This window comes from Bradyrhizobium sp. TM102, assembly GCF_009176685.1.
In the GTDB taxonomy this organism is placed as follows: Bacteria; Pseudomonadota; Alphaproteobacteria; order Rhizobiales; family Xanthobacteraceae; genus Bradyrhizobium; species Bradyrhizobium ottawaense.
The window spans coordinates 3568761-3677224 of record NZ_AP021855.1; the positions used below are offsets into that span (position 1 = coordinate 3568761).

Annotated in this window: 115 protein-coding genes, 1 tRNA gene and 2 pseudogenes (2 of these 118 cut by a window edge); 60 read left to right on the plus strand and 58 right to left on the minus strand. The window is 65.2% G+C overall.

From position 1 onward, the window contains the following. The 3 genes in view from GDN70_RS16990 to GDN70_RS17000 are tightly spaced (each overlapping or abutting the next) and all read right to left on the minus strand, a layout consistent with a single transcriptional unit that may run on beyond the window. Positions 1 to 417: the beginning of an ABC transporter permease gene (locus tag GDN70_RS16990; RefSeq protein WP_018320679.1), read on the minus strand. 807 nt of this gene lie to the left of the window's left edge; 417 of the gene's 1224 nt are visible here — the first part of the coding sequence; it begins with the start codon at positions 415 to 417; its stop codon lies beyond the left edge, outside the window. Further along, complete coding sequence (locus tag GDN70_RS16995; RefSeq protein WP_028140949.1) at positions 414 to 1139, minus strand: ABC transporter ATP-binding protein; 726 nt, start codon at positions 1137 to 1139, stop codon at positions 414 to 416. Before GDN70_RS16995 ends, GDN70_RS16990 begins: the two co-directional genes overlap by 4 nt. Then, positions 1136 to 2563: an efflux RND transporter periplasmic adaptor subunit gene (locus tag GDN70_RS17000; protein WP_152102801.1), complete on the minus strand. Its 1428-nt coding sequence runs from the start codon at positions 2561 to 2563 to the stop codon at positions 1136 to 1138. The genes GDN70_RS16995 and GDN70_RS17000 overlap by 4 nt, the downstream gene beginning before the upstream one ends. A gap of 630 nt (positions 2564 to 3193) precedes the next feature. Here GDN70_RS17000 and GDN70_RS17005 point away from each other — a divergent pair. The 6 genes from GDN70_RS17005 to GDN70_RS17030 all read left to right on the plus strand — a co-directional run bounded on the left by GDN70_RS17005 (position 3194) and on the right by GDN70_RS17030 (position 6183). Continuing rightward, positions 3194 to 3841 carry a response regulator transcription factor gene (locus GDN70_RS17005; protein ID WP_028140947.1) on the plus strand — a complete coding sequence of 216 codons (648 nt, stop codon included), beginning with the start codon at positions 3194 to 3196 and terminating at the stop codon, positions 3839 to 3841. 178 nt (positions 3842 to 4019) lie between these two features. Continuing rightward, on the plus strand, positions 4020 to 4421 hold the full coding sequence (locus tag GDN70_RS17010) for a hypothetical protein (RefSeq protein ID WP_028140946.1): 402 nt from the start codon (positions 4020 to 4022) through the stop codon (positions 4419 to 4421). 122 nt (positions 4422 to 4543) lie between these two features. Beyond that, entirely contained in the window at positions 4544 to 4936 is a 393-nt protein-coding gene (locus GDN70_RS17015) for a curlin (RefSeq protein ID WP_028140945.1), read from the plus strand. 26 nt (positions 4937 to 4962) lie between these two features. After that, positions 4963 to 5373, plus strand: coding sequence for a curlin (locus GDN70_RS17020; RefSeq protein ID WP_049801994.1), 411 nt, complete (start codon positions 4963 to 4965; stop codon positions 5371 to 5373). A gap of 72 nt (positions 5374 to 5445) precedes the next feature. After that, positions 5446 to 5877 (plus strand): curlin, encoded by a 432-nt coding sequence (locus tag GDN70_RS17025; RefSeq protein WP_305764684.1) that lies wholly within the window; start codon positions 5446 to 5448, stop codon positions 5875 to 5877. A 12-nt stretch (positions 5878 to 5889) separates the two neighbouring features. Further along, complete coding sequence (locus GDN70_RS17030) at positions 5890 to 6183, plus strand: hypothetical protein (RefSeq protein ID WP_152102803.1); 294 nt, start codon at positions 5890 to 5892, stop codon at positions 6181 to 6183. Positions 6184 to 6236: 53 nt separating this feature from the next. Here GDN70_RS17030 and GDN70_RS17035 read toward each other — a convergent pair whose 3' ends face one another. Further along, a complete protein-coding gene (locus GDN70_RS17035; protein ID WP_038950014.1) occupies positions 6237 to 6518 on the minus strand; it encodes a hypothetical protein in 282 nt (93 codons plus the stop codon). A 288-nt stretch (positions 6519 to 6806) separates the two neighbouring features. On the opposite strand from GDN70_RS17035, the gene GDN70_RS17040 reads away from it, so the two are divergent. Then, positions 6807 to 7253 carry a hypothetical protein gene (locus tag GDN70_RS17040; RefSeq protein WP_028140940.1) on the plus strand — a complete coding sequence of 149 codons (447 nt, stop codon included), beginning with the start codon at positions 6807 to 6809 and terminating at the stop codon, positions 7251 to 7253. A gap of 3 nt (positions 7254 to 7256) precedes the next feature. On the opposite strand, the gene GDN70_RS17045 is transcribed toward GDN70_RS17040, so the two are convergent. Continuing rightward, complete coding sequence (locus GDN70_RS17045; protein ID WP_152102804.1) at positions 7257 to 8099, minus strand: GNAT family N-acetyltransferase; 843 nt, start codon at positions 8097 to 8099, stop codon at positions 7257 to 7259. A 101-nt stretch (positions 8100 to 8200) separates the two neighbouring features. Here GDN70_RS17045 and GDN70_RS17050 point away from each other — a divergent pair, with 101 nt between their 5' ends. Both GDN70_RS17050 and GDN70_RS17055 read left to right on the plus strand, forming a co-directional pair. Next, complete coding sequence (locus tag GDN70_RS17050) at positions 8201 to 8905, plus strand: SDR family oxidoreductase (protein WP_018320668.1); 705 nt, start codon at positions 8201 to 8203, stop codon at positions 8903 to 8905. 273 nt (positions 8906 to 9178) lie between these two features. Further along, positions 9179 to 10003 (plus strand): outer membrane protein, encoded by an 825-nt coding sequence (locus GDN70_RS17055; protein WP_038972920.1) that lies wholly within the window; start codon positions 9179 to 9181, stop codon positions 10001 to 10003. Between the two features lie 80 nt (positions 10004 to 10083). Here GDN70_RS17055 and GDN70_RS17060 read toward each other — a convergent pair whose 3' ends face one another. After that, complete coding sequence (locus GDN70_RS17060; RefSeq protein WP_173015824.1) at positions 10084 to 11145, minus strand: serine hydrolase; 1062 nt, start codon at positions 11143 to 11145, stop codon at positions 10084 to 10086. Between the two features lie 283 nt (positions 11146 to 11428). Between GDN70_RS17060 and GDN70_RS17065 the strand changes: the two genes are divergently transcribed. From GDN70_RS17065 to GDN70_RS17080, 4 genes are all read left to right on the plus strand, one after another. Continuing rightward, positions 11429 to 11818 (plus strand): helix-turn-helix transcriptional regulator, encoded by a 390-nt coding sequence (locus GDN70_RS17065; protein ID WP_028140935.1) that lies wholly within the window; start codon positions 11429 to 11431, stop codon positions 11816 to 11818. Further along, entirely contained in the window at positions 11818 to 12309 is a 492-nt protein-coding gene (locus GDN70_RS17070; RefSeq protein WP_028140934.1) for an SRPBCC family protein, read from the plus strand. The genes GDN70_RS17065 and GDN70_RS17070 overlap by 1 nt, the downstream gene beginning before the upstream one ends. 281 nt (positions 12310 to 12590) lie before the next feature. Beyond that, positions 12591 to 12785, plus strand: coding sequence for a hypothetical protein (locus GDN70_RS34970; RefSeq protein WP_173015725.1), 195 nt, complete (start codon positions 12591 to 12593; stop codon positions 12783 to 12785). A gap of 374 nt (positions 12786 to 13159) precedes the next feature. Then, on the plus strand, positions 13160 to 13426 hold the full coding sequence (locus GDN70_RS17080) for a hypothetical protein (RefSeq protein WP_038950006.1): 267 nt from the start codon (positions 13160 to 13162) through the stop codon (positions 13424 to 13426). Between the two features lie 31 nt (positions 13427 to 13457). On the opposite strand, the gene GDN70_RS17085 is transcribed toward GDN70_RS17080, so the two are convergent. The 4 genes from GDN70_RS17085 to GDN70_RS17100 are packed head-to-tail and all read right to left on the minus strand — an operon-like array spanning position 13458 to position 17809. Next, complete coding sequence (locus GDN70_RS17085; protein WP_152102807.1) at positions 13458 to 14678, minus strand: ABC transporter substrate-binding protein; 1221 nt, start codon at positions 14676 to 14678, stop codon at positions 13458 to 13460. Positions 14679 to 14697: 19 nt separating this feature from the next. After that, positions 14698 to 15684 (minus strand): tripartite tricarboxylate transporter substrate binding protein, encoded by a 987-nt coding sequence (locus GDN70_RS17090; RefSeq protein ID WP_152102808.1) that lies wholly within the window; start codon positions 15682 to 15684, stop codon positions 14698 to 14700. Positions 15685 to 15726: 42 nt separating this feature from the next. Further along, on the minus strand, positions 15727 to 16923 hold the full coding sequence (locus tag GDN70_RS17095) for a CaiB/BaiF CoA-transferase family protein (protein ID WP_152102809.1): 1197 nt from the start codon (positions 16921 to 16923) through the stop codon (positions 15727 to 15729). Between the two features lies 1 nt (position 16924). Then, entirely contained in the window at positions 16925 to 17809 is an 885-nt protein-coding gene (locus GDN70_RS17100; RefSeq protein WP_152102810.1) for an IclR family transcriptional regulator, read from the minus strand. Between the two features lie 213 nt (positions 17810 to 18022). On the opposite strand from GDN70_RS17100, the gene GDN70_RS17105 reads away from it, so the two are divergent. Then, positions 18023 to 18865: a hypothetical protein gene (locus GDN70_RS17105; RefSeq protein WP_095426257.1), complete on the plus strand. Its 843-nt coding sequence runs from the start codon at positions 18023 to 18025 to the stop codon at positions 18863 to 18865. 38 nt (positions 18866 to 18903) lie between these two features. Here the strand turns inward: GDN70_RS17105 and GDN70_RS17110 are convergent, their stop codons facing one another. Continuing rightward, positions 18904 to 19827 carry a LysR substrate-binding domain-containing protein gene (locus tag GDN70_RS17110; RefSeq protein ID WP_028140926.1) on the minus strand — a complete coding sequence of 308 codons (924 nt, stop codon included), beginning with the start codon at positions 19825 to 19827 and terminating at the stop codon, positions 18904 to 18906. A 484-nt stretch (positions 19828 to 20311) separates the two neighbouring features. Here GDN70_RS17110 and GDN70_RS17115 point away from each other — a divergent pair, with 484 nt between their 5' ends. Continuing rightward, on the plus strand, positions 20312 to 21130 hold the full coding sequence (locus GDN70_RS17115; protein ID WP_028140925.1) for an alpha/beta fold hydrolase: 819 nt from the start codon (positions 20312 to 20314) through the stop codon (positions 21128 to 21130). Positions 21131 to 21358: 228 nt separating this feature from the next. On the opposite strand, the gene GDN70_RS17120 is transcribed toward GDN70_RS17115, so the two are convergent. From GDN70_RS17120 to GDN70_RS17135, 4 genes are all read right to left on the minus strand, one after another. Beyond that, a complete protein-coding gene (locus GDN70_RS17120) occupies positions 21359 to 22570 on the minus strand; it encodes an ABC transporter substrate-binding protein (protein WP_152102811.1) in 1212 nt (403 codons plus the stop codon). A gap of 42 nt (positions 22571 to 22612) precedes the next feature. Further along, on the minus strand, positions 22613 to 23464 hold the full coding sequence (locus tag GDN70_RS17125; protein WP_028140923.1) for a fumarylacetoacetate hydrolase family protein: 852 nt from the start codon (positions 23462 to 23464) through the stop codon (positions 22613 to 22615). A 25-nt stretch (positions 23465 to 23489) separates the two neighbouring features. Beyond that, on the minus strand, positions 23490 to 25013 hold the full coding sequence (locus GDN70_RS17130; RefSeq protein WP_152102812.1) for a bifunctional 3-(3-hydroxy-phenyl)propionate/3-hydroxycinnamic acid hydroxylase: 1524 nt from the start codon (positions 25011 to 25013) through the stop codon (positions 23490 to 23492). A gap of 77 nt (positions 25014 to 25090) precedes the next feature. After that, positions 25091 to 25882 (minus strand): DNA-binding transcriptional regulator, encoded by a 792-nt coding sequence (locus GDN70_RS17135; protein ID WP_152102813.1) that lies wholly within the window; start codon positions 25880 to 25882, stop codon positions 25091 to 25093. A gap of 144 nt (positions 25883 to 26026) precedes the next feature. Here GDN70_RS17135 and GDN70_RS17140 point away from each other — a divergent pair, with 144 nt between their 5' ends. Beyond that, positions 26027 to 27010, plus strand: coding sequence for a VOC family protein (locus tag GDN70_RS17140; protein ID WP_038972911.1), 984 nt, complete (start codon positions 26027 to 26029; stop codon positions 27008 to 27010). Positions 27011 to 27031: 21 nt separating this feature from the next. On the opposite strand, the gene GDN70_RS17145 is transcribed toward GDN70_RS17140, so the two are convergent. Further along, positions 27032 to 27694 (minus strand): response regulator transcription factor, encoded by a 663-nt coding sequence (locus tag GDN70_RS17145; RefSeq protein ID WP_038972910.1) that lies wholly within the window; start codon positions 27692 to 27694, stop codon positions 27032 to 27034. Further along, positions 27691 to 29073, minus strand: a complete 1383-nt coding sequence (locus GDN70_RS17150; protein WP_152102814.1) for a sensor histidine kinase — start codon at positions 29071 to 29073, stop codon at positions 27691 to 27693. The genes GDN70_RS17145 and GDN70_RS17150 overlap by 4 nt, the downstream gene beginning before the upstream one ends. A gap of 191 nt (positions 29074 to 29264) precedes the next feature. Here GDN70_RS17150 and GDN70_RS17155 point away from each other — a divergent pair, with 191 nt between their 5' ends. Then, positions 29265 to 30179 carry a DUF3280 domain-containing protein gene (locus GDN70_RS17155; RefSeq protein ID WP_173015825.1) on the plus strand — a complete coding sequence of 305 codons (915 nt, stop codon included), beginning with the start codon at positions 29265 to 29267 and terminating at the stop codon, positions 30177 to 30179. On the opposite strand, the gene GDN70_RS17160 is transcribed toward GDN70_RS17155, so the two are convergent. Genes GDN70_RS17160 through GDN70_RS17170 form a run of 3 tightly spaced genes read right to left on the minus strand, consistent with a single transcriptional unit; the run spans position 30169 to position 33201 of the window. Further along, a complete protein-coding gene (locus GDN70_RS17160) occupies positions 30169 to 31200 on the minus strand; it encodes an L-idonate 5-dehydrogenase (RefSeq protein ID WP_028140916.1) in 1032 nt (343 codons plus the stop codon). The two genes, GDN70_RS17155 and GDN70_RS17160, sit on opposite strands and share 11 nt — an antisense overlap. 21 nt (positions 31201 to 31221) lie before the next feature. Further along, positions 31222 to 31989 (minus strand): glucose 1-dehydrogenase, encoded by a 768-nt coding sequence (locus tag GDN70_RS17165; RefSeq protein ID WP_028140915.1) that lies wholly within the window; start codon positions 31987 to 31989, stop codon positions 31222 to 31224. 12 nt (positions 31990 to 32001) lie between these two features. Next, positions 32002 to 33201: a mandelate racemase/muconate lactonizing enzyme family protein gene (locus GDN70_RS17170; protein WP_028140914.1), complete on the minus strand. Its 1200-nt coding sequence runs from the start codon at positions 33199 to 33201 to the stop codon at positions 32002 to 32004. 183 nt (positions 33202 to 33384) lie between these two features. On the opposite strand from GDN70_RS17170, the gene GDN70_RS17175 reads away from it, so the two are divergent. Together GDN70_RS17175 and GDN70_RS17180 are read left to right on the plus strand one after the other, a co-directional pair. Next, complete coding sequence (locus GDN70_RS17175; RefSeq protein WP_152102816.1) at positions 33385 to 34152, plus strand: GntR family transcriptional regulator; 768 nt, start codon at positions 33385 to 33387, stop codon at positions 34150 to 34152. Between the two features lie 24 nt (positions 34153 to 34176). Next, positions 34177 to 35541, plus strand: a complete 1365-nt coding sequence (locus tag GDN70_RS17180; RefSeq protein ID WP_038972904.1) for an MFS transporter — start codon at positions 34177 to 34179, stop codon at positions 35539 to 35541. Positions 35542 to 35609: 68 nt separating this feature from the next. Here GDN70_RS17180 and GDN70_RS17185 read toward each other — a convergent pair whose 3' ends face one another. The 3 genes from GDN70_RS17185 to GDN70_RS17195 form a co-directional block, all read right to left on the minus strand. Further along, positions 35610 to 35846, minus strand: coding sequence for a hypothetical protein (locus GDN70_RS17185; protein ID WP_028140911.1), 237 nt, complete (start codon positions 35844 to 35846; stop codon positions 35610 to 35612). A 127-nt stretch (positions 35847 to 35973) separates the two neighbouring features. Continuing rightward, on the minus strand, positions 35974 to 37224 hold the full coding sequence (locus GDN70_RS17190) for an arsenic transporter (RefSeq protein WP_028140910.1): 1251 nt from the start codon (positions 37222 to 37224) through the stop codon (positions 35974 to 35976). Positions 37225 to 37305: 81 nt separating this feature from the next. Beyond that, positions 37306 to 39783, minus strand: coding sequence for a PAS domain-containing sensor histidine kinase (locus tag GDN70_RS17195; protein ID WP_038972903.1), 2478 nt, complete (start codon positions 39781 to 39783; stop codon positions 37306 to 37308). A gap of 213 nt (positions 39784 to 39996) precedes the next feature. Between GDN70_RS17195 and GDN70_RS17200 the strand changes: the two genes are divergently transcribed. The 4 genes from GDN70_RS17200 (at position 39997) to GDN70_RS17215 (ending at position 44579) form a co-directional block, all read left to right on the plus strand. Beyond that, positions 39997 to 41079, plus strand: coding sequence for a putative zinc-binding metallopeptidase (locus tag GDN70_RS17200; RefSeq protein ID WP_028140908.1), 1083 nt, complete (start codon positions 39997 to 39999; stop codon positions 41077 to 41079). 173 nt (positions 41080 to 41252) lie between these two features. Continuing rightward, positions 41253 to 43268 (plus strand): acetyl/propionyl/methylcrotonyl-CoA carboxylase subunit alpha, encoded by a 2016-nt coding sequence (locus tag GDN70_RS17205; RefSeq protein ID WP_038972902.1) that lies wholly within the window; start codon positions 41253 to 41255, stop codon positions 43266 to 43268. A gap of 148 nt (positions 43269 to 43416) precedes the next feature. Further along, complete coding sequence (locus tag GDN70_RS17210; RefSeq protein ID WP_028140586.1) at positions 43417 to 44283, plus strand: oxaloacetate decarboxylase; 867 nt, start codon at positions 43417 to 43419, stop codon at positions 44281 to 44283. Then, on the plus strand, positions 44280 to 44579 hold the full coding sequence (locus GDN70_RS17215; protein WP_018320639.1) for an acylphosphatase: 300 nt from the start codon (positions 44280 to 44282) through the stop codon (positions 44577 to 44579). The genes GDN70_RS17210 and GDN70_RS17215 overlap by 4 nt, the downstream gene beginning before the upstream one ends. 173 nt (positions 44580 to 44752) lie before the next feature. Here GDN70_RS17215 and GDN70_RS17220 read toward each other — a convergent pair whose 3' ends face one another. Continuing rightward, positions 44753 to 46273 carry a PAS domain-containing sensor histidine kinase gene (locus GDN70_RS17220; protein WP_028140585.1) on the minus strand — a complete coding sequence of 507 codons (1521 nt, stop codon included), beginning with the start codon at positions 46271 to 46273 and terminating at the stop codon, positions 44753 to 44755. A gap of 144 nt (positions 46274 to 46417) precedes the next feature. On the opposite strand from GDN70_RS17220, the gene GDN70_RS17225 reads away from it, so the two are divergent. Genes GDN70_RS17225 through GDN70_RS17235 form a run of 3 tightly spaced genes read left to right on the plus strand, consistent with a single transcriptional unit; the run spans position 46418 to position 49090 of the window. Beyond that, a complete protein-coding gene (locus GDN70_RS17225; protein WP_152102817.1) occupies positions 46418 to 46975 on the plus strand; it encodes a GbsR/MarR family transcriptional regulator in 558 nt (185 codons plus the stop codon). Positions 46976 to 46991: 16 nt separating this feature from the next. Beyond that, positions 46992 to 47657: a DUF4166 domain-containing protein gene (locus GDN70_RS17230; RefSeq protein ID WP_152102818.1), complete on the plus strand. Its 666-nt coding sequence runs from the start codon at positions 46992 to 46994 to the stop codon at positions 47655 to 47657. Then, the gene (locus GDN70_RS17235) at positions 47654 to 49090 is read left to right on the plus strand and encodes a TIGR01777 family oxidoreductase (RefSeq protein WP_152102819.1); all 1437 of its coding nucleotides are present in this window, start codon (positions 47654 to 47656) and stop codon (positions 49088 to 49090) included. The genes GDN70_RS17230 and GDN70_RS17235 overlap by 4 nt, the downstream gene beginning before the upstream one ends. A 4-nt stretch (positions 49091 to 49094) precedes the next feature. Here GDN70_RS17235 and GDN70_RS17240 read toward each other — a convergent pair whose 3' ends face one another. Further along, entirely contained in the window at positions 49095 to 49949 is an 855-nt protein-coding gene (locus tag GDN70_RS17240) for a LysR family transcriptional regulator (RefSeq protein WP_028140581.1), read from the minus strand. A 113-nt stretch (positions 49950 to 50062) separates the two neighbouring features. Between GDN70_RS17240 and GDN70_RS17245 the strand changes: the two genes are divergently transcribed. After that, positions 50063 to 50485 (plus strand): 4-oxalocrotonate tautomerase family protein, encoded by a 423-nt coding sequence (locus tag GDN70_RS17245; RefSeq protein ID WP_028140580.1) that lies wholly within the window; start codon positions 50063 to 50065, stop codon positions 50483 to 50485. Between the two features lie 44 nt (positions 50486 to 50529). On the opposite strand, the gene GDN70_RS17250 is transcribed toward GDN70_RS17245, so the two are convergent. Both GDN70_RS17250 and lipB read right to left on the minus strand, forming a co-directional pair. After that, entirely contained in the window at positions 50530 to 51243 is a 714-nt protein-coding gene (locus GDN70_RS17250) for a DNA helicase (RefSeq protein ID WP_173015826.1), read from the minus strand. 196 nt (positions 51244 to 51439) lie between these two features. Further along, complete coding sequence (lipB, locus tag GDN70_RS17255; RefSeq protein WP_095426271.1) at positions 51440 to 52177, minus strand: lipoyl(octanoyl) transferase LipB; 738 nt, start codon at positions 52175 to 52177, stop codon at positions 51440 to 51442. A 95-nt stretch (positions 52178 to 52272) separates the two neighbouring features. On the opposite strand from lipB, the gene GDN70_RS17260 reads away from it, so the two are divergent. Further along, complete coding sequence (locus GDN70_RS17260; protein WP_011088012.1) at positions 52273 to 52515, plus strand: FliM/FliN family flagellar motor switch protein; 243 nt, start codon at positions 52273 to 52275, stop codon at positions 52513 to 52515. A gap of 219 nt (positions 52516 to 52734) precedes the next feature. Further along, a tRNA-Leu gene (locus GDN70_RS17265) sits at positions 52735 to 52819 on the plus strand. Positions 52820 to 52829: 10 nt separating this feature from the next. Here GDN70_RS17265 and GDN70_RS17270 read toward each other — a convergent pair. From GDN70_RS17270 to GDN70_RS17345, 16 genes are all read right to left on the minus strand, one after another. Beyond that, positions 52830 to 53015, minus strand: coding sequence for a hypothetical protein (locus GDN70_RS17270; RefSeq protein WP_049806662.1), 186 nt, complete (start codon positions 53013 to 53015; stop codon positions 52830 to 52832). Beyond that, a complete protein-coding gene (gene zigA / locus GDN70_RS17275) occupies positions 53012 to 54226 on the minus strand; it encodes a zinc metallochaperone GTPase ZigA (protein WP_038949980.1) in 1215 nt (404 codons plus the stop codon). Before zigA ends, GDN70_RS17270 begins: the two co-directional genes overlap by 4 nt. 257 nt (positions 54227 to 54483) lie before the next feature. Next, a complete protein-coding gene (locus tag GDN70_RS17280) occupies positions 54484 to 55305 on the minus strand; it encodes a DUF2182 domain-containing protein (RefSeq protein ID WP_038949979.1) in 822 nt (273 codons plus the stop codon). Positions 55306 to 55355: 50 nt separating this feature from the next. Beyond that, complete coding sequence (locus GDN70_RS17285; RefSeq protein ID WP_038949978.1) at positions 55356 to 55985, minus strand: DUF1326 domain-containing protein; 630 nt, start codon at positions 55983 to 55985, stop codon at positions 55356 to 55358. A gap of 235 nt (positions 55986 to 56220) precedes the next feature. After that, positions 56221 to 57195 (minus strand): tripartite tricarboxylate transporter substrate-binding protein, encoded by a 975-nt coding sequence (locus tag GDN70_RS17290; protein WP_038949976.1) that lies wholly within the window; start codon positions 57193 to 57195, stop codon positions 56221 to 56223. 24 nt (positions 57196 to 57219) lie between these two features. Next, a complete protein-coding gene (locus GDN70_RS17295) occupies positions 57220 to 57936 on the minus strand; it encodes a GntR family transcriptional regulator (RefSeq protein WP_038949975.1) in 717 nt (238 codons plus the stop codon). Positions 57937 to 57959: 23 nt separating this feature from the next. Beyond that, positions 57960 to 58700 carry an SDR family oxidoreductase gene (locus GDN70_RS17300; RefSeq protein ID WP_038949974.1) on the minus strand — a complete coding sequence of 247 codons (741 nt, stop codon included), beginning with the start codon at positions 58698 to 58700 and terminating at the stop codon, positions 57960 to 57962. 22 nt (positions 58701 to 58722) lie between these two features. Further along, positions 58723 to 59493, minus strand: coding sequence for an SDR family oxidoreductase (locus GDN70_RS17305; RefSeq protein ID WP_038949973.1), 771 nt, complete (start codon positions 59491 to 59493; stop codon positions 58723 to 58725). A gap of 15 nt (positions 59494 to 59508) precedes the next feature. Then, a complete protein-coding gene (locus GDN70_RS17310; protein ID WP_028140570.1) occupies positions 59509 to 59889 on the minus strand; it encodes a carboxymuconolactone decarboxylase family protein in 381 nt (126 codons plus the stop codon). A 41-nt stretch (positions 59890 to 59930) separates the two neighbouring features. Further along, positions 59931 to 61166: an ABC transporter substrate-binding protein gene (locus tag GDN70_RS17315; protein ID WP_152102820.1), complete on the minus strand. Its 1236-nt coding sequence runs from the start codon at positions 61164 to 61166 to the stop codon at positions 59931 to 59933. A gap of 31 nt (positions 61167 to 61197) precedes the next feature. Continuing rightward, the gene (locus GDN70_RS17320; RefSeq protein WP_152102821.1) at positions 61198 to 62433 is read right to left on the minus strand and encodes an ABC transporter substrate-binding protein; all 1236 of its coding nucleotides are present in this window, start codon (positions 62431 to 62433) and stop codon (positions 61198 to 61200) included. Between the two features lie 34 nt (positions 62434 to 62467). Continuing rightward, a complete protein-coding gene (locus tag GDN70_RS17325; RefSeq protein ID WP_028140567.1) occupies positions 62468 to 63175 on the minus strand; it encodes an ABC transporter ATP-binding protein in 708 nt (235 codons plus the stop codon). Continuing rightward, positions 63162 to 64934, minus strand: coding sequence for an ATP-binding cassette domain-containing protein (locus GDN70_RS17330; protein WP_173015950.1), 1773 nt, complete (start codon positions 64932 to 64934; stop codon positions 63162 to 63164). The genes GDN70_RS17325 and GDN70_RS17330 overlap by 14 nt, the downstream gene beginning before the upstream one ends. A 2-nt stretch (positions 64935 to 64936) precedes the next feature. Continuing rightward, the gene (locus GDN70_RS17335; RefSeq protein WP_028140565.1) at positions 64937 to 65872 is read right to left on the minus strand and encodes a branched-chain amino acid ABC transporter permease; all 936 of its coding nucleotides are present in this window, start codon (positions 65870 to 65872) and stop codon (positions 64937 to 64939) included. A 103-nt stretch (positions 65873 to 65975) separates the two neighbouring features. After that, positions 65976 to 67370 (minus strand): MmgE/PrpD family protein, encoded by a 1395-nt coding sequence (locus tag GDN70_RS17340; RefSeq protein ID WP_152102823.1) that lies wholly within the window; start codon positions 67368 to 67370, stop codon positions 65976 to 65978. A gap of 28 nt (positions 67371 to 67398) precedes the next feature. Then, on the minus strand, positions 67399 to 68292 hold the full coding sequence (locus tag GDN70_RS17345; RefSeq protein WP_038972892.1) for an NAD(P)-dependent oxidoreductase: 894 nt from the start codon (positions 68290 to 68292) through the stop codon (positions 67399 to 67401). Between the two features lie 252 nt (positions 68293 to 68544). Here GDN70_RS17345 and GDN70_RS17350 point away from each other — a divergent pair, with 252 nt between their 5' ends. The 4 genes from GDN70_RS17350 (at position 68545) to GDN70_RS17365 (ending at position 71843) form a co-directional block, all read left to right on the plus strand. Beyond that, a complete protein-coding gene (locus tag GDN70_RS17350; RefSeq protein WP_244625893.1) occupies positions 68545 to 69876 on the plus strand; it encodes an MmgE/PrpD family protein in 1332 nt (443 codons plus the stop codon). 43 nt (positions 69877 to 69919) lie between these two features. Then, positions 69920 to 70309 carry a carboxymuconolactone decarboxylase family protein gene (locus GDN70_RS17355; RefSeq protein WP_008557256.1) on the plus strand — a complete coding sequence of 130 codons (390 nt, stop codon included), beginning with the start codon at positions 69920 to 69922 and terminating at the stop codon, positions 70307 to 70309. Between the two features lie 9 nt (positions 70310 to 70318). Continuing rightward, complete coding sequence (locus tag GDN70_RS17360; RefSeq protein ID WP_152102824.1) at positions 70319 to 71125, plus strand: N-acyl homoserine lactonase family protein; 807 nt, start codon at positions 70319 to 70321, stop codon at positions 71123 to 71125. Between the two features lie 109 nt (positions 71126 to 71234). Then, on the plus strand, positions 71235 to 71843 hold the full coding sequence (locus GDN70_RS17365) for a cysteine hydrolase family protein (protein WP_152102825.1): 609 nt from the start codon (positions 71235 to 71237) through the stop codon (positions 71841 to 71843). 12 nt (positions 71844 to 71855) lie between these two features. On the opposite strand, the gene GDN70_RS17370 is transcribed toward GDN70_RS17365, so the two are convergent. The 4 genes from GDN70_RS17370 to GDN70_RS17385 all read right to left on the minus strand — a co-directional run bounded on the left by GDN70_RS17370 (position 71856) and on the right by GDN70_RS17385 (position 75127). Then, a complete protein-coding gene (locus tag GDN70_RS17370) occupies positions 71856 to 72995 on the minus strand; it encodes a DUF305 domain-containing protein (protein ID WP_152102826.1) in 1140 nt (379 codons plus the stop codon). Then, entirely contained in the window at positions 72911 to 73159 is a 249-nt protein-coding gene (locus GDN70_RS35520) for a hypothetical protein (protein WP_244625894.1), read from the minus strand. Before GDN70_RS35520 ends, GDN70_RS17370 begins: the two co-directional genes overlap by 85 nt. A 247-nt stretch (positions 73160 to 73406) precedes the next feature. Beyond that, positions 73407 to 73940, minus strand: coding sequence for a hypothetical protein (locus GDN70_RS17380; RefSeq protein WP_152102827.1), 534 nt, complete (start codon positions 73938 to 73940; stop codon positions 73407 to 73409). Between the two features lie 11 nt (positions 73941 to 73951). Further along, the gene (locus GDN70_RS17385; protein ID WP_152102828.1) at positions 73952 to 75127 is read right to left on the minus strand and encodes a zinc-dependent alcohol dehydrogenase; all 1176 of its coding nucleotides are present in this window, start codon (positions 75125 to 75127) and stop codon (positions 73952 to 73954) included. Positions 75128 to 75299: 172 nt separating this feature from the next. Between GDN70_RS17385 and GDN70_RS17390 the strand changes: the two genes are divergently transcribed. After that, on the plus strand, positions 75300 to 76082 hold the full coding sequence (locus GDN70_RS17390) for an SDR family oxidoreductase (protein WP_028140555.1): 783 nt from the start codon (positions 75300 to 75302) through the stop codon (positions 76080 to 76082). 417 nt (positions 76083 to 76499) lie between these two features. Here the strand turns inward: GDN70_RS17390 and GDN70_RS17395 are convergent. Beyond that, positions 76500 to 76889 (minus strand): annotated as a pseudogene (locus GDN70_RS17395) (response regulator); the annotation flags it as partial. Between the two features lie 219 nt (positions 76890 to 77108). Between GDN70_RS17395 and GDN70_RS17400 the strand changes: the two are divergent. Both GDN70_RS17400 and GDN70_RS17405 read left to right on the plus strand, forming a co-directional pair. Then, positions 77109 to 78277: pseudogene (locus tag GDN70_RS17400) on the plus strand (sensor histidine kinase); the annotation flags it as partial. Further along, positions 78277 to 79023, plus strand: coding sequence for a Crp/Fnr family transcriptional regulator (locus tag GDN70_RS17405; RefSeq protein WP_038949961.1), 747 nt, complete (start codon positions 78277 to 78279; stop codon positions 79021 to 79023). The pseudogene GDN70_RS17400 and the gene GDN70_RS17405, both read left to right, overlap by 1 nt. Here the strand turns inward: GDN70_RS17405 and GDN70_RS17410 are convergent. Continuing rightward, entirely contained in the window at positions 79016 to 79219 is a 204-nt protein-coding gene (locus GDN70_RS17410; protein ID WP_038949960.1) for a hypothetical protein, read from the minus strand. The genes GDN70_RS17405 and GDN70_RS17410 overlap by 8 nt on opposite strands. A 234-nt stretch (positions 79220 to 79453) precedes the next feature. On the opposite strand from GDN70_RS17410, the gene GDN70_RS17415 reads away from it, so the two are divergent. Further along, positions 79454 to 79654: a hypothetical protein gene (locus tag GDN70_RS17415; RefSeq protein ID WP_038949958.1), complete on the plus strand. Its 201-nt coding sequence runs from the start codon at positions 79454 to 79456 to the stop codon at positions 79652 to 79654. Positions 79655 to 79833: 179 nt separating this feature from the next. Here GDN70_RS17415 and GDN70_RS17420 read toward each other — a convergent pair whose 3' ends face one another. Beyond that, positions 79834 to 80118 (minus strand): hypothetical protein, encoded by a 285-nt coding sequence (locus tag GDN70_RS17420; protein WP_028140551.1) that lies wholly within the window; start codon positions 80116 to 80118, stop codon positions 79834 to 79836. A 302-nt stretch (positions 80119 to 80420) separates the two neighbouring features. Between GDN70_RS17420 and GDN70_RS17425 the strand changes: the two genes are divergently transcribed. From GDN70_RS17425 to GDN70_RS17445, 5 genes are all read left to right on the plus strand, one after another. Beyond that, positions 80421 to 80627 carry a hypothetical protein gene (locus tag GDN70_RS17425; RefSeq protein WP_028140550.1) on the plus strand — a complete coding sequence of 69 codons (207 nt, stop codon included), beginning with the start codon at positions 80421 to 80423 and terminating at the stop codon, positions 80625 to 80627. Between the two features lie 2 nt (positions 80628 to 80629). Beyond that, positions 80630 to 80830: a hypothetical protein gene (locus GDN70_RS17430; RefSeq protein ID WP_038972887.1), complete on the plus strand. Its 201-nt coding sequence runs from the start codon at positions 80630 to 80632 to the stop codon at positions 80828 to 80830. A gap of 64 nt (positions 80831 to 80894) precedes the next feature. Further along, positions 80895 to 81971: a flavodoxin family protein gene (locus tag GDN70_RS17435; protein ID WP_038972886.1), complete on the plus strand. Its 1077-nt coding sequence runs from the start codon at positions 80895 to 80897 to the stop codon at positions 81969 to 81971. Next, on the plus strand, positions 81968 to 82867 hold the full coding sequence (locus tag GDN70_RS17440; RefSeq protein ID WP_028140547.1) for an NAD(P)/FAD-dependent oxidoreductase: 900 nt from the start codon (positions 81968 to 81970) through the stop codon (positions 82865 to 82867). Before GDN70_RS17435 ends, GDN70_RS17440 begins: the two co-directional genes overlap by 4 nt. 82 nt (positions 82868 to 82949) lie before the next feature. Continuing rightward, positions 82950 to 83138, plus strand: coding sequence for a hypothetical protein (locus GDN70_RS17445; RefSeq protein ID WP_038972885.1), 189 nt, complete (start codon positions 82950 to 82952; stop codon positions 83136 to 83138). A 13-nt stretch (positions 83139 to 83151) separates the two neighbouring features. On the opposite strand, the gene GDN70_RS17450 is transcribed toward GDN70_RS17445, so the two are convergent. Then, a complete protein-coding gene (locus GDN70_RS17450; RefSeq protein WP_028140546.1) occupies positions 83152 to 84090 on the minus strand; it encodes a GlxA family transcriptional regulator in 939 nt (312 codons plus the stop codon). A 91-nt stretch (positions 84091 to 84181) separates the two neighbouring features. On the opposite strand from GDN70_RS17450, the gene GDN70_RS17455 reads away from it, so the two are divergent. Together GDN70_RS17455 and GDN70_RS17460 are read left to right on the plus strand one after the other, a co-directional pair. Next, on the plus strand, positions 84182 to 84868 hold the full coding sequence (locus GDN70_RS17455; RefSeq protein ID WP_028140545.1) for a DJ-1/PfpI family protein: 687 nt from the start codon (positions 84182 to 84184) through the stop codon (positions 84866 to 84868). Positions 84869 to 85035: 167 nt separating this feature from the next. Beyond that, entirely contained in the window at positions 85036 to 86250 is a 1215-nt protein-coding gene (locus GDN70_RS17460; RefSeq protein ID WP_028140544.1) for an ABC transporter substrate-binding protein, read from the plus strand. Between the two features lie 33 nt (positions 86251 to 86283). Here GDN70_RS17460 and GDN70_RS34975 read toward each other — a convergent pair whose 3' ends face one another. After that, a complete protein-coding gene (locus GDN70_RS34975) occupies positions 86284 to 86541 on the minus strand; it encodes a hypothetical protein (RefSeq protein ID WP_028140543.1) in 258 nt (85 codons plus the stop codon). A 273-nt stretch (positions 86542 to 86814) separates the two neighbouring features. Between GDN70_RS34975 and GDN70_RS17470 the strand changes: the two genes are divergently transcribed. Further along, positions 86815 to 87189, plus strand: coding sequence for a hypothetical protein (locus GDN70_RS17470; protein WP_018320591.1), 375 nt, complete (start codon positions 86815 to 86817; stop codon positions 87187 to 87189). A 7-nt stretch (positions 87190 to 87196) separates the two neighbouring features. Here the strand turns inward: GDN70_RS17470 and GDN70_RS17475 are convergent, their stop codons facing one another. Together GDN70_RS17475 and GDN70_RS17480 are read right to left on the minus strand one after the other, a co-directional pair. Beyond that, on the minus strand, positions 87197 to 88474 hold the full coding sequence (locus GDN70_RS17475) for a polysaccharide deacetylase family protein (RefSeq protein WP_038949952.1): 1278 nt from the start codon (positions 88472 to 88474) through the stop codon (positions 87197 to 87199). Between the two features lie 178 nt (positions 88475 to 88652). Continuing rightward, positions 88653 to 89423, minus strand: a complete 771-nt coding sequence (locus GDN70_RS17480; RefSeq protein ID WP_173015827.1) for a polysaccharide deacetylase family protein — start codon at positions 89421 to 89423, stop codon at positions 88653 to 88655. Positions 89424 to 89538: 115 nt separating this feature from the next. Between GDN70_RS17480 and mgtE the strand changes: the two genes are divergently transcribed. The 4 genes from mgtE (at position 89539) to GDN70_RS17500 (ending at position 93462) form a co-directional block, all read left to right on the plus strand. After that, complete coding sequence (mgtE, locus tag GDN70_RS17485; RefSeq protein WP_028140540.1) at positions 89539 to 90960, plus strand: magnesium transporter; 1422 nt, start codon at positions 89539 to 89541, stop codon at positions 90958 to 90960. Positions 90961 to 91133: 173 nt separating this feature from the next. Beyond that, positions 91134 to 91451, plus strand: coding sequence for a DNA-binding transcriptional regulator (locus GDN70_RS17490; protein WP_028140539.1), 318 nt, complete (start codon positions 91134 to 91136; stop codon positions 91449 to 91451). A 168-nt stretch (positions 91452 to 91619) separates the two neighbouring features. After that, the gene (locus GDN70_RS17495) at positions 91620 to 92438 is read left to right on the plus strand and encodes an aldo/keto reductase (RefSeq protein ID WP_152102830.1); all 819 of its coding nucleotides are present in this window, start codon (positions 91620 to 91622) and stop codon (positions 92436 to 92438) included. A gap of 49 nt (positions 92439 to 92487) precedes the next feature. Next, positions 92488 to 93462, plus strand: a complete 975-nt coding sequence (locus GDN70_RS17500) for a hypothetical protein (protein WP_152102831.1) — start codon at positions 92488 to 92490, stop codon at positions 93460 to 93462. A gap of 1020 nt (positions 93463 to 94482) precedes the next feature. On the opposite strand, the gene GDN70_RS17510 is transcribed toward GDN70_RS17500, so the two are convergent. Continuing rightward, entirely contained in the window at positions 94483 to 95199 is a 717-nt protein-coding gene (locus tag GDN70_RS17510; protein ID WP_152102832.1) for a DUF599 domain-containing protein, read from the minus strand. A 146-nt stretch (positions 95200 to 95345) separates the two neighbouring features. On the opposite strand from GDN70_RS17510, the gene GDN70_RS17515 reads away from it, so the two are divergent. The 4 genes from GDN70_RS17515 (at position 95346) to GDN70_RS17530 (ending at position 98144) form a co-directional block, all read left to right on the plus strand. Further along, positions 95346 to 96008: a glutathione S-transferase family protein gene (locus tag GDN70_RS17515; protein WP_028143984.1), complete on the plus strand. Its 663-nt coding sequence runs from the start codon at positions 95346 to 95348 to the stop codon at positions 96006 to 96008. A 305-nt stretch (positions 96009 to 96313) separates the two neighbouring features. After that, entirely contained in the window at positions 96314 to 96517 is a 204-nt protein-coding gene (locus GDN70_RS17520; protein WP_018321158.1) for a hypothetical protein, read from the plus strand. Positions 96518 to 96674: 157 nt separating this feature from the next. Next, on the plus strand, positions 96675 to 97661 hold the full coding sequence (locus GDN70_RS17525) for a hypothetical protein (RefSeq protein WP_152102833.1): 987 nt from the start codon (positions 96675 to 96677) through the stop codon (positions 97659 to 97661). 42 nt (positions 97662 to 97703) lie between these two features. Next, positions 97704 to 98144 (plus strand): DUF1489 family protein, encoded by a 441-nt coding sequence (locus tag GDN70_RS17530; protein ID WP_028143982.1) that lies wholly within the window; start codon positions 97704 to 97706, stop codon positions 98142 to 98144. Here the strand turns inward: GDN70_RS17530 and panC are convergent. Further along, the gene (panC, locus tag GDN70_RS17535; protein WP_038950344.1) at positions 98141 to 98992 is read right to left on the minus strand and encodes a pantoate--beta-alanine ligase; all 852 of its coding nucleotides are present in this window, start codon (positions 98990 to 98992) and stop codon (positions 98141 to 98143) included. The two genes, GDN70_RS17530 and panC, sit on opposite strands and share 4 nt — an antisense overlap. A gap of 284 nt (positions 98993 to 99276) precedes the next feature. Here panC and GDN70_RS17540 point away from each other — a divergent pair, with 284 nt between their 5' ends. From GDN70_RS17540 to GDN70_RS17555, 4 genes are all read left to right on the plus strand, one after another. After that, positions 99277 to 100200, plus strand: coding sequence for a division plane positioning ATPase MipZ (locus GDN70_RS17540; protein WP_028143980.1), 924 nt, complete (start codon positions 99277 to 99279; stop codon positions 100198 to 100200). Positions 100201 to 100543: 343 nt separating this feature from the next. Further along, a complete protein-coding gene (locus GDN70_RS17545; protein WP_028143979.1) occupies positions 100544 to 101404 on the plus strand; it encodes an alpha/beta fold hydrolase in 861 nt (286 codons plus the stop codon). A 134-nt stretch (positions 101405 to 101538) separates the two neighbouring features. Then, positions 101539 to 102288, plus strand: a complete 750-nt coding sequence (locus GDN70_RS17550; RefSeq protein ID WP_038950342.1) for a hypothetical protein — start codon at positions 101539 to 101541, stop codon at positions 102286 to 102288. 64 nt (positions 102289 to 102352) lie between these two features. Then, complete coding sequence (locus GDN70_RS17555) at positions 102353 to 103081, plus strand: DnaJ domain-containing protein (protein WP_152102834.1); 729 nt, start codon at positions 102353 to 102355, stop codon at positions 103079 to 103081. Between the two features lie 218 nt (positions 103082 to 103299). Here GDN70_RS17555 and GDN70_RS17560 read toward each other — a convergent pair whose 3' ends face one another. After that, positions 103300 to 105138: a D-alanyl-D-alanine carboxypeptidase gene (locus GDN70_RS17560; protein WP_152102835.1), complete on the minus strand. Its 1839-nt coding sequence runs from the start codon at positions 105136 to 105138 to the stop codon at positions 103300 to 103302. 388 nt (positions 105139 to 105526) lie between these two features. Between GDN70_RS17560 and GDN70_RS17565 the strand changes: the two genes are divergently transcribed. Next, positions 105527 to 105865 (plus strand): phasin family protein, encoded by a 339-nt coding sequence (locus GDN70_RS17565; protein ID WP_028143975.1) that lies wholly within the window; start codon positions 105527 to 105529, stop codon positions 105863 to 105865. Between the two features lie 74 nt (positions 105866 to 105939). Here the strand turns inward: GDN70_RS17565 and GDN70_RS17570 are convergent, their stop codons facing one another. Further along, positions 105940 to 107301: a TadE/TadG family type IV pilus assembly protein gene (locus GDN70_RS17570; RefSeq protein WP_028143974.1), complete on the minus strand. Its 1362-nt coding sequence runs from the start codon at positions 107299 to 107301 to the stop codon at positions 105940 to 105942. A 482-nt stretch (positions 107302 to 107783) separates the two neighbouring features. On the opposite strand from GDN70_RS17570, the gene clpS reads away from it, so the two are divergent. Both clpS and clpA read left to right on the plus strand, forming a co-directional pair. Continuing rightward, positions 107784 to 108116, plus strand: coding sequence for an ATP-dependent Clp protease adapter ClpS (gene clpS / locus GDN70_RS17575; protein WP_026202494.1), 333 nt, complete (start codon positions 107784 to 107786; stop codon positions 108114 to 108116). Positions 108117 to 108398: 282 nt separating this feature from the next. Beyond that, positions 108399 to 108464 carry the beginning of an ATP-dependent Clp protease ATP-binding subunit ClpA gene (gene clpA / locus GDN70_RS17580; RefSeq protein WP_028143973.1) on the plus strand. 2343 nt of this gene lie beyond the right edge of the window, so 66 of the gene's 2409 nt are visible here — the first part of the coding sequence; its start codon is at positions 108399 to 108401; the stop codon falls past the right edge of the window.

The window sequence follows — 108464 nt, forward strand, 5'->3', positions numbered from 1 at the left end:
GGTCGCGAGCTGCCAGTCGCGTACCATGAAGTGCCCCGTCGTCGTGCCGTTGATCGTCGTATTCCAGTTCTTGCCCTCGTGGATGACCTGCGCCGTTCCGGCGATCGAGCCGGCCGCGGCCTGGACTTCCGGAATCTGCTCGAGGATGGCCTGCACGTCACTCTCCGTCATCGTCAGCTTGCTGCCGTCCTTGAGACGCACGCCGCCCTGGTAGACCGCGCCGGGGGTGATCATCAGCACGTTGGCGCCGATCGAGCGGATCTGTTCCTGCAGGCGCAGCTGCGCGCCGGAACCGATCGCAAACACCGTCACGATGGAGGCGACCCCGATCACGATGCCGAGCATGGTGAGGAAGCTGCGCAGCGGATTGAGCCTGAGGGCGTGCAGGGCGATCTGGAATCCCTGGAGCATCGTCATGGCGCCGCGCTCCGTTTCGGCAGGGCCGGAGCCGGCGTCTCGTCAGCGACGAGTTCGCCGTCATGCAGGTGGATCGTGCGGCGGCACTGCGCCGCGATGCCGGGATCGTGCGTGATCATCACGATGGTCTGGCCGGTCCGGTTGAGCGCGGCGAACAGCGCCAGTATCTCGGCGCCGGTACGGCTGTCGAGCGCGCCGGTCGGCTCGTCGGCGAGCACGATCAGCGGGGAGGCGATCAGGGCGCGTGCAATCGCGACGCGCTGCTGCTCGCCGCCGGAGAGCTGCCGCGGAAAATGATGGGCGCGGTGCAGCATGCCGACGGCCTGAAGGCTCGCTTCCGCGCGCGCCAAACGTTCCCTGCGGCCGACACCGCAATAGACTAGCGGCAGCGCGACGTTCTCGATCGCATCGTGGCGCGCGAGCAGATTGTAGGACTGGAACACGAAGCCGATGCTACGGGCGCGCAAGGACGACCGGCGATCTTCCGAGAGATCGGCGACATCGGCCCCTTCGAGATAGACCGCGCCCTCGCTCGGCAGGTCGAGCAGCCCGATCATGTTCATCAGCGTCGACTTGCCGGAGCCGGACGGACCCATCACGGCGACGATCTCGCCTTGCGCGATGTCGAAGCTGACATTGCGGACGGCGGTGACCGCGACTCCGTCGGTGCGATAGGTCCTGCCGACCGACTGGAGGCTGATGAGCGGCGGGGAGGCGGTCATGATCCGAACCTGATTCCGAGAAATTCCATGCCCGCTGGACGGATGGCCTGGCCGACGGCAACCTGGCTGCCCTCGTCGAGATCTCCGCTCTTGAGGGCGACCTGTTCGGTGCCGGCCGCGCCCACTGTTACGGCGATGCGCTGGAGCGAGCCGCTTGCGGTGCGTACCCACACCCCGCTGCGGGCGGCAGGATCCTGCCGCGTGCCGGACGGCTGGAAGCGCAACGCGGCGAGCGGCACCTTCAGAACGTCGTCCTGCCGCTCGATCACGATCTTCACCAGGGCGGTCATTCCAGGGAGCAGCGCGCCGTCGAGATTGGAGGTCGCAAGGACCACGGTGTAGGTGACGACGTGCTGCTGGGTCTGCGGCGCCTTGCGCACCTGCCGCACCACCGCCTCGAAGCGGCGGTCGGGGTAGGCATCCACCGTGAAATGGGCGCGCTGGCCGGGGGCGATGCGGCCGATATCGGCTTCGTCGACCTGCGCGTGAATCTCCATGTCCTCCAGGCGGTGGGCGACCACGAAGGTGGTGCGCGATTCCAGTCCGACCGCGAGCGTCTGGCCCTCGTTGACGAACCTGCCGACGACGACGCCGTCGATCGGCGAGCGGATCACGGTGCGGTCGAGATCGGCCTGGGCTGCGGCGAGAACGGCTGCCTTCTCCGGCACCGCCATGCGTGCCTGTTGCAGCTCCGCCTCGATGCGGCGGACGTCGGCCTGTGCCCCCTCCACCGAATAGGAGTTGAGGGACATCAGGATCTCGGCCTCGCGCTCCTGGGCGAGGCGTGCGGTGAACTCGGTCTGTGCGTCGTCGACTGTCGTCGTCGCCACCACGTTCTGCGATTGCAGCGCCAGCTTCCGTTGCAAGGTCTTCTGCGCCGAGGTCTTGACCGCCTGAGCGCTTTCGAGCTTGGCGGCGAGCACGTCGCGGCTGCCTCTGGCGTTTTGCAGGTCGATCCGGGCGCGATCCAGCTTGGCCCTGGCGATGTCGACGAGCGAATTGGAGACGGCAAGCGCAGCTTTGGCTTCGTCGACCTTGGCCGCGAAGCTGCGCGGATCGATCAAGGCGAGCGGTTGATCCTTGGTGACGGTGTCGTTGAAATCGACATAGACCCGGGCGAGCTGCCCGGACAGCTGGGAACCGACCTCGATCGTCTTGACCGGCTGCAGGGCACCGGTGACCGTGACGGTCTGCTCGATGCTGCCGCGCTGGATCGAGGCGTAGCGGAACACGGGCGAATCGGACCCGAATGTCGGAGCTTCGCGTCCGACGGGGACGAGCAGGCGCCTGGTCGATTCCAAGGCGTGCGCCGCCTTGTCCGTAGCCCTCCCGGCCGCGCCGGTGATGACGGCCGGCCCCAGGGTGGTGACCGCGGCGAGGCTGCATGCAGTTCCAAGCAAGGCAATAATTGGCACAAATCGCATATCAAAACCCGCCTGGTTGAAATGGCTTCGTTGCGGCAGGAAAAAATGGCAAGCTCGCTATGGTTGTAAATCATCTAAGGTAGTATCGATCGTCAGTATGTCGTTCTCGTCGGGGCGACGGTCGGGTGCGCCAGATGATCCAGTAGTAAAGGCGCGGGGTGCGACTTTTCGTGATTTGCTGGAGATGCATACGAAGCGTATCGATATGACGCGCGCGGTATCGAACTCGATTAGCTGACTGAACGTCCCGTCTGCTCCGGCCGAAAGCGGCCGGCGCCCGGCGTTCGACTCGGCACATGAGTGGCGATGCCATGATGCAGTTGGCAATACCGCGATCACGCGACCGGACTCCACGCTACCGGACTCCACGGCACCGGCTTGCCGCATTCTCGATATCGCACTCCGCCGCGATGCCGACGGAGCCGCGCTCAATTCCCTCCGATCACGAAGCCCGATATGTGAACGCCTTCACTCGCCACGAGCGGGTGTTGGCTCTAAGACGTCGAACCGGTGGACCGATGCGCTTCGCCCGGACCCCGCGAATTCACCCAAGCACCTTGTCTGCGCTTGCAAGAAGAATGGATGGCTCGATGCCTGCTCATCGAGCCCCAAGCCGGGGAGTCCGTTGCAATGGTTTCAGGTCAAGCCATAGTTTATGTCGTTGACGACGAGATTCAGATTCGAACTGCGATCGGAAATCTTTGCGAGGAGACCGGACACCGGGTGAAGTTGTTCGCCTCGACGGAAGAGTTCCTCACCGAGAATCTTTCCAGCAGTCCGTCGTGCCTCGTGCTCGACGTCCGCTTTCCCGGGACGTCGCCGACCGGCCTCGAGCTTCAGCGCCGGCTCGCCGAGACGGGCGTGCCGATCCCGATCGTCTTCATCAGCGGCCATTCCGACGTCCGCGTCTCGGTCGAGGCCATGAAGCGCGGCGCGGTCGAGTTTCTGCCAAAACCGTTTCGCGAGCAGGAGATCCTCGATGCGATCAGGCACGGCATCGAGCGCGACCGCAGGCGGCTGGAACGCGAGGATATCGTGCGTGAAGCCCGCCAGCGCGTCGAGACGCTGACGGCGAGAGAGCGCGAGATCATGCTGCTGATGGCCGAAGGGCTGGTGGCCAAGCAGATCGCGGCGAGGCTCGGCGTGAGCGAAGTGACGGCGAAGGTCCATCGCGCCAGGATGATGCGAAAGCTGGAGCTGCGTACGCCGATCGAAGTGGTGCGGCTGATCGACAGCATGGGGCGCGAAGCCGAGACGATTCGCGCCGGCGCGGGATAGCAGCTGTTTCTGCGCTTCGATGTGCCGACATCTCGCGCAACGTCTAGTCCGTACCGATTAGCATGAACTGCAGTCTGTCGCGCAGACCACGATCGGTTCACAGTATCCCTACGATGTCGGCCTCTTCCAAGACGGCATCCAAATTCAGTCAGACAACTTGGCCAGAAAGGGATACTCCATGCGTAAATTGTTTTTTGCTTCCGTTGCATTGTTCGCCCTGTCCTCCGCGGCGCAGGCCGCCAACACCTCGACCACGGTGCAAGTCGGCGTCGTGAACGGCTCGTCCGTCACGCAGAACGGCCTCACCAATGACAGCTCGTCGACCAGCCAGCTCGGCATCGTGAACACTGCGTCCACGATGCAGGGGACCGGCGCTGCCTCGCTCAACAACGGCAGCACGGTGAACCAGGTCGGCGTGCAGAACTCGGCGACCACCGGCCAGGTGGCGTTCGGCAACAACACCAGCGCGATCACCCAGAACTCGTTCGGTCCTCCCGCGCTGCAGAACAACGCCGCCGCCGTCGGCCAGCTCAGCGTGTTCGGCGTCAACGGCAGCACCGTCTCGCAGACGGCGCACTGACACACAGCCCCGTTTGGCCGGACGCATCCAGTTGCGGTTGCGTCCGCGCCATTCTCGAATGCACCGCAATCCGGCCGGCCGATCAATTGCGATGGCCCGCCCATTGTCGCGGAGGAAATGACATGCGGATCACCTATTTCATTGCAACTTTCGTGGCGCTCGGTGCGCTGACGGCCGCCGACGCAAACGCCGGCAACACCGCCAGCGTGCTGCAATTCGGCACGACCAACACTTCGTTCATTTCGCAGAGCGGCGGCACCAGCAACAACGCGACCACGATGCAGTTCGGCGCCACCAATACGGCGACCACCTTGCAGATGGGCTCGCTCCTGACCGTCAACAATTCGGTGATCGGGCAGGGCGGCACGACCGCGACGGCGTCGAACACCGCGCTGGCCGGCCAGGTCGGCGGCTCCAATTCGAGCCTGATCGGCCAGATCGGAGCGAACAATGCCGCCGGAGTTGGTCAGCTCGGAATCCTGAACGGCTCGACGATCATCCAGCAGGCTCCGTGAGCCGACCCGAACTGACGAGGCATGTCATGAAACATCATTTGGGACGCGCGGGCGCCGTCTTGCTCGCTCTGTGCTCGGCGGGCACCGGATCAGCCGGTGCCCAGACCGCCGACATCAAGACCATTGTCTCTGTCGGCGGGCCGCCCGTGGTGCTGAACCAGAACAGTCAGCTCAACATGGCGGGCGTGTTCATGATCGGCGGCAGCACCAGCGCGACAGTGACGCAGAACGGCACCAACAACGCCACGGGCGTCCTGCAATTCGGCGGAACGAATTCCGCATCGATCGGGCAGGCCGGAACGAACAATCTCGCCTTCGTCGGTCAGACCGGCCAGTCGGCGACGAGCCTGATATCGCAGCTCGGCACGATGAATGCGGGCACGGTGGCGCAATTCGGCACGATCAACGCCTCGACGATCGTGCAGACCGGCCCGTAAGGCGCGAGCCAATGCGCCGGTGCCAGGAACGAACGGGGAAGCGCGATGCGATGCGGACAGATCTTGAGGCACGTGTTGGCCGTGGCGGCGATGCTCGCCGCCATCGGCACGGCAACCCAGGCGAGCGCCGGGTCGATCCAGCGCAGCGTGACCAACCGGAACGTGAGCATCGAAACGGTCGTGCAGTTCGGCGACAACGTTCAGCCCGTGACGATCGAAGAGAACAGCCGCATCAATATCGCGCGGGTGATCCAGATCGGCGGCACCGGGACGGTGGACGCGACCATCATCCAGAACGGCACGCGCAATTATGCCAATGTGATCCAGGTGGGCGGCACCACCAATGCGATCATCGGTCAATCCGGTGCGAGCAACACCGCCGAGATCACCCAGATCGGCAATTCCACCAACGCGCTCCTGCTCCAGATCGGAGACATGAATACGGGAGCGGTAAGGCAGTTCGGGCGTTTCAACTGGCTGGCGATCTTTCAGTTCAGCCGATGATGGAGGTGTGACATGAGATTGCTCCTGCTCGCATCCGGAATAGGACTCATGAGCGTGGTCGCGACGGCGCCGGCCGGCGCTGCCGACGGTCACACCACTGTGGTCCAGGACGAGAACGGCACGTCTGTCATCACGCAGAGCGGCGATCCCGCGCAGGCCGAGGTCAAAATCGAGAAGGAGCCTGGACGCACGACGGTGTACCGGCGCAGCGGCGGCAACACCGCGATCGTGACGCAGGGCATCGGCAACGCGCAGGAAAACATACAGGACATGCTGGATTGGCTGCGCAAGCAGCAGGGCCGTTGACGCACGAAGGCCCACCGTTCGCGAAGGACGGTGGGCCTCGCCGCGAGCGGGCCTTACCAGCGATATCCGCCGGTCAGCGTGCCGTTGTTGTTGCCGTCAGGGCCGACGTCACCCTGTGTCGAACTCGGGGTCGGATGGTTGGTGCCGTTGAGCGCGCCATAGGGCCCCCCGACATCAGGATAGTACGCGCGCGGCTGGACCGGCTCGTAGGCGGGCGCGGTGCGGTCCCAGCCCACGCGCGGTCCGTTCCAATCATAGCCCTGCGCCGAGGCAGCCGCAGTGCCGGCGACGAGTGATGCCGTGATCAGGCACAGGAGTTTTGACTTGTTCTGCATTGGAGATGCTCCTTGCTGGTGTCGGGGGCCAACGGTTGCACTGCGGGAGCGTTCCGGGATTGCGTCTAGCGGGAGCGATCAACTCCGATCAACTGGTTATGAAGCGCGGGCCGCGGAACGAAGTGCTTGAAATGAGCCGGGGATCCCGGGCGTCTTGCCGCACCTGTTCCCAGGTTACGCCGGTGTCTTAACCAATAATTAATTATACGTTTGCGGGTGGGCGACGGCCCGGCCTAGCGTAGCGGCGGGGAGCCGCTATCGCTTAAGCCAAACGAGTTGGTGCGTATCATGATGTCCAGATCCCATGCGGCGCTATTCGCCTCGCTCAGCGCAGCCGCGCTGCTCCTTAGCCCCATTGACAGTTTTGCCAGACCCGGCGGCGCCGCGCCGCATGGGGTGACCGCGGCGCCTTCCGGCGCGATGGCGCGTGCGCCGATGGGGCCGGGAGCTCGGTTCCACCGGCGGAATAACCCCTTCGTGTACTGGCCGGGCGGCGGCGGGTTCTTCTACGACGGCGCCGGCTACAGCCAGCCCTTCGTGGATGCCGGGCAACCGGTCTCCACCGACGTGCGCTACACCTACACCTATGATGTTCCGTGGGACTGGTCGCATCGCTTCCCGCCGAACGTGGTGCCGTCCGACCGGCCTTATGTGCCGAGCTGCCCGACGGAGCAGGTGACGGTGCCCGGCCGCGGCGGCAGCGAGCATACCGTCAACATCACGCGCTGCTACTGAGTTTTAGCCTAGCTCGAAGCTGGTCACGCCGAAGACGCGGTCGACGCGCAGCGGCGGGATCGCTCCCGTGTACATCCGCGCCGTCTCGAACACCGGCTCGAGGCCAAGCGCTTCCGCGAGCGCGATCGCCTCGCGATTGACGGCGGGGACGTCGAGGAAGATCTCGCCGACATCGACGCTCGCAAGCAAAGCCTGCACGATCGCTTCCGCCGCCGCGCGGTCGTCGGCGACGAGCGGGCCGATCTTGCAGCCGGTCCGGCAGGGACGGATCACGCCCCATGCTTTGAGCTTGCCGTCGCGCAGGAGGGCGCGGCCGACATGGCCTGATGTATCGATCCAGGTGCGCAGGAAGGCGCTGCGCCGGGCGGGGAAGACGGTGGCGTCGTCGGCTTCCACGAGCGCAAACGGAATCGTGTCGAGCGCCACGACGTCAGTGGGCGGCCTCGAGCGCGCGGCGACGACGCCGCCATAACGGATGTTGGCATAGGCCAGCTGGAAGCCGGATTTCCTGTAATTGTCCTGTTGCGCCACGACGCCGTCGAGCCCGATGACGCGTGCGCCCGCATGGGCGATCGCCGCGTTCCAGATGCGCAGGCCATGGCCCGCGCCGCGAAAACTATCGCGCACGATGTAGAAGCCGAGGAAGGCGAAGCGATCATCGTAATTGACGCAGGAGACGGTCGCGACCGGCTCGCCGTCGATCTCGCCGACGAAGAAACCTTGCGCGTCGGGAACCGCGAAGCAGGCGGCATCGCCGTGGCCCGGATTCCAGCCCTCGGCCGCGGCCCAGTCGATGGCCAAGGAGATCTCCTCGGGGCGCAAATTGCGGATCAGCATATCGCTCATGACGGATGCCTTCGACCATGGACCTGCCGACAGGTCTGGCTGTAGAAGGCCTCATGATAGGCCGAGCCTGCGGCTCGCCTCAACTGAAGGGATGATCGGTCATGGCAGCAGAGAAGGTTGCGCTCGTTACCGCCGGCGGCAGCGGCATGGGGGCAGGGGCTGCGCGGCGGCTGGCGGCCGACGGGTTTCGCGTCGCAATCCTGTCGTCCTCCGGCAAGGGCGAGGCGCTGGCGGCCGAGCTCGGCGGGCTCGGCGTCACCGGCTCCAACAAGGAGAACGACGATTTGAAGCGCCTCGTCGACGGCGCCATGGCGAAGTGGGGACGCATCGACGTGCTCGTCAACAGCGCCGGCCACGGGCCGCGTGCGCCGATCACCGAGATTACCGACGAGCAGTGGCACACCGGCCTCGACACCTATCTGCTCAACGTGATCCGTCCGACGCGGCTGGTGACGCCGATCATGCAGGCGCAAAAGGGTGGCGCCATCATCAACATCTCGACCGCCTGGGCGTTCGAGCCCAGTGCGATGTTCCCGACCTCGGCGGTGTTCCGCGCCGGCCTTGCCGCCTTCACCAAGATCTTCACCGACACCCATGCCGCCGACAACATCCGCATGAACAACGTCCTGCCCGGCTGGATCGACAGCCTGCCGCAGCTGGACGCGCGCCGCGACAGCGTGCCGATGAAGCGCTACGGCAAGGTCGAGGAGATCGCCGCGACGGTCTCGTTCCTGGCCTCGGACGGCGCTGCCTACATCACCGGCCAGAACATCCGCGTCGACGGCGGGCTGACGCGCTCGGTCTGAAGCGCGCGGTCTCGAATCGCGGTCTGGCGAGCTTGTCGTGGTGCGACACGGGGGTGTGCTGCGCGCCGCCGGTCGTGGTTGATGCGTGGCTCCTCGGCCACACCCGTCATCCGTTCGCACGATCCGAGGCGCACACTACGTCACAGTCCTTGCGAACTTCGCCGCAGCCCAAGACGAGCAGTGGCGCACGCCCTATGCCCTAACTGCGCCGGTTGCCTCTTACCCGCGCGCATTCGAAGCGCGAGGTCAATCGCGTGGGGCAAGGAGACTGGAATGAACAAGTTTTTGCTGGCGGCCGCCTCGGTTGTCCTGGGTACCGCATCCGTTCAGGCGGCCGACCTCGCGGCGCATTACACCAAGGCGCCGGTGATGGCGCCAGTCTATAACTGGACCGGCTTCTACGTCGGCGGCAATGTCGGCGGGCAGTGGGGCAGCGCGAACCCCGCCACCACCACGCTGTTTCCGGTGGCCGCCTATTTCGCCGATTCGAGCGTGACCGCCATCGGGACGGTCGGCGCCCAACACATCAACAGCTCCGGTGTGACCGGCGGCTTCACCGCCGGCTACAACTGGCAGGTCAACAACGCCGTGCTCGGCCTCGAGGGTGACATCAACTATTTCGGCTTCAAGGGCAGCGCGAGCAGCACGGCCGTGTATCCCTGCTGCGCGCCGACCACCTTCACGGTCAATTCGTCGGTCTCGGCCGATTGGCTCGCCACCATTCGCGGCCGCATCGGCTTCCTCGCGACGCCGAGCTGGCTGATCTACGCCACCGGCGGCGCCGCCATCGCCGAGGTGAGGGGCAACTTCAGCTTCACCGACACCTTTGCTGGCGCGACCGAGTCCGGAGCGATCCGCGACACCCGCGTCGGCTGGACAGCAGGCGTCGGCGGTGAGTACGCCGTGGGCAACGGCTGGTCGCTGAAGGCCGAATATCTTTACGTCGATCTTGGCCGCAGCAGCATGACCAGCAACAATTTCAACGTCGGTGTGGCGTTGCCGGCCCAGACCTTCTCCCATTCGGTCGATCTCAAGTCCAACATCGTGCGCGTCGGCGTGAACTACAAGTTCGGCGGACCGGTCGTCGCCAGATACTGAGCATCCCGTTCCGATCCTCACGTGGAAAGCCCCGGCCTGGCCGGGGTTTTCTGTTGTGAAAAGGCTTTCTGTTGTGAAGCTCAGCCTGCGTGCGATGCCAGCAGATGCGCCAGCGCGGGCAGGATCTTGTAGCGCGCGATCTCGTGCGGATATTCGCCGCGGTTGGCGAGCAGGACGATGGCGATCCGCCGCGCCGGCACGAGGCCGATATAGCCGGACGCATTGTTGAGGCCGCCGGGCTTGTCGATGACGGTGACGCCCGGCAGACGCACGGTCTCCCAGGCCATGCCCTGTCCGAACTTGTCGTCGACGCGGAAGACCTCACGCTGCGTCATCCGCAGCGCCTCGCGCAGATTCGGATCGATCGCCCGGCCGTCAACGCAGGCCGCCGCGAAGGTGGCAAGATCCCGGGCGGAGGAGAACATCTGGCCGGTGCCGGGAAAGTCAAAATAGCTCTGCTGGTCGCCGATTGGGCCGACCGCCGTGCCCTGGTCGGAATAGCCCTGGACCACGCGCCGCATCCAGGCCCCGTCCATGACGGCGCGATTGTCCGCGCCGCGCTCGGGGATGAAGCTGGCGTCCATGGCGAGGGGGCGGAGAATGCGGTGCTGGATCAACGCGCCGATCGGCATGCCGTAGCAGCGCTCGAGCACGAGCTGAAGCAGCACGTAGCCGGCATGGGTGTAGATGCGCTGCCGGCCGGGTGCGACGCCGGGCGCCGGCGCGAAGGCGTTCAGCATGGCGATGAACTGCTCGCGCGTGAACTGATCGTTTGGCCAGGGCGGATGGTCGGTCGGCAGCAACAGCCCCGAGGTGTGCGTGACCAACTCGCCGACGCTGACGCGGCGGATGTAATCGCCGTCGAGCTCGGGAAGATATTTAGGGAGGCGGTCGTCGAGCCGCAGCTCGCCGCGGAGCGTGCCGAGTGCGACCAGCGTCGCTTCGAACGGTTTTCTTAGAGACGCGAGGTTGAACAGCGTGTCCGGCGTCACCTTCCGTTTGGCGGCGTCATCGGCAAGACCGTAGTTGAAGAATTCGACATGGCGCCCGGCATAGAGGGCGGCGGCGAGGCCGCCCGCACGGCCCGGCGTCACGGTCGGCGCCAGCTCGCTCGCGACGATGTCGCGCATCTGCGCGATCATGTCGGAATCCGCGGAGGCGCGGCGTGGGCGAAACGCGATCGCGAGGGGAACAAGCGCGGCCCGGGCGAGCGCCCGCCGGGTGAACGATGATGATGTGACAACAGACGGCACGTGCCCTGACGAACGATGCAATGGTGCCCCCGGTCTCATTTAGCGGGAAGCGCCCGGCGGCCCAATTCACAATTGCGCGTTTCAGGTTCCGCTTCGCGGCCAGCGATCAAATTACTTAGCCTATGAGCTAACAATTATTGACATCCGACCCGGCGGTTCTATAGTTAGCTTCATGGCTAACCAATCGCCCCGCCTCGATCAGGTCTTCGCAGCGCTCGCCGATCCCACCAGACGGGCGATCGTGATGCGGCTGTGTGCCGGCGAGGCCTCCGTCGGCGAGCTCGCCGATCCCTTCGCCATGGCGCTGCCGAGCTTCATGAAACACATCCATGTGCTGGAGACGAGCGGGCTCGTGCTGTCGGAGAAATCCGGCCGCGTGCGCACCTGCCGCCTCAGCCCGGATGCGCTGCTCGGTGCGGAGGACTGGTTCCAGCAACAGCGCGCGATCTGGGAGGCGCGGCTCGACCGGTTCGAAGCCTACGTGATGAAGCTCAAGAAAGAGAAGGAGAGGGCGGCCGCCAGGCGGCCGTCCCGAACAACCAAACGGAAAGGTTCCGAGTGATGACGAATTCTGCCAATCCCGCTCTATCGCAATGGTCGCTCGACCGTGAGATCGTGATGTCACGCGTGATCGACGCGCCGCGCGATCTGGTGTTCGAGGCGTGGTCCGACCCGAAGCATCTGCCGCAATGGTTCGGGCCGAAGGGATTCAAGATCGAGACCTTCGAGATCGACGTACGCGTCGGCGGCGTCTGGCGCTTCAACATGATCGGCCCCGACGGCACGGTCTATCCGAACCGCATGCGTTTCCGCCGCATCGAGCGGCCGCAGCTGATGGAGATGGATCACGGCGTCGACCAGGACGAGGATCCCGGCATGTTCCGCTTCACAGTCACCTTTGCCGAGCAGAGCAATGGCAAGACCGTGCTGATGATGCGCCAGCTGGCCTCGAGCACCGCGCAGCGCGATGGCATGATCGGCTTCGGCGCCGTCGAATATGGCTATCAGACGCTGGACAAGCTCGCGGCCTATGTGGCGGGCATGAAGCGGTGAAGACAGAAGCGCTCCCGGCGAAGGATTCGCCGGGAGCGCTTTCGTACATCTCGAAGGATCGGTTTCCCAGGAGCGCGATCGACGAGGCAACTAAAGCGCGATGAGAGCAGGATGAATCCTCATCGCGCTTTAGCTTATCGTTTGAGCATGATCCTTCCGGAAAACCGCCGCATACTTTTCCGGATCATGCTCTAGCGGCGCGGTGTGGTGCCGCTCGACGGCGGAGTGGTCTCGTTGCGCATGCCTGGAGCGCTGGAGGCGCCTTGCCCGCCGCGTTGCGTATGAGTGCTTCCGCCACTGCCGCCGCCGGAGCCATCGCCAGCGCTTCCGCTTCCTCCGGCAGCGCCGCTGCCGCCAGCACCTGCTCCCGCTCCGGCACCCGCGCCACCGGCGCCTGCACCTCCCGCACCACCGGCACCACCTGCACCACCACCTGCACCACCGCCGGCACCTTGTGCGACCGCTGCGCCGACTGAAGCACCAGCCAGCACGGCTGCTGTGAAGATCGTCAGAATTGTCTTACGCATGTTGCTTCTCCCTGAGGTTACGGCGGACCAATCACGCGCGCGGCCAACCGTTCCTACGCGCGTCGATGTGGAGGAGCTGCGTCGGCGAAGGTGTTGGCGGTGCTATCGCAGGTTAACTTCGGTGCATGGCCGCCTGGATCGACTCCAATGTCGATAAGGTGACCATGGAGTTCCTGTCGCATCAGCGCCAGGCGGCGTAGCCCCACGCAATCCCTGCCGATATGGACCACCGGCACGCCAGAGCGGCCGGTGGCTTTTCTATGGCCTCAACTCGGCAGTGCGCTCGCCACAGGAACGATCGCGCGCCTGCGGCTTTGCCGGTGATGGCGCACATTATCTTCAGCGACTACCGCAACCCCGCCGCCGAGCAGGCCTATGAGATCGCCTGGAACTTTCTCACGCGGACGGGCGCCATCGGCGACGAGTTCGAGGCCTGCGTGTTTCTGGCACAGCGCATCACCATGATGGTCGAGGAGGGGCAGACGAACCGGATCCGGATGGCCAACCGCGCGATCTCCGAATATCAGCGTCATGTCGGCCAACGCGACGATGTCATCCGCAGCGGCAGCCGCCTCGCTGGAGGGCAATGAGCGCCGCAACGGAATTGCGCCTGTCGCCGCCTCACTCTTTCGCTTCGTCTGTCACGATGTCGCCGAGCTTCTGCCAGCGCTGGCCGTCGAACTGCACCATCTGGAACTGCTTGTTGATGCGATAGTCGGTCGGTGTGGTCGTGACCGAGATCCCCGGCAGCGTCAGGTCGAGCTCGACGTTCTTGAGACTGGCGGCCTGCCGCATCACGTTGTCGCGAGTGAGGTCGTCGCCGCATTGTTTCAGCACCTGAACCAGCAGCTGGGCGGTGATGTACCCATAGACGTTCAGGTTCGAATCCTTGTCGCCGTCGGGATAGTATTTCGCCATGAAGGCGAGGTAGCGCTTCATGCCGGGATCGTCGTTCCATTCGGGGTCGGCGGCATCCTTGACGTAACCGACGCTGACGACACCCTTGGAATTGTCCAGACCTGCCGGCTTCAGCACGGCGCTGAGCGAGGAGGCGTTGATGTCGATGATGTGTAGCGGCTTCCAGCCGATCTCCGCGACCTTCTTGATGGCCTGCGCCGCCTGCTTCGGCGTGGTGGCGCTGAACAGCACGTCGGCGCCGGCATCCTTCAGCCGCAGGATCTGCGAGTCGATCGTCGGCTCGGTGATCTCATAGGATGTCTCGGCCACGATCATCTTCGCCTTCTCGCCGAGGCCGGCCTTGAGTCCCGCGAGATAATCCTTGCCGAGGTCGTCGTTCTGGTAGAGCACGCCGATCTTCGCGTTCGGATGGTTCTTCAGCAGATATTGCGCGTAGATGCGGCCTTCGACGAGGTAGGAGGGGTTGAATCCCATGGTCCAGGGAAAGTTCTTGGGATCGGTGAAGCGCGCCGCGCCAGTCGCGGCAAACAGCTGTGGGATCTTCTTGGCGTTGAGATATTTCTGCACGGCGACGTTCGGCGCCGTGCCGATGATCTGGAACGTCAGCAACACCTCGTCGCTTTCGACCAGCCTGCGGGTCTGCTCCACGGTCTTCGGCGGCGAATAGGCATCGTCATACTGGATCAGCTCGACCTTGCGGCCGTTCACGCCGCCCTGGTCGTTGATCATCTTCATGTAGGCGGCCTGGGTCTTGCCGATCACGGCATAGGCGGAGGCCGGGCCGCTGAGCGGCACGGTCTGACCGACCTTGATCGCCGTGTCGGACGCGCCGGAATCGTATGTCTTCTGCGCCTGCGCTGCCGCGCTCGACAGCGCGAGAAACAGTGCGGAGGCCGCGATGTGCTTGAGAAGAGTGCTCGTCATGTCCGGTCCTTCCCGATTGCTATTCGCCCTTGAGACCGGCGTCGCGGATCAGCTTGGTCCATTTCTGCGTCTCGGCGTCGATGAACTGCCCGAACTCGGCCGCGGTGCCGGCACGCACTTCGAGGCCCTGGGCGGTCAGCTTGTCCTTGATCGCCGGCTCGGCGAGCGCGCGCAGGACTTCGGCCTGAAACTTGTCGACGATCGCGCGCGGCGTCGTGGCGGGCGCCATGAAGCCGTACCAGCCGGCGGCAGCCACGTTGGGAAAACCCTGCTCGCGCAGTGTAGGCGCCTGCGGGTAGAGCGCGCTGCGCTCGGGCGAGGCGACGCCGAGCACGGTGAACTTGCCGCTCTGGATGTAGGGCAGGGCGGTCGGCAGCGCCGTCAGCGTGGCATCGACGCGGCCGGCAAGCAGCTCGGTGTAGGACGCGGCATCGCCCCGGAACGGAATGTTGAGACCCTTGACGCCGGCGTCGCGAAACAGGAGCTCTCCGGCAAGGTGCGGCTGCGAGCCGGCGCCGGGAGACGCGAAGGTCAGCCCATCCGGTTTCGACTTGCCGTAGGCGATCAGTTCGGGGAGCGTCTTGAACGGCGCGTCGGCGCTGATGATGAGGAAGAGCGGCGCGACCACGACCATCGCCACCGGCTGCAGATCCCCGCGGTCATAAGTCAGCTTGCCGAACAGCGCCTCGGCGGTTGCGTAGGGAGCCGCGACATAGAGAATGGTGTAGCCGTCGCCCGATGCATGGGCGACCATGTCGTTGGCGATGCGGGTGCCGGCACCGGGCTTGTTCTCGACGATGAACTGCTGACGGAGACTGCGGCCGAACTCTTCGGCGAGCAGTCGCAACGAGATGTCGTTGGAGCCACCGGGCCCGTAGGGCGAGATCAGCCGCACCATGCGCGAGGGCCATGCATCCTCGGCCTGGGCCGTCAGGCCCGAGCCGGCGGCGAGCCCGCCTGCGAGCGTGCCCAGCAGGGTTCGGCGGGTGACCTTGAATGATGTCACTGTTTTCTTCCTCCCCTTTTATTGTTGGTCTTCTTGTCAATTTCAGATCACCTTTCGCGCGGTGAGCCTTTCGATCTCCTGGTCCGAAAGGCCGAGCCAGTTTCGAAACACCTCGTCATTGTCCTCGCCGACGTCGCCGGCGGCGTGACGCAATCGCGCGGGATCATTGGTGAAACGCGGAACGACATTGGTCATGGCGACGGTGCCGAAATGCTTGTCGGCAACGCGGGTGATCACCTCGCGCGCCTTCACTTGCGGGTCGTCGGCGATCTGGTCGATCGAATAGATCGGGGCGAGGGTGCCTTGCGCTGCATTGAATCGCGCGAGGACCTCCTCGAGGGGATGGGCGGCGCACCAGCCGGCGAAGATGTCGTTGAGCTCGGCGGCGTGCTTGACGCGCCGGTCGTTGCTGGCGAAGCGCGGATCAGTGATCAGGTCGGGGCGCTCGATTGCCCGGCAGTTCGCGGCGAACAGCGCGTTGGTCGAACCTGCCAGCGTCACCCAGTGATCGTCGCTGGTGCGAAACACGGCGGCCGGCGCCGAATAGCCGTTGGAATTGCCGATCCGGCTGCGAACAGTGCCGAGCTGGTCGTGCTCGATGGCGAGGACGTCGAGCAGGCGGAAGGTTGCCTCAGTCAGCGAAAGATCGATCTCCTCGCCGGGCGCATCGGGATCGCGCGCCCGTTTCCACAGCGCCGCGAGCACGCCGACGGCGCCGAACAGGCCGCCGATCGAATCCCCGATCGGGTATCCCGGATGGGTCGGTTCGCCGTCGCTTTCCCCCGTGATGTAGGTAAGCCCGCCCATGGCCTCGAAGATGCGGGCAAAGCCGGGCCGCTCACGATAGGGCCCATCCTGCCCGAAGGCGGTGGCGCGCAGGATCACGAGGCGCGGCTGGATCGCCCACAGCACCTCCTTAGGCAAGCCCCAGCGATCGAGCGTTCCGGGACGGAAAATCTCGATCAGCACGTCGAAGCGCGGAAGCAGCTGCTTGAACAGCGCAAGTCCTTCCCCAGTGCGCAGATCGAGCGTGGCAAACTTCTTGTTGCGATTGGCGGCCTTCCACCACAGCGGCTTGCCGTCCTTGAACGGCGGAAACGACCTTACGCCGTCGCCGTTTCCGGGCATCTCGATCTTGAGCACCTCGGCGCCGTAGTCGGCCAGCAGCGTTGCTGCGAACGGCGCTGCAATGATCGTCGCGATGTCGAGAACTTTCAGTCCCTCGAGCGGTCCAGCCATGTCATTTTCCGGCGCTTGTGATCTTCTTGGTCTTGCGCGGCGGCGCGGACTCTGCCTGCCCGACGATGGCGCGGATGCTGTCGGCGAGCGCCGCGATGCGCGGACCGATCTCGCCCTCCAACTGGCCCGGCTGGAGCCGGAACGCGGGGATCCCGCAATTGATCGAGAACGACTGCTTCGATTCGCTCGCGTGAAATAGCGGCGCGGCGACGGCATGGATGGAGGCCATGTACTCGCCCCAGCAGGTGCAGAAGCCGCGGCTTTTGCATTGCGCGATCCCGGCCCGGTATTTGTCGCGAAAGGCCGACCACAGCTCGGGGTCTTCAGCACCGATGTTCCGCTCGAGCCGGTCTGCATCGGCTGGCGGCAAGGTCGCCGCCGCGGCGCGTCCCATGGCGGTCATCACCAAGGGAATCGGCATGCCGATGTCCGGCGCGTGCGGTCCGACATCGCCGGAGCGCGCGGTCTCGACATAGATCATCGAGGTGGCGTCGAGCAGGCCGATCGAGACCGTGCCGCGGACGCTGAGCGCCAGCTCCTGCATCATGGGCCGCGCCATCTGGCGGAATTGCATCCCGGCAAGCAGAGGATGCGCGATCCGCAGTGCCCGCGCAGCGACGCGGTACTTGGCGCGCTCGGCGTCGTAGCGGAGGTAGCCGAGCTCGGCCAGCGTGTGCGTCAGCCGCGCCACCGTCGGCCGCGGGATGCCCGTCAACGCCGACAGCTCCATGTTACCCAGCAGCGTGCTCCCGGCCTTGAACGCCTCGAGCACGACGAGTCCCTTTGCCAGTGTCGTTGCGAAGGCGGCGTCATCGACACTGTCCGCCAGCACTGCGGCGGCGGAGGAGAGCGGATGTCGCGGTTTGGATGAATCTCTCGGGGCCATCCACGAATATCAGACGGTCAAATTACTTCTGTCCAATAAATTCGACAACATCAGCGAAATTGTCCGATATGTGGACACCGATATCGCGTCGACGTTTTCGTTGAAGGACGCGCCGGACCGGGCCGCACACACAGATTTTTGTCGTGATTGCATGTCGTGTTGTGACAGGATTATTACGACGACATGTCAGATCGATAATTTGCGGAGCGGTTCATGTTGCAGTGGCAGGCGCGGTCAAATCCCCTCGCGTGGTGGTGGGGATCCCTCACGCTCGTGAGCGGCGCCAACATCCTGGTGTGGTTCATGCTGTACCGCGAATTCTACCCGACGCCTGCGGGCAGCCTCAGCGGCGGCTCGGACATCGGGCTGATGTTCCTGCTGTGCGCCGGCTACGTGTTCGGCTGCGCGTTCCGCTCGTTCCTGCCGCGCGCCGACGTGCAGCGCATCTGCCTGTTCGACACCTGGCTGTCGAGCGTCGTCGTCGGCCGCACGGTCGCGACCGTGGCCGAGCTCTGCTTCGTCGCGCAATGGGCCATCATCCTGCATCAGCTCGGCAAGATGACGGGCGCCGAGACCGCGGTGAACATCGCGCTCGTCATCGTGCCGATCATCATCATCGCGGAGTGTTTCTCCTGGTACGCGGTGGTGACGACCAACTTCCTCTACAACGCGATCGAGAACTCGCTGTGGGCGGTGACCTTCTTCCTCGCCGGCATCGCGCTGTGCCGCCTGATGCCGGAATTCCAGGGCGTGGTGCGCTGGGCGCTGATGTCAGGCATCGTCGGTATCGCCTGCTTCCTCGCCTTCCTCGTCACCGTCGACGTGCCGATGTATCTCAGCCGCTGGCGCGCAGGGCACGCCGAGGGCAACACGTTCCTGGGCTTCCTCGAAGGCCTGCATGACGTCTCGACGCGCTGGGTGGTGACCCACGACATCGCGCATTGGAAGGGCGAGCTGACCTGGATGTTCCTGTATTTCAGCGCCGCGGTGTGGTCGAGCCTCGCGCTCTGCGCGCTGTATGCGATGGAAGGCTATCTGGCGCAGTATCTGGCGTAGGGTTGCGCACTTTTCCGGATCAGGCTTCGTGCCGCCACCTATTGGGCTTCAACATAGCGAATGATGCTCTGATTTTGCACGTTTGCGACCAATTCATCCGCACGGGATAGCAGCCGACGCAGCAAGGGCGACGGATTTTCCCGATTGTATCCCAGGGCCAACTCGACTGTTGGCGTGCCGCCGTCAAGTGCTCTAGCGACGACGTTTGGTGCCAGCATGTTCTGCGCATAGAGGGGTACGAGGCTGATTCCGCCCGTGGAAGCCACGAGTGACATGGCCGATGATATGTTCTCGCCTTCGTACTTCGCGTTCAGAGTAATCCCGACCCGAGCTGCGTAGTTCTGGATGACCTCTTGCAAGACCGGAGACGTTCTTGCCGAGCTGACATAGATTTCGCGGGCGAGATCCTGGGGACGAATCTTTTTGCGCGATGCCAGGTGATGTTCGGCCGGCAGCACGGCGATCAAAGGCTCCTTCGCCAACTGCTTGAAGACGACGCCCTCATTGTCTTTCTCAGGACGGAGGAAAGCGATGTCCAACTTCCCCTGCATCAATGCGAGCGCAAGTTCCGGTGACGATTGCGTGCTGAGCGTCACCTGGAGATCGGGGGCTTCCTCGCGGAGGATACGCAGAAGCTGGGGGAGCCACATGACCTCCAACCCGACGAGAAATCCCATGGAGAGGGTGGGCTTTTGCGGTTGCGCCGTCTGCCGGGCTCCCTCCGTAGCCGCCTGAACCTGCAGCAGCGCCAGCCTCGCGTGATCAAGAAACACTCGTCCGGCTGCGGTCAGCGTTACGCCGCGCGGCTGGCGCTCCAACAACTGAACGCCGACTTCGGATTCGAGATCGCGGATCTGCCGGCTCAGCGATGGCTGCGAGGTGTTCAGCCGGCGCTGGGCGGCAGTCAGCAGGCTGCCTTCTTCAGCGACGGCAACGAAATAGCGCAGATGCCGGAGTTCCATGGTTCCTCGTATATCTCTGAGGCATAGCTCCAAGCGTACAAGGTCTTAGTCATCGGCAAAAGGGAGATTTACCGTCACGCAGTCTTCAACCAAAAAAGGACAACGAACAATGTCTTCGCCGAAGCATAGTATCGTCTTCAGCAAAGTGATCCCAGCACTCAAGGCCGACAGGAACGGCGTGATCGCAATTCAGTGCGGCCTCGACAATTCTGCAGCGCGATCGAGAGTGGCGACCCTCATTTAGCGGGAAGCGCGCGCGAATGCGCAGGAGCGACGAATAGCGCCGCGCCGGATCCGGCGATAACGCGTCGGCGATCGGGTGTTGGCACGGCAAGGGCTTGCCGGCGAGGCCGCTGAACATCGTGTCTTTCAGGAAGCCAAAGGGCGCGATCTGTGGCCTGATCAGCTTGGGCCTGCCTGCTTTTTCAGACCCCCGTCCGCAAACTTTTCAACAAAGATCTAACAGCGCAGATGGAGCGACTCGATGTCGACGATCACGACTACAGACGGCGTAAGCATCTTCTACAAGGATTGGGGATCAGGTCAGCCGATCGTGTTCAGCCACGGCTGGCCGCTGACAGCGGACGACTGGGATGCCCAGATGATGTTCTTCCTTCATCACGGGTATCGTGTGATCGCCCACGACCGGCGCGGCCACGGCCGGTCCGACCAGCCCAGCACCGGCAACGACATGGACCATTGGGTTGACGACCTCGCGGCCCTGACTGAACACCTCAACCTGCGCGACGCAATCCACATTGGGCACTCGACAGGTGGCGGTGAGGTGGCTCGCTATGTCGCTCGCCACCAGAAGCGCGTCGCGAAGGCGGTTCTGGTCGCTTCACTGACGCCGAACATGTACAGAAGCGAGAACAACGCGTCCGGCCAACTCCCGGCGTGGTTCGAAGCGATCCGGGCAGGCGTGCTGGGCAACCGGGCGGAATTTTACCGTTTCGTCCCTGAGAATCCGTTCTACGGGTACAACCTCGATGGGGCCAAGCCTTCGGAGGCAATCATTGCGAACTGGTGGCGCCAAGGCATGGCCGGCGGTGCTCTCGCTCACTACGCGACTGTCGACTCTTGGCTCGAAGATTATACCGAAGACCTCAAGAAGATCACCGTGCCGGTGCTGGTGATGCATGGCGAGGCTGATCAAGTCGTCCCGTTCGCAAGTTCCGTGCCGCGTGCGGTCGACTTGCTTAAGAACGGATCGCTGAAGACCTATCCCGGCTACCCCCATGGCATGCTAACCACGCATGCGGATGTCCTCAACCCCGACCTGCTCTCGTTCATCAAGTCTTGACGACATCTCTCATCCATTATCGCCTTCCCGCACGAAGGAGATGCCGTTTGCAAGGCGGCCTCTCCTTCCAGTTCAAGAGACGGTATGCGACAGTCGCTTTTTGGCCCATCGCAGACCTACCGCGGCGCCCGCCGAATTGTCCGCTATTGTCAGAAGCAAACGTCATACCTCTCAGCATGGCGGACATCGAATGCGTTTGATCTGGAGTCACGAGTCCACGCCTCGGCACTACTTTCCCACCAGGCTGCACTTGCTGCGGTCGAGCGGACGGAAGGCCTGGTCGGGCGGGATCGTCGCGACCAGCTTGACGAAATCCCACGGGCCTTTGGACTCTGCGGGTGTCTTGACCTGCACCAGATAGAGATCGTGCACCATGCGCTGGTCCTCGCGGATGCGGCCGTGGGGCGTATAGGCATCCGACACCGGCGTCGCTTTCATCTTCGCCATCACGGCGGCGCTGTCGTCGGTATCGGTGTCCTTGATCGCCTGCAGATAGTGACGCACGGCGGAATAGACGCCTGCCTGGATCTGCGAGGGCATGGCCTTGCGTCGCGCATAGAAGGCGTCGGAGAATTTTCGCGCGGCCGGCGAGACGTCCTCGAAGAACGAGGTGACGATGAGGTCGCCGCGGGTTGCCTTCAGCCCGACCGACTCGATGTCGACGTTCTGGAACGACATCGGCACGATCTTGATGCCCTGGTCGGCGAGGCCGAACTCCTCGGCCTGCTTGATGGCGGTGGCGTTGTCGCCGGCGACGTTGATGGCGAGGATCTTGGCGCCCGACGACTGTGCCTGCAGCAGGAATGAGCTGAAATCGGGCGTGCCGAGCTGCGCCTTGACGCTGCCGGCGACCTTGCCGCCGAGCTCCCCGATACGGGCGCGCGCGGTCGCTTCGATCGAATGCCCGAAGGCATAGTCGCCGGTGATGAAGAACCATGGCTCCTTGCTGGTCTGCATGATGCCGGAGACCACGGCGGTCGCCGTGGAATAGGCGTCCTGGGTCCACTGCACGCTGGTCGGCGCGCAGGCCTCATCGGTGAGCTGGTTGGCACCGGCGCCGGAGACGAGGAAGATCTTGCCGTTGCCGCGCACCAGCTCCTGCACGGCGAGAGCCGCGCCGGAGCTGCCGCCGTCGGCGACCGCCTGGACGCCTTCGCTGAACCATTTGCGGGCGAGCGATGCCGCCAGATCCGGCTTGTTCTGGTGATCGGCCTGCAGGATCTCGATCGGCTTGCCGTTGATCTTGCCGCCGAACTCCTCCGCGGCCATCCGTGCCGCCTCGACCGAGCCCGGGCCCATCGCGGTCGCGAACACGCCGTTCATGTCGGTGAGCACGCCGATGCGGATGGCATCGGCCTTGATCTCGGCGCGCGCAGGCGGGCCTGCGAGCGCCAGCGTGATGAGCAAGGTGGAGGCGGACGTCGTACGGAGGTTGGCCATGGCGTTTCCTGACTTGTCGTTCTTGATTGCTCGAAGGCGTGGTCAGACCGGTTCGGCGACGACCGTGTTGCGCAAGGTTCCGATGCCGGAGATCTCGACCTCGACGGTATCGCCGGGACGCATCCACAGCGGCGGCGTGCGCTTGGCGCCGACGCCGCCGGGCGTGCCGGTGACGATGACGTCGCCGGGAACGAGCGGGCAGATCGTGGAGATGTAGGCGATCAGCTCGGGAATGCCCGTGATCAGGAGGTCGGTGGTAGTGTCCTGCACGACGGCGCCGTTCAGGCGCGTCCGCAAGGTGAGCTTCGACGGATCTGGAATCTCGTCCGTCGTCACCAGCCACGGACCGAAGCTGCCGCTCTCCGCAAAGGTCTTTCCGGAAAGGAACTGGCTGGTGTGGCGCTGCCAGTCGCGGATGCTGCCTTCATTGTAGCAGGAGTAACCGGCGATGTGATCGAGCGCGTGGCCAGCCGGGATGTGCCGGCCTTGCTTGCCGATCACCAGCGCGAGCTCGCCTTCATAATCGAAATCGTCGCTCACTTTGGGCTTCACGATCGGCTGGAGATGGCCGACCTGGCTGCAGGGAAAGCGCACGAACAGCGCCGGCTTCTCGGTGACGGTGCGCCCGGTCTCGGCGACGTGGTCGCGGTAGTTCAGGCCGACGCAGATGATCTTGCCGGGATCGGGGATCACCGGTGCGAAGGTGACTTTGTCGAGCGGATGATCGGGCGCAGCGGACGCGACGATCTTTGCCGCCTCGCCAAGGCGACCGGCTTCGAGCAACTGCCGCAGCGTGGCGCAGGGCGCCATGCGCGCGCCGAGATCGACGACGCCGTTGTCCTTGACGGCACCGAAAGAGGCGCGGCCGTCGGCGATGAAAGAAAGCAGCTTCATGAGATGTCCTTGAAAGTGGGTTCGATCAGGCCGCGGACGGCGCTTGGGTTAAGGGAATCTGGGTTGCAGGAATGGCGGCGGCGACGAGTCGCTCGAGCTCGGGCTCGTCGCGGGCGGTGCCGCGGATGTAACGGTCGGGACGAACCAGTGCGGCGATGATGCCGTGCTTGCGCAGCCAGTCTCGGACGCCTTCGGCGTCGTCGCCGGCGAGGATCTCGATCCCGGCCTGCGCCAGCGCCAGGCGCGACGGCAGTGCGGCCGCGGCCTCGACGAGCAGCACATGATGATAGCCGGTCCGGTCGTCGCTGCGGCCTCCGTCGCGCAGCATGAATTGCGGTGCGAGATGGCCGGCGAGCGGCAGGTCGCCGAACGTGAGCCCGGGGCCGAGCAGGGGCTTCTTCACGTCCAGCTTGACCGGCGCGTTCTCGCGCGCTTCGCCGGCAGCAAGGCCGGCCTCGATCGCCTTGGTGTTGATCACGCCGCCGAGACGGATGGCGAGCTCGATGAACTCGCGCACATGCGGCTGGCGCTCGCTCTGGTAGGTGTCGAGCAGATCGGGTGCGGCGCCGCCCTGGATGATTGCGGCGAGCTTCCAGGCGAGGTTGGCGGCATCGCGGATGCCGGCGCACATGCCCTGGCCGAGGAAGGGCGGGGTCTGGTGCGCGGAATCGCCCGCAAGAAACAATCGGCCGCTCCGCCATTGCCGTGCGATGACCGAATGAAACGTGTAGACCGCGGCGCGTTCGAGCTCGGCATCATCAGGCGTGATCCAGCGCGACAGCAGGTCCCAGACCTTTGCCGGTTGCGCGATCTCCTGAGAATCCTCGTCCGGGAGGATCGTGATCTCCCAGCGGCGCCGCGTGCCGGTGCCGCGCACATAGGTCGCCGGCCGCCTTGGATCGCAATGCTGGAGACTGTAGTCGCCGAGATCGTCGCGCGCGCGCTTGAGCAGCACGTCGATCACCAACCAGCGCTCGTGGAAGCCGAGATCGTCCATGCTGGAGCCGATGAAGCGGCGGACCAGCGAGCGGGCGCCGTCGCAGCCGATCACATAGCCGGCGCGGACCTCGCTGAGCTTCCCGTTCGAGAGGTCCTCGTAGCGGACGCGCACGCCGTCTTCGACCTGGTCCAGCGCGAACACGTCGCAGCGGCTGCGCAAGGTGACGTGCGGCCAGCGGGCGAGGCCGCCGATCAGCACGTCCTCAAGATCAGGTTGGTGAAAGCGGTAGCTGAGATGCCAGCCCATCGGCGTCAGCGTCTGCGGGCGCGACCAATCCAGCAACATCTTGCCGTTGGCGTCGAGGAAGAGCATGCCGGGGCTCAGGATGACATGCGGCAGGATCGCGTCGGCAAGACCGACGGTCTGGAAGACGCGCATGCATTCGTCGTCGAAATGCACCGCGCGCGGCAGATGATAGGTCTGCGCCTCGCGCTCCAGCACCAGTGTCCGCACGCCGCAGAGGCCGAGCAGATTGGCGAGCGTCGCGCCAACCGGCCCGCGGCCGACGATCACGACATCAAATTCTTCGGGGGCGGATTTATCTTGCATGGGGCTATCTCTTCCCCAAGCCGCGCCGCAGCATCAACGCCGCTGCGCCAAGTGTCCGCCCAGCGGACGGACGGAGCCTAGGCCTCGACCGGGATGGCCGCGGCCGTCTCCTGAAGCTGCGCTGCAAATTGCGCAATTGCCTCCTCGATCCCCAGTGCCGAGCGAATCCAGATGATGGAGATGCAACCGAACACGACGCCGCCTCGGACGATGGGTACGGCGATCGAAGCCGTCTTGGGATTATACTCGCCCTCGCTGCGGATCGCGTAACCGCGCCCGGCAGTCTCGGCAATCATGCGGTCGAGGCGGGCTTCGTCGAGAAAGGGGCGGTCGTCGGCCTCGTCGATCCGGCGCAGATGATTGACGATGAGGTCGCGCTCGCGCGCCGGGCAGGCGGCGAGATACGCGCGCCCGGCAGAGGTTCGCAGCATCGGCAGACGCTTGCCGATCATGCCGCGGTCGATCGAGAGCGGGCTGCGCGAATGGGTGGTTTCCTGCACCACCATCGCGGCGTTCTCATAAGTCGAGAGATCGACGGGCCAGACCAGGGTCTTGCTGAGTTCGGCAAGATAAGGCGCTGCCGCCTGGCAGATCACCACGCCGGGGTCGTAGCCATCGCCGAGGCTCAGCGCGCGCCGGGTGACGCGAAAACGGTCGTCGCTGGCGCTGCGGGCGATATAGCCAAGTTCCTCCAGGGTTTCGAGCAGGCGATAGACGGTCGGGCGGGGCAGGTCGAGCGCGCGAGCAACGTCGCCGGCACGGATGCCGCCCGAGCGATTGACCTCTCGCAGCACGTCAAGTCCGCGCTTGAAGGCGCGGACGACTTCCGACTGCCGTGGTGCGCCCGTCCCCGTCCGCTCCTTGGACACTTCGCATTTCCTCCCTTGTGGCGCACGGTCCCGCGATTATCGTTGCGAACGCGAAGCGATTGCGGAACGCCACCGTAGAATCGTGCGCAGCCGGTATCAAGTTCGCCGCATTGCGGCACACGCGATGCCTTCGGGAGGAATTCGATGGAAATCACCGCGCTCGGTTATATCGGGATCAACTCATCGCAGCTCGATCAGTGGGGCCGGATGGCGACGGGGCTGCTCGGCATGCAGCAGGTCGATCGCGGCGGCAAGATGCGCGCGTTCCGCATGGACGATCGCAAGCAGCGGCTGATCGTCGACGGCAGTAGCGACGCCGGCCTTGCAGTGATGGGCTGGGAAGTTCCATCCATGGCAGAGCTGGATCAATTGGCGGGACGGCTCGAAACCCACGGCGTCAAGGTGACGCGCGGCTCGCGCGCGCTGGCCGACGAGCGGCATGTCGCCGAACTGATCGCGTTCGTCGATCCCGCCGGCAACCGGCTCGAGGCCTTCTGCAAGCCGGAGCTTGCGAGCGAGCCGTTCAAGCCGAGCCGACCGATCTCGGGCTTCCGTACCGGCGCGCTCGGCATGGGGCATGTCGTGCTCAACGTGGAGGATGTCGAGCCGCTTTTGCCGTTCTACCGCGACCTGCTCGGCTTCCACGTCTCGGATTTCGGGCTGAAGCCCTATGGGCTGTATTTCTTCCACGTCAACGGCCGCCACCACAGCTTTGCGATGGTCGGCTCGGGGCGCAAGGCGATGCATCATTTCATGGTCGAGCTCGGCAGCCTCGACGATGTCGGTCAGGGCTACGACCTCGCGCAGCTGGACGAGGGCCGTATCGCCTATACGCTGGGCCGGCACACCAACGACCACATGACCTCGTTCTACGTGAATACGCCGTCCGGGTTCTTCATCGAATATGGCTGGGGTGCGCGCGTCATCGATCCCGAGACCTGGCAACCGCACGAGACCTTCGACGGCCCGTCGCTGTGGGGCCACGAGCGGCTGCATATGCCGGAGGAGCAGCGCAAGCGCCTGCGCGACATGCGGCTCGATGCGGCAGCGCGCGGCGTTCGCGTCGCTGATCCCCGCGTGCCGCCGCTCAACTGCGCGTGGCTGGACCAGGTGGTCGCGCGCGAATAATCGACCGCTTCTCGGGGTCTATCACGCTTCGCCGAGATCCGGCTCGGTCAACAGTCCCTGGCGCAAGGCGAGGCGGACCAGCTCGATGTCGGAGCCGACGCCGAGCTTGTCCTTGATCAGGGAATGCAGGTTCGCCACCGTCTTCGGGCTGACATGCAGCGTTTCTGCAATCTCCTCCGTCGTCCGCTCCGCGAGCAGCAGCCGCATCACCTCGAACTCGCGCGCGGTGAGGACGTCGGCGGCCGAGCTTTCGCCGCCGAGCCGGCTCAGCGCCAGCTCGTGGTCGATGTCGGGGCTGATGGCGATCTTGCCGGCGAGCACGTCCATCACGGCCCGTACCAGCGTTTCCGGCGGGCTGGTCTTGGTGACGTAACCCCTGGCGCCGGCGCGGATCGCCTGCACGGCGAAGCCCGCATTCTGATGCATGGTGAAGATGAGGATCCTGGCGCCCTTGTCCCATTGCCTGATCCGCCTGACGGCCTCGATGCCGCCGATGCCGGGCATGCTCAGATCCATGATGACGAGGTCGGGCGCCTCGGATTTGTACAGCCGGTAGGCCTCCGCGCCGTCGGACGCCTCGGCGATGACGCGCAGGCCCGGCTGCTTCTGGAGCACGGAGCGATAGCCCTCGCGGACCACGGAATGGTCGTCGACCAGCAGGATGGAGGCATCGGCCGCGCTCATGCCGCATGCTCCAGCGCCTGCCGCTCGGCGGCTGTGAGCGGAATGACGACGCGCAGCGCCGAGCCGCCGTTGGCACCGACTTCGAAGCTCATCCGGCCGCGCAAGGCCGCAACGCGCTCGCGCATGCCGAGCAGGCCCATGCCGGATTTGCTGGAGGCATCGTTCGGCCGGCCATCGTCGTCGATGGCAAGCGCGATCTCGTCTGCCGCCATCGTCAGATGCAGGTCCACCTTGGTGGCGCCGGCGTGCTTGGCGGCGTTGGTCAGCGCCTCCTGCACGATGCGGTAGAGGTTGGCGCTGATCGCGGCGGGCAGGGTCTCGACCGCGCCGTCGAAATGGATCGAAAAGCGCGTCTCGCCGCGGCTGCGTCCGTTCCAGCCCGCGACGAGGCCTTCCAGGCTCGCCACCAGCCCGAGCTCCTCGACGTCGGGCGGGCGCAGCCGGAACAGCGCGCCGCGCAGCGTCTCCATCATGCTGGTCGCGGTCCGCGCGATACCGTCGCATTCGCCGAGCAAAGCGGGGCAGTCCTGCGCGGCGGTCTGGCGGGCGGAGGAGGCGAGCGCGCGGATGGCGGCCAGCGACTGGCCGAACTCGTCGTGCAGCTCACGCGCCAGATGGCGGCGCTCGTCGTCCTGGAGCGCGATCAGCTTGCGCGTCAGCTCGCTGCGCTCGGCGAGCGCATTGTCGAGGCTTTCGGCGAGATGGTTGAAGCCGTCGCGGATCGCGGAGAGTTCGGCCAGATCGAACGGCGGCAGCCGCGCCGAGAGGTCGTTGGCGGCGATCCGCTCGAGGCCGTTGCGGATCAGGCGGGTCGGGCGCAGCGCGCGCGCCAGCGCGGCGTAGACCAGCAAGCACAGCAGCGGCAGCGCGATCGCAAGCGCAATCATCAGGCGGCCGGCCTCGTGCCAGGCCTCCGCCGTCTGCACGGCCGGATCGACCGAGACCACGGTCTCGCCGAGCTTGGCGCCGCGCACGATCACGGGCCGTGCCGCTTCGCGGCCGGGGTCGAACAGGCTGCGATAGAAGGCCGCGAAGACCTGCGGCGACGGGCTCTCCGGGGCAGGCGCACCGCTGCAGAACCGCTGCAGCATCTCGCCGCTCGGTCCACGGAATGCCAGACACAGGCCGGGCGTCATCACATAGGCGGCGACGGGATCGAGGTTCGGAAAGTCGCGCGGGCCGGCCACCCACTGGATCTTGCCCTGCTGCAGCTCCAGCGACTTCGCCACGATCGCGGCGATGCCGTCGATGCGCGTGTGCACCGCGCGGTCGGCCGCGATCAGGAAATAGCCGGAGATTGCGGCGAAGCAGGCGGCCGTTATGGCGGCCACGCGCAACGTCAGACGGACCTTGAGATCGAATCTCGGGCGGTTCCACATCGGGCAGCACCTAGCGCGAACAGGTTTGTCGCCGCCGCATTAAACGGCAGAACGCCAGCCGCGCAAAGCGCTACGCGTTACCGCAGTGCAACGACGTGAAATTTTCCCGGCGCTCGCCGGGACGGGCCCCGTTGCAGGGTGTAGGGCTGCTGCCGAGATTTGCCGATCGCTCCATCTGCGAGGCTCCGCTCATGTACCTCTCCCGGTTGATCCTCCCTGCTTTTCTCCTTGCTGTCCTCGTGGGTGTCCGGCCTGCCGGCGCGGGCACCGAGGCGGCCGCCGCGGCACCGGCCGGCGTGTCGATCGAGGATTTCCAGTATCTGGATACGTCCGGCGAGCCGGTCGACCAGACCGCCGTCCACGAGAAGCGGCTGGGCGCGTTCATGGTCGCGCTGCGACGGGATGTCGGGGCGGACAAGCGCTATCAGCTCACGCCCGCCGGGCAAGCCGATGCAAAATTCAAGGTCGTCGGCGGCGTCCAGAAGACGAGCACGCTGGTGCAATGGGCGCGGGTCGCCGTGATCGATACCGCGGCCAAGAAGGTCCTGTTCGAGAAGCTCTACACGTTCCGCGGCGACAACGACGAAGCCTGGGACCGTGCCGAGGCGTTCCTCGCCCGCGAGGTCATCGCGGCGCTCGGCACGCCCGCGCCGGTCGCGCTCGCCGTGTTCGATTTCGAGCTCGAGGACATGACGGCCGCATCTGGGAGCACCTTGGCCGGTTCAGACGCATCGTACCTCGCCGAGACCACCGGCGGCGTGCGTGACGTGCTCGGCCAGTCCGGCCGCTACCGCATCGTCGAAATCGGCAGCGCGAGCGGCGAGGCGGCGAAGGCGCGCGCTTTACGCGACTGCGGCGGCTGCGAGGCCGCGATTGCGAAGGAGCTCGGCGCGGATCAATCGCTGATCGGCGTGGTGCGGCGGGTCAGCCGCACCGAATACACGCTCGGATTCCAGCTGCGTGATGCCCGCACCGGCGCGGTGCTGGCGCGCGGCGACAGCGGCCTGCGCCTCGGCGCGGACTATTCGTGGAAACGGGGCGCCGTGCGGCTGGTCAGCGACCGGCTGATCGAGAGCCAGCAGGCCGAGGGCGCAATTAGAAAGTAAGCTGCACCTTCATCGACTGTGAGCGGTCGCTGGCAAGCTCGAAGGCGGCGACCGCGTTCTCGAACGGCATGGTGGCCGTGATCAGCGGCTTCACGTCGATCAGGCCTTCGCCCATCAGCCGCACCGCCAGCTCGAACTCGGGATCGAAGCGGAAGGTGCCGCGGAGCTGCAATTCCTTGGCGACGATGGAATTGATCGGCAGCGTCATCTCGCCGCCGAGACCGAGCTGCACCAGCGTCGCACCCGGGCGGAGCACGTCGAGCGCAGTGCGCAGCGCCGCCTGATTGCCGGAGGCTTCGAACAGCGTGTCGAACACGCCCTTGCCGGCGCGCCAGGGATCGAGCGCCGTGGCATCGGCCGCGACATTGATGGCATGCGTCGCGCCGAGTTTTCTCGCGACCGCGAGCGGCGCCTCGGCCACATCAGTCACCACGATCTCGGACGCGCCGCCGAAGCGCGAGACCAAAATCATCAGCGCGCCGATCGGGCCGCAGCCCGTGATCAGCACGCGCTTGCCGAGCAGGGGGCCGGCCTGCTTGCCGGCATGCAGGCACACCGCGAGCGGTTCGGCGACCGCAGCTTCCGCCAGCGAGAGCTTGTCGGCGATCGGCACCGCTTGCGTGGCATCGACCGTGATGAACTCGCGAAAGCCGCCTTGCACGTGAGGAAAGCGCATCGCGCTGCCGAGGAAGCGCATGTCGAGGCATTGGTTGCGCATGCCTTCATGGCAATGCAGGCACTGGCCGCACGGTCTGCTCGGATTGACCGCAACGCGCGTGCCTGTTTTCACGCTGGTGACGCCGTCACCGACGGCCGCGACCACGCCGGCGATCTCGTGCCCTAGCGCCATCGGCTGCTGGATGCGGACGACGCCGAAGCCGCCGTGATGGTAATAGTGCAGGTCAGAGCCGCAGATGCCGCCATTGGCGATCTTGACGCGGACTTCGCCCGGGCCGGGCGCCGGATCGGGATAGTTGTCGATCCGCAGATCTTTCGGGGCGTGGATGACGACGGCGCGCATGGCTTGCTCCTGGTTCGCGGATCACATCGCGGCGATCATGCCGCCATCGACATAGATGATCTGGCCGTTGACGTAGGTCGAGGCGTCCGACGCCAGGAAGATCGCCGCGCCGACCAGCTCGTCCGGCTTGCCCCAGCGCTTGGAGGGGATGCGGCCCATCAGCCAGTTGTTGAAATCGGTGTTGTTGACCAGCGCCTCGTTCATGTCGGTCAGCATGTAGCCGGGGCCGATCGCATTGGCCGTGATGCCGTGCTGGGCCCACTCCACCGCCATCGAGCGGGTGAGATTCTTGATGCCGCCCTTGGCCGCGGTGTAGGGCGCGATGGTGGGGCGGGCGAGCTCGCTGCCGAGCGAGCCGATATTGATGATCTTGCCGTGCTTGCGCGGGATCATGCGCTTGGCCGCCTCGCGGCCGATCACGAAGGCGCTGGTCAGGTTGGTCTCGATCACCTTGCGCCATTCGTCGGTGGTGAACTCCACCAGCGGCTTGCGGTGCTGGATGCCGGCATTGTTGACGACGATGTCGACCGCGATGTTCTTCTTGTCGAAGTCGTTGAACGCCGCGACGATGGCGGGCTCGTCGGTGACGTTGAAGGCTGCGCCTTCGGCCTGATGCCCGGCGGCGCGAAACTCGGCGACGGCCTGCTCGACTCGCTTGGGATCGACGCCGTTGACGATGATCTTCGCGCCGGCCTTGGCCATGCCCTCGGCGATGGCGCGGCCGAGGCCGCGGGAGGAGCCGGTCACGAGCGCGGTGCGGCCGGAAAGATCGAAAAGAGAGGTGCTCATGTCAGAAAGTCCTTAGGCGTTGGAGCGACGCACGGTGAGATCGGAGCGGTCGAATACGGCGGGCAGGAGGTCGACGCCGAGACCGGGGCCTTCCATCGGATAGACAAAACCGTCCTTGATCACGGGCATCGTGGTGACGAGCTCATTGTACCAGCCTTTGTAGAAGGCGCGCACCGATTCCTGGATCAGCGTGTTGGGCTGGCTGAACGACATGTGGATGGCGGCGATGAAGCCGATCGGGCCGATGCAATCGTGCGGCGCGAAGGGCCGGTGATAGGTCTCGGCCATCGCCGCGATCTTGCGGCCCTCGGTGAGGCCACCGGTCCAGCACAGATCCGCCATCACCACATGCATGGCGTCGCGGTCGAGCATGTCCTTGTAGGGAAAGCGCGAGCCCAGCGTCTCGCTGGCGCAGACCCAGACGTCGGTCGAGCGGGCGTATTCGGCCAGCGCCTGCGGCGAGTTCATGCGGATCGGGTCTTCGTACCAGGTCGGCTTGTACGGCTCGAGCGCGCGCGCGATCTGCTTGGCGGTCGGCAGATTCCACAGCGAGTGGAGCTCGACCATGATCTCCATCTTGTCGCCGACCGCTTTGCGGATCTTCTCGAACGGCTCGATCGCCTGCTTCATCTGGGCTGCCGTGATGTAGAGGCCCTTGTTTTCCTGCGCCGCCGGATCGAACGGCCAGATCTTCATCGCGGAGATGCCGCTCTCCAGCAGGCTTTCGGCCAGCGCATCGGCGCGGTTCATGAAGCCGTCGAGATCTTCATAGGGGCCCTTGGCGGCGCCGAGATTCCAATTCGAGACCGGGCTGATGTTGGTCGAGCGGACATATTGCGTGCCGGCGCAGGTGTTGTAGATGCGCTGCTTGTCGCGGCAGAGGCCGCCGAGCATCTGGTGCACCGGCTGATTGCAGACCTTGCCGAACAGGTCCCACAGCGCGATGTCGATCGCGGAGGCCGCGCGATACTCGACGCCGGTGGAGGACTGCGCCATCGGCAGGTTCAGCATGTCGCGGTGGATCGCTTCGATGTGCAGGGGATTGCGGCCGAGCAGGCGGCCCGCAAAGGTATCGTGAATCTGCGCCTCGACCGCGCCCGCGCCGTAGAAGGTCTCGCCGAGCCCGATCACGCCGGTGTCGGTGTGGATTCGTACCCAGATGACGTTGGAGAATTCCTCGGTGCGCAGGGTCTCGATCGACGTGATCTTCACTGCAACAGTCCTCCCATGATAAGGCGCCTCGCGCCCGTCTTGTTGTTCGTGTCTATGCCGGTCAAAACCGGCGATCTCGGCGGGCAGTCATACGCCCGCTTGTAATATATCACAACATGTTTTAAGGATGTCACAAATATGCCGCCGCTCGATCGCGCGAGCAGGGTGGCAGGGGAGGACAACATGGCACGGCGCAAGCGCGCGCTCGAAGTGGTGAGAAGCGACGATGACGGCGAGAGCAGGCCCTCCCGGCGCAACCGTCTCAACTTCTTCGAGCTGGCCTATCAGAGGATCGAGGAGCTGCTCGTTCATTGCGAGCTCAAGCCCGGTCAGTTCATGACCATGCTGGAATTGCAGCAGATCACCGGCTTCGGGCGCACGCCGGTGCACCACGCCGTCAATCGTCTCTCCGCCGATACGCTCATCATCATCCGTCCGCGCCACGGACTGCACATTGCGCCGATCGATCTTGCGCGCGAACGCATGCTGCTGGCCTTGCGCCGCGACATGGAGCGTTTCGTGATCCGCCTTGCGGCCGATCGCGCCAGCCTCTCGCATCGCAATCAGGCGCTGCACATCGAACGTCTCCTGCGCGAGCGCCGCGCCAGCCTCACCCTCGACGAATTCAACCACATCGACCGCCGCATCGACGCGCTGGTGCTGGAAGCCGCCGGCGAGCCGTTCCTGGTGCACACGCTGCGGCCGCTGCACACGCTGTACCGGCGCATCGGCTACATCCACCACCGCTTCATGCCGGGGCAGGCCGATCTGTCGGGCACGATCGATCGTCATCTCGCCATTCTCGCCGCGGTGGCCAGCCGGCGCGTCGACGACGCTGTGAAGGCGAGCGATGGGCTGATCGACTACATGGGCGAGATATTCACGGGCATGGAAGCGGGGATCGACCCGCGCCTGCTCGATTGCAGCATCGAGCCGCTGCTCGGCACGTAGCGAGTTTTGAAAAGAGGACCAAGCATGACAACGATGGCGATGCCACAACCGACCGCGAACGAAGCCGCGGTCCGCTACCTCATCACGAACTACAGCCCCAAGGGCAACAAGGTCGGCTGGCTGATGATGGCCTCGATCCTGGTCGAAGCCTGGGACCTCTATTCGATCGCCTTCGTGCTGATCTTCATCAAGGAGCAGTACAATCCCACGGCGCTGATGCTGGGCCTCGCCGCGGCGGGCACGCAGGGCGGGGCCCTGATCGGCGCGCTGCTGGGCGGCTGGCTGTCCGACAAGATCGGCCGCCGCGTCATGTTCCTGGTGACGATGGTGATGTTCATCGTGCTGGCGCTGGCGCAGGCCTTCGTGCCTGACGTCACCTGGCTCATCGTGATCCGCTTCCTGCTTGGCATCCCGCTCGGCTCGGACATCTCGACCGGCTACACCTACATCATGGAATCCATGGCCAAGGGCGAGCGCGAGGTCATGGGCAACCGCTGGCAGTTCATGTTCGCCGTCGGCGAGGTCCTCACCATCGGCGTCATCGTGATCTTCCTCTTGATCGACATGCAGCACGAGATGCTGTGGCGCGTGACGCTCGGCCTCGGCGCGGTGCCGGCGCTGATCATCCTCCTGATGCGCCACGACGTGCCGGAGACGGCGGTGTGGCTGGTGCAGAAGGGGCGCTATCGCGAGGCCAAGCGGGTCGCGCGCGAGATGTTCAACGACAATCTCGACATGCTACCGGATCAGGATGTGGTTGTTCCGAAGACCAGCACGCGTGCGTTCCTCGCCGACCTCAAGAAGGATCCGATCCGCTGGCGCGCCACGGTCTACGGCTGGATCGCCTGTTTCACCCAGGCGAGCGAGTTCTCGACCTTCGCGTTCTATTTGCCGGTGCTGTTCGTGATGGTCGGCGTGTCGAGCGTGCTCGGCATCAACCTGGTGACGATGGCGCTGTTCTCCTTCGCCGCACTGTCCGGCTGGGTCGGGCCGCTGCTGACGCCGAAGATCGGCCACCGCGGCATCGCGATCGCCGGCTTCTCGATCGTGCTGGCCTCGCTGCTGGTCGCGGCCTTCGCGCTCTACACCGACAACAAGATCCTGCTGCCGTTCGCGGCCGCCGCGATGCTGTGGGGCCATTATTGGGACGCGTCGAACTGCATGACGATCCCGACCATGGTCGCCAAGCCGAAATATCGCGGCACCGCCAGCGGCTTCGCCTACATGTTCGTGAAGCTGCCGTCGTTCCTGGCGATCTTCCTGTTCCCGACGGTGTTCGCCGCAATCGGGCAGGCGAACGCCACGCTGATGGTCGCGATCTTCCCGCTGATCGGATTGCTCGCCGCGATCTTCATCCTGCCGGAAGTCTACGGCTACGAGAACGACTGACGAGGCGCCACCCGGTCGCGGCGTCGCCGCCGCGATCGGGACTGATTCCGGAACGCTTCGGCCGGCAACTACGGGCTCAAGAAGACCGGATCGATTCCCATCCCGTGGCCGAGCAGGCCGAGCGCCTGAAGCTGGGCGGAGTGGAGGTCGACCTCCACGATGATGAAGATGGTGAACAACGCCACTGCGGAGACGACCAGCAGGGGATGGGCCGTCTCGACACCGCTCTCGCTCGCTGCGGTGAGGCTCCGGATCGCGCGACGCAGAAAGGAGCTCTGCGGCAACGCTTTCGATTGGATCTGCATGATGAACCTTCCTTGCCGCGTCATATTCGTCTGATTGGCGCGACAATGGAATTCTAGCCGCAGCGTCGCCGCCGGCATTGACGCACCGCAAATGGCTTGCACTTAATTTCGAAGGCCGCGGCCTGCCTTACCTGATTGCGGCCGCCAGCGCCGCGATCAAAGCGGGGGGCGTCACCAGCAGGCCGAGCTTGAGGAAGGGCCAGGCGCCGACCTCGATCTTCTCCCGCCTGAGCGCGACCAGCCAGAGGATGGTGGCGAGCGAGCCCGTCACTGACAGATTGGGGCCGAGGTCGACGCCGATCAGGATGGCGCTGACGACAGGCGCGGGCAGATGGTCGCTGGCGGCGACCGAGCCGGCGACGAGGCCGACCGGCAGGTTGTTGGCGATATTGTCGGCTAGCGCGGTGGCAATGCCGACGCTCCAGGCCGCCTTCGGTACCGATTGCGCCACCGCCTGGTGCAACAGCGCGCTGAGCTGCGCGATCACGCCGGTCTTGATCAGCGCCTCCACCATGACGAAGAGCCCGCCCACGAGCGGCAGCACGCTCCAGGACACGCCGCGCAGCACGGGCAATGGCGATTGCCGGCTGAGCAGCAGCACGATCGCGGCCGTCACGCCGCCGCAGATGAACGTCGGCAGCCCCAGTTGCTTGTCCAGCGCAGACGCCGTGACCAACACGGCGCCGATCGCGACGATGCCGATCGCCGTCAGCTTGCCGCCGCGGCCGAGTTTTGGATGCGGCACGCGGCGCGCAATCGTCTCCTCCTTCAGGGCCCGGTGCTGGGTCAGGCGCAGCACGATGTAGGTCAGCAGGATCGACGCCGCCGAGGGCAGGGCGAACATACGCAGCCATTCGGTGAGCTCGGGCATGCGCGCGCCGAACACGACGAGATTGGCGGGATTGGAGATCGGTAGCACGAAGCTCGCGGCGTTGGCGATGAAGGCACAGACGAAGAGATAGGGCAGTGGCTTGGCGCCGGCCGCGCGCGTCGCGGCATAGACGGCGGGCGTCAGCACGATCGCGGTGGCATCGTTGGAGAGCAGCACCGTGACGAGCGTGCCGACGAGATAGATCAGCAGGAACAGCCGCTGCGGCGAGCCGGCCGCGTATTCGACCGCGAGCGCGGCGAGGTAGTCGAACAGGCCCTCGAGGCGCGCGAGCTCGGCGATCAGCATCATGCCGATCAGGAAGAGATAGACGTCGAGGCCTTTTTCGATGCCGGCAAGCGCGTCCTGCCACGGCAGCAGGCCTGATAGCACCAGGGCGCTCGCGCCGATCACCGCCCAGACCGCCTCGGGCAGGCGAAAGGGGCGGATGATGACGCCTGCTGTCGCGACGACGATGATGCTCCAGGCCCAGATGGCGTCAGACGGCACGGTCGGCAAGTTGATCTCCGGAAAACCGCTCCTGACTACCGTGCCCCGGATCGATCCGCCAGCCTCAAATCTCGGCTCGCGTCACCTTGCCACCGACAGCTTCTCCGTGATCGCCTTGCGCAGGATGCGCGACAGCGATTCCACCGAATACGGCTTCTGGATCAATTCGAAACCGCGATGGGCGTTTTCTGCGAGCACGTTGCTGTAGCCGGAGGTGAGCACCACGGGCAGGCCCGGATAGCGCTCGCGGATGATGCCGGCGAGCTCGACGCCGTTCATGCCGGGCATGATGACGTCGGAGAAGACGAGGTCGACGGCGAATTCGTTCTCGCCGAGGATCGCCAGCGCGGCGTTGGCGTTGGCGACGCGGCGAACGACGTAGCCGAGATCTTCCAGAAGCTCGGTGGAGAAGCGGCCGACTTCGTCGTCGTCCTCGACCACGAGCACGCGATAGCCGCGCCCGGTGGCCGCGGCCTCATGGGTCAGTGCCGCGGCTTCCTTGTCGGTCGCGGGGCTTTGTGCCTGCGGCAGATAGATGGTGAAGGTCGCGCCTTTGCCCTGGGTGCTCGTCACCGCGACGTCGCCCTCGGACTGCTTGGCGAAACCAAAAGCCTGGCTGAGGCCGAGGCCGGTGCCCTTGCCGACCTCCTTGGTGGTGAAGAACGGCTCGAAGATCGAGTCGAGATGTTCCGGCGCGATGCCGCTGCCGGTGTCGCTGACGGAGATGGCGACGTAGTCGCCGCCGCGCGCCGATTGTGCGCGCAGGCTGGGAATCCCGGAGACCTTGCGCACGGCGATGATCAGGCGACCTTCGCCGTTCATGGCATCTCGGGCGTTGATGGCGAGGTTGATCAGAGCGGCCTCGAACTGGGCGATGTCGGCGACGGTAAAGCAGTCGGCATCGTGAATCTCCACCGCGATGTCGATACGGCCGCCGACCAGCGGTCGGACCAGCTGCGCGACGCCCTCGACCTGGCTGCCGACGTTGAAGATCTGCGGCTTCAGCGGCTGCCGGCGCGCGAACGCCAGAAGCTGGGCGGTCAATTTGGAGGCGCGCTCGACGGTCTCGGAGATGGCATCGACATAGCGGCGGCGGCGCTCTTCCGGCAGCTCGCGGCGGCGCAGGAAGTCGGTGGCCGAGCGGATGATTGTGAGGAGATTGTTGAAGTCGTGGGCGACGCCGCCGGTGAGCTGGCCGATCGCCTCCATCTTCTGCGATTGCCGCAGGGCTTCCTCGCCGCGCCGGCGTTCGGTGATGTCGACGGCTTCAGGGACGGCGCCGGTGATGTTGCCGTGGCGGTCGAGCACGGGGCGCATGCCGAAGTCGAAATCGCGCTCGCCGATGGGAAGGCGCAGCCGCATCTCCAGCCGCACGGCTTCGCCCTTGAGCACGGTGTGGAAGGCCTCGCGCACCTGCGCGCTCATGCCCTCCGTCGCGCTGAACCAGGGCGTCTCCCACAACGGCTTTCCGATCACATCCGACGAGCTCGCCCCGATGCCATCGAGTGCGGTGTTGTTGGCGTAAAGCAGCTCGCCCCTGAGATTGACCAGGCCTTGATACTGGTTGCTGGTCTCCAGGATCGCGCGCAGCCGCGCCTCGTTGGATTCGAGCTGGGCCGTGCGCTCGGCGATGCGCTCTTCCAGCGTCTCGTTGAGCTGCCGCAGCTCGATCTCGGCCTGCTTGGCGACGGTGATGTCGTGGGCGACGCCGATGAAGCCGATGTGCTTGCCGGTCGGGTCCCAGCGCGGCTGCGATTCCGAGCGCAGCCAGCGCCATTCGCCGCTGGCGTTCTTGTAACGCGCTTCCAGCACGAAGGGCTTGAGCGACGCTTCACCCTGGACCGATTGCTGCAGCACGTGCGGCAGGTCGTCGGGGTGCAGCACCTTGCGCCAGTCGAAGTCGATGGCCTCATCGTAGGGCAGGCCGACGAAATCGACATAGGCCTGGTTGGCGAAGGAGCGCTTGCGATCGAGCTTGGTCACCCAGATCGGCACCGGCGCGCTGTCGGCGATCAGCCGGAAGCGCTCCTCGCTCTCCCGCAGGGTCTCGCGCGCGAGCATCTGGTCGGTGATGTCGATATGGGCGCCGACGAGCCGGATGGCGCGGCCGTCCTTGTCGCGCTCGATCTTGGCGACGACCCGGATCCAGCGGGTCTCACCGTCATTGGGACGGACGATGCGGTATTCGGCGGTGTAGTCTTCGCTCGTACCAGCGAGTGCATCGACGAAGTGCTTGACGGTGGCGTCGCGGTCCTCGGGATGGATGCGATTGACCCAGTCCTCGTGCGACTCCTCCGCCGCCTCCGGCGGCAGGCCGTGGATCATGAGGTATTCGGGCGAGCGGCGGTTCTTGAAGCCTTCGCGAAAATCGACCTCGACGCCGCCGACCTTGCCGATGCGCTGGATGCGCGCCAGCTCGGCCTCGCGCTCCTGGAGCGCGCGATAGGCGTTGTCGCGCTCGCGCGCGACGTCTTCGAGGTGTTGACGCAGCCTTTCGGCGGCGATGGTCTCGGGCAAGGGATCGTTCAAGGCATCGGCCGTTGTCATGCGGGAGCGCACGTGCCGGACCGATATTCACACAGACGGAGCGTGATGGCCATTGTTTAGAGGAATAAGGCTGGGAAAGGCGCCATTAAACGGATGGCGGTGCGCATGAACGAACGCCGGGTCTGGCAATTTGTTCCGGAGACTGGAACGATCGGCCGGCGGACGCGTCTTCGCGAGGCGTCGCGAATGTCTTTGATAAGGCTCCCTTTCCGAAGAGGATAAATCTTGAAGCTCTTTGTCTGCCAGGCCTGCGGCAACGTTCTCTATTTCGAGAACCGTGCCTGCGAACGCTGCGGCCATCGGGTCGCCTTCCTGCCGGAGAAGGAGACGATGTCGGCGATCGAGCCCGACGGAGAGGCCTGGCGGATCCTGGCCGACAAGGGCGAAAGCCGGATGCTGTGCCGGAATGCCGAGTACGATGCCTGCAACTGGCTGACGGATACGGGCGAGGGCAACGGCTATTGCCGTGCATGCCGCCACAACGGCATCGTGCCGGATTTGTCCGACCCCCGCCAGCTTGCCGGCTGGCGCGAGCTGGAGGTGGCGAAACACCGTCTGTTCTATTCCCTGATCCGCTGGAAGCTGCCGCTCCAGGCCCGGCAAGACGATCCCGAGCATGGTCTGATCTTCAATTTCCTCGCCGACGATCCGAACAGCGCAGAGAGGGTCATGACCGGCCACGACAACGGCCTGATCACGATCGCGCTCACCGAGACCGACGACATCGAGCGCGAGCGCCGCAGGCTCGAGATGGGAGAACCCTATCGTACGCTGCTCGGGCATTTCCGCCACGAAGTCGGGCACTATTTCTGGGACGTGCTGGTGCAGGGCGGCGGCAAGCTCGAGGAATGCCGCGCGGTATTCGGTGACGATTCCACCGATTACGGCCAGGCCCTGCGGCGTCACTATGCCGAAGGCGCGCCGCCGGACTGGCAGCAGAACTATGTCTCGGCCTATGCCACGATGCACCCCTGGGAAGATTTCGCCGAGACCTGGGCGCATTATCTTCACATCGTCGACACCCTGGAGATGGCCGCCGAGTTCGGCATGGAGGTGCGTCCCAAGGTCGACCGCGACGGGGAGTTGACGGCGCGTATCCGCTTCAACCCCTATGAGGCGAGGGACGTCGAGGCGCTGGTCAACGCATGGCTGCCCTTCACCTTCGCCATGAACAGCGTCAACCGCGCCATGGGCCTGCGTGACCTCTATCCCTTCATCCTGTCGCCCGCCGTGGTCGGCAAGCTGGGCTTTGTTCATGGCCTGCTCCGGGACGTCGCCAGGTCCGCGTCGAGGCCCGGCAAGCCGTAGGTCGTCCGACGGCTCGTCGGTCCGGTTTCGGTCTTGCGCTGGTACGCCAGATGGCCCGGATTTAGACCGTTGCCTCCGGCCGATTTTGATGTACCACGGGAGCCACACGGCCCGTCCCATAGGCCCCAACGGCCAGGGAAGGGTCCCGCCCAAGGTCGAGACTCAAGAAAAGCATGTTCAAACGCATTCTGATCGCCAATCGCGGCGAAATCGCCTGCCGGGTCATCAAGACTGCCCGCAAGATGGGAATCGAGACGGTTGCCGTCTATTCCGAGGCCGACCGCGACGCCCTCCATGTCGAGATGGCCGACGAGGCCGTGCTGATCGGCCCGCCGGCGGCAGCCGAGAGCTATCTGGTGATCGAGAAGATCGTCGAGGCCTGCCGCAAGACGGGCGCCGAGGCCGTGCATCCCGGTTACGGCTTCCTGTCCGAGCGCGAGGCGTTTCCGCGCGCGCTGGAGGCAGCAGGCATCGTCTTCATCGGCCCGAACCCGGGCGCGATCGCGGCGATGGGCGACAAGATCGAGTCGAAGAAGGCGGCCGCCAAGGCCAAGGTCTCGACCGTGCCCGGCTATCTCGGCGTCATCGAGGACGACAAGCACGCGGTCAGGATCGCCGACGAGATCGGCTATCCCGTGATGATCAAGGCGTCCGCCGGCGGCGGCGGCAAGGGCATGCGCATCGCGCATTCGACCTCCGAGGTTGCGGAAGGTTTCAACCTCGCCAAGGCCGAGGCCAAGGCCTCGTTCGGCGACGATCGCGTCTTCGTCGAAAAGTTCATCGTCGATCCCCGCCACATCGAGATCCAGGTGCTGGGCGACAAGCACGGCAATGTCGTCTATCTCGGCGAGCGCGAGTGCTCGATCCAGCGCCGCAACCAGAAGGTCATCGAGGAGGCGCCGTCGCCGCTGCTCGACGAGGCCACGCGCCGCAAGATGGGCGAGCAGGCCGTCGCGCTGGCCAAGGCCGTGAATTACGACTCCGCCGGCACCGTCGAGTTCGTCGCGGGGCAGGACAAGAGCTTCTACTTCCTGGAGATGAACACGCGCCTCCAGGTTGAGCATCCCGTCACCGAGCTCGTCACCGGCATCGACCTCGTCGAGCAGATGATCCGCGTTGCCGCCGGCGAGAAGCTCGCCATCGCGCAGAAGGACGTCACGCTGACGGGCTGGGCGGTGGAATCGCGCCTCTACGCCGAAGACCCGTTCCGCAACTTCCTGCCCTCGATCGGGCGGCTCGTGAAGTATCGTCCGCCGGCGGAAGCCAGCAAGGACGGCATCACCATCCGCAACGATACCGGCGTCCAGGAGGGCGGCGAGATCTCGATCCATTACGATCCGATGATCGCCAAGCTCGTCACCCATGCGCCCTCGCGCGCGGCCGCGATCGAGGCGCAGGCGACCGCGCTCGACTCGTTCTATGTCGACGGCATCAGGCACAACATCCCGTTCCTGTCGGCGCTGATGCATCATCCGCGCTGGCGCGAGGGGCGGCTCTCGACCGGCTTCATCGCCGAGGAATTCCCCAAAGGCTTTGCGGTGCGCGTGCCGGAAGGCGAGGTCGCCCGGCGCATCGCCGCGGTCGGCGCCGCCATCGATCACGTGTTGGGGGAGCGCAAGCGCCAGATCTCGGGGCAGATGGGCGGCCGCGTCGTGCAGCGCGAGCGGCGCCGCGCGGTCTGGCTCGACCGCCAGGAGATCCAGCTCGAGGTCGGACGCGAAGGCGAGGCGATCGCCGTGCGCTTCATCGACGCCGAGGGCAAGGCCGGCAATTCGCATCTGCTGGCCTCGCCGTGGAAGCCGGGCGATCCGGTCTGGCAGGGCAGCATCGACGGCCACTTCGTCGCGGTGCAGGCGCGGCCGATCCCGAACGGCATCCGCCTCGCGCATCAGGGCGTCGAGGTCCCCGTCTATGTCTGGACCGAGACGGAAGCGACCTCGGCGCGGCTGATGCCGGTGACGACGGCCTCCGACACCGGCAAGAAGCTGCTGTGCCCGATGCCCGGGCTCATCGTCTCGATCGCGGTGACCGAAGGGCAGGAGGTCAAGGCCGGCGAGACGCTCGCGGTGGTCGAAGCCATGAAGATGCAGAACGTGCTGCGCGCCGAGCAGGACGGCACCGTGAAGAAGGTTCACGCCAGCGCCGGTGCGACGCTGGCGGTGGACGCGCTGATCCTGGAGTTTGCGTAAGGCGCTCCGGAGTACGACAGTCGACCCTCACCCTGAGGAGCCGCGCTTGCGCGGCGTCTCGAAGGGCGAGGCCACAGCCGGGCCTGCATCCTTCGAGACGCGCGCAAGAGCGCGCTCCTCAGGATGCGGAATTGAGAGTGAGGCACCCATGGCCTTTCGTTCCCGCCGCGAGAAACTGCGCCTCATCCTGTCGGGCTCGGCCTGCATCCATCCCGGCTCGGTCTATGACGCGATCTCGATCCGCATCGCCGAGGACCTCGGCTTTCCGCTTGGCATGTTCGGCGGTTCGGTCGCCTCGCTCGCGGTGCTCGGCGATCCTGATATCACGCTGATCACGCTCACCGAGCTTGCGGAGCAGATGCGGCGGATGTCGCGCGCAGCTAGCCTGCCGGTGCTGGTCGATGCCGATCACGGCTATGGCAATGCGCTCAATGTCCGCCGCACGGTGCAGGAGCTGGAGACCGCTGGCGCCGCCGGCCTCACCATCGAGGATACGCTGCTGCCGGCCGCCTTCGGTGAGGCGAAGACGCAGCTGATCTCGCTCGAGGAAGGCGTCGGCAAGATGAAGGCGGCGCTCGATGGCCGCAGCGATGCCTCGCTGGTCATCATGGGCCGCACGGGAGCAGCCTCGATCACCTCGATCGAGGACGCGATCCGCCGTGCGCAGGCCTATGAGGCGACCGGGGTCGATGCGCTGTTCTTCACCGGCATCAAGTCGCGCGCGGAGCTCGAGGCCGTCGCAGCCGCCACGCGCCTGCCGATCGTGCTTGGCGGTGCCCCGGAGGAGCTGAGCGCGCTCGACTATCTCGCCAGTCAGCGCGTGCGTATCGCGCTTCAGGGCCACGCGCCGATCGCGGCTGCGACGCAAGCCGTGTATGAAACGCAGAAGGCACTGCGCGAAGGCACGGCGCCGAAGGCGCTGAGAGGTCTGGCATCATCGGACCTGACCACCCGCGTCATGCGCGAGGCCGACGTCAAGGCGCGCAGCGCCGACTTTCTCGGGCTGAAAAAATGAGCCGGGCGATCCTCCAGGTGATGATCCGCGGCCGCGTCCAGGGCGTCGGCTACCGGGCCTGGGTCGAGTACCAGGCAACTGCGAGCGGCCTCGAAGGCTGGGTCCGCAACCGCCGCGACGGTTGCGTCGAAGCGCTGTTCGCGGGCGCACCGAAGCATGTCGCCGACATGGTCGCGCTGTGCCGCCACGGCCCGCCATCCTCGCGCGTGGACAGCGTGACGAGCGAGACCGCGAGCGCGGATGAGCTGAACCTGCGCAGGGCAGGGGAAGCGTTCTCGGTGTTGCCGACGGTGTAGGTGCTGTCTGTGCGCCGGCCGCAGGGAAAGGTAAATGCCGAGCGGCTAAGTTGGTCTCGTAGGGTGGGCAAAGGCGCTCTTGCGCCGTGCCCACCACGACTTTCGCGATCGTAGTGAGATGGTGGGCACGCTTCGCTTTGCCCACCCTACGAAGTGTTCACCTCTCGAGAACCTCACCGCGGCAGCTTGGCGATCGCTTCGCTCAGCTCGTGGATTTCGTACGGCTTGCGCAGGATCGGGAAATCGCCGCGCACGCCGGCGGCGACGTCGCTGTAGCCGGTGGCGAGCAGGATCGGCAGGCCAGGACGGATCTGACGGAGGCGATGGGCGAGGCTGAGCCCGTCCATCTTGCCGGGCATGACAATGTCCGAGAACACGAAGTCGACGCCGCTATTCTCGATCTCGCGCAAGGCGGCTTCGGCGTCGGCGACCCGGCGGACGTGGTAGCCCAGCTGCTCCAGAAGACCGATGCTGACGAGCGCAACGTCGGGATTGTCCTCGACCAGCAGCACCGTGCCGCTGCCTTGGAAGGATGGTCCTTCAGCCGCTTCTCGCAACGGCGTGTCTTCTCCGCGCGGCAGCAGGATGGTGAACGTCGTGCCCTTGCCGAGCGCGCTTGCGACCTTGACGGTGCCGCCGGCCTGATGGGCGAAGCCGTGCACCTGGGAAAGGCCGAGGCCGGTTCCCTTTCCGATCGGCTTGGTGGTGAAGAACGGCTCGAAGATCTTGTCGAGAACGTCGGAGGGAATGCCGAGCCCGGTATCGGTGACGTCGATTGCGACGAAGTCGCCGGCAAGCGGCGCCTCGTCCAGCACGACATTGTGCGCACCGATCGTCACCGTGCCGCCGTCGGGCATCGCGTCGCGGGCATTGATGACGAGGTTGAGCAGCGCGGTCTCGAGCTCGGAGGCATCGGTCTTGACCGGCCAAACGTCGGGGCCGATGTCGAAGGCCAGGCGTACGGAACTGCCGACGCCGGCATCGAGCACCTCGCGGATCGCCGCGATGCGTTCGGCGAAATCGATCGCCTGCGGATTGACGCTCTGCCGCCGCGCGAAGGTGAGGAGCTGGTTGGTCAACGCCGCGCCGCGCTTGGTGGCGGTCTCGATCGCCGAGATCGCGCGCTGAACCTTGGCCGCGTCGTCGGGGCCTCGCTTCAGCATGTGCAGGCTGCCACTGATGATCATCAGGAGATTGTTGAAGTCGTGCGCGACCCCGCCGGTGAGCTGCCCCAGCGCATCGAACTTCTGGGACTCGGCGAGCTGCTTCTGCATCGCCTCGAGCTTGAGCTGCGTATTGCGGCGTTCTGTGATGTCGCGCGTGATCTTGGCGAAACCGACCAGCTCGCCGTCCTCGTAGATCGGGTCGATCACGACGCTTGCCCAGAAGAAGGTGCCGTCCTTGCGGACGCGCCAGCCTTCCTCCTCATAGCGGCCCTTTTCCCGCGCGATGCCGAGCGCGCGGGCCGGCCTGCCGTTGGCACGGTCAGTCTCGGTGTAGAAGCGGGAGAAATGCTGGCCGAGGATCTCCCCGGGCGAATAGCCTTTGATGCGCTCGCCGCCGATATTCCAGCTGGTGATGATCCCTCTGGGATCGAGCATGTAGAGGGCGTAGTCCGCAACTCCCTCAACCAACAGCCGGAAACTGCGCTCGCTCTCGAACAAGTCTCGCTGTTGACTGAACTTTCCGATCATTCCGGGACCCTGCCTCGACGGGAGCAAACGCCACAGGAGGCGGATGGTTCCCTGAAGTTGGGACATTTTTAGGCAGATATCCGGCACCCGTATACGGGATGAAGCCCGCTTGACAAGGGGACATTATCGTCAGATATTTCTGTCATGACAGAAATGACCGGAAAGAAGAAACTTCCCGCCGCCGTCGAGCGCTTCATCCTGCATTGGGGCGACATGGGGGACGAGTGGGGCGTCAATCGCTCGGTCAGCCAGATTCACGGGCTGCTCTATCTTGCCGAGGCGCCGATGACCGCCGAGGACATCGCCGACACGCTCGGCATGGCTCGCTCGAACGTCTCCAACTCGCTCAAGGAGCTGCTCGCCTGGAACCTGATCCGGCGGGTGCCGATCCTCGGTGACCGCCGCGACCATTACGAGGCCGAGACCGACATCTGGGAGGTCGCCGCCAGAATAGCGGCGCGGCGCAAGGAGCGGGAGCTCGATCCGGCGATCGCGGCGCTCAGGGCGTGCGTGTCCGATGCCGCCGGCGATCCGACCATCAATCCGGTCGCGAGCAAGCGGCTGAAGGAGATGCTCGCCTTCACCGAGCTCGCCGATCACTGGTTCATGCAGATGCTGAAGGTGCCGCGGCCGCGGCTGTTCGCCTTGATGCGGCTTGGCGAGAAGATCGTCAGCCTGCTGCCGCTGGGCAAGGCCAAATAGCGCTGAGGAGGGTGCGATGACGTCGGCTCGATTATCAGGCTCCAACGCATCGACCTCCGCTCACACCAAACTGCTCGACGACCGCCGCTTCCGCGCGCTGCTGTCGGACGAGGATTGGGGCCGGCTGCCGCTGGCGACGTGGCGGCGTTTCTCCAAACGCGTCGCGGACGGCGAGAGCGTCGTCTATGTCGGAGTGGTCGACGAGGTCTCCTTCAGCGACATCGGCTGGTGGTTCGCCCAGGCTGCGCGCCTGATCGGCGGGCCGCTGCCGACCGGCCGCGACACCGGTGTTCCCATGATCGTCACCGTGACCGAGGACGGCACGACCGGCGGTCAGACCTGGACCCGCATCTGCGCGCGCAAGCGCGGCTTTCCGCACGTGATCCATTCCGCCAAGCGTTTTGCCGGTCCGACGGGGCTCGAGGAATATGTCGGCTTCGGCGTCTCGATGGCGCTCCGCACCGCGGTCGAGGACCAGACGCTGACCTTCCGCAGTGCCGGTTATGGGCTCCAGCTCGGACGCCTGTGGATCCCCTTGCCGCGCTGGCTCACCCCGGGCGATCTCATGGTGACGCACCGCGACCTCGGCAACGGCGCATTCCGCTTCACCCTCGATGTCATTCATCCTCGTTACGGCGCGCTGATCCACCAGTCCGCCACCTTCAGGGAGGCCGTATCATGACGCCGCTATTGTGGACGCTCATCGCCATCCAGATCGTGATGGGAGTGTTCGACACCTTCTATCACCACGAATTCACCGAGCGCCTGGCCCGGCGGGTGTCGCAGCGTTTCGAACTCAAGCTGCATGGCATCCGCAACATGCTCTATGCCTTGCTGTTCCTCGTGCTCGGCTGGCTCGAGGTTTATGGATTGCTGGCGCTGCTGATCGTCGCGGTGCTGGTCGCCGAGATCGTCATCACGCTGATGGATTTCGTCGAGGAGGATCTGAGCCGGAAACTGCCGCCGAGCGAGCGCATCAACCACACGCTGCTCGCGATCAATTACGGCGCCATTCTCGTGCTGCTGCTGCCGGTGCTGACCGATTGGGCGATGCAGCCCTTTGGCGTGACCGTCATGAACCAGGGCCTGCTCAGCATCGCCGCGACCGCCTGCGCGGTTGGCGCCTCGCTCTGCGGCCTCAGGGATTTTGCCGCAATGCGCCGGCTCGGCCGGATGCGCAGCGTTCCCGCCGAGGGGCTTGTCGAAAAGCTCCCGGGCCGCAAGACCGTGCTGATAACGGGTGCCACCGGCTTCATCGGCAGTCGCCTCGCGGCGAGCCTCAGCGGCGCCGGGCATCAGGTCATCGCGCTGATCCGCAATCCCGCGAAGGCGGAGATGCTGCCGCCGCCGGTCACGCTGATCACCAGCCTCGATCAGCTCGCCGCGGACACGCCAATCGACGCCATCGTCAATCTCGCCGGCGAGCCGATTGGCAACGGCTTGTGGACCGAGGCGAAGCGCGCGAAGATTCTTGGCTCCCGCATCGACATGACGGGCGAAATCGTCAAACTGATCGCGCGGCTCGATCGCAAGCCCGAGGTGCTGGTCAGCGGCTCCGCGATCGGCTGGTACGGATTGTGGGCCGACCAGGTGCTGACGGAGTCGGCCAAGTCGCACGCCTGTTTCAGCCACGAGCTCTGCGCGGCCTGGGAGAAGGCGGCGCGGCCGGCGGAGGAGCTTGGCGTGCGCGTCGTCTGTTTGCGCATCGGCCTCGTGCTCGGCACCGAAGGCGGCTTCGTCACGCGCATGCTGACGCCGTTCGAGTTCGGCCTCGGTGGTCCCATCGGCACCGGGCGGCAGTGGATGTCCTGGATCGAGCGCGATGATCTCATTCGCCTGATCGCCTATGTGATGGCGACGCCGGATCTGTCGGGCCCCGTCAATGCCACCGCGCCGATCCCGGTGACCAATGCAAAATTCACCGAGGAGCTTGGCCGCCGCCTGCATCGGCCGGCGATCTTCCGCATTCCCGGCGGCTTGTTGCGCCGGATCGGCGGCGGCTTCGCCGACGAGCTGCTGCTCGGCGGTCAGCGCGTGCTGCCCAACAAGGCGCTGAGCCGCGGCTTTGTATTCAGGCACGAGACGCTGCGCAGCGCGTTCGAGGCGATTTTGTGAGACATCAGGTGGCCGCGACGCTCCGAAACGTCGCCGCCACCGCGCGTAGCGCCGCAAGCTTGGCGGGATCGCTGACCTTCGAATGTAGCATCACCTTCGAGCTGCCGAGTTTCGGCAGCCTGTGCGCGGGTCCAATATCGACCAGCCCGGGAGGCGCGATCCGCCGCGCCAGTGGCGCAATCGCAAGTCCCGCGAGCGCAGCTGCGACCACCGCCGTGACGCCGCCGCCGACAAAGCGCTCGTGCCAGGCGAGGCCGGCCTTGTCGAGCGCGCGCACGGCGATGGCGCGGACGCCGCAGGGCGGAGCGAGGGTTGCGAGCGGCAGCGCTTCGCCCTTCGGCAGGGTGAAGCGCCGTGACGCGAACCAGCCGAATTCGTCCTCGGTCAGCCTCTCGCCGCCGCGGCGGCTGCCCTCCTGGCGGACGATCACAGCGTCCAGCTCGCCGGCGTCATAGGCGTCCTGCATCTCGCGCGAGAAGCCGATGGTGACGGCGAGGGTGAGATTTGACGACATCGCGTGCAGGCGTTCCAGCAGCGGCACCAGCTCGGGGCCGGCGGCGTGATCGGAGATGCCGAGCGAGAGCGATTGCGCGGCCGGGGCCTCGCCCGACAGCGCGCGGTCATGCGCCGCCATCAGCGCGCGGGCGCGATCGAGGAAGCTGGCGCCGTCGGCAGTGAGCCGGACCGCGCGTGGCGAGCGCTCGACGAGGCGTCTTCCCAGCAACGTCTCCAGCCGCTGCAGCTTGAGACTGACAGCGGCTTGCGTCGTGCCCAGCGCCTCGGCAGCACGCGTAAAACTCTGGAGGTCGGCGACCAGCAGGAAGGCCTTGATGGTGGCGATATCGAGGGTGGCTGTCATTATAGATCGTTATCACTGGTATCAACAGAGATAAGATATCAAAATGACGAGGAGAGGTCTAGCTTCTCACCAACGCCGGGCAAATCCCGCGCTGCATCTTGAGGAGAGCCACCATGCCGCTGATCACCGTGTCCTACACCTCGTCCCGCCAGTCGCCCTCGCTGAAGGCCGAGATCGCCAACGCCGTGTCCGAGCTCACCGCAAAGATCCTGCACAAGGATCCCAAGGTGACTGCCATCATCGTGAAGTCGGTCGAGGCCGACGACTGGTTCGCCGGCGGCAAGTCGCTCGCCGAGCAGAAGCTTGCCAGCTACTGGATCGACATCCACGTCACCGAAGGCACCAATACCAAGGACGAGAAGGCCGCTTATCTTGCCGCCATGTTCAAGCGCATGGCCGAGATTCTCGGGCCGTTGCATCCCGAGACCTATCTGCATGTCGACGAGGTCAAGGGCGATGCCTACGGTTTCGGCGGCCTCACCCAGGAACGCCGCTACATCGCCGGCAAGCTCGACGTGTCGCTGCAGGCGGCGTGAGGCTGCAAGCCGCGGGTAGAGCCATCTCACCCGCGGCCTGATCGTCAGCTTGCTGCCCTGAACTGAACTTCGGAATTGTTCAGGAAGCACGTCTTGTCGAACAGCTTCAGATCCAGCGGATTTGGCAAGCGGACATCGTCGAGGTCGGGGCAGGGCTTGACTGCGGGATCGTAGGAACGATCGATCTGCGAGATGAAGGCGACGATCAGCCCCTTGTCGCGTGCGAACGATTTCAGCGCGCGAACCTGAACGGAGAGGTCGGGGTTTTCCCGCCTCTGGTCGAGCAATTGCAGATAGTCGATCACCACGAACGTGCCGCATGGTGCCGCGGCCATCTCCTTGACGATGTAATCGGCGCTGATGGCGTCGGAGCAATCGACATCGAAGAGCTCGCGGAATTGCGCGGGGTCCGCGCCGATCGCCTGGAAGCGCTCCAGAACATCCTTCTCGGTGTATTCGAGCGAGAAGAACGCAGCGCGATGGCCCGACCGCATGGCTTCCACGGCAAGTTCGAGGCTCATCAGAGTCTTGCCCTGGCCGGGGCGCGCGCCGACCAGCACCAAATCGCCGGGCCGGAATTGCGGAAGCAGCCTGCCCGCCGGCGTGATGGCCGCGGCTTTCGCTGCGAGCATGCTCCAGGCGGAAAACCCTTCCGTCGTCGCGATGCGATCAAGTGCATCGTGCAGCGGAATGCCTTCCTCGCGGGACAGGCGCTTCGCCTTGCGCTTCAGATGATAGATCGGTGCAGACAATCTCATCGTCAAAACCTCCCATTGCGAGCAGAAAGCGCAATCCCTCCTTATGCCTGGCGCTCGAACAGTCGGCCGATGATCTCATCGCCCGGCATGAAGTCTGCTTTCCCGGCGGAGGGGGGAGGCGTGGGCGACACCTGACGCGAGCATAGCCGATTCCGCGACGAGCGGGGACTGCGCGCGGTTGGGCGCCACAAAAATGCTAGGCGGCCGCTTCCGGTACCAACGCTTTGGTCGGCCCGAACAGCTCCTCAAATGCCTGCCGAAGCGCGATGTCGACGTCAGCCATGGTCACGAGCTGGCCGAGGTCGACCAGCGAGGTGACGCCGTAGCGGGCGTCAGTGACGCCGCACGGCACGATGCCGGTGAAATGCGACAGCTCCGGCTCGACATTGATGGCGATGCCGTGGAACGAGACCCAGCGTTTCAGCCGCACGCCGATCGCCGCGATCTTGTCCTCGTAACCTTCGCCCTTGTCGGGGCGCCTGACCCAGACGCCGACTCGATCCTCACGCCGCTCGCCGCGGACATTGAAGGCGGCGAGCGTGCGCAGAATCAGCTCCTCCAGGCTCGCGACATAAGCCCGGACGTCCGGCCGGCGGCGCTTGAGGTCGAGCATGACATAGGCAACCCGCTGGCCCGGCCCGTGATAGGTGAGCTGCCCGCCGCGCCCGGTGGCGAAGATCGGGAATCGGGGATCGCGCAGGTCGCTGTCCTTGCCCGAGGTGCCGGAGGTGTAGAGCGGGGGGTGTTCGAGCAGCCAGACCAGCTCCGCGGCCTCGCCCGCGGCAATGGCGGCGACCCGGGCTTCCATCTCGGCCACCGCCTCCGGATAGGGCACCGCCGCGTCCGAGATTCGCCACTCCACGGGCTGGCCGTGGGACGCCGAAAACGACGTCAAATCCAGCTCTTGGCGCGGGTTTTGGGGCAAATTAACCATTGGCTAACCATAACGTGGTGATCATTGCAGGCGCAAATGCCAAGGGCTTGTTCCAAGTCCTTGGTCCTTCGTCCCTGGTTGCGGCGGTCCTGACAGTGCCCACTCTCGATAAAGTCACCGTGGATCTCATGGTCGTCCTCGGGACGACCACGATGCCGATCCATCAAGTATTACGTCTTTCCCGCGGCGCCATCATCGAGCTGGACGCAACCGAGGCCGATGAGGTCAAGGTTTTGGCCAATAATCTGCCGGTCGCCTCCGGCGTCGTGCTGGTCGACCGCAACCGGATCGCGGTCGAGGTCAAGCAGATGCTGCCGCGCACGCCGGGCACGCGGTAGCGGCCCGGGGACCCGATAGGCCGGGAGCACGCGGTCGCGGCCCGGTACACGGTAGGGGCACTGGGCCGGCGGTAAGGGCCGATTCGGGGGGAAGGCCAGGAACTTTCCTGCAAAGCTGTGGAATTCAGGGCCTTTGCAGGCTTGTACCCCTCTGATGGATTTGTTAGATCGGCGCCGTTGATCCGGCCGGCCTTCAAGCCTCAAGCCGGCATCCCCAAAGCGCTCGTGGCGGAACTGGTAGACGCGCTGCCTTGAGGTGGCAGTGAGTAAAATCGTGGGGGTTCGAGTCCCTCCGAGCGCACCACCTTCATCCCTTATCGTTGTTTGGGCAGAATTTCGGCGGCCGCCTCGTGCGCCGCCCGTTGATCTGACGGATCATGTGCGCAGCCGCCGGCAGGGGCGTCCGGTGGGAAGATGCTGTCGTAGATCGCACGCGCCTCGCGGATGAGGCGCTGCCGCTCGAGTTCGGATTTCGAGGCGAAGCGGACGATTTTGGTCATTCGCGCTCCAAAACTTCGTTCGCGCGCCGCCAGACTGGAAACGGGTCTGCAAGCTTCGCCCATTCCGTGACGTTCATGGCCGGCTTGCCCGGGACAAGGCAGGCATCCAGGCGTGCGCGGAGCGCGCTCTCGTCCATGCCCGCGCCGATGAACACGATTTCCTGGCGGCGATCGCCATAGATGTCGTTCCAGTTCGCACGCAACCGCTTGCGCCAAAACGGGTCGTCCGGCCAGCGTTCCGCAGGCACGCTCGCCCACCAGAATCCAAGGGCCTCGGTGCGCGTGATCGCGCCGGCCTGGCTGATCTCGCCCAGCCATTGCGGCCGCGTCGCCAGCCAGAAATGTCCCTTGGCGCGAATGACACCGGGCCAGGGCTCTCGCACGAACTTGTCGAATTTTTCGGGATCGAACGGCCGGCGCGCCCGATAGACGAAGCTGCTCACGCCGTATTCCTCCGTCTCCGGCACGTGATCGGCAAAGCCGTAGAGTTCCTTGAACCAGAGTGGATGCGCCTGCGCCTTTTCGAAGTCGAACCGGCCGGTGTCGAGAATGCGATCGAAGGCGACCCGGCTGTGGTTGGCTTCGATCAACTCCGCTTCCGGATTGAGCGCGCGGATGATCTTTCGCGCTGTTTCGCGTTGTGCCGGCGAGGCGTCATCGACCTTGTTGAGCACGATCACGTCGGCAAATTCGATCTGCTCGACGAGCAGATCGACCAGCGTGCGCTTGTCGTGCGCAAGCGCTTCGCCGCGCTGCTCCAGGAAATCCGTCGATGAATAATCCCTCAGCAGATTCACCGCGTCGACCACGGTGACCATGGTGTCGAGGCGTGCCACGTCGGAGAGGCTTTCGCCGTCCTCGGAACGGAAGTCGAAGGTCGCAGCAACCGGCAGCGGCTCGGAGATGCCGGTGGATTCGATCAGCAGATAATCGAACCGGTCGTTTTCGGCGAGGGCGCGCACCTCCTTCAGCAGGTCGTCGCGCAGCGTGCAACAGATGCACCCGTTGGTCATCTCGACGAGCTTCTCGTCAGTCCTGGACAGGTTCGCACCGCCACCACGGACCAGATCCGCATCGATGTTCACCTCGCTCATGTCGTTGACGATCACCGCCACTTTCAGGCCGTGCCGGTTGTTCAGGACGTGGTTCATCAAAGTGGTCTTTCCAGCCCCGAGGAAGCCGGACAAGACGGTGACGGGGAGTTTTTGCATGGAGATCGAACAGTCTTTTCAAGGGGATAGAGTGACGCGGGGGCATTGGGACCGGATATGTAATGTTATAACATTACATTCATTGTCGGCGTCGTCGTCAAGCCGTTTTGCGGTTCAACTGAAGTTGCGAACGTTCAAGTGATTGTTCTTTGCCCCGTGGGAGCGGTCGGGGCAGGCAAAATGCCGGACAGCGGTGCGCCGGAGAACGGGCGACGCAGCCCAGCGTAGAAATCGAACTGAACGTCAAGCAGGTTGCATCACTGCGGCAAGTGCACCAGCAGCCAGGCGCCCGCGGCCACACATGCGATGCCGGCAGCGCGCGCGATCCATCGTCCGACCGGCGTAACTTTCTCCAGGAGGACAAGCAGCGCCAAAACCGCGATCCAGAGCACGTTCATCACTCCGCCTACGAACAACAGCGCCATCAAAACCCAGCAGCAACCGACACAATAGCCTCCGTGCCGAAGTCCCAGCAGCAGGCAGCCGCGCAGGTCGCCGCGAAAGCCGCCATGGCGCATCAGGAACAGAAACGGCGACTGGCATTGGGCGAGACAGACGTCCTTCAGCGGTGTCCATTGATAGACACCAGCCGCGACCAGCACGATGGCGCCGAGCAGGTTGCTTGCGAGCGCCATTCGGGAATCCAGCAAGGTGGCGCGCTCGACCGCCCATTGAAGAAGGGTGGCCGCCAGCGAAAAGCCGCACCAGGCGAGGAGATAACCGGCGGCAAACCAGCCGGTCGCGGCGAACGGCTTGCCCTGTGCTTTGCCCTGTCGGCCTACGCGGGCGTACATCAGGATCATCGGCGCGGCCGAAGGGGCCATCATTCCGATCATCATCACCGCCCACATCAGCATCACGTAGGCGAACTCGAATGTTCGCCACGGCTCGCTCGTCGGCAGCATGATTCCGATCCCGGCCGGGATCATGCGGAATCCGGCCATGTCCATGCCGCCCATGTCCATGTCGTTGGCGAGCCAGAGCACATAGCTCCATGCCAGCCCGACAATGAGGCCGATCGCGCCGCCGACGATCCAGCGATCGCGACGCAGCACGGTTTCCAGTGGGTTGTCCGTCATTGGCGATCGAAATTGCCGGGCCTGACGCCGGCCGGTATCGGAAGTTTACATCACGCCTGGTTCGACCAGCGGATCGGCGCATAGAGGCCGTTCCTGCCGGAATTATCCCAGCGCATGCCATGATCGCTGAAGGTATTGCCGGCGGCGCCGACGGCCATCACCATGGCATCGGGGCTGACCGGATGGCCGATGTTCGCCCACATCTCCCCGCTCGGATGCATGGTTGGCAGGGGATCGACGGACATGTGCAGGATGCCGGGAATTTCCGCGGACCGCGTCTTGCCGTCGATCCGGAACGTGATCGGGACCTTGCGTACCCCCAGGTTCTTGCTGATCAGCGGCGTGAACGCGGCCATCGGACCGCCGGCACCGCCGGTGAAGATCGCAGCCAGGGCCTCGGTCTGCTCATCGCTGGCGCGCTGATCGATATAGGCGGCGATCGACCAATCTCCGTCTGCCATGACCCCAGGTGCGTGGAGGACGACGAGGACATTAAGTCCATCCAGCTCGATGTCACCGTAGCGGCCGCTCTCGATGTGGAAGATCAGCGGTACGTTGCAGAAGCCCTCGGTCGGTCGTGCGGTCAACGGGGGCGCCGCCGACACCAGGCAGGGACACACGATGCTGCAACTGCAATTCTCGAAATAGTCACCGGAAAGGTGCCATGGGACATCTGCCATCGCTGTCTCCCGCTAGGCCGAACCCGATAGATGCTTTCGAATGAGCTACGCTTGGTTGAAAGTTACGCCGCGCGGCGGAGCCCCGCAATGGGGCTCGGCCGATTTACGGAAAAGTGCACCGATCAGCTGGAATTGCGCCTGAACTCCAAACGCGACCGTCCTCCGAGCGTACCGAAGCCAATTTTCCCTTTGAGATCACGAATATTTTCTGGACGTGGTCCGGAGATGGCCGAGCCTACTGCGGCTCGATTCCGGCCGCTTTGATGATCCGTCCCCATTTGCCGATCTCGGCTTTCAGAAAAGCTTCGAGGGCTTCCGGCGTCGCGCGCTCGGGCTCGACCGGCGCCATGCTGAGCTCGGCAAAGCGGCTGATCAGCGCGGGATCCTTCAGCGCCGTCTGCAGTGCGCCCACGAGATGGTCGACGACGGGCTTGGGCGTGCCGCGCGGCGCGTAGAGGCCGTACCAGGTCGTGACATTGAACTCGGGAACGCCGGCTTCAGTCGAGGTCGGCACATCAGGCAGCGTCGCGACACGCGTCTTGCTGGTGATGGCATAGCCCTTGATCGTCTTCGACTGGATGTACGGCGTCGGCCCTGTCGCGGGATCGCAATAGACGTCGATGTGGCCTGCGATGACGTCGTTCAGCGCCGGTCCGCCGCCCTTGTAGTAGATCGGGGTGAGCTTGGTATCGGTGGCGCTCATGAACATCAGGCCGCAGAGCTGCGAGGCCGAGCCGAGACCGACATTGCCGAAAGTGATCTTGTCACCGGCGTTGCGAATGTGCGCGACCAGCTCGCCGAGATCCTTGGCTGGAAAATTCGGTCGCGCCACCAGGATCATCGGGACGTCGGTGACGAGCCCGACCGGTGCGAAATCGCCGACCGGATCGAACGGCAGCTTGGCGTAGAGGGCAGGCGCGGTGGCCTGGCCGACATGCATCAGCAGCAGCGTGTAGCCATCCGCGGCCGCCTTGGCGACGCGGTTGGTGCCCAGCGTGCCGCCGGCACCGACGACATTCTCGATGACGATGGACTGTTTCAGCGTTGCGCTCATGGCGCTGCCGAGGATACGTGCGATGACGTCGCCGGGACCGCCGGCGGAGAACGGCACGATCATCGTGACCGGGCGATTGGGAAAGTCGTCAGCGAGCGCTGCGCCGCAGGGATGAAGCAGGAGGAACAGGATCAGCGATCGTACGAGAAACTTCATCGAACACTCCCTGGCGGCATTATTCTAGTCGTCGGAAGGCGCCGCCTCCTTGGCCGCCGACGATTTTTCGATCATGTCGAGCGCGGCCACCGCGGCCGCGTTGATGTGGTCGACGCAGCAACGCTCGGCGAGATCCGGATCGCCGTTCTGGATCGCACGCCAGATCGCGGTGACCTCGCGCAGACTCTTGTTGATCCGCTTCGGTTGCGACATCGAGGTGATCCGCAGCAGCTGGATGCGATCGTGCAGCGGCTTGAGCATGCGCTGGATAAACGCATTGCGGCAGCCGCCGATCAGCGCCGCGTAGAAATCGGTCTTGGCTTCGAGGCATCCGACGAGGTCTTGCTTGGCCGCGGCCGCCTTCAGCCGTGTCAGGGCGTCGCCGATCCGGCGTGCCACTTCGGGGTCGTGAAGCCTGGCGCATTCGCGGCCGGCGAATCCTTCGAGCACTGCGCGCGCCGCGTAGAGCTGCCGGGCCTCTTCGAGGCTGATCGTGGACACCACGGGGCCGCGGTGCGGAACCGTATTGACCAGCCCGTCGGCTTCGAGCGCACGCAGCGCTTCGCGGATCGAGGGGCGGCTGACGCCCATCATCTCGCAGAGCTCGCGCTCGACCAGGCGCTGGCCCGGCTTCAGCGTTCCCGACATGATCGCCTCACGCAGCTTCTGCGCCACCATCGCCCGGACGGTCGGGACGTCCTCGATGCGGAGTGTCGACTGCAATTCGTTGCGTCTTTCCATGTCCGGGTCCTGTTCGGGAAAACTCAGTACCGGTTTACAGGCAGAATCATCATTTCGGCAATTTGAACGTGGGCGGGCTGGTCGAGCGCGAAGACGATCGAGCGGGCGATATCGGCCGGATCGAGCGCCATCCTGAACTGGTCGAAATAGTCCTTTTCCTTCTGCTGATCGCCGCGGTAGCGGGTCAGGATGATGTTGGTCCGGGTCAGGCCGGGCTGCAGCTCGGTCACCCGGATCGCGGTTTCCGCCAGCTCGCCCCGGAGGGTCTCGGTGAACATGTGCACGCCCGCCTTGCTGGTGCTGTACGCCGCCATGTCGGGCACGATCCGCACCGCGTTGATGGAGCTGATGTTGACGATGTGGCCGGCGTTGCGCTGGACCATGCCGGGAAGGATCGCGCGCGTGACGCGCATCAGGCCGATCAGGTTGGTCTGGATGATGCTGGACCAGTCGTCCGCAGAACCGATGTCGAAGCGCGTCCGGCCGCCGATGTCGTGGCCGGCATTGTTGATGAGAACGTCGACCGGCTTGAAATGACCGGGAATGGCATCCGGCAGGCGATCGACGGCCGTTGCATCGCTGACGTCGAGCTGGATCGGAAACACCGCATCGCCCGCCGTCGCCGCCAGCTCTTCAAGCGCCTTGGCGTCGCGATCGACCAGCACGACGCGGCGGCCGCTATCCAGCAGTGCCTTGGTGATGGCGCGTCCCATGCCGCCGGCGGCACCCGTCAGCACCACGGTCTGGCCTGATTGTTCAGTCATCGCTGCACTCCCATTCCAGTTCTCATGCCACCGACCAGCCGCCGTCGATCGGCAGGCTGGCGCCGGTGATGTCGTTCGCGGCCGGACCGCAGAGGAAGACGACCATGGCGGCGACGGCGTCCATTTCGACGAAGCGCTGCGTCGGCTGGCGCTCGCCGAGATAGTCGCGCGTCACGTCCTCGACCGGACGATCGCTGCTCGATGCCATCGTCGCGATCTTGTTCAGGATCGCGGGCGTCGGCAGCGTGCCTGGGCAGAGCGTGTTGCAGGTGATGCCGCTGCGTGCCGTCTCGATGGCGACGGCGCGGGTCATGCCTGCAATCGCCGTCTTGGTGGTGACGTAGTCGATGCGGTCCTCGACCGCGCGGCTGGAATAGATCGAGCCCATGTTGACGATCCGGCCCCAGCCGCGATGCTTCATCGCAGGCAGCGCCAGGCGGATGAGGTGGAACGGCGCCGACAAATTGACGGCGAGGGCCTCATCCCAGCGCTCGGGCGGAAACTGTTCGATGGCAGAGAAATGCCGCACGACGGCGTTGTTGATGAGGATATCGATCGCGCCGCAGCGGTCGAGCAGGTCCGCCATCATGGCCTCGATCGCCTCGCGCCGGGACAGATCGGCGCCGGCGGCGATGACCTCGACGCCGAAGCGGGCGCGGAGGTCATCCGCGGCCTGCTTCGGCGTGTCGAGATCGTGAAGGACGATATTGGCGCCCGCGCCGGCAAGCCCTTCGGCGATGGCGAGGCCGAGGCCCGCGGTCGCGCCGGTCACGAGTGCCCATTTGCCCTTCATCGCAGTCACGCTCCGCTACGTCTTGTCGAGCTCGGCGAAGACTTCCTTCGCATTCCGGAACGCATCCACGCCGGCCGGCACGCCGCAATAGATCGCGACCTGCATGAAGACCTCGCGGATTTCCTCCTTGGTCGCGCCATTGGCGAGCGCGCCGCGGACATGGGTCTTCAGCTCATGAGGACGGTTGAGTGCGCAGAGCATCGCCAGATTGAGGAAGCTGCGCGTCTTTCGTGTGAGGCCCTCGCGGCCCCAGACGTAACCCCAGCAATATTCCGTGGTGAGGTCCTGCATCGGCCGGTTGAACTCGTCGGCGGATGCGATCGCCTTGTCGACGAATTCGTTGCCGAGCACGCTCTTGCGGATTTCGAGGCCGCGGTCGTAGGTCGCTTTGTCCATTGTGGTCTCCGTTTCTTGGTTTGGCGCCGTCAGCTCTCAGGTCAACTCTTGGGCCAGAACGGTTTTGCCAGCGCGAGTTCGGGCGGGAACACCGTCACCGGCACGCCGGCTTGCCACTGCACGATGGTCATGCCGGCGCCGACGCGGCGGCCCTTCTCGTCGAACTTGATCTCGCCCAGCGGGTAATATTTCGAGGGGCCGCCATCCATGGTGCGCAGCGCTTCGCCGATGGCGACGCGATCGGCCTTGCCGGCCTTCTCCAGCGCGTCCTTGATCACCCACATGTCGCCATAGGTGGAGATCGCGTTCTGCGTCATCCACGGCTCCTTGTAGCGCGTCTTCAACTCGGCGATCAGCGCCTCATGGCCCTTGGCGCCCCAACTGGCGACGCACGTCAACACGCCCTGGAGCAGTTCGGGGCTGACAGTCTGCAGCATGTCCGGCTCGGCGATCGCGATGCCGAACGAGATCGTCGGGATCTTGCCCTGGCCGAGGCCGAACTCGTTCATCTTCTCGAGCAGCAGTTTTGCATCCGAGATCACCGTCGGCAGGAAGAACAGCAGGTCGGGCTTGGCCGAACGGATCTTCTGCACCAGCGACGTCGCATCCGCCAGCGGCGGCGTGAACGTCTCGTCGACGATCAGCTGCAACTGGTTCTCCGCCAGCAGGCCCTCGCGCATTGCCTTGGCGGAGGCGATCGAGGCCCCCGTGTTGTCGGTGAGGATCGCGACCGTCTTCGGCCGCTTGCCGGAGGCCGTCTCCGCCAGCTTGATGAGCTGGGGCAACGCCTGCCGTGCCTGCGACCCCGCGGTGGCCGCGGTCTGGAACACGTATTTGAATCCGCGCTCGGTGATGAGATCCGAGTAGGAGAGGGTGAGCATCGGCAGGTTGGCGCGCTCGGTCACCTCGGTCACCGCGAGGGTGAACGAGGACAGATAGGCGCCGCTCGCCGCGACCAGATCGGTCTCCTGCGCCACCATGCGCTGCGCCGCGTTCTTGGCCTTCTCGGTGGTGTCGCCGGAATCGAGCACGACGAGCTTCAGCTTGGCGCCGCCGAGCGCCTTGACGCCGCCCTGCGCGTTGATGTGATCGATCGCCATCTCGGCGCCTTCGCGCATCACCGTGCCCGGACGGGCATAGAGCCCCGAGATCGGCACCAGCAGGCCGACCTTCACCTCCGACGGCTGCTGGGCCCAGGCACGGGATGCGATCAGCGTGCCGGAGGCGCCGGCCAGCAGGGTTCGCCGCGATATCGTGATCTTGCTTTTGGCAGTCATGACAGTCTCCTCCCCAGGATTTGCGCGACGCCTAGGATTTCTTCGGCCAGAACGGCTGCGCCTGCGCGAGCTCGGGCGGATAAACGGTGACAGGCACGCCCGATTGCCATTGCACGATGACGACGCCGGCGCCGACGCGGCGGCCCCTCTCGTCGAATTTGAGCTGGCCGCCCGGGTAATATTTCGACGGGCCGGCATCCATGGTGCGGAAGGCCTGCGCGACCGCGTTGCGGTCGGCCTTGCCGGCCTTCTCCAGCGCTTCCTTCATCAGCCACATGTCGCCATAGGTCGAGATGACGTTCTGGGTCATCCAGGGCTCCTTGTATTTGTCCTTGAGCTCCGCGATCAGCGCCTCGTGGCCCTTCGAGCCCCAATTGGCGACGATGGTCATGATGCCTTGCACCGTCTCCGGGCTCACGCTCTGCAGCATGTCGGGCTCGGCGATGGTGATGCTGAAGGACACGGTCGGGATCTTGCCCTGGCCGAGGCCGAACTCGCTGATCTTCTCGAGGCCGAGCTTGGCGTCCGACACTGCATTGGGCATGAACAGCAGCAGATCGGGCTTGGCCGAGCGAACTTTCTGGATCAGCGGCGTCGCATCCGATAGCGGCGGCGTCCAGACTTCCTCGACCACGAGCTGGAGGCCCTCCTGCGCGAACAGCTTTTCCTTCAGCGCCTTGGCGGTGGCCACCGACGTCGCGGTGTTGTCCATCAGCATCGCCACGGTCTTCGGCTTCTTGCCCGAGGCATTCTCGGCGAGCTTCATCAGCGTCGGCAGGCCGAGCTCTGACTGGCGGCTCGCGGTCGCGGCGGTCTGGAAGATATATTTGAAGCCGCGGTCGGTCAGCAGGTCCGAATAGGACAGCGTCAGCACCGGCAGCTCGGCGCGCTCGGTCACCTCGGTGACGGCCAACGTGAAGGAGGACAGATAGGAGCCGGTGGCCGCGACCAGATCAGGCTCCTGCGCCACCATGCGCTGCGCCGCGTTCTTGGCTTTCTCGGTGGTGTCACCGCAGTCGATCACGACCAGCTTCAGCTTGGCGCCGCCGAGCGCCTTGATGCCGCCCTGCGCGTTGATGTGTTCGATGCCCATCTCGGCGCCCATCTTCATCACCTGGCCGGGGCGGGTGTAGATGCCCGACAGTGGCACGATCAGTCCGACCTTGATCTCGCCAGGTGCCTGCGCGCGCGCAACGCCGGCGAGGCCGACGGCGGCGGCGCCGGAGAGCACGGTGCGGCGACTCAGTCCTTTTGAAGTCTTGTTCATTTTGTTTCTCCCTGATCTTTGTTTTTTGTGTTGGTCACATGCCGAGATAGGCTTTGCGCACGCGGTCGTCGGCGCGCAGCGTGGCGTTGTTGCCTTCGAGCACGACATGTCCGGCTTCGAGGACATAGCCGTGGTCGGCGGATTCCAGCGCTTCCGCGACGCGCTGCTCGACCAGCAGCATGGTCAGCCCGGACTGGCGGCGGATCTCGATCAGCCGCTCGAAGATGAAGTCCGCGGTCGAGGGCGCGAGCCCCATCGAGGGCTCGTCCAGCATCAGAAGCTTCGGGGAGGAGGCGAGGCCGCGGCCGATCGCGAGCATCTGCTGCTGGCCGCCGGACATCGTGCCCGCGAATTGATCGCGGCGCTCCTTCAGCACCGGCAGCCATTCGAAGATGCGCTCGATATTGGCTTGCCAGTCGCGGCGGCCGCTTTCGGTCATCGCGCCCATTTCCAGATTCTCCATCACGGTCAGGGACGGGAAGACCTGGCGTCCCTCCGGGACGTGGGCGATGCCGAGATGGGCGCGCTGCGGCGGCGGCACCGCGAGCAGGTCGACGCCGTCGAACGTGATCGCGCCGCCGCTGGGCTTGACGATGCCGGAGATCGTCTTGAACAGCGTGGTCTTGCCGGCGCCGTTGGGTCCGACGATCGCGACGAACTGGCCCGCGCCGACATTGATCGAGACGTCGTTCAGGACGGGCTTGGCCGAATAGCCCGCGCTCAATCCCTCAATTCGCAGCATGGCCCACCCATTTCTTGCCGAGATAGGCCTCGATCACGCGGTTGTCGCGCGTCACCACTTCCGGCAGGCCTTCGGTGATGACGGCGCCGTGGTCGAGCACGAGGAATCTGTCGACCAGCCGGACCATCGCCTGCATGGTGTGCTCGATGATGGCGATGGTGATGCCGTCGCGCGCGAGCTGCTGGATCACGGCCACGACTTCGTCCGCCTCGCCGTGGCCGAGGCCCGCGAGCGTCTCGTCGAGCAGCAGGATGCGCGGCTGGCCGGCGATCGCGCGGGCCAGCTCCATCAGCCGCAGTTCCTTGGTCGAGAGCTCGCCGGCGACACGGTCAGCCACCGCAGACAGCCCGACGCGGGCGACGGCGTCGGCGGCCATCTTGCGGGCTTCATCGTCGGTGCGGGCGCGCACATAGGCCCCGACCACGACGTTGTCGAGGATCGACATGCGCAGGAACGGCCGCATCACCTGGAAGGTGCGGCCGATGCCGGCCTCGCAGATCACGTGCGGCCGCTGGCCCGACATGTTGCGGCCGTCGATCAGCACCTCGCCTTGGCTGGGCTTGAGGAAGCCGTTGAGGAGATTGAACAGCGTGGTCTTGCCGGCGCCGTTGGGGCCGATGATGCCGAGGATCTCGTTCTTGTGCAGCTTGAAGTTGACATCTTGCACCGCCTTCAGGCCGCCAAAGGAGCGCGAGAGGTTCTTCACTTCGAGGACGACCTCGCCGGTGGCGGCACGCTGCCGGGAGGCGGGCTTCAGGGCCGTCACGTTGGCAGCTGCTGCTTCCGCGGTATCACTGACCGCCGCCTTGGATGCGGTGCGCTTGCGCAGGAGGTCGCGCAGCTTCCAGAACAGGCCTTCCGGCGCCAGCAGGATGACGCAGACGATGGCAATGCCGAAGATGACGCCCTGAATGCCGGGGATGCGCGCGCCGGCTTCGGCGTGCAGGATCTCGGCGAGCGGGATCAGGATCACCGAGCCGATCACCGGGCCCCAGACCGTGCCGACGCCGCCGAACATCGCGACCGTCAGCGCCTGCGCCGACACCAGCATGCCGAACACCGATGCCGGGGTCACGACCAGCAGCACCTGCGCGTAAAACCCGCCGATGGCGGCGGCGATCGCCCCGCTCAGCGTGATCGCGCGCAGCTTCCAGGCGAGCGTATTGATACCGGCCGCCTCGGCCGCAGCCTCGTTTTGCTTGATCGCGAGCAGCGCCATGCCGAAGCGCGATCGCTCGATCACCTGCGTCAGCACGATGGTGGCGAGCATGAGCGCCAGCCCCAGCAGCGTGTAGAGGTGCGGATCGGCGAATTGCATATAGGCGATCGGCGCCTCGCGCTTGATCGGAAGCGTCACCTCCTGGAAGCCGAGCCACTCGAACACGTAGAGAATGGCGAGCGGATAGGCGAGCATGGCCAGCGCGAAGTAGTGGCCTTGCAGCCGGAAGGTCGGAAAGCCGATCAGGAGGCCGGCGATACCGCCGAGCATGGCGGCGACCGGAATCAGCAGCCAGGGCGAGATGTCGAAATAGATCTGCCCGAGCGCGGTCGCGTAGGCGCCGATCCCGAAGAAGGCGGCGTGGCCGAACGAGATCAGGCCGGTGTAGCCGCTGAGCAGATTCCACGACAGCCCGAACACCGCCCACACCGGCACCAGCGTCAGGATCAGCTGGTAGTAGGAGTTGGTGACGCCGAGCGACACGACCGCATAGGCGAGCGTGAAGAGCAGGGGAGGCAGAAAGGAACGCATCCGGAGCATGGTCACGTCCTCTCCACCATGCGCCCGAAGAAGCCTTGCGGGCGGAAGAAGATGATGAGGAGGAAGACGGCGAAGATTGCCGCGTTCTGCAACTGCGTCGGCAGGATCAGCGTCGACATCTGCTGCACGAGGCCGATCGTCATGCCGCCCCAGAAGGCGCCGATGATGCTGCCCATGCCGCCGAGCACGACGCCGGCATACATGACGATGACGTACTCGAGACCGACGAAGGGGTGGAACGGGTAGTTGGTGGCGAGCAGGCCGCCGGCAATCGCGGTGATGCCGCAGCCGAGTGCGAAGGCGGTGCGATGCGCGCGGTCGACGTCGATGCCCATATAGGTCGCAGCCGTCGGATTGTCCGCAGCGGCGCGGAGCGACTTGCCGATCCGGGTGCGCGTGATCAGCAGCGAGAGCAGGATCATGATCGCCAGCGAGACGATCATATCGATGCTGCGGGCCTTGTTGAGGAAGATGCTCATGTCGAAGAAGGGCCCGAGCTCCCACGCCGAGCTCGACAGCGGCGTGCGGATCGAGGCCAGCACCGAGCCGAACACGATGAGGCCGCCGTTCTGCAGGATCAGCGCGATGCCGAGCGTGAGGATGAGCTGGGCGTAATGGCCTTCGCCTTCGAGCGAGGCAGTACGTGTCCCGGAAACGTGCGAAATCAAAGCCAGATGCACGAAATAGCCGAACACGGCGAGCACCGGCCCGGCCAGCAGGATGGCGACGAACGGCCCCACGGCATTGCCGAACAGCGTCTGGATGCCGGCGGCGGTGAAGAGATAGAAGGCGGTGTACATGCCGAGCATCATGAAATCGCCATGGGCGAAGTTGATGACGCGCATGACGCCGAAGATCAGGCCGAGCCCGACGCACATCAGGCCGTAGACGGCGCCGATCAAAAGCCCCGCGGCGAGCGCTTGCAGAAAGCCTTCCATCAGCCTGGCCTCCGAGTATCGGCTTGCCGGCAGCCATGCGCCGATGGCATTACTAAGCTGGTCTCGAAATCGACCATGTTTCCCCCGTACTCTCCGGCACTTCTCATGATGCCGGTCGTAAAGCCCGTTCCGTTGCATTCAGGCGGCACTGCGCGGCGATGTCGCCTGCATTGCCGAGCTGCTCGCAATCGTCGATGAGTTGCTCGAGCCGCCGCACGCGATCCTCGCCGAGGCCTCCGGCTGCCGAGCTGCGAAAGCGTGCGCGAATATCTGCAGGTGTTGCGGCGATGACGTCGGGCAGAGCGTGCCGGATGGTCCGGCCGCCGCGCAGCTGCACGGACACTTCCGCACCCTGCTTGCCGGGGAAGGCGGCGGTGAAGGCGGGATCTGTCGTGAGATCGGTGACCGAGATCAGGCGGATGATGTCGGCATCATCGAGCTCGGCGTAGTTCTCTTCCTCGATCTCGCCCCGCGCCAGCGTCGCCGCGACGCTGAAGGGAATGCTCATCTTGGCCTGGAGCGCGTTGCGGTAGGGACCCGTGGAATCGCAGCCGGGATAGCGAACCGCAGCGTCGGGCGCGCGGATGACGACGTGGTCGATCTCGTCGACGCTGGCGAGCTCGTGCGAGACGCGCAGCGCGGCCTGTGCCGCTGTCTGCGCGAAATTGCAGGCGGGAACCGGCTTGTTGTAGACGGCCATGATCTCGCACTCGCCATTGGGGAAGAGCGCGATGCTCTCCGGCGCGGGCTGGCGGCGATAGGCGGCGAACAGGCCGGCTTCACCCTCCAGTATGGTTTCCGAGCCGAAGGCGCCGGCCGCGGCAAGGCCAATTGCCCTGATCGCATTGCCGGCGGCAAAGCCGGGATGGAAATACATGTCGGAGCCGCCGGCATGCGGCCACTCGTTGAGACCGCTGGAGGTATTGGCCGCGATCGCGATGGCGCTGGTCGCCTGGGCCTCGGAGAGGCCGAGCGCGAAACTTCCCGCGAGCGCTGCGCCCAGAGGGGACACGAGGCCCGTCGGGCGATAGAGGCGTGCGAGGTCCGAGGTCAGCAGCGCGCGGCCGATCCGCGCGCCGGTCTCATAGCCGATGATGGCGGCCGCGAGCAGCCTGTCCCCGCGCAGCGGCGTCTGTTCCGACAGGGCGAGCAGGGCCGGCCAGATCACCACGCCGTGGTGCGCGATGCTGGCCGCATGCATGTCTTCCCGCACGAGGCCGTGCCCCATGACGGCATTGGCGAAGGCTGCGTCGGCCGGCGAGGAGAGCTGCGACGTCCCGATGATCGTCGCGCTGCCGCCGGCCTGCGCAATCGCAACCGCCTGGCGGCTCCAGGGATGATGGCCGGCCTCGAAGGCGCAGGACAGGAAGTCGAGCAGGCAGAGCTTTGCCTTGGCAATGACGTCCTGCCCGAAATAGCCAATATCCAGCGCAAGCACGCTCCGCGCCATCTGACGCGCGAGCGGGACCTTGCCTGATACGGTCGGACCGATCGTCATCGCGGGTCGCTCTCCCTGGCTTGCGCGATCAGCCGCGCATCTCGACCCCGGCCCATTCTTCGAGCACCTTGGCGATCGAGGTGAAGTCGGATGAGGCGCCGAATTTGGCGTTGGTGATCGCGAGCATCTGCCGCACCACCGCGCCGCAGACCATCGGCACGCCCATGGCCTCGGCCTCGTCCACGCAGAGACGAACGTCCTTGTAGGAAAGGCCGGTGGCGAAGCCGAAATCGAAGGTGCCGGGCAGCACCGCGCGGGGGAATTTGTCTTCGGAGGCGCTGTTGCGGCCGCTGCTGGCGTTGATGATGTCGATCAGCACCTTGGCGTTGACGCCGCCCTTGACGCCCATCGCGACGGCTTCCGAGGTGATCACGAGCGCTGCGGCCGCCATCAGGTTGTTGGCGAGCTTGGCCGTCTGCGCCACGCCGGGCTTGTCGCCGGTGTAGAACAGCTTGCCAAAGTTCTTCAGGATCGGCTGCACGATGTCGTAAGTCGCCTGCGGGCACGAGACCATCACCGCGAGCGTGCCGTTGACGGCGCCCTTGATGCCCCCGCTCACGGGCGCATCGACCAGGGTCATCCCCTTGGCCTTCAAGCCTTCCGCAACGAGCTTCGCAGCGCCTGGACCCGACGTCGAGAGATCGATGACGATCTTCGCACGGTTGCCGCTGCCGATGCCGTCCTGGCCGAGCGCAACGGCCTTGACGATGTCGGGCGTCGGCAGGCTGGCGAGCACGATGTCGGAGCGTGAAGCGACGTCGGCCGGCGAGCTGGCGAGGAGCGCGCCGCGCTTGACCAGCGGCTGAGTCGCCTCGGCCTGCGTGTCATAGACGACGAGCGAATAGCCCGCGTCCATCAATCGTCCCGCCATCGGACCGCCCATGCGGCCCGTGCCGATTACGCCGAGAATCTCTCCCGCCATCGTCTGCTCCCTGTCGCGCGATCCCGTGACGGGCGCGCCTTCTTGATCTCGTTGGTCGATCGTCATCGCCGGCCGGCCGTCTCGGCCGCCGTCGTCGTGGCAGCGGGGTCCCGCGCCAACGGGCCGGATTGTTATGATTGTCAGACAAGCTGTCAAGCATAACATTTGGGGTCGACAGTTTGCCGCGGATCGGCATAAGGTTCGAACAAAACGAGGAAGACGCCCCGCGTGCCGCCAGTCCCAATTCCGAGTGTGAGCAAGACGCTCGCCGATTTCGTCGCTGCCTCGTCATGGACGGACGTCGAGGCGCAGAGCCTTGAGGCGCGGCGATCGATTCTCAATTTCTTCGCGACGGCGCTCGGCTCCGCGCGCGATCCTGTCGTGATCGCGGCGATGCGCACGCTGTCGCCGTTCACCGGGGCCGCGACATCGACGGTCATCGGTCACTCGCAGCCGATGGATGCGTTGTGTGCATCATTTCTCAATGCCATCTCGGCCAATCTGCTCGACTTCGACGACACCCATCCCGAGACAATCATTCATCCGGCCGCGCCGGTTGCCGCGCCGATATTGGCGCTTTCGGAGATGCGCAAACTGTCGGGGCGGGATGTCTTGACCGCGTTTATTCTCGGCGTGGATGTGGAGTGCCGCATCGGCAATGCAGTCTCGCCGCGCCACTACGCGCGCGGCTGGCACATCACCTCGACCTGCGGGATTTTTGGCGCGGCGGCGGCGTGCGCGAAACTATTGGGCCTGCCCGCTGCGGGAATCGCAAACGCGATCGGGCTTGCGGCCAGCCAGTCGGCGGGCAATGTCGAGAACCTGCCCAGTGCCGCCAAGAATGTCAGCGTGGGCAATGCGGCTCGGAACGGATTGTTCGCGGCACTGCTGGCGCAGCAGGGCTACGAGGCATCGCCCCGCGCCATCGAGGGTCCGCTGGGCTGGGCGCGCACCATGGGTGACGAGCCCGATATTGCTCGCCTGCTCGACGGTCTCGGCAAGACCTGGGAGATTGCGAAGAACACCTACAAGCCGTATCCCGCCGGCATTGTCTTTCACGCGGTGATCGACGCCTGCCTCTCATTGCGCCAGCGCATCGGCGGGCGGGTCGACCAGATCGAGCTGGTGACGGTGCAGGGCTCGGCGCTGCTGCTGGCGCGCGGCGATCGCCCGGTCAATAACGAGCGCGATGCGCGCGTCAGCATCCATCATTGCGTGGCTTGCGGATTATTGCTCGGCACGGCCGGGGTCGCCGAATTCACGCATGAGACGGTGGTCCGGCCCGACATCGCGCAGCTGCGGCAGAAGGTGAGGGCGGTGCTCGATGGCGCGATGCCGGATGGCGCCGCACGCGTGACGTTGCGCCTGTCGTCCGGTGAGGTCCTCACCGAGACCGTGATCGCGCCGCGTGGCAGTCTCGCCGCGCCGCTCACAGATCGCGACCTCGAGGCCAAGCTGCGCGAGGCCATGCGGACAGGTCGAAGCGATTGGGATGCGGACCGCGTCATCGACGCAATCTGGCGGCTCGATTCGGTCGACGACGTCGGCAATCTCCTGCAATCGCTGCGACCGGCATCGCGCTAATCAACTTCCAACTCAACTCTCTCAAGACCTGAAAGGGACGATCATGAGCAAGACCGAACTGTTCGAAAAGGGCCTCAAAGTTCGTAAAGAGGTGCTCGGCGAGGACTACGTCAACAAGTCGATTGCCGGGGCCGACGAGTTCACGCGCACCATGGCGGAATGGTCGACCGAATTCTGCTGGGGTGCCCTGTGGACGCGGCCCGGCGTCGACCGGCGCACGCGCTCGATCGTCAATCTGGCGATGCTCGGCGCACTGAACCGGCCGCACGAGCTGAAGCTGCACGTCAAGGGCGCCCTGAAGAACGGGCTGACCAAGGAGGAGATCAAGGAGATCCTGCTCCAGGTCGCGGTCTATTGCGGCGTTCCCGCCGGCATCGACGCCTTCCGCAATGCGCGCGAGGCCTTCAACGAGGTCGACGCGGCGGGTTCCTGAGCAACTCCCATGGCAGACCCGGACTACGAGCTGTTTGCGATCCGCTACGCGACACGGGATGCGCAGCGGAGCGAGCACTTCATCGGCGGCGATCCGCATGACGGACCGATGCCGATGGACTATTTCGTGTGGCTGGCGCGGGGAGGCGGGCGCAGCTTCGTCATCGACACCGGCTTCAACGCGGAAGTGGCCAGGCAGCGCCGGCGGAATTTCCTGCGTTGCCCGGTCGAGACGCTTGCCGCGTTCGATATCGACCCTGCCGACGTCGGGGATGTGATCCTCACGCATCTGCACTACGACCATGTCGGTAATTTCGACCGGTTTCCGAACGCGCGATTTCATCTGCAGGAGCGCGAGCTCGCCTATGCCACCGGTCGCTATATGCAATATCCGAGATTGTCGCATTCGTTCGAGGTCGAGGACGTCTGCGGGATCGTGCGGCTGAATTACGCGCGCCGGGTGCTGTTCTACGACGGCGACGCCGAGATTGCGCCCGGGCTGACGGTCCATGCGGCGGGCGGCCACTCCGCAGGCCTTCAATTCGTCCGCGTCAACACACGCCGCGGCCCTGTCGTGCTCGCCTCCGACGTCAGTCATTTCTACGAGAACATGACCAGCGAGCGTCCGTTCACGACGGCGTTTCATGTCGGCGACATGCTTGTCGGCTTCGACAAGCTGCGCGCCGCGGCGCCTGACGCGGACCACATCGTCCCCGGCCATGATCCGCTCGTCATGAAGCTCTACCCGGCGCCAGGCCCGGAGCTGAATGGGATCGCGGTTCGCCTCGACGTGGCGCCGGCCGCAACGCCGGCGTAACCGCGCGTCGCGGGTTCCAAGTCTGCCTCTGCACCGCGGCGGTTCGGAACCAAAGCCTTCGCCTTCGCATTCGCAATGGATCGCCGAATGCGCTTGATGGTGGAGGACGATGAGGGACAGCACGTCGGAAGTGGCCGAGATCAGGGAGGCCGTTCACCTCTGCATCGACATGCAGAACATTTTCGCCCCCGGCGGTCTGTGGGCGACGCCGTGGATGGAGCGTGTTCTGCCGACGATCGCCTCGATCGTTGCGCGCCACCAGGCCAGAACCATCTTCACGCGCTTCATCACGCCGCAGGATCCGGAAGATCGCCCGGGCCAGTGGCGGAGCTATTTTCATCGCTGGAGCCAGGCCACGCGCAAGCATCTGCCGCCATCCGCGCTCGAGCTCGTGCCCGCGCTGAGCAAGTTCGTTCCGCCGGCTGCAATGATCGACAAGCCGGCCTATTCCGCATTCAGCAATCCCGCCCTCGCAGGCCGGCTGATCGACAAGAACGTCGGCACGGTCGTGATCTCGGGCGCCGAGACCGACGTCTGCGTGCTCTCGACGGTCCTGAGCGCTGTCGATCTCGGCTTCAGGGTCGTGATCGTCGAGGACGCCTTGTGCAGCTCGTCCGACGTCGGGCACGACGCGCTCATGACGATGTACCGCACCCGCTTTCACGGCCAGGTCGACCTGGTGACAACGGAAGAACTGGCCGAGTTCTGGCGGGAGTAGGGGGCGATCCGCTCAATTGACGTTGTCGGCGAGCATGTTGCGGACGGCCGTGGCGACGGCCGAAATGCCGCTCGCATCGTGCATCAGCGCCATCTCGCCCTGCTGGGCGTGGCGAATGGCATGCGCCATAACGCGCAGCCGTGGGTCTCCGCCACTGCGCCACATCCGGTCGGCCATCCTGGCCGCGCCCATGTGATGCTTGCTCATGCTCTCGACGAACACCGCGTCGAACCGGTCCGCCGGCGCGGCCTTGACCTGTCGCATCTCGGCCTGAGCCAGGAAGCCCGGCATGGCGGCACGCTCTTCGGTGCTGCAGTCGGGCATCTCCGTGTCGAACCAGCTCAGCCACCAGTTCTCGAAAATCCTGATCTCGCCGGCCTGGCTCGCGACCATCAGCATCGCGAGCTTGCGCAGATGCGGGCCCTGGGCGCGCTCCACGGCGATCCGGGCCAGCTCGATACCCTGGGCATGATGCGCCGTCATGTGACGGATATAGGTCTGGTCCGCATCCCTGTCGCGGCCCATCCAGGGCGGCTCGTAGCCGTGGCTGCCGAACAACGCGATCGCGCCGAGCAGCGCCACCACGACCAGCGCGCCGGTGATCCAGGCGTTGGTGAAACGGATGTCGCGCTCGGCTGCAGCGCCGCGCCTCCAGCGCAACCGGGCGAACAGAGGATACATCAGGGCCGAGGTGCCATGAACGAGCAGACCGATCCAATAGGGCTGCTGCAGCGTGAACAGCGGCTGCCAGAACGGAAACAGCGGCACCAGCACGAACCACTCCGTGGCTGACGAGAACGCGGCCCAGGGCAGCGCGAGCAGCAGGATGGTCGCCGGCCGCAAGTCGGCGGTCCAGCGTCGGAGCACACCGAAGAACACCAGCGCCCAGGAAAAATCCGCCCATTGATGAAAGGCGATTCCGGTCAGGATCGCGCTCCATGACGGCTCTGCGCTGATCGCCCAGTCGCGCGCGGGAATGGCAGCGACCGTCATCCAGTCGACCGCGGCATCGCGGCCGATCCGGGCGGCGAAGAGCTGGCTGACGATGGTCGAGAAGGTGCTGCTGATCAGGCCGAGCGCGACGGCGGCAATCCAGCGCGAACGTCGTCGTCGCCCCTTGACCCGCGACAGGCCTTCGTCGGTGCGCCGCACTGCATTGGCAGCGGGTTGAGCTTGCTCGGCCTGTCCTGTTCGTCACGGCCGCGCTCGGCCTCGGCCTTGCCGGCGTCGTGCAGATCCTGGTCGCCGATGATCTCGCCGACGGCTTGTCTGGTCTTGCCGACGATGCGTTGCTGGAGTGCCTTCGTCTTGCCCATGGCTTGTCTCCGAGGTGACATGCCTCCAGACCCACGCCGCTAACCCCGGCGCCTGAAGGGGCGGTGAGCGCCGGGGTCGCGGTTTCGTGCAGTCTGCCTCCGGCAGGGGGGACGTCGGAGGCGTTGATCAGACTCTCTGGCTCGCGGATGGTTCCTCGCGGCCCTCAGCGCGGATCGAGCACGATGATCACGCCTTCATTGCCCCGGAGCCGTGCTTCACCTCGTCAGGCCTTGGCCATGCCCTTGGTCATGCTTTGGCGGGCGCAGCAATCTGCCTGGCCGCTGTTCTGACGCTCTCGATGCCCTTGGGGAAGCCGCTGCGGTTCGGATAAAGCTTGCGCCGTGCCTCGCGCGGCGGCCGCCTCGGCTTGGTGTCCTGCGCGGCGCGGTAGTCGAGCATGGCGATGCCGCCGACCATCAGGAGCGCCAGCGCGATGTTGCCCTTCTTGGGATTGTCGATTGTCAGCCCCGACAGCAGCGCAGCGGCATCGAGACCGTCGCCGCCGACGCGGGCCCACAGGCCGGCGTTCTTGTCGACCGACAGCGACATGATCCCGGCCAGGATCTCGCGCACGCCGAAGGCGCGGACCATGGTCTCATGGCCTTCCATGCCCAGCGTTTCCGTGACGCGTCTCGGCGCGAAGAATTCGACGACGCCGAGTCCGATGCTGAACCAGCCGAGCGCGCGGGCGAGCTGGTCTTCCGGCCGCTTCAGGCTCGGTCCGCCCTCGATAATCTTCGGGTCGCCCTTGGTGCGGACGATGTTGGAGAAATGAAACATGGCTTGCTCCTTCAGGGCCTCAGCACCACCTTGACGCAGGAGTCGCGCTTGTCGCGAAACACTTGGTACATCTCCGGTCCTTGTTCGAGCGGCACGGTGTGGGTGATGACGAAGGAGGGATCGATCTCGCCCTCCTCGATGCGGCGGAGCAGATCGTCGGTCCAGCGGTTGACGTGGGTCTGGCCGGTCCGCATCGTCAGGCCCTTGTTCATGAAAGCGCCCATCGGCAGCATGTCGGACAGGCCGCTGTACACGCCCGGCACCGAGATGGTGCCGCCGGGCCGGCAGACATAGATCATCTCGCGCAGCACGTGGGGCCGGTCGCTTTCCGCCATCACCATCTGCTTGGCGCGGTCGAGCAGTGTGTCGGGCAGGGAGGCCATCACGTGCGATTCCATGCCGACGCAGTCGATGCACTTTTCCGGTCCCCTGCCGTCGGTGAGATCGTTCAGCCGCTCCACCACGCTCTCGGTTTCGAAGTTGATGGTGGTGGCGCCGCCGGCTTCCGCCATGCTGAGCCGCTCGGGCAGGCAGTCGATCGCGATCACCTGGTTGGCGCCGAGCAGGATGGCGCTGCGGATCGCCATTTGCCCCACGGGACCGCAGCCCCAGATCGCGACGGTGTCGGTGGGCTCGATGTCGCATTGCACGGCGGCCTGCCAGCCGGTCGGGAAGATGTCGCTGAGGAACAGCAGCTGCTCGTCGGGAATGCCCGGTGGCACCTTGATGTGGGTGGCATCGGCATAGGGCACGCGGAGATATTCGGCCTGGCCGCCGGGATAGCCGCCGGTCAGATGCGTGTAGCCGAACAGGCCGGCCGTCGTGTGTCCGAACACCTTGTCGGCCAGATGGCGCTTGCGGTTGGTGGTCTCGCACACGGAAAAATTGCCGCGCTTGCACTGGTCGCATTCGCCGCAGATGATCGTGAAGGGCACGACGATGCGGTCGCCCTTCTTCAGCTTGCCGTCGACGCCGGAGCCGACCTCGACCACTTCGCCCATGGTCTCGTGGCCCATGATGTCACCGGGCAGCATGCCCGGAATGAAATTGTGGAAGAGGTGCAGGTCGGAGCCGCAGATGGCGCAGCTGGTGACCTTGATGATGGCGTCGCGCGGGTCCTGGATCTCGGGATCGGTGACGGTGTCGCAGCGGATGTCCTCCTTGCCGTGCCAAACCAGCGCCTTCATCGTCCGTCCTCCCGGCTGAACCAGTTGGCATCTAAGTCGAGGGGTGAACGATGGTTGCTACGCCGCGCGCAAATTCCTCGCACTGCACCGGCTGGCGCAAATCGCGACGCGGATTGGAACGAGAGCGCAGGGCAGTGATTGGGCGTGATCAACGTCAAGCGAGGACACGCTCATGCCCGCCAATCAGCTCGCAATCGTCACCGGCGCTTCCACCGGTATCGGCCTGGAACTCGCTAGGTGCTGTGCCCAGGCGGGTTTCAACCTCGTCATCGCGGCTGACGAGCCGATGATCGAGCGGGTGGCGGTCGATCTGCGCAGGCTCGGCGTCAGCGTGGAGGCCGTTGAAGCCGATCTCGCCACCACCGATGGCGTCGACAGGCTCTGCGCCGCGGTCGGCGACCGGCCGATCGATGCGCTGCTGGCCAATGCCGGCGTCGGCCTCGGCAAGGCGTTCCTCGATCAGGACTTTGCCAGGATCAAGCATCTCGTCGACACCAACATCACCGGCACGCTCTATCTGATCCATCGCGCCGGCAACGAGATGCTGCGGCGCAAGTCGGGGCGCATCCTGATCACGGGCTCCATCGCCGGCTTCACGCCCGGAAGTTTCCAGGCGGCCTATAACGCCAGCAAGGCGTTCCTGGACTCATTCTCCTTCGCGCTGCGCGAGGAGCTGCGCGACAGCGGCGTCACCGTCACCTGCCTGATGCCGGGCGCCACCGAGACCGAGTTCTTCCGCCGCGCCGACATGATGGACACCAAGGTCGGCACCGAGAAGAAGGACGGCGCGTACGACGTCGCCAAGGCCGGCTTCGATGCGATGCTGCGCGGCGAGTCCGATGTCGTCACGGGGCTGAAGAACAAGATCCAGACCACGGTTGCCAACGTGACGCCGAACGAGATGCTGGCCAGGCAGCATCGCAAGATGGCCGAGCCGGGCACGGCGAAGTCGTAGAGCGAGGTCGTCGCAATTTCTGCGGCGCTGCGCGGCCGAACGGGCGGACCGGCAAAAGGAAGAAAGCCGATTCACATAGCCTGATTCACATAGCCTAATGCGCGGCGACCCCGAAGCGGTCACATTGTGTGGGCTGGAGAGGGGCTGCGATGGCGATGGACCGCATCGAACGGGCCTTTGTCGCGACTGCGATCACGGGGTTTCTCGTGATGACGGTGGCGGTCGCCTGGATGATGATGAGTTGACGCGGAAAGGCTTGCCGTCGTGCGCGTCGCGCTACCTTACGCCGCCGTCGTCCTGTGCCTGGCAGTGACCGTCTGGCTCGCCTTCGCTCATCTGCTCTGATCCGCGCGGGGTTGCGGGCTCGCTCAGCGCAGCCGGTACAGGCGGTGATTGCTGTGGCCATACCGGTTGACCGTCGACGAGGCTCGCCAAATTCTGCACCATGGCCACGACGTCGACCGGCTTCTCCCAGATCGGCACGTCCTGGAATTCCGGCTCGATGCTGATCCTGTCGTAGCCCGTGGTGAACACGAAGGGCACCCGGCGTGCCCTGAGCTCCCGGGCGATCGGAAAGATCGGCTTTGCACGGATGTTCACGTCGAGCACCGCGGCGTCCAGAACGCCGCCATCGTGCAGCATCTCGATTGCATCCTCGATATGGCCGACGGGACCGGCGATCTCCGCGCCGAGCGCGCGCAGCGCCTTGCCGATGTCATCGGCAAGAAAATATTCGTCCTCCACGACGAGGATGCGGCGTCCCGTCAGCGGCGCGCGTTGACGAGACGACGAGGGTAATACGGACATGATCCCTCCGGCGAGCCTGCCGACCGATGGGAAAACCAAGGGTCGGGGCCGGCGTGCTACCAACGAGGGAGGCCAAGGCGGGTTCCAAGGGCAAACGCGACTCCTTCGTCATTTGCCTTTGATCCGTTGGGAGAATATCGATTTCTGCTATTGGTAGGAGCCGGTGCACGCCGGGCATGTCGAGCGTCCCGAGCGAACTGCACGCCCCAGACGAACTTCCAGGCTACTTTCGAGGAGTTCGAGAGCAGCCCCGAGCAGCTGAAACCGTCCACGAGGAAGACCAGTCTCTCAACGAGGAGTTACATTTGGCCCACGAGGAGATCGGAACCTCGCCTGAGGAGTTGCAGTCGGTCAACGAGGAGCTGACCTCCGTCAACGGCGAGCTGACGCACCGTGTCGAGGAGTTGACGCGCGCCACCCGCGATCTCAGGAATTTCCTGGAGAGCACGCGCATCGCGACCGTCTTTCTCGACAATGATCTTCGCGTGATGAACTTCACACCGGCGATTACCCAGGTCCTGCATCTCGTCGAGACCGACACGGGCCGCCCCATCGGTCACATCAAGGCGCGCATCCCGATCGAGGATCTCTACGACGACATTCGCCGCGTGCTGCGTACGCTTGCGAGCGCCGAGCGCGAGCTGAGCGCGTCGGACAGCGGCACGCGCTACATCGTGCGCATCCTGCCTTATCGCAGCACCGACGATGTCATCGCCGGCGTCGTCATCACTTTCATCGACGTTCCGGCGATCACCCGCGCCGAGGAGCGCCAGCGCCTGCTGCTGGCCGAGCTGCAGCACCGCGTCCGTAATACGCTTGGCGTGGTGCGCTCCATCGCCCGCCGTTCGGCCGAATCCGCCACCACTGTCGAGGAATATGCTTCTCATCTCGACGGACGGCTCAACGCATTTGCCCGCACCCAGGCGCTGGTGACACGCGATCCCGAGGGCGGTGTCGACCTGGAATATCTCGTGGTCGAGGAGCTTCTCGCCTATAATGCCCGCGAGGGCGAGCAGATGCAGGTCTCAGGTCCCAAGGTGCGTTTCCAGCCCAAGGCTGCCGAAACGTTCGCGCTCGCGATCCACGAGCTAGCGACGAACGCGCTGAAATATGGCGCCTTGAGCCAGCCGAGCGGACATGTTGAAATCTCCTGGCGCCTCGATGAAGGCACCCAGCCCGCGGAGCTGGTGTTCAAATGGCGCGAGTGCGGAGGGCCACAGGTCAAGCCGCCGCTTCGAAAGGGTTTTGGCACGGAGCTTCTGGAGCGTACGCTCGCGTTCGAGTTCAAGGGGCAGACCACCCTGGCATTCGACCCCGCGGGGCTGCAATGCACGATCGCCATTCCGCCGAGCAAGCGCACGTTCCACACACCGGCGGTGGCTGATTGATGCCCTTGTCGACCTCCGATCGCAGCCTCGTGGAGCTGGTCATTCGCCGGCTGACCGTGCTGCGGCCGTTGTCGACGGAGGCCCGTGCGTCGCTCGAATATGCGTTGCTCGAAGGTCTCGAGCGCGTCGGGGCGAGTGAAGACCTGATCTCGGAGGGCGATCCCGTCGATAGCGTCCGGGTGGTGCTATCGGGCTGGCTCTGCCGCTACAAGACGCTCGAGGACGGCCGGCGCCAGATCGTCAATTTCATCTTTCCGGGCGAGAGCTGCGACGCGCACGCGTTCTTGCTCCCCGTGATGGACCATTCCATCGCGACAATGACGCCAGTGGTCTACGCCGAGATCAAGCGCGCGCGTTTCGAGAGTCTGACGATGGGCGATCGCTCGCTCGCCGAAGCGTTCTGGTGCGAGACCCTCGTCAACAACGCCATCCAGCGCGAATGGGCCATCAACCTCGGTCGCCGCACGGCCCTGGAGCGGGTGGCGCATCTGTTTTGCGAGATATTCGAGCGGCTTCGGCCCGTCGGGATGGTCGACGGCAATTCCTGCGTCATGCCGGTCACGCAGATGGACCTTGCCGACGCTACCGGGCTGTCGGTGGTGCACCTTAACCGGACCGTGCAGGAGCTGCGTGCGTCGGGCTTGATCGTGCTGCGCGATCGGACCCTGACCATCAACGATCTCGACGCGCTCAAGGCAGCGGCGTTGTTCGCGCCGAACTATCTGCAACTCTATCGACTCACTTGATCAGAGTGGGACGGCTGGTTTGGCCGAGGCTTTCGATGCGCCCGGGATTGACCGGCTCGGGCCCCTGAAACGCGTTGGATTCGGCTCGCTTGCGATACTCCTCCGCCATTTCCAGCAGCGCAGTTCGCGTTTCGGGTGAGGAGCTGAGAGCGGCCTGGCTCTCGCAGGTTTTCTGCAGTCGGCGATAGTTGTCCATCTGCGCCAATCCCAGGCGGTCCTACCACGTTCCTAAATTAGCAGATTTGGCCACCGACTAATTTAACCCATGTTACGCAAGCGAGCTTGTCTTGCAGCAGTCTCTTCCTCCTTCTGACCCCGGCAAGCAACCGTTCCGCTTCTGGAACGTTGTGGGAGCGTCGCCTATGCGCGATGACCTCAATCGGTGAGAACGCAACGGAGCGCTCCGACCCAGTGATCAGGGAGAACGCCCATGTTGACGCGGCGTCGAGTGAAGCTGACGGATCCGCTGGAGATACGTCTGGCCGTCGAAGCGGAGCGGCTGCGCGCGGAAGCCAGATCGCTTCCGCCCGGAGCGGCTCGCGACGAGATGTTGCGCAAGGCGCGCCAGGCGGAGACCGGGTCCCAGATGAGCGAGTGGCTGCGGTCGCCGGGGTTGCAGCCGCCGGATTGACGCCGGCTTGCCCTGTCCGTGTGAACGGAGCGAAGCGTGCCGCAGGTCAGGCTGCACCGCCGGGAACGGGTTAGATGTCGGCGCGTACCGATGCGCTGGTGTCGTGGGCAGAAACCGGAAAAATGAGCGCCACGTCCATCGTCCCCGTTGTGTCCGGTTGTCACCCGGCGGTGCCTTCGTCAACGCCGCTTCGCGGCTTTGGTTCGCCGGTTGTAGGGTGAGCGATTGACGGGTCGCAGCGAAATCCCCTCGCGCTGCGCCTTGCTGCGAATGGCCGCGACCGGGCGCTGAAGCTTGATGCTCATCACGCCGGTCGGCGTGTTTCCCTTCGCGAGCTGCTTCAGCTTGCTCACATCCGAGGGTGTCCAGGGCTGGCGCGCGCGGCGCTTATACGCGGGATTTGCCTTGCGCGGTCCCTTGCGGCCGATCGGTGAGCCCGGCCGCTTCCATGCTGCTTTTGCCATGACGATCCTCCTTCAAGTCCTTCTTGAACAAGCGAATCAGCAATTCGGTTCCGGCGCAGTCGATTGTCGTGACGAACGGCACGCGAGAGCGAGGGACGATGCCGTGCGGCCGTCCTCGCGCAAAATCGCGCAGCGTTAACTTTTTGAAATGCCGGAACCCGCCGTCGCGGCCGAAGCTGAAAACCATTGCCCGGCCGGGCCGCCCCCAACCGGCAAGCCACTCGAGTGACAAGAGAACCTGGGCCCCGGCGCCCGATCCCAGCCGGGGCCGATTTCCGTCCAACCGAATAGCCGTGAGTCCAATGACCGCCAAACGCAACCGCAACAAGCAGACCCGATCGCTCCAGGAGCGATTGGCCGCATTTGCCGAAAACGCCCGCGAGCGCGCGCGCAGCCTGCCGCCTGGCAGGGAGCGCGAGATGCTGCTGCGGCGCGCCAAGCAGAACGAAGTGACCTCGAACCTGACCGACTGGCTGAGCGCACCGGTCTGCACGAGACGAGGAGAATGACGATGCGCAGCTTCAAGCACTACCGCGCGTTCCAGATCGACCCGGATGGGCATGTGTTCGGATGCATCAATCTCGTCTGCGTCAATGACGAGGAGGCCAAGCGCGAGGCCGCTTCGCTCGTGCTCGGCCACCGCATCGAGCTGTGGCGGCTGGACCAGCGGATCGCGAAATTTGATGCGCCGCAGGACGTGGCGCGCCAGTAGCGGCAAGGAACCGGGTGCTGCCCCCCGGGTTGGTCGGATGATACCGACTTCGCCGGGAGCCTGCATGACGGACGCTGAAATTCGCAAAGGGATGCCGCCCGTCAAGTTGTCGCGCGAGGAGTTCGAACGGCGCTACAAGCGTCAGTTCGTCGATCCCGCCTTTGCCCCGCTGCAGCGCGAGCTCGATGCCGTCGTCGGTGCCGCCTGGGAGGCCTATAGCCATTCGCGCAAGGCGCCGTTGACGCGGAACGCGGGCGCAGGTTTCTCCGATCCCGACTACGACATTGCCGTCGATTGGCTCGATGCGCGGGCGAAAATCCTGTCCGCGCAGCGTCGGCATGACGACGCGCAGGAGACGCCGCGCATTCTCGTCATCAACGGCTCCGCCCGCAGCGAGCACACCTGTCCCGGCGAGATGTCCAAGACCTGGCGTCTGGTCAAGCTGGCTGAACCTGTCTTCGTCGAGATGGGATTTGCCGTGGACATCCTCGATCTGTCCCGTCTGGCTTCAGAATTCGGCAAGACCATTCATCCCTGCAAATCCTGCGTCTCGACCGCGATGCCGCTCTGCCACTGGCCGTGCAGCTGCTATCCGAACTATTCGCTGGGGCAGACCGGCGACTGGATGAACGAGATCTATCCGCTGTGGGTCGCGGCCCACGGCATCCTGATCGTGACCCCGGTGAATTGGTACCACGTGCCTTCCGGGCTCAAGGCGATGATGGACCGCATGGTCTGCGCCGACGGCGGCAATCCCGATCCGACCTCGACGCATGGCAAGAAGGCCGACGCGGCCAAGGCGATGGAGCTGAAGGGCTGGCCCTATCCGCGCCATCTCGCCGGCCGCCATTTCGGCGTGGTCGTTCATGGCGATGCCGTCGGTGCCGAGGGCGTGCGCCGCGCCTTGTCGGACTGGCTGACCGACATGCAGCTGATCTCGGCGGGCCGCTTCGCCGAGCTCGACGGCTATGTCGGCTACATGGAGCCATATGCCGTTTCGCATCGCGAGCTCGATGACGACGGGGAATTCCAGCAGGAGGTGCAGAACGCGGCGCGCGCGCTCGGCAACGCAGTCCGGCTGGCCAGGAGCGGGTGCCTCCAGGAGCCCGGGACCGGGTTGCAGGACCCGAATCCCAAATGACCGGCGCGCGGTTTGATTGCCTGGTCGTCGGCGGCGGCCCCGCCGGGCTGATGGCCGCGATCTATCTGGCGCGCTTCCGCCGCAGCGTCTGCGTCGTGGACACTGGCGCCAGCCGTGCCGCGCTGATCCCCCGCAGCCACAACGTTCCCGGCTTCGTCCACGGGCTATCAGGTTCTGACTTGATCGCGCGCATGTCGGCGCAGTTGGGCGAGCTCGCCGTCGAGCGCGTGGAAGCCGAGATCACCGCCTTGCAGCGGCGCGGCAACGGCTTTCAGGCGGTCTGGAACGGTGGCGCGCTTGAGGCCACCACCGTCATCCTCGCCAGCGGCATCGTCGACAGCCATCCGCCGTTCGAGCAATGGCGCGCCGCGGTCGCGGACGGGCTGCTGCGCTATTGTCCCGTCTGCGACGCCTTCGAGGTGATCGGCCGCCGCATCGGCATTGTCGGCCCGCTTGGCCGGGCCGCCGGCAAGGCGCTGTTCCTGCGCGGCTATTCGCGCGAGGTGACGCTGCTCGCAACCGGACAGGATGACGAGGAGAGCGCGATAGCGGAGCTGGAAGAGGCCGGCGTCGACATCGTGTTGGCGCCCGACCTGCGCTTGCGGCGGAGGGTGGGGGGCCTCGAGGCCGTCTTGGCCGATGGCCGGACGATGCAGTTCGATACGGTCTACCCGGCGATGGGTGCCGAGGTGCGTTCGCAGCTCGCGGTCTCGCTGGGCGCCGAGCATAATGGGGAGGGCTATCTGAAGGTCGACGACCATCAGCGCACTTCGGTCGACGGCCTTTACGGCATCGGCGACGTCGTCACCGACCTGCACCAGATCTCGGTCGCATTCGGCCACGCCGCGCTTGCCGCCTGCACGATCCACCACAGCCTGCCCCGGCGCCTGGCGTGACCGGGAACGAAGGGCGCGGCTTCGCCTTGGTTGAGCGGGACGCGCGACCTCGACGCGCAAGGACGGCCTGAAGGAAGCGATCATGCTGGAAGAGAAACTGAAGGACGCCATCGTCGGCGAGTTGCAGCGGCAGGCCGCCGACCGGCCGCAATCGCTCAAGGTCCAGGGCGCGGGAGAGATGAAAAGCTCGGAGGAGCTGATCGTCAACGGCAAGATCGACCTTGGTGCCCTCGTCATGGTGATCGCGGGATCAGTCGCCGGCGGGCCTTAGGTTCGACCGGCCGTCATGCGCTTCGCGCCGCGCGTCGCAGCGACTGCGGCGGCTGACCGAAGGCGCGGATGAAGGCTCTGCGCATCCGCTCGGGGTCGCGAAAGCCGGTGGATTGGGCGACGCGCTCGATGGCCTCTCCGGAGGACTGCACCCGCTCGCGCGCCACCTCGACCCGCAAGCGCTCGACCGCCTTGGTCGGCGTGGATCCGGTCTCGGCGGTGAAGGAGCGGACGAAATGCCGTGCGCTCAATCCGGCGCGTTCGGCGAGCGCCTCGACCGTGAGATGCGCATCCAGATTCTCGCGCACCCATGAAAGAAGGCTGCCGAAGCGGCCGTTCGGCGTCTTGAGCTCGAGCAAGCTCGAGAACTGCGATTGTCCGCCGCTGCGCCGATGATAGAGCACCAGCTGCCGCGCGGTCGCTTGCGAGACCTCCTCGCCATGGTCCTGCGCGATCATGGCGAGCGCGAGATCAATCCCGGCCGTGATGCCGGCCGACGTCCATACCCGATCGTCGCGGATGAAGATCTGGTCCGGTTCGAGCCTCACCTTCGGATAGCGTCCGATGAAATCGCGGGTGCAGGACCAGTGCGTGGTGGCGCAGCGGCCGTCCAGCAGTCCCGCCTGCGCGAGAAGATAGGCGCCGTTGCAAACGCTGGCGATGCGCACGCCGCGGCTCGCCAGTCGCTGAATGAAAGCGATCGTCGTCTTGCAGCGCGCCGCGGCTTCCACGCCCTCGCCACCGGCCACGAACAGCGTCGTGACCGAGCTTGCCGATCGCAGATTGCGCGCCAGCATCTCGATGCCCGACGAGCTGCGCACGGCGCCCGCCTTCGTTGCGACCGTGATCACGCGCGGCGCATTCGGCGTGTGCCGCCTGGCGATCTCGAACACCGAGATCGGACCGGCCGCGTCCAGCAACTGGAATTCGGGAAAGATCAGGAAGCCGATCATGGGCGTGTCCAGAATTGAGGGAATTAAGCCATTTCGACCACAAGGCCAACATGGCAGGCTGCAACCGTCAAGCGCGTTGTCGAGGTTGGACATGTCGGGCCTGTTGCAGATCGGTCTTCTGGTTTTTCCGCGCGTCACCCAGCTCGATCTCACCGGTCCCGCCCAGGTCTTCTCCAGCCTGCCTGACGTGACGGTGCATCTGATCTGGAAACGCATCGAGCCCGTGCCGAGCGATTCCGTGATCGCGCTGATGCCGACTGTCACCTTCGCCGATTGTCCGCAGCTCGACGTGATCTGCGTCCCCGGCGGCTACGGCACCGACGAGCTGATGCTGGACGAGGACGTTCTCGCCTTTCTGCGAAAGCAGGAGAAGGGGGCGACATACGTGACCTCGGTCTGCACCGGCTCGCTGGTGCTTGGCGCCGCCGGCTTGTTGAAGGGATATCGCGCGGCCACGCACTGGACCGCGAGGGATGCATTGCCGTACTTCGGAGCCGAGCTGTCGCAGGAGAGGGTCTGCATCGACCGCAATCGCATGACGGGCGGCGGCATCACCGCCGGCATCGACTTCGCGCTCACTTTGGTGTCGATGTTGCGCGGCCGCGCCGCTGCGGAGATGATCCAGCTGCGCATGGAGTACAATCCCGCGCCGCCCTTCGCGGCCGGCTCGCCGGACACGGCGCCGGCGGCGATCGTCGCTGCCATGAAGGAGCGGGTTGCGCCTGCGCAGGCGCGGCGGCTGGAGTTCGTCAGGAAGGCCGTCCAGCGGCAGGGATAGCGAGCCAGCTTCGACCGGCCGCGCGCCGCGTGGACCGGCGCATGCGCTGTGAGCGAGGGCACATCGATCGATCATCGCGACATGCCGTCGCGATGCTGAAGCGGAGGGGGGCAATGGCGCCTTGTCGTGTTGGAGAATTGCTATCGTCGCGCAGCCGGCTTTGCCGCTTGACCTTCGGCCTCATCCTGGCGCTGGGTCAGGCAGCGCTCGCCGAACGGAGCGCGGCTGCCGATTTCTCCGGTGGCGTGGTCAGGATCGGCATCATCAATGACCAGGCCGGACCGTTGTCGGACCTGGCCGGGCCCGGCTCCGTCGTCGCCGCGCGGATGGCCGTGGACGATTTTCAGCGCGCAACGCCGGGGCTGAAGGCCGAGATCGTCGTCGCCGACCATCAGAACAAGCCGGATATCGGCGCCCAGATCGTCCGCAAATGGTTCGACGTGGATGGCGTCGACATGGTCGCCGACGTCGGAAACTCCGCGGTCGCGCTCGCCATCCAGTCGATCGCACGCGACAAGAACAGGATCGTGATCTATTCGGCGGTCGGCACCACCGATATCGGCGGCAAGCAATGCTCGCGCACCGGCCTGATGTGGCTGCACGACAATTACAATCTGGTCGCCGGATCGGTCCGAAAGCTGGTGTCGCAAGGCTATGACAGCTGGTTCTTCATCGCATCCGACTACGCGTTCGGACGCAATATGGTCGAGGTGTCCCAGCGCGTGCTGGCGGCGGCAGGGGCCAAGTCGCTCGGCGCGGTCTTTCATCCGCTCGGAAATGCCGATTACGGCTCCTTCCTGCTGCAAGCCCAGGCTTCCAAAGCCAAGGTGGTTGCGTTCGCCAATGCCGGCGAGCAGCTCGTGACCTCGATGAAGCAATGGAACGAGTTCGGAATGAATGCGGGGCCGCAGAAGGCCGTCGCCGAGCTGATGTTCCTGACCGATGTGCACGCCATGGGGGCCGAAACGGCCAAGGGCCTGACGACCGTCACTGCCTGGTATTGGGCGCTCAACGAGGAAACGCGCGCGTTCGCCCAGAGGTTCTACAAGCTTCACAACGCCATGCCGACCGCGCCGCAGGCCGCCGTCTACTCCGCCGTGTCGCAATATCTGAAAGCCGCTTCTGCGGCGGGAACGGACGAGACCAACGCCGTGCTGGAGCAGATGCGCGCGATGCCGGTCGACGATTTCTATGCGCGCGGCGCGCGGCTGCGCGCCGACAACAAGCTGGTGCACGATTTTTATCTCGTCGAGGTCAAGAAGCCGTCGGACGTGAAGACGCCCTGGGACTATTACAACGTCGTCGAGAAGATACCTGCCGAGGACGCCTTTCTGCCCCTCAGCGACAGCGAATGCCCGTTGCTCAAGACGTCACGAAACTAGCATTTGCGTCAAAGAAAGCGGCGGCCGGCCGCTTCAGCCATATTCCTCGCCGATGCCGTATTCCCGGTAGATCTCCAGTGGGTCGAGGTCGGGAAACAGGCGGCATTTGGCCTGGGCGAGGTGCAGGCTCACCGCCGCCGGCTCCTTGCCGTTCGCCAATATCTTGCGGATGTCGTCCATATGCGCGTTCGGCTGGTGCTTCGGTTCGAGCTGCTCCAGCGCGACCAGGGCGGTCGCGAGGGCCTCGGTCAGAACCCAGTCGTCGTGGCCGGTGATTCCCTTCTTCGGCATCGGCAGACCTCAGATGTGGCGGCAGCGTCCAGTCTATCGCGACTTTCGCCAAATCGCCATTGAGCCATAGCGGGTGCGCTGCGTCAGGGCAGGCCCACCGCCATCGTCCGGCTTGCATTATGGCGGCGTGTGGCTAAAAGGCGGCGACTTGCAGTATCCTTGTTGAAACAAAGTTGGCGTAGACGGGCCGTCACAACCCAGCTCCCGGTCTGGGTCCCGATCCCGAATCTCGCAGCACGATCCGGCTGCGCACCCCTCAAGGCTCGAGCCAGCATGGTTTTTCTCAGCTTCGTCTACCGCTTCATCACCAACTTCGCGTTCATGGCGGTGGTCTATTTCAGCCTGAACTTCATGGAGAAATATCCGAACCGGGCGATCCTGGCGATCCTGGTGCTGATCTATGCCGCGATGCGTGCGGTCTCGACGCTGCGCGCGTTCTACTTCTTCCAGAAGATCGAGAAGCTGGAAGCCGAGACGCGGCGGCTTCAGGGCCCGATCAATGACGGCTCCGGGGGAACGAATGCGCGCAAGCAGGTGGTCGCCGACGTGGCCCGGCTGCGCCGCGACGGCGAGCTCAAGTCCTATATGGACCTGTTCTTCCTGGCGCTGATCGTGCTGCTCTGCGTCGCCGCCATCATGCGGCAATAGGTAGGGACTAAGCGCGCTTCTTCAGACTGGCGATGCGGGTCGAGCGCGGCGTGGCGCTCTTGGCCTGCGCGGCAGGCTTGGGTGCGGCCGGTGCCGCATGCGCGGTGTGCCGAACCTGGGACTTGGCCGTCTTGCCCTTTGCCGCCTTGCCCCTGGCCGCATGCGGCGTCTCGGCCGCCATTGCCAGCCGGGTCGCGGCACGCCGCGACAATGTCGTCGACAGCAGCACCTCGACCGAGCCTTCCGGGATCGCAAACAGCGCGCGGCCGGGCACGGGCAGGGCGGACGCGACGTCCATCTGACCCTTGGTCCGGCGCGGCAGCAGCGGCTGATGCTCGGTCCGCGCATTGAGGTCGGCGAGCGAGGGCGCCGGCAGCGTCCTGGTCTGCGTGAACACGAAGCTCGGAACGGAAGGCCAGCGCGCGATCGGCACGGTCTCGGTCGGCGGATGCAGCAGCCATTCCACCGGCGTGGTCGGCGTCGCTGGCCGGTCGGCGGTCGCGGGCACAACATGCACGATGCGATAGCCGCGCGCTTTGAGGTCGCGGATGATTTTTGGCAGCGCCGCCACCGTCCGCGCCTGGATGTCGTGCAGCAACAGGATGCCCTTGCCCTTGGCCTCCAGCCGCTGGATCGCGAGCTGATAGACGCGGTCGGACGACACATGGCGCCAGTCGTCGGCCGGGAAGTCAGCGCTCCACACCTGGATGCCGCGCGAGATCAGATGGTGCTCGACGCGTTCGGCGCGCATCAGGCCGGGAATGCGGAAGAACGGCGCCAGCTTGGACGGATCGGTCATCGCGGCCGAGGTCCACTCGATGCCGCCATTGATCTCGGCCTCGGCCTTCTCGATCGGCATCCGGTCGAAGGTCAGCGGATGGTTCATGCTGTGGGTGCCGACCGTGTGGCCCGCCGCCACCAGCTTGCGCACGCCTTCGGGGTTCGCCTTGGCCTGGCTGCCGATGATGAAGAAGGTCGCCTTGATGCACTCGTCGTCGAGCATCTTGAGGACCTGGTTGGAATATTTCGGCAGCGGACCGTCGTCGAAGGTCAGGACGACCTCATGATCCCTGAGCGGCAGCGTCTCGCGGTACTGCATGGTGCCGATCAGCGGATGCTCGCGCGGATCGACCACCAGGGTGCGGGACGTCCCGAGCGCGTCGGGATGGCCCGGGCAGTCGGCTGCAAGCGCCGCCGGCGATCCGATGGTCGAACATCCAAGGAATCCGCCGAGGCAAAGGACGATCCACGATCGCGTCCGCAAGACAACGCTACTTCCGATCATGAACCCCGTCTGCCCTCATGTGCGATTGCCGCCATAGTAGGTCGGAGACATCAGGAAACGGTTCAGGCCAAAGAACCTTTCCCGTCACAAAGTCCCCATCCATTTGCATGGGGTATCATGAACAGAGTGTTAATAGGGCCCAAATCACCCCATTTTGCGCCGGCGTGACATTCCGGCATCAGCGCGCATCGGCATTCTTCTGCGGGCCTGCCGGCGCGATGTGGACCACCCGATAGCCGTTCTCCCTCAGATACCGCAGGAAGGCCGGCATGATCGCCGCGGTGCGCGCCTTGGGGTCGTGGAAGAGGACGATGCCCTTGCCGCTAGCTGCGAGGCGCTCCGTGACCAGCTTCAATTCCTGCTCCGGCGTCATCTCGTTCCAGTCGCTGGCCCAGAGGTCCGCGCCGAACACGACGATGCCACGGGATTGGAGCAGGTCGAGCTGCGCTTGCGTCCCCTGGAAATAGGGAAAGCGGAAGAACGGCGTCGAAGGCATCGCCGTCGAGCTGCCGTGCAGTGCCATCTCGACGGCCGCGACGCCGCGGTCGACCTCGCTCTTGGCCTTGTCGAACGGGATCCGCGCCATGAACGGATGCGAGAAAGTGTGGTGGCCGATGGTGTGGCCCTCGCGGGCGATGCGCTTGACCATGTCGGGATGCTGGCTGGCGTGGAGGCCGATCAGGAAGAAGGTCGCGCGCACGCATTCCTGCGCCAGCGCCGCCAGCACCTTCGACGTCGTCGGCGGGTTCGGCCCGTCGTCGAAGGTCAGCACGACCTCGTGATCGGCCAGCGCAAGCGTCTGCGGAAAGCTCTTCAAGCCCACGCGCGGCGTGGTCTTGGCATCGACGCTCAGCACGCGCGAAGTGCCGAGCGCGTCCTTGCGCGGACACTCAGCGGCCACGGCCGAAGCGACGCCGATCAAGGCCGCGAGGGCCGCGCCCGATGACATCGAGGTCCACCTCAGTCGAAGCATCTTTGTCATTGCGCTCGGAGTTGCCTTGTGGGTATTGCCTGACCGTCAGCCCAGACCATTCGTTCCAACCTGTCAAACGGCGAGGCGCGCCATGGATGAACATATGGACGTTGCCCGATCCGCCGCGGACTCGGTACTCGACCACGTGCCGATGCGCAATGAAGACGGCGATATCAGGCACGAATTCGTCGAGGAGGTCGCCCATGCGATCGAGGCCGGCGACAGCGCCTCGCTGCGCGCCTGCGTCGCCGAGCTGCACGAGGCCGATCTCGGCGATCTCATCGGCGCTCTGGAGCCCGACGACCGCGTCCGCCTGGTCGAGCTGACCGGGCGCGATTTCGACTTCTCCGCGCTGAACGAGCTCGACGAGGGCGTGCGCGAGGAGATCCTCGAGGAACTGCCGCCGGAGACCGTCGCGGAAGGTGTTCGCGAACTCGAATCCGACGACGCCGTCGAGCTGCTCGAGACCCTCGACCAGGCCGAGCAGGAGGAGATCCTCGAGAAGCTGCCGCTCAAGGAGCGCGTCGCGCTCGAACGCAGCCTGCTGTATCCCGAGAATTCCGCGGGCCGCCGGATGCAGACCGAGTTCATCGCGGTGCCCCAGGATTTCACCGTCGGGCAGGCGATCGACTACATGCGCGAGACGCCGGATCTGCCCGACCGCTTCTACGAGATCTACGTCGTCGACAAGGACCAGCACTGGCAGGGCGCAGTCCCCCTCGACGTGCTGCTGCGCGCGCGCCGGCCGGTACCGCTCACCGAGCTCACCGACGAGGACCGCCGCCGCGTCTCCGTCCTGGAGGACCAGGAAGAGGTCGCGCGCATGTTCGGCAAGTATAATCTCGTCGCAGCTCCCGTGCTCGACACCCAGGACCGCCTGGTCGGCGTCATCACCGTCGACGACGTCGTCGACGTCATCGAGGAGGAGGCGGACGAGGACCTCAAGGCGCTCGGCGGCGTCACCAGCGACGAAGAGCTGTCGGATACGTTCCTGACGATTGCGCGCGCGCGGTTCAACTGGCTGCTGGTCAATCTCGCCACCGCCTTCCTGGCGTCCTCGGTGCTCGGCCTGTTCGAGGGCCAGCTGGAGAAGATGGTCGCGCTCGCCGTGCTGGCGCCGATCGTGGCGAGCCAGGGCGGGAACGCCGCGACCCAGACCATGACGGTGGCGGTGCGGGCGCTGGCGACGCGCGAGCTGGGCTCCTCCAATGCCTGGCGCGTGGTGATGCGCGAGGCGCTGGTCGGTCTCGTCAACGGGCTCGCCTTCGCCGTGATCACGGGGATTGCGGCGGTGGCCTGGTTCAAGATCCCCGGCCTCGGTATCGTCATCGGCCTGGCGATGGTGTGCAACCTCATCGCCGGTGCGCTCGGCGGCATCCTGATCCCGATGGCGCTCGAACGCGTCAGAGCCGACCCCGCGGTGGCGTCGGGCACGTTCGTCACCACGGTGACGGATGTGGTCGGGTTCTTCTCGTTCCTCGGCATCGCGACGCTCTGGTTCGGGCTGAGGTAGGTTTCACCCCAACGTCATTCCGGGGCGCGCCTCTTGGCGCGAGCCCGGAATCCATTTTTCCGCATCGCTTGCAGCCTGATGGATTCCGGGCTCGCGCTTCGCGCGCCCCGGAATGACAATCATCTTTAATCCGAACTTAAGCGACCTGCCGCATCATCGCCTGGCTTGGGAGAATGAGCATGCGGTTGCGGCTGAAGGCGGACGGACGGGTCGTTGAGTTGCGGGATGGACAGGAATTTCCGGTCCAGCCGTCTCCGGTCGAGCTCACGGCCAATGCCGCGCCGGCCGACGCCAACCCGCTCGCGGTGCGCGATTTGCGTCGCCGCGCCTGCCTGACCCAGATGGAGTTTGCCGCCAAGCTCGGCGTTCCCGTCGAGACCATCCGCAACTGGGAGCAGGGCAAGCGGGCGCCGCGGGGACCGGCCCGCGCGCTGCTCGCGGTGATCGCGCACGCCCCGGATACGGTGTTCCAGGCGCTCGCCAAAGCCTGACGCCAAAGCCCGACGTCGAGGGCTGCCGGGCCCCGACGCGAACCTCCTGTTAGCATTGCGCCAAATATCCCGCTGAACTGCCGCGGCCTTCCGTTGGCAGCGTCATGGGCCGGGTCCATAATGAGGCCTGATGACGTCAGGGGCTGCCGCAACGGAAGAGGAGTCCTCATGCTGTTCGTCGAGGCCAATGGCGCAAAAATCCCGGCGATCGGACTCGGGACCTGGGAGCTGAGCGGAAGACCTGCCGCGCGCGTGGTCGAGCAGGCGCTGCGGTTCGGCTATCGCCACATCGACACCGCGCAGGTCTACGAGAATGAACGCGAGGTCGGCGACGGCTTGCGCGCCTCGGGCGTGCGCCGGGACGACATCTTCCTCACCACCAAGGTCTGGACCAACCATTTCGCGCCCCACGATCTCGAGCGCTCGGTCAAGGAGAGCCTGGCTCGGTTGCGGCTTCCCTCCGTCGATCTGCTGCTGCTGCACTGGCCCAATTCGCATGTGCCGCTGGCGGAGACGCTCTGCGCGCTGTCGCATGCGAAGACCATGGGCCTGACCCGCCACATCGGCGTCTCCAATTTCACGGTGGCGCTGATCGAGCAGGCGGTCGCGCTGTCGCCTGAGCCGCTGGTCTGCAACCAGGTCGAATACCACCCTTATCTCGATCAGGCGAAGGTGAGGGCGGCCTGCGACCAGCATGGCCTTGCGCTCGTTGCCTACAGCCCGATCGCCAAGGGACGCATCAAGTCCGACCAGAGGCTGGCCGAGATCGGACGCGCCCACCGCAAGACGCCGGCGCAGGTCTGTCTGCGCTGGCTGGTGCAACAGAATGTCGCTGCGATCCCGCGCACCTCGCGCATCGAACGCCTGTCTGAAAACATCGAGATCTTCGATTTCGAGCTGTCGGAGGACGAGATGAGCCGGATTGCCGCACTCGCCAGTCCGAAGGGCCGCCTGACCGACTTCGGCTTCGCCCCGAAATGGGATTGAGAGGGGGCTGGGGTATGCTAGGACCGCGACGGCAACTCAAGATCGGTCGATGGAACTGCGGAAGATCATACGGACGGACATTGCGGCGTCAGCAATCGCGCATCTGACGCTGGTGGCGCTGATCATCGTGATCAGCGAGGTCCATCCGTTTCGCAGCCAGCCGCCGGAGACCGTGACCGTCGACATCGTCACGCCGGAGCAGGTGAAGGAAGAGATCAAGGAGCAGGAGACGAAGGAGGCGGCCAAGGAGAAGCCGCCGGAGCCAACGCCCGATCTGAAACTGCCGAAGCTTGATTTCACCGACCAGTCCGAAGCGGCGGGCAAGCCCGCGGCCAAGCAGCAGGACGCGGCACCGTCGCCGCAGCAGACGCCACCTGAACCGCAGCAGAAGCAGCCGCAGCCGCAACCCTCGCCGGCGCCAAAGCAGCGTGAGGGCAACGTGCAGCCTCAACCTCAACAGCCACAACCGTCGCAACAGCCGCCGCCGCAGACTCAGCAACAACCGCCGCCCCAGGCGATGCCGCAGCCACCGATGCAGCCGCCGCCGCAAGCGATGCAGCAGCCGGAGGCCGCGCCGCCGCCGGCCTATCAGGCTCCGCAGCCTGACGTCACCGTCAAGTACGGCGTCATGCTGGGCCTGCCGCCGGAATTGCCGCCGGAGCTGCCGAAGGATACCCCCAAGGACGATGGCGGCGATGCCAAGGATTCAATCGCAGCCAAGCTGCCGCAGGAAGTCATCGCCGCGCTTCGTCGCCATTTGCGCAGCTGTGCGAAATTGCCGGCCGGACTCAGCCCCACCGACGCCGTTCACATCAAGCTGCGCACGGTGTTCGCGACCGACGGCACGCTGGCGCGCGAGCCGATCCTGATCGAGGCTCCGCCGTCCGCGAAAGGCGTGGCGCTCGTGAAGTCCGCCATGAGCGCGCTCCAGAACTGCCAACCTTACAAGATGCTGCCGGCAAATCTGTACGGGGAATGGAAGATCATGGACCTGCCGTTCAGCCCGCGGGATTTCGGATCGTAGCTCTTGTAGCCCGTTGGCTCCATCGGGCTACGCGACCGCGCCTGTGTCGCCCTCTGTCAATCCACGCGTGCAAAAATATTCCACTTTACCGAAATTCGGTTTCGGCGTATGTGTTGCGCATCCCGGCTCACCAAGAGGGGCGATCATGTGTCGTCACGCATCGCGAGCCGGGCTTGCGGTGGACGCGGCAGCGTCGGCACGAGAGGCGCGGGCAGGGCGGGGTGTCCCTGTGAGCCCGAGGCTTCGTGCGGACGACGGCGCTGCTAGGCTTCGTCTCGTCTGTAAGTTTCCGGCTCCGTCGACAGGGCCTGGAAAAACTGCGGCGAAATGGCGGGCCGTGCGTACGGCAAAACCGTGTGGTCCTGGCCGTCGTTGCCACGGTCAAGTCCTTGCGAAGGTGCGAGCGAGCCCAACCGGGCAGACTGCATCATCCAATTCGCGGGGCGAGGGAGGCCAGAAGGAATGGTCGGCTCCCGGGAGATCACGGCATAAGCCGTCCAGCCACCGCGCAGGGAAGGCCGAGTGATCGGCACCACCTGTATGCTGCTGTGCGGTTCTTTCTGCGTGTGCTTTTCGCGCAGCGGACCGCGGGTGCGAGCCAGCACCCGGCCTTCCCTGCGCCCTCTTGGCTAATGAGGGTACGAGATGAAGCAAAGCTCGGGCGAAACGCGCCGCGAGGATGTGAAGGCGTGTCTGCAACTTGAGCTGCGTGCCACAATCTCGGTCTCGTAGGGTGGGCAAAGCGGAAGCGTGCCCACGCCTTGTGCTGATGGAGAGAGATCGTGGGCACGGCGCTATGCGCCTTTGCCCACCCTACGGCACTGCCGCTGGGATGCGCACTGGCGCATTGTAATGACGGTGGAGAGCGCGCGCGCCATTCACCGCTCTCGTGCCCCGGACGCAGCACGAAGTGGTGCGCTGCAGAGCCGGAGCCCATCCATCCGCATCGCGCCGTGTTGCCCTGGGTCCCGGCTCTGCGCCGCAACGCTCGTGCGTTGCAGCTTGTCCGGGACACGCGCCTCAACGCCTCCGCTTCATCCCCTCATCGACATCCACCACCTCCGGCGCCATCGCCGCCCATGCGCTCGACGCGAATTGCCGGCGCCAGGTCACGACCACCACGGCCGCCGTGGTCACGAACAGCAGCCAGGGGCTGACGAACCAGCCGAGATAGCCGAGCGCGAAGAAGAAGGCGCGCTGGCCGCGGTTGAAGTGGCGGCCGGCAGATTCGAACAGGCGCGTGGTGCGGATGACATGGGCCTCCGCCTCCGGCGTGTCGCGCCGCTCGGCCGGGGGCATGCCGCCGAACAGGATCGCGACATAGTTGAACAGGCGATAGGACCAGGCGAATTTGAAGAAGGCGTAGACGCAGATCAGCACGAGGCCGACGCATTTCAGCTCCCACATCGCCGGCGACGTGCTGAGGTCGATCGGCAGCTTGCTCAGAATGGTGATCGCATCGTTGGTGGCGTGCAGCAGCGCCAGCGCGCCGCCGAGCGCGATCAGGCTGGTCGAGGCGAAGAAAGCGGTTCCGTTCTGCAGCGAGGCCATGATCTGCATGTCGACCATGCGCGTCTCGCGGTCGAGCAGCCGGCGCACCCAGACCTCGCGATAGCGGTTCATGCGCGCCGACAGGCTGTCGCGGCCGTAGGCCGAATGCTCCAGCGTCAGGGCATAGACCAGCCATTCGATGATGAAGAAGCCGACCGCGGCGATGTCGACCCAGTGCCTGCTCATGTCTGTCTCATGTCCGTCTCTTGTCCGTCTCTTGGCGAGGACCGCAACGATTGCCACGCATGACGGGGCGCAGCAACGATTGATTGGCGGCAGGGGATGGCGTTAAAAGCGGCTCGCCCTAGGACGTCTCGGGAAGGACTGATGACATGGCTGCGCTGAAACTCGCGATCGGTAACAAGAACTACTCGTCATGGTCGATGCGGCCATGGCTCGCGCTTCGCGCCAACGACATCCCGTTCGTGGAGACGCTGATCCCGCTCTACACCGACAATCCCGCGGACAAGGAGCAGATCCTGTCCTTCAGCCGTGCCGGCAAGGTGCCGGTGCTGGTCGACGGTGATGTCACGGTGTGGGATTCGCTCGCCATCATCGAATACATCGCCGAGCGCTATCCGGAAGTGAAGCTGTGGCCCGACGACGTCGCCGCGCGCGCGCATGCCCGATCGGTGTGCGCCGAGATGCATTCCGGCTTCGTGCCCCTGCGCAACGAATGCGGCATGAACCTGCACCGGCCGGTCCGGCCCTTGGCGCTGTCGGCCGACGCCAAGGCCAACGTCGCGCGCATCGAGGAGATCTGGCGCGAGTGCCGCACGCGCTACGGTGCCAAGGGTCCGTTCCTGTTCGGCCGCTTCGGTGCGGCCGATGCGATGTACGCGCCGGTGGTGCATCGCCTGCGCACCTACGCGATCGACGTCGCGCCGGACACCAAGGCCTACATGGAGACGATGATGGCGCTGCCGGCGTTCCAGGAATGGACCCGCGACGGGCTGGCCGAAACCCTTGTCATCGAGAAGTTCGAAGACGCCTGACCGGTCGGTCCGAGCGAGGCCGCTGGCTGTGTGCCGGCCGGCGGCGCTCACGTTCCGGACATTGACCGGGGCCATATGCCAATCGGGCTGCGACCGGCCCTGCGACATGCCGCCTGAACATGCGGCCCCGGCGGTATCATCGACCTGTCGGTTCCATCCCTATCATTCTGAAAAGATTGCAGGATTTACACGTTTGCCATGGTGGCATGGCGCTGGCCAAAACGGCTGGCCGCGTGCTATACAGCGCTGGGTTTCTGGCCGGCCGTCGCAGTGGGACCATGGGCGAGGCAGGCGTTGTTTGAGTGATGGAGAGGGTGTTGAAGCACAAATTCCCGATTGGAACGCGCGTATTGTTCACGGCCAGCAACGTCGCGCGCCCTGCTGCCAGCGGCTCGTACGAGGTCATCCGCCTGCTGCCGACCGACGGCGACGACTGCCAGTACCGGATCAAAAGCTCGACCGAAGCCTTCGAACGTGTCGCCAAGGAAAGCCAGCTCGCGCTGTCCTGAAGACCGACGCTCCCGCGCATTCGCGCCCCCTGCGGAATTGTGTCCTGCCGCCGTCAAAAGGCCCGCTTCACCTTCCCAAGGTGGGCCTGGGGGCAGTTGCCGACTCGCGGTGCTCGCTTGACCATTCGCTCTCTGCTCGCGTGAGGGGACGTCGCGCATGAACTGGGCATGGGCCACTTCGCTCGACCAAATCTGGCGCTCGCCGGCCTTTCCGATGTGGATGACGCTGGCGGCTGCCGGATTCTTCGGATTGATCCTGCTGATCACGCTGCTGCGCGCCGACAGGTCGGTCGCCAACGGCGCGCTGACCGTGATCACGCTGCTGTCCATCGCGATCGCCGGAGCTGCCACCGTGCGCGTCTATGGACCGGCGGGGCAGGACGCTCCGACCGAAGCGCGCGCGCAAGGTGCCGTCATCGCGAGCCTGCCGGCGCTGTCCTGTCTCGACGATCTCGCCGGCGATGCGGTCGCCATTGGCTGCGAGAAGGCGCTGTTCGGCTCGCCGGATGCCGCGGCTGCCGCCGTCTCCTATACCGCGGCCCGAATCGACCGGCTGACCGCGCTCGGTGATGCCGCGATCGCCGAGAAGAGCCTGACGACGGACATGAAGGTGCTGCGCAAGGCGCTGGAGCACGATCGCTACGGCTTCGTGGCGCAGGTGCTGGTCGTGCGCGACGGTTGCACGCAGTTCGACTGCGCCGCGTTCCGCTCGCTGACCGACCAGCAGCGGGTTGCCGCCAACATGGACGCCCATCTCTACGACATGCTGGTCGCGCGCCATGCGCCAACCTGGAACGCGCCTGCAACGGCGTCGGCGATGCCGGCCACGGCCGCGCTTGCCGGGCTGCCGCCCGCGATGCCGACGGGCAAGCCGACCAGCGCTGAGTTCCCTAGCGCCTCGTCGACGCCGCCGGTCAGCATCATGAATCCGGAGCCCACGGCGACGACGCGCCAGGCGGCGCCCGCCGCCGCGAACGCAGCGCCGGCACCGCGCGCGCCCGCCGCGACGTCGGCACAGGCCGCCGCACCACCGGCCGCGAAGAAGCCGCCGGCCCCGAAGGCTGCGCGTGCTCCTGCAGCGCCGGTTCCGCTCGCTCCGCCGCCAACCTCGGCGGCCGCGCCCGCGGCTGCGGATAACGAATAGATCGGCATTCCAAATGCGGTGCCGCCCGGCTAATGCTTGGGCATGCCGCTACATCTGATCAAGCTCGCCGTCGGTTGCGACTCCGTCAAGGAATTGAAGGAGTGGATCGCCGAACGGATGCAGACCGCCAAGAAGAAGGGTCTGCCGCAACATCACATCCACATCACCCGCATGGTCCCCAAGCGCGATGCCGAGATCCTCTCGGGCGGGTCGCTCTACTGGGTGATCAAGGGCGAGATCGCCGCACGGGAAAAGATCATCGGCATCGAGCCGTTCCGCGACAAGGACGGTATCGGCCGTTGCCGGATCGTGATGCAGCCGAAAGTGGTCTCGGTGTCGCCACGGCCGATGCGCCCATTCCAGGGCTGGCGCTATCTCGCCGACGATTCCGTGCCGCCCGATCTCGGCAAGTCCGCCGCCGGCTCGATCGCGGCGATGCCGGAGCCGATGCGGCGCGAATTGCGCGATCTCGGGCTGCTCTAAACCGCGATATTGTCGATCAGCCGAGTCGTGCCGAGCTTGGCCGCGACCAGGATCCGCAACGGTCCGTCCTTGCGCGAGGCGAGGGGCGCCAGCGTCTCGGCATGGCGCGCTTCGTAATAGTCGAGCGCAAAGCCGGCCGCCTCGATCGTTGCGGCGCCACGCTTCATGGCCGACGCAACGGCTTCGCCGGCACGGATGCGGCCGGCGCTGTCCTTCATGGCACGGTAGAGGATGGGGGCGGTCCGCCGCTCCTCGGGCGACAGATAGACGTTGCGCGAGGACATCGCGAGCCCGTCGCGCTCGCGCACGGTGCGGGAGCCGACGACCTTGACGCCGAGGTCGAGGTCGCGCGCCATCTGCGACACCACCCGCAACTGCTGAAAATCCTTTTCGCCGAAGATCGCGAAGTCCGGCCGGCACTGCGTGAACAGCTTGCCGACGACGGTGGCGACGCCGCCGAAGAAATGCGGGCGGAAGCGGTCCTCGAGGCCGGCGATCGCCGGTCCCTCCGGCACGATGCGGGTGGCAAAGCCGTCCGGATACATGGCATCGACGCCGGGATGCCAGACGATATCGACATCCTCGGCTGCGAGCTTGGCGATGTCGGCCTTCCAGGTGCGCGGATAGGCGCCGAAATCCTCGGTGGGGGCGAACTGGGTCGGGTTGACGAAGATCGAGACCACGACGCGGCTGGCGCGCCGCTTGGCGAGGCGGACGAGAGACACATGCCCGTCATGGAGGGCCCCCATGGTCGGGACCAGCGCGATCGTGGCCTTTCGCTTGCGGAGATTGTCGACGGCGCGGCGCAAGGTTGGGACCGTGCGGGCGATCAAAGGGCTTGCTGACATCAGGACTCGACAGGGTTGGGAATCGGCGCGGCATGACCTGGCGCCAGGGGCGACTAACCTTAACAAGCGGCGATCGTGGACGCCATGCATCCGGATGCGGCACAGCATCCCGCGCAAGGTCGCGCAGGATGTCGCGACATTGTGGGCTGGATTACAGAAAGAAAGACGGCGCCGCGATTCATGATGAAGCAGGCGCGCTGCGATTTGCATTACCTGTCACGCATTTCACTTGACCGCAGACGCGGCCAACTCGAAGATATTCATCAGGGGTGTTGAGGATCGCCATGCTTGTGCAGGCTAGCCAAGGCCAATCCGGCTCGGCGCATGTGGTCGTGCTCGGCAACGAGAAGGGCGGCTCCGGCAAGTCGACCACCGCCCTGCACATCGCGGTTGCGCTCCTGAAGGCCGGCCAGCGCGTCGCCACCATCGACCTCGACTGCCGTCAGCAGAGCTTCACGCGCTACATCGGCAACCGTGCCGCCTGGGCGCGCCGCACCAAGCTCGACCTCGAACTGCCGGTGCATCGCTGCATCAAGCTCGGCGAGACCATGCAGATCGCCGAGAACGAGAATTCCGAGTTCCAGCAGTTCATGGAGGCGGTCTCGGCGGTCGAGAGCAGCTTCGACTTCATCGTCATCGATACGCCGGGCACCGACAGTTATCTGATGCGGCTGGCGCACTCGATGGCCGACACGCTGGTCACGCCGATCAACGACAGCTTCCTCGATTTCGACGTGCTCGGCACCGTCGATCCCGCCAATTACGCGGTGACGGGCGAGAGCCACTACGCCGAGATGGTGCGCGACGTCAGGCGCAAGCGCCGCCAGCTCGACGGCTCGACCACCGACTGGATCGTCGTGCGCAACCGCCTGTCGATGCTCGGCTCGCGCAACAAGCAACTCGTCGCCGAGGGGCTGAAGGATCTGTCGCTGCGGCTCGGCTTCCGCTACGTCGACGGCTTCGCCGAACGCGTCGTCTATCGCGAATTTTTCCCGCGCGGCCTGACCGCCCTCGACGAGATCGACGAAACCACGCTCGGCATGCGGCCCAATCTCGGCCATCTGACCGCACGAGAGGAGGTGACGAGCCTGCTCCGGCAGCTCAAGCTGCCGCTCGACGAGCGCGGCCGCCGCCGCGCCGCCAACCGGGCCGAGTGGTTCAACCAGGTCGACAAGCCGCTCGAGGTTCACGACATCCTCGGCGCCTGAGCGGCGGTATATCGCTACTTCCGATCGATCTGAGGGGCCGGTTTCCGCGGGAACTGTGGCCGCGCTCCGCCGTTTTTACCTTACGTTGACCGCGAAATTGAACCCAAGCGAGACCGGTTGCGTCGGATGGTGACGTGCACGCTGACGTAGCTTGGCGAGGACGGGATGCCTACAAAACGTGTGCGGCGCACAATGAAAGGGCTGCCGGTTCACAATATTTGGCCTTCCTGTCACGCGCCTGTGACATATATTAGCGAATAGGCGACAAGGGGTCGAAGAGCCCCGGAAGAACACGATTTTCAACAGGGATTCAGGCCGCAAGAGCCTGAGGCTGAGGACGAAAATGAAGCGTGGAATTGCCGTTCTGGTTTCGGTCAGTGCTCTCTGCGGCATCGCCTATTTCACGGCGAGCAAGTGGGCGATCAAGCACGAGACCATTACCTTCTACGACGCCTCGCGCGACAATCGCCCGGTGCCCGTCGACATCGCGGTGCGTCGTGACAAGGAAATGCAGGCCACCGCCGGCATGATCACGCTGCCGGTCGCAGTGATCAATCACGGCAACACCGTCAAGAACACCGAATACGGCTTCCTCGCCAACATCTTCGCTGCGCGCGGCTACATGGTCCTGAGCCCGCAGCACGACTTGCCGACCGATCCTCCGATGGTGACCAAGCCCGGCGAGCTCTATGTCGGCCGGCTGCCGCAGATCCTGCGCGGTGTCGCCAACATCCATCTCGCCGTGCAGGAAATGAGGAAGCTTCAGCCGAACGCCGACTACGACAAGGTCACCATGGTCGGCCATTCCATGGGCGGCGACATCACGATGTATTTCGCCAAACAGTATCCGGATGAAGTCAAAAAGGTCGTCACGCTCGACAATTTGCGCGTGCCCTTCGTCACCGCCGGCAAGTTCAAGATCCTGTCGTTCCGCTCCACCGATCCGCAGTTCAAGGCCGATGCGGGCGTGATCCCGACGGACGAGGAATGCGAGAAGGCGGGTATCCAGGTCGTGAAGACTGAATTCCAGCACAACGACATGCGCGACACCGGTCCGGATGTCGCCAAGAACTCGATCCAGGGCATGCTCGACAAATTCCTGAGCGCCGCCGACAGCGAGATCGCGCCGGTCGACACGCAATCCTCGCCGCCCAATATCCTCGAGCCCGGTCCGGTCGCCTTGATGGGGCCTGCCAAGAGCTGACCTCTTCGCCCTGACGGCGCCCACATCGTCAGTCACGATCTGCAAAGCCCCCGCCAGCCTCTGCCGGCGGGGGCTTTGCACATTGACCGGGCTGCTTGCGCTAACCACATTAGCCGCCCACGCAGGGTCAAGGCATGTCGGGCGAACCCATCAAACCCCGCAGCGGCGATGCCGTCTCGGCGCAAGCAGGCGGTGCGGTGCCGCAGGCCGGAACGTCGACTGCGGAAGACATCGCCGCCTTCGTCGCCAAGGCGCAGGCGATGTCACCGCATGCGCCGGGCGCGAAGGGGCGGCTGATCTTCGCGCTGGACGCGACGATGAGCCGGCAGCCGACCTGGGACATGGCCTGCGCGCTGCAGGCCGACATGTTTCGCGAGACCGCCGCGCTCGGCAGTCTCGACATCCGGCTGGTCTATTATCGCGGCTTCAACGAGTGCCGCGCCACGGGATGGATTTCCGACAGCAACAGGCTTGCGGCGTTGATGACCAAGATCGATTGCCGCGGCGGCGACACCCAGATCGGCAAGGTGCTGACCGAGGCGCGGCGCGAAGCGGTCGCATCGGGCGTGCGTGCCGTCGTCTTCGTCGGCGATGCCATGGAGGAGAAGGTCGACGAGCTCTGCGCCAAGGCCGGCGAGCTCGGCATGCTCAAAGTGCCCGTGTTCCTGTTTCAGGAAGGTCATGACGCCGTCGCCGAGCAGGCCTTTCGCGAGATCGCGCGCCTGACGGGTGGCGCCTGGTGCCGGTTCGATCCGGGTGCGGCGGCGCAGTTGCGCGAGCTGTTGCGGGCGGCTGCGGCCTATGCCGCCGGCGGTCGCGAGGCGCTATTGAAGCTGGCGAAGACCGCGAGCGGCGCGGCCAGGCTGATCGGCCAAATGAAGTAGCGCTCAGGCGTCGCGGCGAGGCGTATGCCATGCATTTTGCCGCGAGGGCGACTATATTCCGGTCATGACCCTGATCGCCGGCGCTGTCGCAATTATCACGCTTTATCTGCTGCTCCAGATGTTTCGCGCTGCCAATCCGGCGGTGCTGGCGAGGGCCATCAGGTTCGGTGGCGGCGTGGTGGCGCTGGCGGTCGCAGCCTTCACGGGCTTGCGGGGCGAGCTGGTGGTGGCGATCCCGCTCGGGATTTTCGGCGCCGGGCTGCTGGGCTGGACACCGCTGGCAAACGCCGGCTTCGGCAATGTCGGCGGGCTGTTCGGCGGCGGTGGTGCTGCGCCCGCGTCAGGGCAGTCTTCACGCGTGCGTTCGCAATTCCTGGATATGCGGCTCGACCACGGCTCTGGCCAGCTCGGCGGGCAGATCGTCGCCGGGCCTCACGCCGGGCGCGATCTCGGCGAGTTCGATCTTGTTAGCCTGCTGGCCATGGTCCCGACATTCGACGCCGAGAGCGTGGCCTTACTTGAAAGCTATCTGGACCGCCGGTTTCCCGCCTGGCGTCAGAACGCGCAGAGCGATGCGGCAGGGGGGCAGCGCCGCACGGCGGCGAGCGGCAAAATGACGGCGGAGGAGGCCTATCAGATCCTTGGCTTGCAGCCGGGGGCGGGGCGTGACGACATCAGCCGGGCCCACAAGACCCTGATGAAGAAACTCCATCCCGACCAAGGGGGGTCGAACTATCTCGCTGCCCGTGTAAACGAGGCCAAGGATACTCTGCTTCGTACGCATAACGGCTAACTCCGGCACTACGCTACAAACGCCCGTACCGCGTGAGCTCCGCTTGCTCTGTTTGCCGTCGCCCTGACACCCGCCATTGTCGGCGTGGTTGATCTCTTGAGTAAAGTTTTAACCGTAAATCCTTGACGAGAAGTTGTCGCGGAACTGGCATCGAGATCCGCCAAAAACAAAAATGCCCGCGCAAGGCGCGGGCATTTTGAGCGGAGCGTTGCGAAAGATCAGTTGCGGACGGTGATGCAGGAGATGTCGGCGCGCTTCAGGGTACGGCAGACGGCTTCGGCCTGGTCGCGCTCGAGCCCGGCGAAGCGGGCGCGATAGAGCTTGCGATTGTCCTTGGCGACGACCTCGGTGAACGGATCGGCCTTGCTGAGCAGGCCGCGGGCCGAGCTGCGCGCGGCGTCGATGCGCTGCTGGGCCTCGTTCTCGCTCTCGAGCGCGCCGACCTGGACGATCCAGCCGCTGTGGGTGGCGACCGGCTTGGTGGTGGCGCTCATCTGGACCGGCATCGGGTCGGCGGAGGCCAGCTTCGGAGCGGCCGGGGCGGGCGCAGCAGTCGTTGCGGCCGGCAGTACCCCGAGGAGGCCGTTGCCGGTGCCGAAGCCCGCCGGCTGCCGCGGCAGCTCGGCGCGGGTGATCTCGGCCTTCGGCGCTTCCGGCTGGCTGACGACCTCGGGCTTGTTGATGAGATCGGCCCGGGCGACGACGGCGGTGGAGGTTTCCGCGACGTCGGAACGGGACGAAATGGCGTTGGTGACCGGCGGTGCGACCTGAGCGGGGGCGGCGGAAGCGACCTTCACGGCGCCGGCCTTGACCTGAACCGTCTTGACCCGGACCGGCTTCATCGGCTCGGACGAGCCGGGGATGATGGAGAGCGGCTGGCTCGAGATCACGCCATTGGTGAGCGGCGCCGGCTCGATCTTGGATTCCGTCGGCCGAACTTCAGGCTTGGCTTCGGATCTGGGCTGGGCCGGCGGCACCGCGGCAGTCGCAGCCGCGAGCGTCGACAGGCGTGCGGCCAGACGCGACGGAGCGGCTTCAGGAGCAGGGGCAGGAGCGGCCTGAACCTGCGGAACGGCGCGGGCCGGGGTAGGCGACGCGTCGGCGACCTCGGTGCTGGCGTCCGCGCCGTTGCGCTCCGTGACCGCGGCGACGGTGTGGGTGGTCGCACCCTTCTCGAGATTCTCCGCGAGCAGGTTGCGCATGATGGCATCGCGCGAACCGCCGCTGCGGCCGCCGAGCACGACACCGATCAGATGACGGTTGCCGCGGCGCATCGAGGTCACGAGATTGAAGCCGGAGGCGCGGGTGTAGCCGGTCTTGATGCCGTCCACGCCCTCGACATTGCCGAGCAGGTGATTGTGGTTGCGGATCGACTGTCCGCGCCAGTTGAAGGTCGCCGTCGCGAAATAGCGATAGTAGCGCGGGAAGCGCTCCTGGATAGCGCGGCCGAGCGTGGCCTGGTCGCGCGCGGTCGTGACCTGCTCGTCGTTGGGAAGGCCGTTGGCGTTGCGGTACACCGTCTTGGACATGCCGAGCGAGCGCGCCTTGCGCGTCATCATCTGGGCGAAGTCGTCCTCGTCGCCGCCGATCGCTTCGGCGATCACCACGGCTGCGTCGTTGGCGGAGCGGGTGACGAGACCCTTGATCGCGTCCTCGACGCGGATGGTCTGGCCGGCGCGCAAATTCAGCTTGGTCGGATCCTGATCGGCGGCGTGCTGGGACACCGGCATCTCGGTGTCGAGCTTCATCTTCCCGGACTCGAGACGCTCGAACAGCAGGTAGAGCGTCATGATCTTGGTGAGCGAGGCGGGGTGGCGGATCCCGTCGGGGCTGGTCGCCTGGAGCACTGCGCCGGAATTGCCGTCGACGATGATGGACGCGAATCTCGGGCTGGAGCTCTCGGACACGTCGCGCTGCACCCGGTGGTGCGCGTAATGGCGGCGATGACGCCGCGCCTCGGCGGCATCGGTGGTGAAGATGACCGCGGTGGTGACCGTAAGAAGCCCGAAAACGCCAACCCGCGCCAAGCGCGAGGAAGACAAGTTTTTACGAAGCATGGAACCCCGTCCCCGTTTCTGACTTGATCACCGGCTCGTGAGGCGAAATTGTGCCCAATGGACCCGGGATCATTACCTGCTCAGGCTGTCCCTCCGCTGGTGCTCGCCGCGGGGGACGTTGGACCTGAACCGCTATTCTGGCTAAGGTGATGGTCTCAAACGGCTTTTGACCGTCTGCGGAAGTTGAACACGTCCAGGGAATCAGGGTAGGGGCCCGCGGTTTCCAAATGCTTAAAGAACCCTTGCGGGAAACCCCGGGAATCTTCGCGAAATGAGTCCAGTTTTGTGCGTCGCACAAAATTCTTGACTTTTTTGTGCGTTGCACTAATTGTGGGCAGAGTCAGGGAGCCGGGGCTTCCCGACGAGAGCCAGGGAAAAGGATTCCGAAATGTTCAAGGTTGAAGACTTTCAGAACTACGGGAAAGAGCACTTCGAGCAGTACGTCGCCTCCGCGACCTCGGTGCAGCACGGCCTTCAGGCTATCGCCAGCGCCTATGGCGACTATACGAAGAAGTCGTTCGAAGACACCAAGTCCTTCGTCGAGAAGCTTTCCGGCGTGAAGTCGCTGGACAAGGCCATGGAAGCGCAGACCGATTTCGCCCGTTCCTCCTACGAGACCTTCGTTGCGGAATCGCAGAAGATCGCCGGCCTCTACAGCGACCTCGCCAAGCAGGCGTTCAAGCCGGTCGAGACCATCGTGTCGAAGTTCACCCCGGCTGCTCAGTAAATTTTTCAGGACGTCCTGGAATCGAAAAGCCCGGCTGAACCAGCCGGGCTTTTTGTTGGCACGCGGTCGATCCGTCAGCGCGCCACGCGCAGCTTCGACAGCGAGGTGCCGATGTCCTTGAACACCGAAACGGTCTGGCTGGCCGACGTGACGAGATAGAACTTGTCGGAGCTGCTGGCGCAATATTGCAGCACGCTCGAGGTCGGATCGCTGCCGGTGTTCACCTGCACGGTGTAGATCGTGATGTTGTTGGGCTGGGCCTTGGCATTGTCGCACAGCTTCTTCTCCCGCGCGTCGATCTGCGAGGAGTCGCTGTACCAGCGGTTCTGCGTGTTCATGCCGTCGGAGAGCAGGACGATTGCGTCCTTGTAGGTGTAGTTGGTGTCCTTGGCCGGCGCGTTCATGGGATCGCCGGTCGAGAGCGTCATCCAGCCCCAGGCGAGGCCGATGCCCTGGTTGGTGTTGCCGGTCGGGACCAGATTGCCGATCAGCGTCTTGAGCGCCGACCAGTCGTAGCTCAGCGGCATGATCGGTTGGATGTAGGCCGAATTGCTGGAATTGCAGTACGAATACTGCTCCGCCGGGAACAGCGTCGACGAGTTGCTGCTCACCGGAGCAGTATTCTTGGTGTCGTAGTCCTGATCGCGGTCGGTGACGCATCCCGTCCATTTGTTGTGGTTTTTCGGCGTCCACGTCTTGCCCGCGCTGACGCAGCTCGACTGTTGCTTGTACCAATTGTCGCTGCAGCTGCCATTCACCGCTTCCCAGTCGCTCCAGTCGATCCAGGACTTGTCATAGTTGCTGCTGCCGACGTTGACGTCCTTGGAAAACGGAACGACCGAGATGTAGACGTCGCCGTTGGTCTTGGCGAGCGTGCTGAGCTGGTCGACCAGGTTCTTCGCGGCCGTCTGCATGGCCGGCATCTTACCGTCGTCGGCCATCGATCCCGTGACGTCGAGCACCAGGGCCACGCGCATGCGCGTCAGGCCCCAGGCGCTGGTGGAGGTGGTGTCGATGCCGAGTGTCGGGAAGCCGGCTATCTTCATGAAGCTGGTCGTGTAGGTGCCGGTTCCGGTGAGCTGGATCGTCGAGCCGATGCTGGTGCTCGCGGTATAAGTGGCCCCAACGGTGACCGATGGCAGGGTCGTGGTGTTGGTGAACAGGGCATTGAAATAGGTTTGCGCCTTGCTGCTGATCTGGGACGTCGTGATCGTGCCGGACGACAGGTCCCTGGAGAGCATCAGCGCGGTGGAGTCGAGGGCCGACTGCATGGAGGCGCGGGCCTGGGCGGCGCGGCTATAATCGATCGCGGCACCGACGAAGCTCAGCACCGGGACCAGCGCGATGGCGAAGATCACGGCGATATTGCCTTGCTCGGCCGTTGCAAAGCGGGCGCATAGTCGACCAAGGCGGCTGACGAGCGGCGGGCGAGACATGACAATCCCCGAAATCTGTGTTTTGCCCGATTTCGCGCCATGCCATTGAACGGCAGGTAAATTGGACCGTAGAAAACCGGAGCGACCCGCGTGAAACCGCCGCAGCCGGGTTAATAGCCGGGGTTCCTGGTCAACATGTTCTAAACGCGCGGGGCGAAATTTTTGTCAAATCGGTCCGGATTGTTTAACCTCACTCCTGATCGCCCGGACCGGGAATCGGGACTGCCGTGGCCGCATCGGCCGGACCTCTGCACGCTTGCGGCGGGCCGGGGGCAGGCCCATATTGCTGGCGAACGATCCGGTTTGGACCGGATTGTCGGGAGCGGCGATCCAACAAGGCGGCGCGCCTGCGCCAGGCTCCGAAGGGCGGGGTCGCGCGGCGACCGCCATTCGCTTCCATGGGGAATTTGAACGCCTGAGCCATGCCGCAATTGACTTCCAGACTCGACCTGTCCGCGCCAGCCGCTGCCTACGCTCCTCGCATGAGCAATGACGAGAACCGTTCGGGCAACCCCTCGGGTCCGAACACTTCGGTCATTACCAAGGTCAAGCCGAAGACCAAACGGCCGAACCTCTACCGCGTGCTGATCCTGAACGACGACTACACGCCGATGGAGTTCGTCGTCCACGTGCTGGAGAAGTTCTTCAACAAGGACATCGAGGCCGCGACCAAGATCATGCTGCACGTCCATCATCATGGTATCGGGGAGTGCGGCGTGTTCACTTACGAGATCGCCGAGACCAAGGTGACACAGGTGATGGATTTCGCCCGCAAGCACCAGCATCCGCTGCAATGCGTGATGGAAAAGAAGTAGTCGCCGGTCCCGTTCCTTAGAGTGGTTCTGCTCGTGTGGTGTGTGACGGCAGCGCATCCTGCTGCATGATCCGGTGAACTTCGGCGCCGGCGTCAACCCTGCCCAAATGGGTAGTCCGCCCAAATCGGAACGGGTTTTGCATCGAAAATACCGCGGGTGTGTCGCTGCCAGAGTCGCGGAACCGGTCTTTCGCCGCGGTCTTGTATAACTATATGTGACAAAGGTTGTTGTTGCCTGACCGGGCGATGACGATCATGATGGTGGGGGCCATAGAGGACGCGAATGCCGACTTTTTCCCAAAGCCTTGAACAATCCCTGCATCGTGCACTGGCGATCGCAAACGAGCGT

What these genes read in the sequence shown, in the direction of transcription:
- GDN70_RS16995 (WP_028140949.1), bottom strand. Translation starts at nt 1,139, where the DNA reads ATGACCGCCTCCCCGCCGCTCATCAGCCTCCAGTCGGTCGGCAGGACC.
- GDN70_RS17000 (WP_152102801.1), bottom strand. Translation starts at nt 2,563, where the DNA reads ATGCGATTTGTGCCAATTATTGCCTTGCTTGGAACTGCATGCAGCCTC.
- GDN70_RS17005 (WP_028140947.1), top strand. Translation starts at nt 3,194, where the DNA reads ATGGTTTCAGGTCAAGCCATAGTTTATGTCGTTGACGACGAGATTCAG.
- GDN70_RS17010 (WP_028140946.1), top strand. Translation starts at nt 4,020, where the DNA reads ATGCGTAAATTGTTTTTTGCTTCCGTTGCATTGTTCGCCCTGTCCTCC.
- GDN70_RS17015 (WP_028140945.1), top strand. Translation starts at nt 4,544, where the DNA reads ATGCGGATCACCTATTTCATTGCAACTTTCGTGGCGCTCGGTGCGCTG.
- GDN70_RS17020 (WP_049801994.1), top strand. Translation starts at nt 4,963, where the DNA reads ATGAAACATCATTTGGGACGCGCGGGCGCCGTCTTGCTCGCTCTGTGC.
- GDN70_RS17030 (WP_152102803.1), top strand. Translation starts at nt 5,890, where the DNA reads ATGAGATTGCTCCTGCTCGCATCCGGAATAGGACTCATGAGCGTGGTC.
- GDN70_RS17035 (WP_038950014.1), bottom strand. Translation starts at nt 6,518, where the DNA reads ATGCAGAACAAGTCAAAACTCCTGTGCCTGATCACGGCATCACTCGTC.
- GDN70_RS17040 (WP_028140940.1), top strand. Translation starts at nt 6,807, where the DNA reads ATGATGTCCAGATCCCATGCGGCGCTATTCGCCTCGCTCAGCGCAGCC.
- GDN70_RS17045 (WP_152102804.1), bottom strand. Translation starts at nt 8,099, where the DNA reads ATGAGCGATATGCTGATCCGCAATTTGCGCCCCGAGGAGATCTCCTTG.
- GDN70_RS17050 (WP_018320668.1), top strand. Translation starts at nt 8,201, where the DNA reads ATGGCAGCAGAGAAGGTTGCGCTCGTTACCGCCGGCGGCAGCGGCATG.
- GDN70_RS17055 (WP_038972920.1), top strand. Translation starts at nt 9,179, where the DNA reads ATGAACAAGTTTTTGCTGGCGGCCGCCTCGGTTGTCCTGGGTACCGCA.
- GDN70_RS17060 (WP_173015824.1), bottom strand. Translation starts at nt 11,145, where the DNA reads ATGATCGCGCAGATGCGCGACATCGTCGCGAGCGAGCTGGCGCCGACC.
- GDN70_RS17065 (WP_028140935.1), top strand. Translation starts at nt 11,429, where the DNA reads ATGGCTAACCAATCGCCCCGCCTCGATCAGGTCTTCGCAGCGCTCGCC.
- GDN70_RS17070 (WP_028140934.1), top strand. Translation starts at nt 11,818, where the DNA reads ATGACGAATTCTGCCAATCCCGCTCTATCGCAATGGTCGCTCGACCGT.
- GDN70_RS34970 (WP_173015725.1), top strand. Translation starts at nt 12,591, where the DNA reads ATGAGTGCTTCCGCCACTGCCGCCGCCGGAGCCATCGCCAGCGCTTCC.
- GDN70_RS17080 (WP_038950006.1), top strand. Translation starts at nt 13,160, where the DNA reads ATGGCGCACATTATCTTCAGCGACTACCGCAACCCCGCCGCCGAGCAG.
- GDN70_RS17085 (WP_152102807.1), bottom strand. Translation starts at nt 14,678, where the DNA reads ATGACGAGCACTCTTCTCAAGCACATCGCGGCCTCCGCACTGTTTCTC.
- GDN70_RS17095 (WP_152102809.1), bottom strand. Translation starts at nt 16,923, where the DNA reads ATGGCTGGACCGCTCGAGGGACTGAAAGTTCTCGACATCGCGACGATC.
- GDN70_RS17100 (WP_152102810.1), bottom strand. Translation starts at nt 17,809, where the DNA reads ATGGCCCCGAGAGATTCATCCAAACCGCGACATCCGCTCTCCTCCGCC.
- GDN70_RS17105 (WP_095426257.1), top strand. Translation starts at nt 18,023, where the DNA reads ATGTTGCAGTGGCAGGCGCGGTCAAATCCCCTCGCGTGGTGGTGGGGA.
- GDN70_RS17110 (WP_028140926.1), bottom strand. Translation starts at nt 19,827, where the DNA reads ATGGAACTCCGGCATCTGCGCTATTTCGTTGCCGTCGCTGAAGAAGGC.
- GDN70_RS17115 (WP_028140925.1), top strand. Translation starts at nt 20,312, where the DNA reads ATGTCGACGATCACGACTACAGACGGCGTAAGCATCTTCTACAAGGAT.
- GDN70_RS17120 (WP_152102811.1), bottom strand. Translation starts at nt 22,570, where the DNA reads ATGGCCAACCTCCGTACGACGTCCGCCTCCACCTTGCTCATCACGCTG.
- GDN70_RS17125 (WP_028140923.1), bottom strand. Translation starts at nt 23,464, where the DNA reads ATGAAGCTGCTTTCTTTCATCGCCGACGGCCGCGCCTCTTTCGGTGCC.
- GDN70_RS17130 (WP_152102812.1), bottom strand. Translation starts at nt 25,013, where the DNA reads ATGCAAGATAAATCCGCCCCCGAAGAATTTGATGTCGTGATCGTCGGC.
- GDN70_RS17140 (WP_038972911.1), top strand. Translation starts at nt 26,027, where the DNA reads ATGGAAATCACCGCGCTCGGTTATATCGGGATCAACTCATCGCAGCTC.
- GDN70_RS17145 (WP_038972910.1), bottom strand. Translation starts at nt 27,694, where the DNA reads ATGAGCGCGGCCGATGCCTCCATCCTGCTGGTCGACGACCATTCCGTG.
- GDN70_RS17150 (WP_152102814.1), bottom strand. Translation starts at nt 29,073, where the DNA reads ATGTGGAACCGCCCGAGATTCGATCTCAAGGTCCGTCTGACGTTGCGC.
- GDN70_RS17155 (WP_173015825.1), top strand. Translation starts at nt 29,265, where the DNA reads ATGTACCTCTCCCGGTTGATCCTCCCTGCTTTTCTCCTTGCTGTCCTC.
- GDN70_RS17160 (WP_028140916.1), bottom strand. Translation starts at nt 31,200, where the DNA reads ATGCGCGCCGTCGTCATCCACGCCCCGAAAGATCTGCGGATCGACAAC.
- GDN70_RS17165 (WP_028140915.1), bottom strand. Translation starts at nt 31,989, where the DNA reads ATGAGCACCTCTCTTTTCGATCTTTCCGGCCGCACCGCGCTCGTGACC.
- GDN70_RS17175 (WP_152102816.1), top strand. Translation starts at nt 33,385, where the DNA reads ATGGCACGGCGCAAGCGCGCGCTCGAAGTGGTGAGAAGCGACGATGAC.
- GDN70_RS17180 (WP_038972904.1), top strand. Translation starts at nt 34,177, where the DNA reads ATGACAACGATGGCGATGCCACAACCGACCGCGAACGAAGCCGCGGTC.
- GDN70_RS17185 (WP_028140911.1), bottom strand. Translation starts at nt 35,846, where the DNA reads ATGCAGATCCAATCGAAAGCGTTGCCGCAGAGCTCCTTTCTGCGTCGC.
- GDN70_RS17205 (WP_038972902.1), top strand. Translation starts at nt 41,253, where the DNA reads ATGTTCAAACGCATTCTGATCGCCAATCGCGGCGAAATCGCCTGCCGG.
- GDN70_RS17210 (WP_028140586.1), top strand. Translation starts at nt 43,417, where the DNA reads ATGGCCTTTCGTTCCCGCCGCGAGAAACTGCGCCTCATCCTGTCGGGC.
- GDN70_RS17215 (WP_018320639.1), top strand. Translation starts at nt 44,280, where the DNA reads ATGAGCCGGGCGATCCTCCAGGTGATGATCCGCGGCCGCGTCCAGGGC.
- GDN70_RS17220 (WP_028140585.1), bottom strand. Translation starts at nt 46,273, where the DNA reads ATGATCGGAAAGTTCAGTCAACAGCGAGACTTGTTCGAGAGCGAGCGC.
- GDN70_RS17225 (WP_152102817.1), top strand. Translation starts at nt 46,418, where the DNA reads ATGACAGAAATGACCGGAAAGAAGAAACTTCCCGCCGCCGTCGAGCGC.
- GDN70_RS17230 (WP_152102818.1), top strand. Translation starts at nt 46,992, where the DNA reads ATGACGTCGGCTCGATTATCAGGCTCCAACGCATCGACCTCCGCTCAC.
- GDN70_RS17235 (WP_152102819.1), top strand. Translation starts at nt 47,654, where the DNA reads ATGACGCCGCTATTGTGGACGCTCATCGCCATCCAGATCGTGATGGGA.
- GDN70_RS17240 (WP_028140581.1), bottom strand. Translation starts at nt 49,949, where the DNA reads ATGACAGCCACCCTCGATATCGCCACCATCAAGGCCTTCCTGCTGGTC.
- GDN70_RS17245 (WP_028140580.1), top strand. Translation starts at nt 50,063, where the DNA reads ATGCCGCTGATCACCGTGTCCTACACCTCGTCCCGCCAGTCGCCCTCG.
- GDN70_RS17250 (WP_173015826.1), bottom strand. Translation starts at nt 51,243, where the DNA reads ATGAGATTGTCTGCACCGATCTATCATCTGAAGCGCAAGGCGAAGCGC.
- lipB (WP_095426271.1), bottom strand. Translation starts at nt 52,177, where the DNA reads ATGGTTAATTTGCCCCAAAACCCGCGCCAAGAGCTGGATTTGACGTCG.
- GDN70_RS17270 (WP_049806662.1), bottom strand. Translation starts at nt 53,015, where the DNA reads ATGACCAAAATCGTCCGCTTCGCCTCGAAATCCGAACTCGAGCGGCAG.
- zigA (WP_038949980.1), bottom strand. Translation starts at nt 54,226, where the DNA reads ATGCAAAAACTCCCCGTCACCGTCTTGTCCGGCTTCCTCGGGGCTGGA.
- GDN70_RS17280 (WP_038949979.1), bottom strand. Translation starts at nt 55,305, where the DNA reads ATGACGGACAACCCACTGGAAACCGTGCTGCGTCGCGATCGCTGGATC.
- GDN70_RS17285 (WP_038949978.1), bottom strand. Translation starts at nt 55,985, where the DNA reads ATGGCAGATGTCCCATGGCACCTTTCCGGTGACTATTTCGAGAATTGC.
- GDN70_RS17290 (WP_038949976.1), bottom strand. Translation starts at nt 57,195, where the DNA reads ATGAAGTTTCTCGTACGATCGCTGATCCTGTTCCTCCTGCTTCATCCC.
- GDN70_RS17295 (WP_038949975.1), bottom strand. Translation starts at nt 57,936, where the DNA reads ATGGAAAGACGCAACGAATTGCAGTCGACACTCCGCATCGAGGACGTC.
- GDN70_RS17300 (WP_038949974.1), bottom strand. Translation starts at nt 58,700, where the DNA reads ATGACTGAACAATCAGGCCAGACCGTGGTGCTGACGGGTGCCGCCGGC.
- GDN70_RS17305 (WP_038949973.1), bottom strand. Translation starts at nt 59,493, where the DNA reads ATGAAGGGCAAATGGGCACTCGTGACCGGCGCGACCGCGGGCCTCGGC.
- GDN70_RS17310 (WP_028140570.1), bottom strand. Translation starts at nt 59,889, where the DNA reads ATGGACAAAGCGACCTACGACCGCGGCCTCGAAATCCGCAAGAGCGTG.
- GDN70_RS17315 (WP_152102820.1), bottom strand. Translation starts at nt 61,166, where the DNA reads ATGACTGCCAAAAGCAAGATCACGATATCGCGGCGAACCCTGCTGGCC.
- GDN70_RS17320 (WP_152102821.1), bottom strand. Translation starts at nt 62,433, where the DNA reads ATGAACAAGACTTCAAAAGGACTGAGTCGCCGCACCGTGCTCTCCGGC.
- GDN70_RS17325 (WP_028140567.1), bottom strand. Translation starts at nt 63,175, where the DNA reads ATGCTGCGAATTGAGGGATTGAGCGCGGGCTATTCGGCCAAGCCCGTC.
- GDN70_RS17330 (WP_173015950.1), bottom strand. Translation starts at nt 64,934, where the DNA reads ATGCTCCGGATGCGTTCCTTTCTGCCTCCCCTGCTCTTCACGCTCGCC.
- GDN70_RS17335 (WP_028140565.1), bottom strand. Translation starts at nt 65,872, where the DNA reads ATGGAAGGCTTTCTGCAAGCGCTCGCCGCGGGGCTTTTGATCGGCGCC.
- GDN70_RS17340 (WP_152102823.1), bottom strand. Translation starts at nt 67,370, where the DNA reads ATGACGATCGGTCCGACCGTATCAGGCAAGGTCCCGCTCGCGCGTCAG.
- GDN70_RS17345 (WP_038972892.1), bottom strand. Translation starts at nt 68,292, where the DNA reads ATGGCGGGAGAGATTCTCGGCGTAATCGGCACGGGCCGCATGGGCGGT.
- GDN70_RS17355 (WP_008557256.1), top strand. Translation starts at nt 69,920, where the DNA reads ATGAGCAAGACCGAACTGTTCGAAAAGGGCCTCAAAGTTCGTAAAGAG.
- GDN70_RS17360 (WP_152102824.1), top strand. Translation starts at nt 70,319, where the DNA reads ATGGCAGACCCGGACTACGAGCTGTTTGCGATCCGCTACGCGACACGG.
- GDN70_RS17365 (WP_152102825.1), top strand. Translation starts at nt 71,235, where the DNA reads ATGAGGGACAGCACGTCGGAAGTGGCCGAGATCAGGGAGGCCGTTCAC.
- GDN70_RS35520 (WP_244625894.1), bottom strand. Translation starts at nt 73,159, where the DNA reads ATGGGCAAGACGAAGGCACTCCAGCAACGCATCGTCGGCAAGACCAGA.
- GDN70_RS17380 (WP_152102827.1), bottom strand. Translation starts at nt 73,940, where the DNA reads ATGTTTCATTTCTCCAACATCGTCCGCACCAAGGGCGACCCGAAGATT.
- GDN70_RS17385 (WP_152102828.1), bottom strand. Translation starts at nt 75,127, where the DNA reads ATGAAGGCGCTGGTTTGGCACGGCAAGGAGGACATCCGCTGCGACACC.
- GDN70_RS17390 (WP_028140555.1), top strand. Translation starts at nt 75,300, where the DNA reads ATGCCCGCCAATCAGCTCGCAATCGTCACCGGCGCTTCCACCGGTATC.
- GDN70_RS17405 (WP_038949961.1), top strand. Translation starts at nt 78,277, where the DNA reads ATGCCCTTGTCGACCTCCGATCGCAGCCTCGTGGAGCTGGTCATTCGC.
- GDN70_RS17410 (WP_038949960.1), bottom strand. Translation starts at nt 79,219, where the DNA reads ATGGACAACTATCGCCGACTGCAGAAAACCTGCGAGAGCCAGGCCGCT.
- GDN70_RS17415 (WP_038949958.1), top strand. Translation starts at nt 79,454, where the DNA reads ATGTTGACGCGGCGTCGAGTGAAGCTGACGGATCCGCTGGAGATACGT.
- GDN70_RS17420 (WP_028140551.1), bottom strand. Translation starts at nt 80,118, where the DNA reads ATGGCAAAAGCAGCATGGAAGCGGCCGGGCTCACCGATCGGCCGCAAG.
- GDN70_RS17425 (WP_028140550.1), top strand. Translation starts at nt 80,421, where the DNA reads ATGACCGCCAAACGCAACCGCAACAAGCAGACCCGATCGCTCCAGGAG.
- GDN70_RS17430 (WP_038972887.1), top strand. Translation starts at nt 80,630, where the DNA reads ATGCGCAGCTTCAAGCACTACCGCGCGTTCCAGATCGACCCGGATGGG.
- GDN70_RS17435 (WP_038972886.1), top strand. Translation starts at nt 80,895, where the DNA reads ATGACGGACGCTGAAATTCGCAAAGGGATGCCGCCCGTCAAGTTGTCG.
- GDN70_RS17440 (WP_028140547.1), top strand. Translation starts at nt 81,968, where the DNA reads ATGACCGGCGCGCGGTTTGATTGCCTGGTCGTCGGCGGCGGCCCCGCC.
- GDN70_RS17445 (WP_038972885.1), top strand. Translation starts at nt 82,950, where the DNA reads ATGCTGGAAGAGAAACTGAAGGACGCCATCGTCGGCGAGTTGCAGCGG.
- GDN70_RS17450 (WP_028140546.1), bottom strand. Translation starts at nt 84,090, where the DNA reads ATGATCGGCTTCCTGATCTTTCCCGAATTCCAGTTGCTGGACGCGGCC.
- GDN70_RS17455 (WP_028140545.1), top strand. Translation starts at nt 84,182, where the DNA reads ATGTCGGGCCTGTTGCAGATCGGTCTTCTGGTTTTTCCGCGCGTCACC.
- GDN70_RS34975 (WP_028140543.1), bottom strand. Translation starts at nt 86,541, where the DNA reads ATGCCGAAGAAGGGAATCACCGGCCACGACGACTGGGTTCTGACCGAG.
- GDN70_RS17470 (WP_018320591.1), top strand. Translation starts at nt 86,815, where the DNA reads ATGGTTTTTCTCAGCTTCGTCTACCGCTTCATCACCAACTTCGCGTTC.
- GDN70_RS17475 (WP_038949952.1), bottom strand. Translation starts at nt 88,474, where the DNA reads ATGATCGGAAGTAGCGTTGTCTTGCGGACGCGATCGTGGATCGTCCTT.
- GDN70_RS17480 (WP_173015827.1), bottom strand. Translation starts at nt 89,423, where the DNA reads ATGTCATCGGGCGCGGCCCTCGCGGCCTTGATCGGCGTCGCTTCGGCC.
- mgtE (WP_028140540.1), top strand. Translation starts at nt 89,539, where the DNA reads ATGGATGAACATATGGACGTTGCCCGATCCGCCGCGGACTCGGTACTC.
- GDN70_RS17490 (WP_028140539.1), top strand. Translation starts at nt 91,134, where the DNA reads ATGAGCATGCGGTTGCGGCTGAAGGCGGACGGACGGGTCGTTGAGTTG.
- GDN70_RS17495 (WP_152102830.1), top strand. Translation starts at nt 91,620, where the DNA reads ATGCTGTTCGTCGAGGCCAATGGCGCAAAAATCCCGGCGATCGGACTC.
- GDN70_RS17500 (WP_152102831.1), top strand. Translation starts at nt 92,488, where the DNA reads ATGGAACTGCGGAAGATCATACGGACGGACATTGCGGCGTCAGCAATC.
- GDN70_RS17510 (WP_152102832.1), bottom strand. Translation starts at nt 95,199, where the DNA reads ATGAGCAGGCACTGGGTCGACATCGCCGCGGTCGGCTTCTTCATCATC.
- GDN70_RS17515 (WP_028143984.1), top strand. Translation starts at nt 95,346, where the DNA reads ATGGCTGCGCTGAAACTCGCGATCGGTAACAAGAACTACTCGTCATGG.
- GDN70_RS17520 (WP_018321158.1), top strand. Translation starts at nt 96,314, where the DNA reads ATGGAGAGGGTGTTGAAGCACAAATTCCCGATTGGAACGCGCGTATTG.
- GDN70_RS17525 (WP_152102833.1), top strand. Translation starts at nt 96,675, where the DNA reads ATGAACTGGGCATGGGCCACTTCGCTCGACCAAATCTGGCGCTCGCCG.
- GDN70_RS17530 (WP_028143982.1), top strand. Translation starts at nt 97,704, where the DNA reads ATGCCGCTACATCTGATCAAGCTCGCCGTCGGTTGCGACTCCGTCAAG.
- panC (WP_038950344.1), bottom strand. Translation starts at nt 98,992, where the DNA reads ATGTCAGCAAGCCCTTTGATCGCCCGCACGGTCCCAACCTTGCGCCGC.
- GDN70_RS17540 (WP_028143980.1), top strand. Translation starts at nt 99,277, where the DNA reads ATGCTTGTGCAGGCTAGCCAAGGCCAATCCGGCTCGGCGCATGTGGTC.
- GDN70_RS17545 (WP_028143979.1), top strand. Translation starts at nt 100,544, where the DNA reads ATGAAGCGTGGAATTGCCGTTCTGGTTTCGGTCAGTGCTCTCTGCGGC.
- GDN70_RS17550 (WP_038950342.1), top strand. Translation starts at nt 101,539, where the DNA reads ATGTCGGGCGAACCCATCAAACCCCGCAGCGGCGATGCCGTCTCGGCG.
- GDN70_RS17555 (WP_152102834.1), top strand. Translation starts at nt 102,353, where the DNA reads ATGACCCTGATCGCCGGCGCTGTCGCAATTATCACGCTTTATCTGCTG.
- GDN70_RS17560 (WP_152102835.1), bottom strand. Translation starts at nt 105,138, where the DNA reads ATGCTTCGTAAAAACTTGTCTTCCTCGCGCTTGGCGCGGGTTGGCGTT.
- GDN70_RS17565 (WP_028143975.1), top strand. Translation starts at nt 105,527, where the DNA reads ATGTTCAAGGTTGAAGACTTTCAGAACTACGGGAAAGAGCACTTCGAG.
- GDN70_RS17570 (WP_028143974.1), bottom strand. Translation starts at nt 107,301, where the DNA reads ATGTCTCGCCCGCCGCTCGTCAGCCGCCTTGGTCGACTATGCGCCCGC.
- clpS (WP_026202494.1), top strand. Translation starts at nt 107,784, where the DNA reads ATGAGCAATGACGAGAACCGTTCGGGCAACCCCTCGGGTCCGAACACT.